We start from the raw sequence: 111,932 nt of genomic DNA on the forward strand, positions 1-111,932 counted from the left end.
GTCGCCCGCCGGTACGGAAAACCGCCACCCGGTCTCCCAGCTTGATCGCCTCGTCGATGTCGTGCGTGACGAACACGATCGTCTTGTCGAGTTCGTCCTGCAGGCGCAGGAACTCCTCCTGCAGACTCTCACGTACGACCGGGTCGACGGCGCTGAACGGCTCGTCCATCAGCATCACCGGAGGATCCGCGGCCAGCGCCCTCGCCACGCCCACCCGCTGTTGCTGGCCCCCGGACAACTGCGTGGGGTAACGGCCACCCAGATGGGCGTCCAGGCCGACGCGTTCGATCAGCTCCGCAGCGTGTGCGCGTGCCTTCTTTCTGCTCCACCCCAACAGCAACGGGACGGTCGCGACGTTGTCGACCACTGTGCGGTGGGGGAACAGGCCCGCGTGCTGGATGACGTAGCCGATGCCGCGGCGAAGCTGCGCGGGATTGGCCGTGCCGGTGTCCTCGCCGTCGATCAGGATGCGACCCGACGTCGGCTCCACCATGCGGTTGATCATCCGCAGGGATGTCGTCTTCCCGCATCCGGAGGGGCCGACGAGCACCGTGATCTCCCCGGACGGAGCCCGAAGGTCCACCTGGTCGACTGCGACGGTTCCGTCGGGGTAACGCTTGGTCACGGATTCGAACTCGATCACGTCGGCCCTCCTCGGTCGACGGGCACGCCTGGTCGCCTGGTGTCGTACTGACTCCGGCCTGTCACGACCGCGCGCCGAAAAACCCACCCCACCCTAGCCGCGTGTACCGACAGTGGCTGAACGCAGAAAAGCTCACCCTCGGTCGCGACCGACCAATGAAACTACCTCGGCCGGTCCGGCGCCACCCATGTCGGTCCGACCTCCTACCCTCGAACCACCAGAAGCCGTTCCGAGAAGGGCGCCGCGAATGCGTGTCGCAGCGATCGTCATCTCCACCGTGATCACTCTGGTAGCGGTCGCGTTGGTCGCGCGCACCGCGGCCGCGATGGTGGGAGTGATCCGGCTCGGCCAGCCAGCCGTCGGCCGGACCGACCGGCCCGGTCAGCGCTGGCTGACGCTACTGCGCGAGACGATCGGCCATTCCAGGCTGGCGAAGTGGCGCCTGGTGGGCGTGGCGCACTGGTTCGTGTTCGTCGGCTTCGGCGCGCTTTTCTTCACCCTGGTCACCGCCTACGGCCAGATCTACGCCGGCCCCGAATGGGCGCTGCCGTTGGTCGGACACTGGTGGCCCTACGAAGCGGCGTCCGAAGTCATCGCCTTCCTCACCCTCGCGGCGATTCTCACCTTGATGGTGATTCGTCAGGTGGCGCACCCGCGACGGCGCGGCCGGGGCAGCAGGTTCGCCGGATCGACGTTCTGGCAGGCCTACTACGTCGAGTGGACGATCGTTGCGATCGCGGTGTGCATCCTGGTGCTGCGTGGCCTCGAGGGCGCACTGGCGGGTCAGCGCGGCTGGAGCGTCCACTACCCGCTCAGCACTCCGCTGGTCGCGGGGTTCACCGGCATGAGCGCGGGGGCGCTCGGCACCGCGATCCTCGCGGTGGCGACCGCCAAGATCGTGGTGTCGATGGCGTGGTTCCTGGTGATCGCGCTGAACGCCACGATGGGCGTGGCCTGGCACCGCTTCTCGGCGTTCTTCAACGTCTGGTTCAAGCGGGAGGCGGACGGCGGCACCGCGCTCGGCCCGCTGCCGCCGATGCGTTCGCGCGGTGAGCCGATCGACTTCGAGGACCCCGGCGAGGACGACATCTTCGGCGTCGGCGCGGTCGAGGAGTTCACCTGGAAGGGACTGCTCGACTTCACGACCTGCACCGAGTGCGGTCGGTGCCAGTCGCAGTGCCCCGCCTGGAACACCGGCAAGCCGCTGTCGCCCAAGCTGTTGGTGACGACATTGCGCGATCATACGTACGCGAAGGCGCCCTATCTCCAGGCCGACGAGGAGGCGCGCGCCTCCCTGCCCGACGTCGTACGCGCCGAGGGCGAGCGGCCGCTGGTCGGCCCGACGACCGCGAGCGCCGACGGCGCGACCGGCGACGCCGCCACCGGTCACGGCCCGTCCGGCCACGGGATCACGGGGTACGGCGTGGCCGGCGACGGATCAGGCACCGCGGTGATCGACCCCGAGGTGCTGTGGGGCTGCACCACCTGCGGTGCCTGCGTGGAGCAATGCCCGGTTGACATCGAACACGTCGACCACGTGATGGACATGCGCCGGCACCAGGTGCTGGTGGAGTCGGAGTTCCCGAGCGAGCTCAACCAGTTGTTCCGAGGCCTGGAAAACAAGGGCAATCCGTGGAACATGAACCCCTCCGCCCGGCTGGACTGGGCGAAGGACCTGCCGTTCGAGGTGCCGGTGCTCGGTGGTGACGTGGACAGCCTGGGCGAGGTGGAATACCTCTTCTGGGTCGGCTGCGCCGGCGCCTACGACGACCGCGCGAAGCGGACCACCCGTGCAGTCGCCGAGCTGCTGCACATCGCCGGTGTCTCGTTCGCCGTACTCGGCGAGGCGGAGACCTGCAGCGGCGACCCCGCCCGGCGCGCGGGCAACGAGTTCGTCTACCAGATGCTCGCCCAGCAGAACGTCGAGACGCTGAAGGAGGCCGGCGCCACCAAGGCGGTGGTCACCTGTGCGCACTGCTTCAACACCATCAAGAACGAATACCGCCAGCTCGGGCTGGAGCTCGAGGTGGTGCACCACACCCAGCTGCTCAACCGGCTGGTCCGGGAGAAGAAGCTGACGCCGGTCGCGGCGGAGGCAGGCGGCAACGGCTCGGCGGGCAACGGTTCGGCCGGACGGCCCATCACCTACCACGACCCCTGTTACCTCGGCCGGCACAACCAGGTCTACGAACCGCCGCGGGAGCTGCTCGGCGCATTGCCGGGGGTCGAGGTGCGCGAGATGCCACGCAGCGGCAAGGAGTCGTTCTGCTGCGGCGCCGGCGGGGCCCGGATGTGGATGGAAGAGCGGATCGGCTCCCGGATCAACCTCAACCGCACCGAGGAGGCGGTGGCCACCGGGGCGGACCAGATCGCCACCGGCTGCCCGTTCTGCAAGACGATGCTCTCCGACGGCCTGACCCAGAAGCAGTCCGAGGGCGCCGCCAGGGACGAGGTCGAGGTGATCGACGTCGCCCAACTGCTGCTGGAGTCGGTGCGGCGCGGCACCCTCGCCCCGCGAGCGGCGGACAGCAACGCGGACGACGAGGGCGTGACGTCGCGATAGCGCCAGATGACGTCATTCTGACGATGTAGATGCTTGACATGGCGTCGTCGATGACGCCATGATGACGTCATGGAACTCGCACCGTACGTCGACAGCATCCGCCGCGACCTCTCGGTCGCCGCGGAGGTTGCCGGGCAGGAAGCCCGGATCGCCGCGGAGCGTCTGACGGCCGCGCTGGACGCTGCCGTACGGCTCGCTCTCATGGACGCGCTCTCCACCGCCGCCGAGGAGGTCACCCGCGAGCTCGCACCGGGCTCGGTCGAGGTGCGCCTGCGAGGTCGCGAGCCGGAGTTCGTGGTCACCCCACCCCCGAGTGCACATCTTCCCGAGGAGCCGGCCGGGCCGCCGGCACCTCCGCCTCCGCCCGGCGACACCGAGCAGGGCACCTCCCGGGTCACCCTCCGGCTGCCCGAGTCGCTGAAGACCCGGGCCGAGGAGGCCGCCGCCCGCGAGGGCGTGTCGGTCAACACCTGGCTGGTACGCGCCGTGAGCGCCGCTCTCACCGAGGCCTCGCCGAGCGGAGGGCCACGCGGCTCGCGGGGCCCCTCCGGTCCGCGCGTGGGCAAGCGCATCACCGGCTGGGTTCGCTAGCCCGGCCGGCCGACGAACCAACGCGGCTCGGGGCTGCACCCCCCACCGCCCCGAGCCGCGCACCCGAGACACCGGGTGCACAGCACATCTCTCTCACTCACCAGTTCACCCCGAGGAGCCAGCATGCCTACTTTCGCGACCCCTGAACCCGTCACCCTGCGGCTGCGCGTCCAGTCCGGCGAGATCCTCGTCGAGGCCTCCGACCGCGCCGACACCAAGGTCGAGGTCCGCCCGTACAACTCGAACAAGCCTGCCGACAGCGAGGCCGCCCAGCAGACGCTCGTCGAGCAGCGGGACGGCTCGATCGTGGTCGAGACGCCCGACGGCAAGGAGATCGGCCGGTTCGGCCGCTCCGGCGCCGTCTACGTACGCGTCGCCCTGCCGACCGGCTCGCACCTGCGGGGCACCAAGGCGTCCGCGGACCTGCGGGGCGTCGGCCGGCTGGGCGACGTCGACCTGAACACCGCCTCCGGCGACGTCGAACTCCAGGAGGTCGGCGAGCTGGAGGTTCAGACCGCGAGCGGCGACGTCACCTGCAGGCGGGTGGACGGATCCGCGAAGGTGCAGAGCGCGTCCGGCGACGTCACCCTCGGCGAGGTCGGCGGTGACCTGCAGGTGGCCAGCGCCTCCGGCGACCTCGACCTGGGACCGGTCGGCGGGGACGTACGCGTGCAGACCGCCTCCGGCGACACGACGGTTGCCGTCGCGGGCGGCTCGGTCGAGGCTCGGTCGGCGTCCGGCGACGTCTCGCTGCCCAGCGTCCGCCGCGGCCAGGTCTCGGTGGAAACCGCGTCCGGCGACGTCACCGTCGGCATCGCCGCCGGAGTGGCCGCCTGGCTCGACGTGTCCTCGCTGTCCGGTGACGTGCACTCCTCCCTCGACGACTCCGGCGAGCCCGGCGAGGGTGACGAGTCGGTCGAGCTTCGCGCCCGCACCCTCAGCGGGGACGTCTCGATCGTCCGCGCCCGCTGAGCGGGCGACCCCTTCCCCTTCCCCTGAACACCGATCCCCCGATTCCACCGATCCACCCACTCCATCGCGCGAGGCGACCATGAACGACCACTACCTCAACGACGCCGCCAGGCAGCGCACGGAAGCTGTCCTCGCCGAGCGCCGTACCGACCAGCTCGCGGCGCGCCTGCGCCGGGCCGGGGGTCACGCCCCCGGCCCGGGGCGGCGCGAGGTGGCCGGCCTCCTGCACAGGCTGGCCGACCGCATCCATCCGGGCACCGCACGACCCTCTGCCCTACCCATCACCTGATCACCGCGGGCCGGCGCAGTCGGCACCCGCGCCGGCACAGCCCTCGAAACGGAGAGACCCACCATGAGCACGTTCCCGATGTACGAACTCGCCCAGCAGCGCCAGGCCGACCTCCGCGCCCTCGCCGACAGGCACCACGCCACGCCTCTGCGCACCGCGGGCAGACCCACGATGCGCCCGTGGTTCGCTCGGGTCCTGCGCGGGCTCGCCGACCGGTTGGAGCCGGTCACCCCTCGCACGCAGCGCCGGTTGACGTTGCCGACGCAACGCCTCGCGCGGCCGTCCGGCTGATCCGAGCCGGCTCAGCCCCGCGGCAGCTCGACCAGGGCCTGGACCGGCCAGTGGTCGGAGGCCCACCGGCCGTCGAGGGTAAAGGTGTTGATCGCCGCGACCGGGACCCGCACGCCAGGACGGGCGAGGATCCAGTCGATGCGGTGGCCACCCGCCTCCGGCGGCCGGTAGCCGTGGAACGTCGCGTACGCCGGTGACAGCCGCTCGTCCGCAGCGGTCCAGGTGTCCACCAGCCCGGCCTTCCCGACCAGCGTGTCGTAGGGCTCGGACGCCTCGGCCGCGACGTTGAAGTCGCCGGTCACCAACACCGGCAGGTCGGCGTCGAACTCGCCCAGCCGCTCGGCGACGAGTTCGGCGCCCCGCCGCTGGGCCTGGTCGACTGCGTGGTCGAGGTGGGTGTTGAGCACCACGAACGCCCGGCCAGTCGCCCGGTCGCGGAAGCGCACCCAGGTCGCCATCCGGACCACCTCGTTGCCCCAGGACGACGAACCCACCAGGTTGGGCTGGTCCGACAGCCAGAAGTGGTCGAACTCACGGGGCTCGAGCCGGGAGGCGTCGAAGAACACGGCCATGAACTCGCCGCGGCTGCCGCCCTCCCGCCCGGTGCCGATCCATTCGTACTCGGCGGGCAACGCCTCGGCTACATCGCGTAGCTGCTGGTAGAGGCCTTCCTGGGTGCCGATCACCGTCGGCAGCTCGGCCCGGAGCAGGGCGCGGTTGGCGGCCCGGCGTTCGGGCCACGGATCGGTTCCGTCGCCGACCGCGTTGCGCAGGTTGAACGACATCACCTGCAGGTGGGGCGGCGCGGCGTGGCCGACCAGCGGCTTGGACACGGTGTCTGTTTCCGGCTGCAACACGGTGCCACTGTGGCCCAGATCGGCCGGAGCCGCCACCTCGGGGGCTCTTCGGCGGCCAGGATCGGGCAGCACGAAGATCGGGCAGCACGAACCGTCGACACTCAGCCGTACGAGCACTCAGCCGGTGACCGTCCCCTCAGTCGTCGCCGGGGCGGGGGCGCGGCACGAGCGGACCGGGCTGCCGCTCGGCCCGCTCCTTCACACCGCGCAACATCGCCTGGTCCATCACGACGCTGATCGGCTCCAGCAGGCTCGGCCCGAACGTCAGCCGGGTGACCAGGTCCTCGGAGGAGTCCGCACGGAACCGGCTGAGGAACCTCGTCCGGCGTGCGTTCAGCGGTTCGAGGGCGAGCAGCCAGGTGGCCCGCGCCCACGGCCGGCCCTCCTCGCGCGCCGACTCGTCGTCCACGTACGCCACGAAAGACCGGCCCGGCGAGACCGTCACCAGCCGCAGCGGCATCACCCCGGGATGGACCAGAAGTTCGCCGCCCTCCTCCGCGGTCCACTCCGGGTGCAGCGTCTCGGCGTTGCGGATCCGGCAGCCGACGAGATTCTCCAGCCACTGGTAGCTGTAGAAGCCGGCCCGGTCGGCGCCGACCTGCTGCACCCACGGCCACACGCGTTCCACCGGCGCGTTGATCTCGATCGCATGGGTGAATCCCCAGCGTGGGTCCGGGATCAGGTGGTCGCCGGGGTAGGTGCGGTCGCGCCCGGCCGCGGGGTCGTCGGCGGCGAGTCCCCAGGTACGCCGGCGGCCGCGCAGGAACGGCGTCGCCACCCCGGCCGCCATCCGGGTGGCGCCACCCAGGCCGGCGGTGACATCGCGCCAGTCGTCGCGGGGCAGGCGTCCCTCCGCGCGGGCGGCGAGTCGGCGCAACTGGTGGTTCTGGGCAAGGTGGTGCAGCGGGCTGATCCAGCGGGTGTGCAGCCGACCGCGGGCGCCGAACGCCATCCGCATCCGCGCGGTCAGCCGGGTGGTGTCGTCGTCGAGGGGTTCGAGGACGAACGCCCAGGTCGCCTGCCAGAACCGCTCCGGCCGGCTGGCGGCGAACGGCAACTGCGTGTTGCTCAGCCGGTCGACCAGGCCGCCGAGTACGAGAACCCGGGCAGGATGCAGGACGAGTACGTCGAACCCCGCCCCGCCGTCGGGTGTCGCCGGGATCAGGTCACCGACCCGCAGGTCCTGGAACTCGGGGTGAAGCTCGCGGGCGCTGCGCCGGCCGGCGTTGTCGAGGAGATCCAGGCTGTAGAAGCCGGCCCGGCCGGTGCCCATCTGCACCAGCCACGGCCAGATCGTCGTCGGCCGGGCGTCGACGGTCACCTCCTGGGTGAGCTGGCCGTCGGCATCGGGCATGAGTTCGTCGCCGGGCAGCGCGCGGGCGGCGTCGGGGGCGCGCCGGGGTTTCGCGGCTCGATGCCTTGGCCTGGTCAGGCGGCGGACGAGCCCGCCCGCGACGGTGCCCGCCGCGCCCACCACGGCGGTCACTCCGCGCCCTCCGCGGTCGACCTCGGTGAGTTCGCCCGGCGTACCGCCCTCTGCCGTACGTGCCTCGTCGGCACGCAGCTCGCCGGCCCGCGTCTCCTCGGCACGCAGCTCATCGGTGCGTAGCTCGTCGGGGACCACTCCGTCCGTACGCACCTCCTCCCCTTTCGGGCCGTGCGCCCGGCCGAGCCCGGCCATCATTCGCCGGCGCAGCAGCCGTGACCCAGGGCCGAACAACCGCAGGTACCGCCGGAACCGTCGCCAGGTGGCCGCGTCGGTCGCGTCCGCCCGTACCTCCAACGTCACCCGGGTCGCACGGTCGTCCAGCGGCACCAGCCGCAGCGCCCACGCGGCCTTGACGAATCCCGGCCGGTCGAACTCCATGAACGCCTTTGCCGACGACACCTCGACCAGCGCGATCCGCGCCCGCCACACCTTGCCGACCGCGCCGACGACCATCTCGTGCGGGCTGTCCTCGGCGAGCACCTGAACGCCGGGTTGCCGCGCGGGCGATCCCAGGCGTTCCGGCACCCGCCGGAGCGTGGAAATGGCGCGGACCATCCGGGAGTGGGCGAAAAGGTCGCCGTGCCGGATCACTTCCCAGGTTTCCTCGGGGGACAGGGCGAGGTCCACCGTGTCGATCTCGACCATGCGGGCCGCCGGCAGCATCCGGTCCAGTGCCGTTGCCAGCTGTGCCTTGGTGGGGCGCTTCGTCTTCGCGCGGGTGGCGCCGGGCATCGCAACCTCCGGCTTCGACGGCCCCGGACCCGGGTCCTCCCGGGCGGCACGTCGGCAGCCCGGGGCGCACCCGGCCGGAGGACGGCGGACGGTCCCTTTCTCGCAGAATGTGCCCGCGAGGACTGCCGGAGTAGGGGACTGAAGCCCTAGCTGGTGGGCCGTCCGCCCGGCTCAGATGTCGGCGCGGTGGAAATTCCGGTACGACCTGGACGGAGTCGGGCCCCGCTGGTCCTGGTAGCGGGAGCCGTAGCGTTCGGAGCCGTACGGGTGCTCCGCCGGCGAGCTGAGCCGGAAGAAGCACAGCTGGCCGATCTTCATCCCCGGCCAGAGCTTGATCGGCAGCGTGGCGACGTTGGACAGCTCGAGGGTCACGTGCCCGGAGAAGCCCGGGTCGATCCAGCCCGCCGTGGAGTGGGTGAGCAGGCCGAGCCGGCCGAGGCTGGACTTGCCTTCCAGCCGAGCGGCGAGGTCGTCGGGCAGCGTGATCACTTCGTACGTCGAGGCCAACACGAACTCGCCCGGGTGCAGGATGAACGACTCGCCCTTCTCGCACTCGACCAGGCGGGTCAGGTCGGGCTGCTCCTCGGCCGGGTCGATGTGGGGGTAGCGGTGGTTCTCGAACACCCGGAAGTAGCGGTCCATCCGGACGTCCACACTGGACGGCTGGACGAACTCGGGCTCGAACGGGTCCAGGACCACCCGGCCCTTGTCGAGCTCGACGCGGATGTCACGGTCGGAGAGCAGCACGCAGGCAACCTACCGAACCCCGGATCGGGGGGAGGACGTGCCGTCGGCGGCGCGCCGGGGATGGGTAGTATTCTGAGCGCTCGTCGCCTTCGTGGCGGCGGGTGTCGTCTGACCGGCGGCGCGCTGCGGGTGTAGTTCAATGGCAGAACATCAGCTTCCCAAGCTGACAGTGCGGGTTCGATTCCCGTCACCCGCTCCACCACAAAGGCCCAGGCCAACCCCATGATCGGGAAGCCCGGGCCTTCGCCTTGCCACCTCCCGAAGCCTCGCGTGCGATCTCCGTGCCATCAGCGCGCGTGCTCGACCATCCTCAGCCGAGCCGTCATCACCCCGGCCATGGCCGGCACTGCCCGCCTTGCGAGGACGTCGTGGCACGCTCCCCGGCTCGGCCCCGTGCGTGTGCCAAGGGCGGAAAAGGTCGGCGCGTGATCCTCCCGGGGTCCCCTACGGCGCTACCGGAGCAGTCGCCGGAATCGCCGCAGTCGTCACTCATTCTGAACTGAGCCCCAAGACCGGATCGATAACTGTGCCGTCCCGACATATCCGATCCAGTGCTTCGAGGAATTCTGTCAGGCCCGTGACACGGTTTTTCAGCAGGTACCCGATTCCGTGCCCTTCCGCCAGAAGGTCCCGGGCGTGCTCGATTTCGACATACGCCGACAAGACCAGAATGGCTATATGGGGAAATTCCGTACGGATGGCGTGGGCCGCCGCTAGTCCCTCTGTGGTGTTGCTGGGCGGCATCCGAATGTCGACGATGACCAGATCGGGCACGCACTCACGCACCTTGGCCATCAGCTGCTCGGCGTCGGCGGCAAGCCCGACGACATCGAACCCGGACCGGAGGAGCACGCTCGCGATTCCCTCGCGTACTACGAGATCGTCATCGGCGATCACCACACGGCCATCAGCCGCCGGAGGAGTATTTTTCTCCGAGACCTCGAACAGCTTAAGGGAGCCGTTCATGAGTTCAGCCTAACCATGGCGGATGCGTCCTGCGGTAACCAACCCCCCGCGTATCACTTGCCACCTCCCGAAGCCCCACGTGCTGTCTCCGTGCCATTAGCCCGCACCGCCTGGCCAGCCTGTCCTCCCTGGGCGCGACGTCTCGTGCGATCTGCGCCGCGATCGCATCCGCGATGGCACGCCTACGTGGCGATCATTCGTTGTATCTTCGCCCCTGGTAGAGATCCACGAACAGCCGGATCACATCGGTTCGGTCTGTTGGAGCCCAAGGAATCGGAACGATCTCGGTGAGTCTTTCGACTTCGCATGGGTCAGTCACATGCTCTGCGAAGCCACTGGCGACGACGCTCCAACCGTGACCGGTGATCGGATCAATGTCATCTATTTCGAACGCGAGCATCTTATGTCGATCAGCCGCACGTAATTTTGCGCCATGATCGGTGCGGAAGAGGATGCAATGCCCTTCAACGACATAGCGGACCGGGTGAGCCGCGAGTAGCAAGGAGTCCACGAACACAACACGGCCGATCAAGGACTCGCGAAGATACTTTTCGCATTCGCCTTTATCGAGTACTTCGACACTTTTGGCATCGTACATTTCGATTGCCGAGATGGGGACTTGGGGTGGGCCGTACTCGGGCCATCATCCTCGTCCACCTTCGGCAGCACAACCACCAGCGTTCCATTGGCGCCAAACCGCAGGGGTCGCCCGACCGCTCAGGAACGCCGGTCACCGGTGTTGTTCGACGCGTGGAGGTCGTCAGTGATCACATTGTGATCGGAAGGGTCGAAACTGCTGCCAGGGCTGGCGTGGTCGAGGACGAGGCCCATGTGAACGACGTCCCAGAGTTCACCGTTCCGCCGTCTGTAGTGTCGACGTCGACGGCCTTCCGTGACGAAACCGGCCCGCCTGTACAGGCTGATAGCCGGCTCGTTGTGTGGCCATACGTCGAGCCCGACCTTGTGGGCGCTCTGCGATCTCGCCCACCCAATGGCTGCTGCAAGGAGCGACGTTCCTTTTCCGAAGCCGCGAGACGCAGAGTCGACGAACATTCCGAGTGCCGCTATGCCGCCGACAAGATCAATCGCGATGACGCCATCGATGGCCTCCTCCGACTCGGTCACCAGCACGGTGCTGTGCGGCCGGCGGATCCGGTCCAGGTAGAGCCGCTGCCCCTCAGGGCGATCTTCGGGCGTCACCTCAGCTATCCACCTGCCCTCGGTGGCAACGCGCTCACGCAGAAGGACAATGGCTTCAACGTCGCGTTCCTCGGCTTCCCGGACATGCATGGATGCAGCTTGCCACGATCACGGCTCTTCGGAAGGCACCACGTCGCCGCGAGCGCAGGTGATCGCGTGCTTGGATGCCGGCATGGCTTCCACGGCACCGCGTCAGATCGGAATAGTGCTCTTTGATGGCGTAGAGGAGCTCGATGCGGTGGGGCCGTGGGAGGTGCTTGCGTTCTGGACCCGGCAACATCCCGGCGACGGGTTCGCGGTGTCCTGCCTGTCACGTGAGGGTGGTGCCGTCGAGTGCGCGAAGGGCCTGACGGTCCAGGCCCATTACTCGTTCGCTGATGCACCCGAGTGCGATGTGGTTCTCCATCCTGGCGGCCGGGGAACTCGGCCGTTGCTTCACGACCAGTCGCATCTGGACTGGGTGCGCGGACAGCGCGAGACGGCGGCACTGATGACAAGCGTGTGCACCGGATCGCTCGTGTACGCCGCCGCCGGCATCTTGAACGGACGCCCCGCCACTACCCACTGGGGGTCCGTCGACCTGCTTGGCGATCTCGATCCGACAGTCCGGGTTCTGCCCGATGAGCGGTTTGTGGACGACGGCGATGTCATCACCTCGGCCGGGGTTTCGGCTGGAATCGACATGGCGCTACATCTGGTCGCGCGCCTGGCTGGTGTCGAACGCGCACGGCAGGTACGGCGCGGGATCCAGTACGCCCCCATGCCACCCGTCTGATCTTCGTGCTGCCTGCGTGCTCTGCAACTCGGCCCTCAACGGGCCCCACACAGGTACCCACGGACTACCTCTCATCACCCGCTCCACCGCAAAGGCCCAGGCCAGCCCGGTGATCGGGAAGCCTGGGCCTTCGTCTTGCGCGTAAGACCTGCGGTCAGTAGTTCATCGGCGCGGCGTGCCGTATTTGAGAGGTGCGTTGCGCTCTGACGGTGTCATACGGTGCCAAGAGGTCATATGGCCGTAGACAATGATGTTGCCGGACCAGCCGGCGGCCTTGTCGTATGTTCCGCCGCAGGTTATGAGCCGGAGCTCGGAACGTTCACTCTTCCCGTAGATCTGATCGGCGGGAAATCTTGCCTTCGACTGAAGCGAAGCGCCGTCGACCACATACTCGACCACCACGCCGTCGGCACGCCTCACGGCTACCTTGTCGCCACGCTTCAGGGCGCCGAGCCGGTAGAAGACAGCGGTGTACTGGCTGCTGAACCTGGAGTCCAGATGACCCACGATGACAGTACGGCCGGGTCGACCGGGAGTGACGCTGTACTTGTACCACGCGGCGAGATAGGGCTTCTTCGGAGGCGGTACGCCGATGGTGCCGTCTGGGGCGTTCCCGACCGCGATGAGGGGTGCGGCGACGTCAATGGCGGCAATGTCGACTCGGACTGGCCGTGCGTTGGTCGTAAGGAGCGGTGTCGAACCGCGGTGAGGGGATGGCGACACATTCCTGGCACGGTGGGAGTCGACTGTGGTGGCCGCCGGCTCGGGTGGAGGCGTCGTCGCCGCCGGCTCGGGTGGAGGCGTCGTCGCCGCCGGCTCGGGTGGAGGCGTCGTCGCCGCCGGCTCGGGTGGAGGCGTCGTCGCCGCCGGCTCGGGTGGAGGCGTCGTCGCCGCCGGCTCGGGTGGAGGGGTCGTCGCCGCCGGCTCGGGTGGAGGGGTCGTCGCCGCCGGCTCGGGTGGAGGGGTCGTCGCCGCCGGCATCGGTGGAGGCGCCGCTCGGCCGAGTTGATCGGAAATGATCAGTCCGAGCCCGCACACCGCCACGAGCATGAGTATCAGGGCAGTGGCGGCCCTCCGCGCCGCGGGACGCGGGCGGAGGGCCAACCACGGTAGGCGTCGCACTACGTTATTCCAGACCGGAGTCAGGCCGCAGCGGTCTCACTGTCGGGACGCCGACGCCGCAGAGCGAGGGCTCCTCCAGTGATCGCCAGTCCCAGCAGAGCGCCACCAGCGGTGGTCGCGGCACCAGGACCACCGTTCACACTCGCCCCATCGCCGGTGTTCGGCCCGCCGTTGTCACCGTTGCCAAGCGCCGATCCGCTGGCGGGAGTCTGCACCGTCGATGCAGTGGTGGGCAGCGGCGTGAGTTCGGTGAAGTCGTCGCACCGCGTGTTCGGGTCGAACGGGCTGTTGGCGTTGTCCGGGTTGACGGTGCAGTCCGTCTGCCAGACCTGCTGCGTCGAGTCGGTCTTGGTCACGAGCGTGACCGCAACGTTGTTGCCATGTGCGGTGATCGACGCGCAGACGATGCCGGTCGGGATGGGCGTCGGGGTAGTAGTGTCAGCCCCTGTTTCGGTGAACAGCACCCAGGGGTCGACGCTGCCGGCGCCGCGGTTCTCCTTCCAGATCCACAGGTCGTTGTCGGTCCCAGGCACGTAGACGAGGAACTTCTCGTTGTTCTGCTGCGACGAATCGAGGCAGAGTCCCGGTCCAGCGGGACCTGCGGGCCCAGTCGGACCCGTGGGGCCAGTCGGCCCAGTCGGACCCGTGGGGCCAGTCGGACCCGTCGGCCCAGTCGGACCCGTCGGCCCAGTCGGACCCGTGGGGCCAGTCGGACCCGTCGGTCCCTCAGGACCAGGAGGGCCAGGAGGGCCCTGCTTGCACTTCACCTTGGGGTGATGACCCTTCTTGTCGTCACCCTTCTTGTGGTCGCTCTTCTTGTCGTCGGCCTTCTTGTCGTCGGCCTTCTTGTCGTCGGCCTTCTTGTCGTCGGCCTTCTTGTCGTCGGCCTTCTTGTCGTCGCTCTTCTTGTCGTCATCCTTCTTGTGGTCGTCCTTCTTGAACTTCACGCACCACCACTTGCCGTCGTGCTTGCCGTCGTGTTTCCCGTCGCTGGAGACGGTGGCCTGAGACTTGACCGCAGCACTGCTGGCGGCAGAAGGCTTGTCGCTCGCGCCGGCCTGCGAGGCCGACACGAACGCAAGAAGACCGCCGATGACGATGGTCGAACTGAGCACCGCCAATGGGCGGCGACATTTTCTCACCCTCTGGAGCAGAGGGCGGGTTTCGGACGAATGCTTGCTCATCCGACTCCCCCCATTCTGTCGGACAGATTTTCCGGAAGAGCACATGCACGACGAAAACCCTCGAATTCTGGGAGTGGTAAATCCGATAGATTCGTCGTGCCGGTGCGTTGAGGGGATACCCACTCGGATGGAGCCGATAGCCATGGAGTGCGCTTTTACGATTATTAGCGGGACTACACCCGTTTGGCGCTCAGACGAGGTAGAAGCACAGGAAGACGGGCCCGAACGAGGGGGCGTGCCCACCGCCGGCCGAGTGTGCGCCGAGCCGCTTGCGGACCCTGGCCGCCGGCCGCCGGCCAGGGCTGGGTGGAGAGGCGGGGTCATGCCGCGGCCAAGTCGCCGTGTAACCGATGTGCAACTGGCACGGCGGCCCCGGCGCGATGACACGGTCGGCCTCCCGGGCTGGTACATCAGCGCCGCCCGAATGCTGCCATGTCCCAACCGCGCCACCAGATCTCGCAGCGTCGCCCCCGGCTTCTGGGCCGTGAGAACGTTCCCGGTGCGGCGAAGATCGTGAAAGTGCAGGGCATTGCCGTCACGCGAGAGTGGAGTCCGAGTTGCCACAGTGGCCGACAAATAGATAGCCGACGAAGTGCGCGGCGGCTAGGCTCCCCGCCTCACCAACGGTCGGAGGAGTACCGATGACCCGGATCAGGCAGCCCGAGGAACTGGCCGGCATGGCTCTCTTGGCGTACGACCTGGCGCCCGACACCCGTCTATCGCTGCTGGCATCCGGCCTCACGACGGCTTTCCAGGTGGTTACGGCAGACCGGCGGTACGTGCTCCGGGTGCACCGGCGGGGCTATCGGACCGCCGCCAACACTCGGGCGGAGCTGAACTACCTCCGCGATCTGGGCGAAGCCTTGGTCGGCGCAGATGTCGACTCACCCCGGCCGGTGTCGACTCGAGACGGCGACCTGGTGGTCGAAGTGTCCGACGATCAGCACTGTGACCTGATCACGTGGGTGGACGGTGAGGTCCGACGGCCCGAGAACGGCCTCGATGTGGGAGCGGTGCGGCAACTCGGGCGCGCCCTGGCACTCATCCATAACGCGTCCGACGGCATCACAGCGCCAAGCGACCTGCCCCGCTGGGATGCCGACGGAATGTTCACGACGGCTGGGTCTCCTTTCCGGCCGTTGATGGATATTGATGATCTGCTGTCCACAGCGGACCGTGCGGACTTCGACGATATCGCGGGCCGTACGCGCGAGATATTCGCCGAGCTCAGCACGGAGTTTGGGGTCATCCACTTCGACTACATTCTCGGCAACGTTCATCTGTCCCGAAACGGGAATGAGTGGCAGGTCGGTGTTTTTGACTTCGAAGATTGTGGACTCGGCCACTACCTGTACGACCTCTGCCCGATGCTGGGGAACCTCGCTGGATATCCTGCCGGCACATACAACCCGGATTATCCCGTACTCCGCGACACATTTCTGGACGGGTATCGCAGCGCCCGACCGTTGCCAGTCGAATGGGAACGTCATCTTCCGGTTCTCATGGCGGCCCGGCATGCCAATCACTGTTTCCTGACTGCTGGGCTGAATGTATCCCCGACACCGCGAGAAGACGCCGCTTGGCGAATGGACCTGGCTCGGCTCAGCTTGGAACTCCCGGTCTGAGATCGGGGGACACCTTGTCGTACGGTCGCTGGCCGACTGTGGGCAGTGGATCGGCCAGGCGCTGTCGGACCTGGGATCGAATGCCTCCCTGGCGGGCTGGCTCCAGCGGGCATCAGCATCGTGCAGTCCACCATCCTGGTCGGCGGCCTGGTCGGCGGCCTGGTCGGCGGTCTTGGTCGGATCGCTGATCGCACCGTGGCTGCAACCGCGGTTCAGCGCGCCGGTACTCATCATCGCCATGTCATGGCTGGGCACCGCGCTGTTCACCATCACCGCGATCCTGCCGGGCACGTACGTTCTCGCCGTCCCACTGGTGCTCGCCATGCTCATCAGCCCGTCGGTGAACGCCACGATGTTCGCCTACCGGATCGCGATCACGCCAGACGTCATGCAGGGCAGGGCGCAGAGCACGACCGGCATGATCGCGATGGCACTCAACCCCATCGGCCCACTGCTCGGCGGCCTCCTGATCGAGCTGTGGGGCGGACAGTGGGCCTTCGCCGGCCCGGCCGTGATCGTCGCGGCCGCAGCGGGCATCGCGACCGCCGGCCGGGGCGTGCGCAAGATGCGCCCGCTGGATCAGGGGGTGTAGTCCTCCTCGTCGTGCAGAGGAGTGGCGTCGGGGAGCGGGTCGCCGATGTGCATGCCGTCGTCGTCGATGGCGACCTGGCGGATCGCGGTGTCGTGGCCGGAGCCTCGGTGTTGCAGGATCGCGATGACGCGGTGCATGTTGCCAGCGCGTACTACGTAGCGCAGCGTGATGGTGGTGTCGATGAGGCTGGCGATTTCGGAGGCGATGGCGGGTGTGAGGCTGGAGGTGAAGCGTCCGGTGGGGGCAGAGGTGTACAGGCTGGAGATCTGGCCCTCCCGCAGGAGAGCGCTGAGAGCGAGTACGAAGTCCAGCAGACCGCGGGGGGCGACGATGCGTTCCAGGGCGGAGAGCGTGTCGATCACCACCCGGCGGGGCTGGAACGTCTCGATCTCGCGACGGACGTTGAGGAAGTGGTCCTCGATCGAGGCGGTCTCGGGATAGCTGGACACCACCCTCAGCCGCCCGGTTTGTTGCATGGCGGCCAGGTCCAAGCCCCAGCCCATGGCACTGCGGGACAACTGCTCGAGCGTCTCGTCGAACGTGTACAGCAGGCAGCGCTCACCAGCGTCGAACGCCGCCTGGGTGAACTTCAGGCCGGTCAGCGTCTTGCCCGATCCTGTCGGCCCGGTGAGCATGACGATGGAGTCGCGGTAGATGCCCCCTCCACACATCCGGTCCAGGCCGGGGTTGCCGGTGGAGACTCGCTCGGTGGACGCGTGGGTGCCGGGCCGCAGGAACGCGAGCGGGATGATGACGAGGCCGTCGATCGGGTCGATGGTGAACAGCCACTCACCGGTACGGTGCGGAGCACCGCGAAACTTGACGATCTCCACGGTGCGGCGACGCCGCTCCCCACGGAGGACGTTGCGCAGGACGATCACGTTGTCCAGGACGAACTCCTCCACGCCCAGCTTGGACACCCCGTTGTATTCCTGCAGCCGTTCGGCGGTGACGACGGAGGTGACACCGAGCTCTTTCAGGTGCGAGACGAAGCGGAACAGCTCGGCACGTACCGAGGCGACGTTGGGGTAGCGGGCGAGGACGGCGCCGATGGAGTCGATGCAGACCCGTTCGGCGTTGATCGTGTTGACCGCGCTCTCGATCCTGCTGACCAGTGCGGCGTAGTTGTAGTAGCCGGTGGTCGTGCTCTCCTGCGAGGTGTCGACCGAGGCGTCGACGAACCTCCACTTCCCTTCGGCTTCCCACTGTTCGATGGGGAAGCCCAGTGACGTCGCGTTGCGGCGCAGGTCGGCGGGTGGCTCCTCGAAGGTGACGAAGACGCCAGGGGTTCCGTACTTGGCGACGCCACGGGCGAGGAACTCCATGGCGAACAACGTCTTCCCGGTGCCGGTGCTGCCGGTCACCAGCGTGCACCTGCCGCTGGGCAGGCCGCCAAGGGCGATCGGGTCGAACCCGTTGATACCGGTCGGCACCTTCTCCAAGGCCATGCCGCTGTTATTGCTCATCTCGCAGCCGTTCGATCCGGGACTGGAAGGGAGTGGGGAGCCCCAGCGCCGCCGACGTGCGTTCGTCGTCGGACAGGTCACCGACCACCCTGATCGCCGGCAGTGGCTCGGTCCGAACGACTGTCGGGGTGAGGACGATCCGTTCCTGCTCGGCGAGGTCGGGCTCCTCGTCGACGTCGACCACGGAAAGCTCGTACCGGCCCGGGACCAGGGCCTCACACAACGCCGTCAGCTGTTCCTGCGCGTGCAAGGAGTCTCCCGACCGACCCACCACGAACAAGGTCAGCACGAACCTGGTCGATGTCGGGAAGCCCACACCCACCCCCGCTGCGCACTCTGCCTGGTCACTGGCGCTGACGACCCTGGAGCAGGTTGGTGGCCTCTCAAGGGTCCTCCTGCCTCATGCGCTCCAGCACGGAAAGATCACGGCGAATACGAGCACGGGTCGACGGATCAACACTGCCCAGTCCGTGCCGTCGCTCCTTGGCTCATGCCGGTCATCCGCTTGGTCTGCGCGTCCCTTACCCGAGCGTCGTTTCAGCCGAAACACCCACATCGACATCAACCGAGTCGACGCGGCTTCCCGTCCTGGCACGCCGGGGACGAAGCCACTACCGATGCCCCGGCGTTGCGGTGCTCTGCGAACCAGCGGGCGGCGTAGTCCACCAGGGGACGGTGCGGGACGAGCAGGGCAGTCGCGTCCCCGACCTGGCCGGTGCGCTGCAGGCCCGTCTCCTTGGCGAAGGCTGACCCAACGTCGTCGAAGTCGTGGTCGTGGACGATGATCTCCTCGTACTCCACCCATCGGCGTTCACCGTCGATCAGCAACGGTGCACCGTTGGGCACCGTGTCAGCCAGAGTGCCGCTGCGGTGTTCGGCCAGGTGCAGGATCGTGCTCTTGGAATGCCCCACTCCCAGCAACAACGTCCTGGCGTCCAGCTCGTACATCGTCTTCAGTGGGGACCGTTCCCCATTCGGGGAGTCCAGGTCGTGAACTGCGACGATCTCGGCGGCGCGCGGTCCAAGCGCTGCGAAGGATCGGTGCGGGTGGGCGCTGCGCACAGCGCCGGGAATGGCGCGGAACAGCTCCGCCACCTTCCCCATCGTCCTGGACGGGGTGACCGCAGGGTCGTAGGCGGGCAGATGGTCGCGTACGAGCTGCCAGGCCTCGCGGGGAACGTCAGGATCATTCAGGTACGCCGGGTCGCACAGCTGCCAGGACTGCGAGGGCATCACCAGAGTCCCGGACTCACCGAGGACTCTGAGCAGGGCCTCGATCACCGCCTGCTCCCCACCCACGACCCGGCCGATCCGAGACAGCGAGACGTGAGCGAGAACGACCGAACCCTCCGCAACGCCCAGATCACGAAGGTCCTCAGCCAGCCTCTCCACCGTCACGAAAGCCATGCTGCTCCCCGATCCCAACCACACAGGTCACGTATTCCGGCCAAGCGTATTCAGACGAGCACGGCCCGGTCTCACTTCAGGTGCCGGTCGAAGAACCGGTTCCCGTCGTCCACCTCGAACCACGGGGTGCCGGCGTGCCCGCCCAGATTGGCGTGCAGCGTCTTCTCCTTGGAGCCGAAGGCGTCGAACAGGTCCAGGGCCAGCTGCCGGTCGTTCCCTTCGTCGTCCCACTGCAGCAGGAACAGCAGCGGAATGGTGACCTGCCGGGCCTCCTCGCGCAGGGCCCTGGGCACGAAACCCCCGGCGAAGAACCCGGCGGCGGAGATACGCGGCTCGACCACCGCCAGCCGAATGCCGATGGCGGTCATCCCCGAGTACCCGACCGGGCCGCCGATCTCGGGCAGCGACAGAAGGGCGTCCAGGGTGGCCTGCCATTCCGGGACCGCCCTTTCGACCAGCGGGACGATGAGGGCGTCGAGGATCTCCTCGATCGGTTCGCCGGCTTCCTTCGCCCGGCGGAGATCGGCGCGGACCTGCTCGTCGGCGGCGGAACGGGGCCGCTCACCATGCCCGGGGGCGTCGACAGCGGCTACGGCGTAGCCGTACTTCGCCGCGGAGTGCCGGGCTCGGGCCACCAGCCGTGATTCCCGCTTGTGCAGGCCGCCGTTGTGGCCGATCAGGATCAGCGGGGCCGGGGCCGGGGAGGGACCCGGTGCAGAACCAGGCGTCCACAGGACGCCGGGGATCTCGCCGAGGGTGAATTCGCGTTCGAGGACGCCGTCGTCGAGGCGCTGTTCGGAAGTGAACTCCATGGTCGTGCCTTTCGGGAGTGCTCGTGAACGGCGCTCCCGGACGACCTATCGTCCGACCGTGACCCCGGAGGAGAGCACCCATGTCGCTGCGTTCACGGATACCACCTCCTCTGTCTCTCGCACGGCCACCGGAAAAGTAGCCTTGGGCGCCGTGGTCCGCCAACGGTTTTTTGCGGAGGCTGCGATCAGCTACGGCTGCCTGCTCAGGCGCCGGTCGCGGGCAGGGGACCGCGTTCGAGACGTTCGGCGAGGAGCTCGGCAGTGGCGGTGAGATGTTCCTGTTTCCAGGTCCGTAGGCTCCACCCCAGGTGGGTGAGGCCGATCTGCAACTCGTAGCAGTGGTGGCGTACGGCGGCGTCGACAAGGGCACTCCGGTCGGCTCGTACGGCGGGGTCCTGGAGCAGTCCGGACAGCGGGTCGACGACGGCGATCCCCGGATAGAACACGGGCCCCCAGACACTGCACCAGGCGGCGTCGTAGAGGAAGTCACCGCGGAGCGAACACTTCCAGGAAATCACCGCCTGAACCCGGCGCCAGTCCGGACTCACCAGCACGTTGCCGTGCAGGAGATCACCGTGGATGAGGTCGCGGCGCTCGGGGCAGGCCTCGATCAGCGTTTTCACCCGGTCGCAGACCGCCGTGGCCAGGGCCGCGAGCTTCGGTTCGGTATCCAGGGCGGCGCGCCATCCGTGCGCCCGGTTCCCCGGATCGTCCTCCAGCCTGGCGAGGACGAGCTCCCGCCAGCTGGGGGCCGGAGCGCCTGCCGGGTGCCACATCACCGGGGTACCGGGGGACGCGGGTACCCGGAGGAGCGCAGCGAGCAGGCGGGTGAGGGTGGGGGCGACGGCATCGGCGCACTCGACCGGCACGTCCTCCAGGAACTGTCCGTGGTGACGTACGGAGATGGCGTACGCCCCTCCGGCCGGCGTGGTCCCCACCTCCCTGACCTGCGGTACCGGCAGATCGGGTCCACTGAAGGCCATGGCCATCCGGTCGGTTTCGTACCAGGAACGTTCACGACCGAAGCGGATCACCAACTCTTCCCCGCCCACGCGGTAGGCCCATGCCGATGACCACGCCCCGCCGGTGAGGGGCTCCAGGTCGCTGGGAGTGCCGCCGGAGTGCCGGGCGAGGAATGCGGCGACCTCTTCGCGCTCTTCGTACGTGGGCTCTTGCATCCGGCCAGTATCAGCCCAGGTCGTCCGCGGGCCCGTCGACGGGTCGCTGGGCACGTGGCTGGGATGAGCCGATCAGCTCGACCCTGCCGGTTCGGCTCCGCGCCGCGGTGAGGTGGCGTGCCCGCCAGGATCTTCCCGAGTCGTAGCCCGGATGCACCGCCCGGTTGTCCGGGTCGAGGTCGGCGAACACGACCTGAGGTATGCCGTCTGCTCGGCCGCGGGCCAGCCAACGATCATCCGGGGCCGCGACGCCGGACGCGACGGTGCCCGGCACGGTACCGGGAACGGCGAACGCGACCCACATCTCCGTCAGCAACGCGTGGGCCAGCGGTCGCCGATCGTCCAGTGACTCTGCTGCCAGTCCATCGCTGTAGCTGGCAAGCAGCACACAGTCCGCGCCCAACGACTCGTACTCGGTGAACACTTCCGGACATCGCGCCTCGATGCACAGCGCACATCCGAAGCGCATCCCGTCGACCGAGATGACGGTGGCGTGGTCGCCCGCCGCGAACATGAACGACGACTCGCTGTTCGACAGGTACCGCTTGTCGTACCTGCCTTCCAGAACCCCACGATCGCTGATCACGTACAAGCTGTTGAACGGCCGACCGGACTCGGACTCGCGGTGCACCGAACCGACAACGGTCCACAGTCCAAGCTCCCCGGCATGGTCGATCGTCAACTGCCGCTCCGCCGCGATCACCCGCCAGTCCAGTCGAGACCAGTCCGACTCCGCCAGCCGATCCGGATCGCTCGACATGACCCGCTTGTCGGGATACCCGGACAGGGCGGCCTCGGTGAACAGGACGAGCCGAGCACCGCCGCGGGCAGCCAGCCCCATCAACTCCCGGACCCGACGCCCCCGCTCCCGAGTCGACTCCGCATCCGGAAGTCCGTTCGTCCCGACACCCTGCGCCACGGCGATCCTCACTACTGCCACACACGAGATCATCCCAGCGTGGCTTCACGGAGCCGAGTCGCCACCGCCGAAAGGAGCGCGTCGACCGCGGCCTCATCAAGTACGGCGTACTCCCCGCGCCGGAGAGCCACGGCCGCATCGATCACGCCCGGGTCGGGCCAGCGGGGGTGGGCCCAGGCGGCACCTTCGAGTTTCGACCCGAGTACGCCTTCCTCGGCGAATCTCCAAGCCCTGCACGCGTTCAGCACCGAATAGAGCGTCGCCTTCTCGTGTGCGCGGTGCCATGCCATGGACTCGTACATGGCTTCCAGAAGGGTGGTACGAGGGACATCAGCGAAGATCCTTCGTGCCGGGGGCCCGCTGATCACAAGGCCGGACCGGTGCGCGATGGCCCGGTCCAGCACGTACCAGAAGCCGGGCTCGGCCGTTGCGTCGATGTGCACGGCAGTAGGCATCCGTGGACCGCCGTTGGCGTTGACCTCGAAGTCGGCACCTGCGGGAGGCGAGCCCGCGATCTCGCTGCGGTAGAGCGTGAACTCCAGGCCGCGGGCTGGACAGCCCGCACTCGCCTCGACGACGGCCGACGCAACGCGCCTCTTCTGCGGATCAGTGAGCGCGGTGCTCGTGACAGCGGTTATGTCGATGTCGCTCTCGCCGGGGAGATATCCGCCCAGGGCAACGGAGCCGACGAAGTACACGCCGACCAGATCCGTCCCGAGAGTGCGAGCAAGAACCTCCGCCACTTGGTCACCGAACTCGGCGACCTCGGGGGTGAGCACCCACCCGTCATCCGGCACCCGCATGCGACGCGACTCAGCTTCGAGTCGGTCGCACCGGACGCCAATCGGCGCCGCGGCCTTCGGGGGTGAGATCCAGCGCTCCCCAAAGCGACCAGGACAGGTCAAGATGGCGGTCATCTTGTCCCTTGTCGCTGGGTGGCTTCTCGGCGGTATAGAAGTGGCGGATCGACCCGTCGCGGCGGGTGAAGACGTGCATCAGCGACCGCAGGTCACCATCGGCCGTGACGGCCCCGTAAGCGCGAGAAAACGAGGCGTCGGGGTCGGCAACCAGCCGTACGTTGCGCCACCGGCGTTCCCGCCCATAGGCACGTAGGGCATGGAACGGCGCCGGTGCGACCACCGCAAAGCCGACCCGTTGCTCGAGGTCTGGGGCCGCTCCGTCGTATCCGTCGATCAGCGAAGTGCACATTCTGCAGCCCGCACCGTTGCCGTCATACATGAAGCTGTACAGCAGCAGGCTCTCGTGGCCGCAGAACAGCTCGCTCATCCGCACGTCGCCTGCGACGTCACCGTCGTCAATGTCGCGCGGGCCTTCGGAGAATACGAAGTCCTCTGGAACCCGGCCACCGGGAGGAAGCGCGCGACGCAGCTGCGCCACCGCCTCGATCCGTCGGGTCAGGTCGTGCTCGGCCTCGGCGAGAGCTGCGCGCGCGGCGGCATACTCGTCACTTTCGCCCGGCTGGCGTCTCGTCTCACCGTCGGCCATCACCAGGTCCTCCTCGCCGACTTGTCGTTCGAGTCAGTGACACTGACCTTGCCGACAATGGCGAAGGCGCGCAAGTACCACCGGGTAGCGGCCTCCACCGTCGCGGCGGGCAATGGACCGTCGTCGAGGCCGTCGTGCGCCACACTGCTTGCAGATCGATTCACGAGACCCGGGGTGGGCGGACCAGAACAACGCCAACGTTTCATTGACAAGGCAGAGCCTTCACGAGCGGGGCTGTGCCTCAGCATCACCGACCGGCCGGAAATGGTCGGCCGCCGCTTGAACTTCGCTTACCTGCTCGCGCCAGAACGTCGGGTCTGCAGCGACCGATCCGTCAGCGCCGATTCGCCCGTCGATGAGTTCACGGATGATGTCGGCGTGCCCGGCGTGCCGCGCGGTCTCGCCTGCCATCCCGACCAGGAGCACTCAGAGGGTCGTCTCCTGGCGACCCTTCGCCCAATGCGCAACGTGACCTGGACTGTCCAGTTCGAGGTCGGCGATCGTGGCGTCGGAGTGAGCACAGGCGTTGCGGTAGACGCCGGTGATGTAGTCACTCGACTCATCGGGGGTCGCCCACATGTCGGTCTCGGTGTAGGGGTCGTCTCGGAACCAGGACGGTCGCTCGTACGCATGCCGGCCGAACGAGTCGCCGAAGTAGCCGTACTCACAACCGGCCAGGTGCTTGACCAGACCGAGCAGGTTCGTGCCCGTCGGGGTCAGCGGGCGACGCCGGTTGTACTCCGACAACCCGTCCAGCTTGCCGAGCATCGCTGCGCGATGGCCACGCAGGTTCGCCAGCAGCACCGCTTTGAGATCGGTCATCACCATCACCTCGCGACCTGACCGTAGCGAGCGCGGGGACCGGTCACTCGAACGAGGTCGCCGCGCCCCTTCACCGCCACGCCGTCGACCACGAGATGGCCCGGCCCGCTGACCCTGGTGAGATCGTGTACGAGGGTCAGTTCCAGGTCGGCGTGATACCGCGCTTACGTCGCGAGCAGACTCCGCTGCCCGACCGGCTCGCCCTCGGGCCGACATGCGCTGGCAGAGAACGATCCACACGGAGCGACCGCGACAGAACTTGATCGGTCCCGATACCGCTCGATCTTGATCTGCGGAACGCAGTGGACTTGCACTATTTTTGCGGCGTTCAGCGGCGACAAAATTTCGCGGTGGCCCCAGGTCTGTCCTTCGGACCGCTCCATCGCACTCCAATCGGGAGGCGTCTTGAAGCTCCTTCTCACGTCCGGTGGCGTCACGAACACCAGCATCCGCGATGCTCTGGTCGATTTGCTGGGCAAGCCGATCGCCGACTCCAGCGCCCTGTGCATCCCCACCGGGATGTACGGACATCCCTCGGTCGGCCCTGGCACCAGGGCCTGGCAGTTCATCAGCGGCAACTCCGGAAACCCCATGGTCGACCTGGGCTGGAAGTCCGTCGGCGTGCTGGAGCTCACCGCGCTGCCCAGCATCGACGAGGAGCGCTGGGTGCCCCTGGTCCGCGAGACGGACGTCCTGCTGGTCGCCGGCGGCGATGTCCTCTACCTGTGCTACTGGATGCGGCAGTCCGGGCTGGCGGACCTGCTTCCGTCGCTGAGCGAGACCGTCTGGGTGGGGCTGAGTGCGGGGAGCATGGTGATGACCCCCGAGGTCGGCGAGGACTTCATCCAGTGGAGACCTCCGACCGGGGACGACAGCACGTTGGGCATCGTCGACTTCTCGATCTGCCCCCACCTGGCTCAGGACGGCATGCCGGGCAACTCCATGGCCGAGGCGGAACAATGGGTGGCCGGCATCTCGGGCCCGGCGTACGCGATGGACGACGAGACGGCCATCAAGGTGGTCGACGGCACCGTCGAGGTCGTGTCGGAAGGGCACTGGAAACACTTTCCCGCCTAGCTCATCAGGGACCGAGGTGTCGGCCGCCCCGACCCTGCGGAGCTAGCCGATGGCCGCTGCCAGGTCCTGGTAGGCAGGGACGAGTTCGCCCCAGCGCTTCTCCTCGTCGCCTCCAGGTTCGCGCCCGGCGAGGTAGGCGGCCAGATTCTCCGCGTGGATCTGCCATCCGGCTCCGTAGAAGGCGACCTTGTTCAACGGCATGCCGTGGGTCTCGATGACCAGGATGGTCTGGCCTCCGTCGGCGGTCAGCGTTGCCTCGAGGGTCTGGTCGAAGGGCGGCACGCCACCACTTCGCTGCCAGGACTCGTCGGTTTCCCTGGTCACCACCCGCAGTCGCCGCGGCGGTTCACACACCTCCACCCGCCCGACCCCGCGCAGGTCCGGGCCTTCGAGATAGGTCTGGAACTCTCCGCCGGCACGAAGGTCACCGTCGAGCTCGCCGTACCAGCGGGCCACTCGGCTCGGATCGGTGATTGCCGACCACAGGTCGTCGATGTCGGTGTCGTAGCGGTCCTCGATGCGTACGAGGCCCGTGCCAGCGGCAGTCCCCAGGCTGCCCAGGATGCGGGTGTCGCCGCCGGTGGTGTTGGTCATCCGGTGCTCCTTCGTTCGCGCTTCCCGCGAGCCACGTCGGTGTGCAGCGCGTCCGCCAGTGCCCGCAGGACTTCCTCCACCCGAGCAAGATAGCCATGTGCTTATGTAACGGTCAAGGTACGAAGCGAGCGGAAACAGGAGGCGGACGTCAGCGGACGGGGTGGTGTCCGGGTGCGAGGAGCGCCGGCGATCGGCTGGACAGCGCAGCCGCCGCGTCGCTCACGGTCAGATCCACCAGGGCGTCACACGTTGGTTCGGCGCATTCGCAGTCGAACGAACGGATGACCTGGTCGGCGTCACGCGGTACCGAGGCCCGCTCGAACGCCTTGAGGCAGTGGGTGACAGCGACCTCGTTGGCGTAGCGAAGCAGCTGCTGCCGTTCACGCGCACCTCGCGCCGTCGGACCGGCGGCGATGACCTTGGCGAAGTGGTTCTCGACTGCGGCGAGAGTCTGGCTCACGGTCTGGTTGTCGACGACGAGCGTGGCCGCGTCCGGGGCGGCATCGAGTTGGCTCCGGATCAGCTGCCGGCCCCACAGATACCCATCGTGTACCTCGTCCGGGTTTCGCTTCTCGAGCCGGGCTCGTTGCTCTTCTTTCGAGGGCATCAGCCACACCGCACTGCCGGTTGGCGTGGTCAGGTCGGGAGTCACAAGCGCACCTTCGACCACGACCAAGGGCCAGGGCAGTGACCGCAGATCCTCACAGATCATGGGGCCGCGGTCGAAGTCGCCCGGACCACTCTTCGGCAACGCCACACCGGCCGCCGAGGCCCGGTCCCAGTACTGCCACGTGTGCGCATCCACGCTGTACCAACGCAGGCCGTGACGCCTCGCCAGCAGCCGGCTCACCGTCGTCTTGCCGGCGGCGGCCGGGCCACCGATCCACAGAACCTGCGTCAGATCTCCCATGTCCCCTCCCGATGACCCGGAACGACCCAGATCGCCGACGCTATCGGGAGCCGACGGCGTCGAGTGTTGCGGCGATGGGCTCGAGGTCGGCCACGAGCTGGTCGAGTTCGTCCGGCTGCAGGATGTCGTACGCCGGTGCGGCGAGCTCGTCGGTGAGCACCTCGACCCGCTCCTTGGTCGCCCGGCCGGCGTCACTGAGCCAGCCGGAGTCGTCGACGAGGCCACGGGCACGCATCCCGTCCACGACCGCGGCCAGCTGGGCCGCCGGGAGGTGGTGAACTCTGCCGAACTTCTCCGCGGGCATCCCCTCGGACAGGGCGTGGAGCACGTGGGCCTCCGTCCCGCCGATGCCGGCGGTGACCAGGGCGGCGTTGTGGCCGTCCCCGCGGTGCTCGCGGAGCAGGGTGGCCGCGTGCCAGAGCCGGGCCACGGGCTCCTCGGGCACGGGAAGCGCCCGGAGCCCGGCGTACAGAGCCCGGCCGACCGTCGGGGCACTCGTCGCCGCCTTGGTGGCGAGGTCGGCGGCCCGCACGAGGCCGGGCCCGTCGGCGAGGTCGCCGAGGATCCGCCGCAGCGCCGCGACGCAGCCCTGCTCGCGAGCCGCGAGCGCCGCCTCGGGCGTGGTCGTCTCCCAGACGCGCGGGATGTGCCGGGCCACCTCGCCGTCGGCGAAGTTGTAGAAGACCGCATGGACCACCTCGGCCGGGGCCCGGCCCAGCGGTGCGGCCCGTCCGGCGAAGTAGGCGTCCCACCCGTTCCGGAAACCGAGCGCCATGATCGCTTCCTCCGGCTCGTCGGAGAAGTACGTGACCATGTGGATCGGCTCCACGAGCAGGTGCAGGCGGCGGGCGGTGGGCTTCACGGGTGTCTCCTCTGTCAAGAGCCGCGGTCGCGAAGTCGACCGCTTCACCCCTTCCACGAACGTCCCCGCCCCGATCCGACACCGGCTCGCGGAGATTCTTCGAGGAACTTTTTCGTACGCCCCCTTGGCCGCCGTCAGCCGAGCTCCTCGGCCAGGGAGACGATGATCCCTTCGGGCCCACGGACGTAGCAGAGCCGGTAGATGTCCTGGTACTGCACCACCTCGCCGACGAGTTCGGCGCCGTTGGCTCGCAGGCCGGCGACAGTGGCGTCGATGTCGTCGACGGCGAACATGATGCTACGTAGGCCCAGCGTGTTTCCCAGTGCGTTCTTCGGCTCGGCACTGACCACCGCAGGGTTGTGGAACTTCGTCAGCTCGAGCCTGCCGTGGCCGTCCGGGGTTCGCATCATCGCGATGTCGACGCGTACGCCGTCGAGCCCGTTGACCCGGTCCACCCAGGGACCCTCGATCGGCGCCTCGCCCTCGAGCTCCATCCCGAGTTCGACGAAGAACGCCTTGGCGGCCTCGAGGTCCTCGACGACGACGCTCACGTGGTGCAGCTGCTGAATCGCCATGATGGTTCTCCTTCTTCGTTGCGCGACCTGTCGTGGCCACTGGTGTACCTGGGACGGCGCCAGTGCCGCATTCTCGACACCCGGAGAGGTACGAATTTCCAGGGCCTGGCACGAGTCACCCGACGCGGGTGGAACGATGCTGTTCAACGTGACGACTCTGCCGGGTCGGCATCCTTCCTCGCGAGCAGAGTGGAGTCGTTCGGGAACCTTCCCAGCTGCTCAACGATGGCGGAGGGGAGGTCGGCGGATTCCGGAGGCGAGAAGTACTCGTCGAGCAGCTCTGTGCGCATACCGGCGCGGGCCAACGCTGTCACGACGTCGCCGATTGGCCAGCGAAACTCGACCTTCTCGGGCATGTGGGTGTCCGCGGCCCCGGCCAGTCGAGCCGGACCGGCCGACCGCACCCGCCGACCGCACCCGCGGCGTCCCGCGCTGGAAGTAGTTCTCATCCGTGGCCACGACCCGATCACCTTCGACGTCCAAGCAGCGCGCAGCGGATGCATCTCCTCGAGAAGCAGGCGGCCACCGAGCTTCAGACAGGAGACAACGATGGTCGCCCATCTGGAGATGTCGGGAAGCCAGCACAGGGCACCGCAGCCGGTGAAGACGACGTCGAACCGGCCGGTCAGCAGGTCCGGCGGCATCTGGTAGACGTCATCCGTCCAAGGCATTCCGAGTTGGGGTAGATGTGTTCGCCGGCAGGGATCTTCGGCAGCATCAGTTGCATCAGCCGTCGTCCAGGAACGTACGGATGTGCTGGGACCAGACCTCGGGTTTCTCGAAGTGGCACATGTGCGCGGTGTTCTCGATGGTCGCCAGCTCGCTGTTGGGCAACGCGGCGTGCAGACGTTTGGCGAGCTGCACGGGGAAACCCATGTCCTTTTCTCCGTGCAGGATCAGGATCGGTTTCCCCCATGCCCGCAGGGTCTCCTCGGCGTCACCGGTGAACCACGGATGCATCCGCCCGGCGAGGTAGGCCTCGTAGCTCCAGTCTCCTCCGTCCAGATCCCTTGTCAGGTTGAGATATGCAGGTGCCAGGTCGAGGTTCCAGACGAAGATCGTGGAGTTTCGCAGCGCACCGTTCTGGGCGTCCTCCGCGCGCTGACGTCGTTGGTATTCCTCCCAGCGCTGGAGATACGGCTCGTTGTCGGCGGCGGTGTACGCCGAGGTGGAGGCCAGCACGAGCCGGCGCACCTGGTCGGGATGCCTGTCCACGAACTGCACGGCGGCCCGCCCGCCGGTCGAGAAGCCGAGCAGGTCGACCTGCCCCAGCTCGAGGACGTCGATCAGCCGGCGGGCGTCGTCGATGACGTACTCCGGCTGCAGAGCTTCTTCAGGCAGGCCGCGACTGCTCCGTCCACAACCGCGAAAGTCGAACAGCACAACGTGGTGATCACGAGCGAGGGGTTCGAAGCCGGGCAGCAGGTAACTGTGGCCGACATCGGGTCCGCCGTGCAGCACCAGCAACGAGGGCTTGCCTCGCCGGCGCTCACCGAGCCGGCGTACGAAAAGCGTCACGTCACCGACGTCGATCAGCTCACCATCGTCCATGCCGAGCAGGTTCCCAGACAGCACCGACAGGCCCCTGCCCCCCAAGCACCCAGCGATGCTCACCCGACCGGCGCGGCACGCCACTCGTCCTCGAGCAGCGACACCGCCGCGGCCACGAAGCCCCGCGTCTGCTCCTCGCTGTCCGGGCCGTACGGCTGGTACCGACAGGCCTCCGGAAGCCTCGCCCACGAGTACACCGCCGGCCAGTCCGTCATCCGCAGCGGTTCCAGCTGGACGTTCGACATGCGGCGAGCCTGCCAAGTCGGCTCCGTACCTACAAGGCAGTTCCAGTCCTCCCCGTGGTCACCGACGACTGTGCCAGCCGCTGACCACCAAGCGCCACGCGTCCTCCTGCGGCCGGGGAATCAGCCGAGGTGCCGGCGGATCGCATCACGGATCTGCCGCTTCGTCATGGGGTCGGTCGACAGGGCGCTGTGGAGCACGAGCCCTTCGATGAACGCGTCGAGTTCCCTGGCGGTGGTGGCGTCGAAGTGGAGTTCCAGCGCCTTGCGGCTGCGGGCCATCCATGCCTGGGTGACGGCCTTCAGGGTGGGGTTTCGCGCGGCGGCTCCGTAGAGCTCGACGGCGAGAACGAGGTCTCGGCCCGAGCCCGCGCCGAGCAGGTCCTCCCAGATCAGCGCCACGACGGCTTCGGTCGCCTCATCACGGTTGCGGGCGGCGCTCAGGCGCTCGTCGAAGACGCGAGCGGCGGTGTCCGCGTGCCGGCTGAACGCCTCGGCAAGCACCTCGTCGAGTGAGCTGAAGTGGTAGGTCATCGATCCCAGCGGCACGTCGGCCACGCGGGCGATCTCCCGGTGCGTCGTTCCGGCCACACCCCGATCGGCGATGACGGTGAGCGCGGCGTCGATGATCCGGTCGCGCCGCCCCGGGTCCTGCCGCCGCGGTCGCCGTCCGACCGGGCTTGCCGACGTGGTGGCGCCGTTCACGCCACACCCGGCTCGATCGTTCGGACGACGCGCGCCGGGTTGCCCACCGCGACGACGTTCGCGGGCAGGTCTCGGGTGACGACCGCGCCGGCACCGACCACCGTGTTGGCACCGATGGTGACGCCAGGGAGCACGATCGTCCCACTGCCCAGCCATACGTTGTCACCGATGCTGATCGGCTTCGCGGCTTCCCACTTCGCCCGTCGCAACTCCGGATCGACCGGATGGGTGGGGGTGAGCAGTTGAACGTTCGTACCGATCTGGACGTCGTCGCCGATGGTGATCGCCGCGACGTCCAGCGCGACCAGTCCGAAGTTGGCGAACGTGCGGGCGCCGATGCGGACATGGCTGCCGTAGTCGACCCGCAGCGGCGGCCGGATGTAGGAATCCTCTCCGATCGCGCCGAGCAGTTCGGTCAGGAGCCTTCGTTGCTCCCCGGGGTCACGCGCTGACGTCGCGTTGAACGCGTCCGTCAGGTCCATGGCCCGGAGGAGGTCTTCCCAGATCGCCGGGTCGTCGGCGATGTAGAGGTCCCCGGCCAGCATCCGCTCGTGCATCGAGCGTCCGTCCGCATCAGCACCACCAGTACGACCAGTACCCATGTGTACGAGCGTACACATCTTATGTACGCTCGTACGCGCGCGGACCGGTGCCGTTCCTCGCCCACATCGTTTCGCTGCCCCGCCGGCCCGAAGGACGCCATGACCACGACCATCGCCGGATCGACGACGCCGACGGCGGTCCGCGCCGCCACGGCGGCGACCTACGCCGCGTTCATCGGCTCGGGATTCGCGTTCGCCAGTTGGGCCTCCCGGATCCCGCAGATCCGCGACCGCCTCGAGCTCGACTCGGCCGCGCTCGGCCTGGTGCTGCTCGCGATCGCCGTGGGTTCCCTGCTGGCACTGCCGTTGTCCGGTCCGGTCGTCACCCGGATCGGCTCGGCCCGCACCGTCATGGCGATGGCCATCCTGCTCGGTGTCGGCCTGACCACGGCGGCGCTCGGCTCGCTCCTCGGAGTCGTGCCGGTGGTGATCGGGTTGTTCCTGCTCGGCTTCGCCAACGGCGCGTGGGACGTGGCGATGAACGTGCAGGGCACGGTCGTCGAACGCCACCTGGACCGGTCGATCATGTCCCGCTTCCACGCCGGGTTCAGCCTCGGCACCGTCGCCGGCGCCCTGGTCGGCGCGGCCATGGTGGCACTGCACGTGGAGGTGGCCGTGCACCTGGCCGCGGTGGCGGTGCTGGTGGTGATCCCCGTGGTGTGGTTCACGCGGCGGTTCGTCCCCGATCACGACGCGACCGAGCCGGGCCACGGCACGGCCGGCGAGGCCGAGCAGTCGCCGCGGGGCGGTGCGCTGACCGCCTGGCGGGAGCCACGCACCCTGCTCATCGGGCTCTTCGTACTCACCTTCGCCTTCGCCGAGGGCGTCGGCAACGACTGGATCAGCGTGGCCGCGATCGACGGCCACGGTGTGTCGCCCGTGCTGGGCACCCTTGCCTTCGCCGGCTTCCTCACCGCCATGACGGCCGGCCGCTGGTTCGGGCCCGGGCTGCTGGACCGGTACGGCCGCGTCGCCGTGGTCCGCACCATCGCCCTGGTCGGCATCGTCGGCGTGGCGGTGTTCGTCTTCTCACCCGTGCCGAGCCTCGCCTATGTTGGCGCCCTCCTGTGGGGCCTCGGCGCGTCGCTCGGCTTCCCTGTCGGCATGAGCGCCGGTGGGGACGACCCGCGCCGGGCCGCCGCCCGGGTCAGTGTCATCGCCTCGATCGGCTACTGCGCGTTCCTCGCCGGTCCGCCCACCATCGGCTTCCTGGGCCACCACATCACCGTGCTGCGTGCGCTGGTCGTCGTGGCCGGCCTACTCGGCCTGGCTGTCCTCATCGCCACCAGCGTCCGCCCCCTGCCCGCCGTACAGCCGACGTCCGACGAGGCCGCCGACCGGGCCGCGTGAGCGTCCGCCGCAGGAACGTGTTGCCACACCGAGCCGCTACCTGGGTTTGAGGACGATCTGGTTGGGTGCGTCCTTGGAGACGACGACGGCCTGCCAGCTGTAGGTCTGCCCGTTCGGCCCGCCGGTGATGAAGCGGTCCCCCCTGGCCTCGCCCGGCCGGTCGTCGACGAAGGTGTAGGCGCGACGTCCGTTCACGGTGATCTGGTGCAGGCTGCCGGGACGGTTCGAGACGCCGATCCGGACGCCCAGCGTGCCCGGGTCGGCCAGGTCACCGGCCCCCACGACGACGGGATGCCACACCGTGGTGCAGGAGCCGGTGCACACGGCCACCTTCGAGTTCACCGGACCGCTGTTGGTGTAGAGGGTCAGCCCGCGATGGTCGGTCAGCAGGCGGCTGTGCCCCGCGACCTCACGGGTCCGCAGCACCGACGGCCCGACCGTGGGGGTGTACGCCGGCGCCGCGCTCGGCACGAAGCCGGCCGGCTTGCCGGGCTCGGGCGGATTCGAACCTCCTCCGCACCCGGTGGCCAGGACCATGGCCGCCGCCGACGCGGCCACGGCGAGCCGTACGACGCCCGACGCCGGACGCACGTACGGCGCGATGCGTCCGTCCAGGGACCGCGCTCGGCTCATCGCCATTTCCTGACTCCGTATCTCCGTGGCTCCGTGTCTCCGTGGCCCAAGACATCAGGGCCGCAACGGGATCGAGGTGGGGGCCGACGCCGGGACGACCACCGCCGACCAGGTGTAGACGAGCCCGGCCTGGTCGCCGGTCCGGAAGCCCTGGCCACGGGTCTGCCCGGGCCGGACGTCCGGGACGAACGTGTAGAGCCGGCGCCCGTCGACGGTGAGCTGGTGCAGGCCGCCTTGCCGAGGAAGGGGCAGGGTTCCGAAGCGCACCAGCACTCCCTTCGCCTCCGACCTGACCTCCGCCGAGCCGACCGTCACCGGATGCCAGATGTTCGTACAGACCGCCGCGCACCGCGGCTCCTCGGCGTTCGGCGGCTCGCTGTCGACGTAGACCGTCCTCCCATGCGTATCCGTCAGCACCCGCCCGATCCCCCGCAGCGGAAAGGTGCCCAGCCTGGCCGGACCCACCATCGGGGAGTACGTCGGAACCGGACTGGAGGAGTGTGTCTCCGCCGGCGCCCCCGTAGGCACTTCCTGCCAAGGCTCGGGTCCGGGTCGTTGGCAACTGCCCACCGCCAGGACCACGGCGACGGCGAGGAGGGTCGACAATGCCCAGGCAGGGCCGCCACTTCCTGACGTCGCGCTGGTCATGCGTCCCCCTCGGGGTTCAGCGAGGACCCCTACCCGGCAGCCCAGCTCCGCCAACCCCCGGGCGCCGGGAACGGAAGGGGATACCCACCGCGGACGGCCGGCGTTCAGTTCCGGGGCTTGAAGACGACCTGCCCCGGTGGCCCGCTGCTGGTGTAGATGGTCATGCCCCGGTGATCGGTGAGCATCCGGCTGAAGCCCCTGACCCCCGCGTACGCACCACCGACGGACCAACCGTCGGGGTGAACGCGGCCGGCGCGCTCGGGTTCGCCCTAGCCTGGGCGGGTGGTCACCAGGGAGCGGGACGGAAGCACGTGGCGGATCGGAACCGGCGCCGACGTCGCCTGGATCGCGCGCGGCACCTCCGTGAGCAGAACCATCACCGCCGCCATCCCGCCGGAGTTCGAGGCGTACGCCACGGTGCTCCTGCCCCGGGAGACGGAGGAGCAGGACGAACGCGACCGCGCCCTGGTCTCCCTGCTGCGTGAGCAGTCGCCGGACCAGCCGTGGTGGCTGGGCTACCTCGACACCGGTGCCGACGACATCGTTTTCCCCGACGCGCCCAAGGTGACCCTCTACACGGGTTGGCCGTACGTGCTGGTGGAGGCGGGGCCGGAGCAGGCCGCGACCTGGCGGCACGAGGAGGCCGGGTCGTTCTGGCTGGGCTCGTTGCCCAACCTGATGTTTCCAGCGGACCGTTCCTGGCTGGTGTCGACGATGTGGGACGACGACTGGACCTGCGTCGGCGGGCCAGCCGACCTGGTGGACCGGCTCGTACGCCACCCGGTTCTGGCCGCCCGGCAGGTGACTCCCGACCAGGAGGCCGCCCCGCCCGGCCACCGTTCCTGCTGACGTTCGTCCCCGCTACGGTGTCGCAACGTGAGGACCGACGACTGGCTGGCCGACACCCGTACCTCCTACGACACTGTTGCGGCCAGCTACGCCGAGCGGATGCGCACCTCCCTGGCCGGCGAGCCGTACCTGCGCGCGGGTCTGGCGGTGTTCGCCGAACTCGTGCGCGGTGCCGGTGACGGCCCGGTCGCGGACGTGGGCTGCGGCCCGGGACACGTAACGGCGCACCTGCACACCCTGGGTCTCGACGCGTTCGGTGTCGACCTGTCGCCGGGGATGATCGACGTGGCCCGCGGTGACCACCCTGGTCTGCGGTTCGAGGTGGGCTCGATGACCGAGCTGCGCCTCGCCGACTCCTCGGTCGCCGGCCTGGTGGCGTTCTGGTCGTTGATCCACGTACCCGACGACGTGGTGCCGACGGTGCTCGGGCACTTCCGGCGCGTGCTACGTCCCGGCGGGCCGCTGCTGCTCGGCTTCCACGTCGGCGACGGGTCGAAACTCAAGACGGAGGGCTACGGCGGGCACCCGATGAAGGTCCACGTGCACCGGCGCCGACCGGAGCAGGTGGCCGGCTGGCTGCGCGACGCCGGGTTCACAGTCCCGGCCGAGCTGCGGCTGGACGGCGACGGGAGCCTCCCCGGCGCGTTGGTCTTCGCCCGCCGCGTCGACGACCGGGACTGACCCTAGGCCGAATCGCCTTGCCGTGTTGGGCCCATCACGAAGAGGGTGTTGCCGGCCGGGTCGATCACGCTGAACGTGCGGGCACCCCAGGGCTCGTTCTGCGGCGGGCGGCTGATCCTGACCCGCTGCCGCCACTCCTCGTAGTAGGCGTCGGCGTCGTCGACCTCCAGCGAGACGCAGGCCTCACGTCCGTGGCCGGACATCGGCGCGTCGATCGTGAGGCGGATCGTTCCGCGTTCGAGCCCCAGCAGGCCGGTCGTACCGTCGCCGGGCACCTCGAAGGAGACCGTGAAGCCCAGCCCGTCGACGTAGAAGTCACGGGCGGTACGCAGGTCGTCCGCCGGCAGAATCGGGATGGCGCGCTCCATGGCCAGCAGACGATACGCCAGGGGTGCCGGCCTGACCAGCCCTCGCGGTCCAGCTGGTTCGATCGCCAGTCGGGGCCAGTCGGGGCCAGTCGGGCCAGTCGGTGTCAGTCGGCGAGCGGGTGCGCCATCAGCTTCGGCTCGTGCTGGAAACCGGCACGTTCGTAGACCGGGACCGCGCGGCGGCCGGAATGGACGGTGACCCGGCTGCACCCGCGCTCCCGGCCGCAGTCGACAAGTGCGCGTACGACCATCGAACCGATGCCCTGGTTGCGGTGGTCCGGCAGGACGTACACCGACTGGATGTCGCCGGTACGCCGGTCCAGAGCGCCCGGGACCGGCACGCGGCCGGCCAGCGCGAGGAACCCCAACCCGACGATCTGCTGCTCGTCGACCGCGACCACCGCCAGGAAGTCGTCGCGCCGCTCCCACCACGCGGTGAAGCCACGAACGTACTCGTCGAGGCCGTTGTCGGGCTCCGGCCGGCGCTCGAAGGTGCAGCGCCAGCGGAGCTTCGCCAGCTCGGTTGTTTCGTCCCGCGTCGATTCCCGGATCTCGATGGCCACGGCCAGACCTTATGCGTTCCCTACGATGGTGCGATGCGCAGGCGACAGGTCTCCGGGCGACTGCTGACGCTCGCCCAGTTCGGACATGCCCAGTGGTTCTTCGGCAACCTGTACGAAGCGGTGGTCAGGGTGCCGGACCGACTGGCCGCCGAGGCCGGAGATGGGCACGCGCGTTCCCCGCTGGGTGCCGGGAGTCCGCTGCGCTACTACGTTCCCGCCATCCCCGCGACCTTTCCCGCAACGCTCGCCGCGCTCTGGTCGGGTCGAGAAGCCTCCCCGGAGGTCCGCCGGTGGCTTGTCGTCGCGCCTCCTGTTCCGTCTCCGGTGCTGCGGTGACCGCCGTTCTCGTACGCCTCAATCTCAGGTTGTTCTTCGCCGCCGAGCAGGTGCCGGCCGCAGAACGCCAGGAACTGCTACGCACCTGGTATCGCCTGAACGCCGTCCGGCTCGCCACCGCCGCCGGTGCGTGGGTCGCCACCCGGCAGGCCGCAGCCCGCATCACCCGCTAGCGAGAGGTGGAACGCATGGAGTCCTACGAACGCCGCACCCTGCTGGATCAGGCGCGCGTGTGGTGGGACGAACCCGATCAGGTGACCTTCTACAGAAGCGAAGTCGACTCCGGGCCGACCCCGGCCGAGCAGCTTCTGCTCCGGGCACTGCCGACCTCCGGCCGCGTACTCGACGTCGGCTGCGGAGTCGGGCGCATCGCGTTTCACCTTGCAGACAGGGGATACGCCGTGACCGGCGTGGACATCAGCGAGGCGATGGTCGACACCGCGCGGGCCCTCGCCGAACAACGCGGCTCCACCGCGACGTTCCGGCAGGTCGAGCCACTGGCGTTGCCCTTCACCTCCGGCAGTTTCGACGCTGGCTTCGCCGGCAAGGTCCACTGTTACGTTCCCTCACGGGCGGGCCGTCAAGAGTTCCTTGACGAGGTGGGACGCGTCCTGCGGCCCGGTGCGCCACTACTGCTGGTCAGCTACGTCGTACCGAACGAGCAGGAAGCCGACGACGCGCTGGCTTCCGACGAACAACACCAGCGGGCGGCCTCGCGCTTCCGGTCGCTGGAGCCTCTCGACACGTTCTGCGGGGACCGGGGCTACGTCCACTGGTTCACACCCGGAAGCCTGCGGGAGGAACTCGCCGACTCGCCGGCGTTCGAGATCGAGGAGGTACGGGAGGACACGCCGGGCGGCGTCCTTCGCCTGGTCGTCCTGCGGCGAACCTGAGCCGCCGAAGCCCTACGCCCACTCGGTTTCGACGTCACCGGCGATGTAGGTGCCGTGCTCCTCGCCCTTGCAGATGCCGGCCATCACACCGGCCCGGTCGATGTCGAACACGTGCAGGGGAAGCTTCTGGTCGCGGGCGAGGATGAACGCGGCCTGGTCCATCACCCGCAGGCCCTGCGCCAGCACCCGGTCGTAGCTGATCGAACGGTAGCGACGTGCGTCCCTGTTGACGTTCGGGTCGCTCTCGTACACCCCGTCGGCTCCGTGCTTGGCCACCAGGATCGCGTCCGCGTCGATCTCGGCGGCGCGCTGGACGGACGGGTAGTCGGTGGTGACGTAGGGCTGGCCGATGCCGCAGGCGAGTACGACGATCCTGCCCTTGGCCAGGTGGTTGAGCGCACGCAGCCGGATGTACGGCTCGGCGACGGAGTTGATCGGGATCGCGGTCATCACGCGTACGTCGTGGTCGCTCAGGGCACTGATCTTGCCCCGCAGGAGAATCGCGTTGATCAGCGTGCTCAACATGCCGATGCTGTCGGCCTCCACGCGGTCGATGCCCCACTCGTCGGCAGAGCTCCCGCGGAAGACGTTGCCGCCGCCGACGACGATCGCGACCTGGAGGCCGAGGTCACGCGCGCGCAGGACCTCCCGTGCGAGGTGGTCGAGCGCGTCCGCACTGAACCCGGAGTTGTGCGCGCCCGCCACGGCCTGGCCGCTGAGTTTGATCAGGATGCGTCCGTACCGAGACATGCATGCGTCCCCTCGTCTGCGCCGCGACCGGGTGCCGTGGCGCCCCGCACTCTACTGGTGCGTACGACGCCGCCCCGCGTGCTCGTTGCCCAGGCTCATCGGGTGTCCACATCCCCAGCGTGGACGACTACGAGGGGTCACCTCGTTGTCGGGCAGGTGAAGTGTGCGGGTCTCCTTGCCTCGGCGAGGAGACTCCTCCCATCTGGCATTGCCGTCGTTCGCGGAAGAGCGACTCCGTCTGACTTGTGGACGACCGCACCTCGGCCGGTTCCCCTTGTGGACAACGGAATCCTTGTCGGTGGTGACCGTTAGAGTTCGCACATGCTTTCGAGCGAGTGGGGTTGTCCGACTGGCGGCGGTGCCGCTGGTCGGGTCCAGGCTGCGCTCGACCTGTTGGACCCGGCTCTCGACTCGGCGTGGGTGACGCCGAAGGGCTCCCTGGATGCTGGCGAGGTTGGTTCGCTGATCGCGCAGGTGCGGGCGAGGAAGGCCCGCATCGAAGCACTCGAACTGGCGCTGGTGCGTCAGGCCGAAGCCTGCGACATCGGCAAACTCACCGGTGCACCGAATGCGACGGTCTATCTGCGGACGGCTCAGCGGATGAGTCAGCACGAGTCCTCCACTGCGGTCGGCCTGGCCAGTGACCTGGACAAAGAGGCCCGGCTGACCGGGGAAGCGCTGGCTGCCGGGCTGGTGTCTGTGCGGCAGGCGCAGGTGATCGCCGAGGCGATCAAGAAGCTCCCGGAGTATGTGGGTGTCGATGAGCGGGTCGAGGCGGAGGAGTTCCTGATCGTCAAAGCTCGGTTCGCCAATCCCGACGAGTTGCGGGTGTTGGGCGAGAAGTTGCTGGAGCGGATCGCGCCGGAGGAGTACGACCGGCTCATGCGGGAGGAGCTGGAACGCAAGGACCGCAAGGCCGAGCAGAAACGGTCCCTTCGGTATGTGCCGAACGGGATCCCGCAGTCGGAGTCGGTGCACATCACCCTGCCGGCGTGGGAGATGGAGCTGCTCCGCAAAATCATCGAGCCCCTTGCGGAGCCGACCAAGGGGGCCGAGCCGGACCGGCGCCCGATCGACCAGCGTCGCGGTGACGCGTTCGCCGAAGCCCTCGGCCTGCTCGCGGCTGCGGCGACCGCACCTGTCCGCGGCGGGAGACCACCCCAGGTCGCGGTCACCATCCCCTTCGAGACCCTGCTGAAGGGCACCGGTGCCGGAACCATCGACGACACCGCCACCATCATCCGGCCCAGACCCTGCACCTGCCCCTGCACAGACCCCAAATACGCCACCACCAAAAACGCCAAGGCCGACCAGGCCGGGGAGCCGAAGCCGGAGGAGGCAGAAGTCCAGGAGAAACGTCAAGCCGGTAAGGAGAAACGGCGATCACCTGGTACCGGCTCCCTCGCGGACGGGATACCCCCACCGCGAGCACCCGGGCAACGGCAGCACCCACAACCGAACACCGAAACCGACCCGGAACCCAACACCGGAACGGACCCGGATACCGGACACGATCCGGGCGACGACGCCGAGCCTGAGGAGGGTGCGGCGGGGCCGAAGGATGCCATCGACCCCCATGACGGTTGCCCGACGTGTGGAGGCGGCGGGTCAGCCCGCTACCTCGGCAGCGACGGCAAACCCATCTCCGCCGCCACCGTGCGCAGGTTGGCGTGCGAGGCCGACCTCATCCCGGTCGTCCTCGGCGGGGACGGGCAGGTGCTCGACCTGGGCCGTTCCGACCGGTTCTTCCAAGAGCACCAGCGGCGTGCACTGGCCATACGCGACGGGAGCCACTGCCACTTCCCCGGCTGCACCATCCCCGAACCACGCTGCATCACCCACCACATGAACCCCTGGGACCACGCCGGCCCGACAAACCTGGCCAACGGGGTACTCCTGTGCCGCTACCACCACACCACCGTCCACCACAAAGGCTGGCACGTCCGCATGGGCACCCACGGCCACCCCGAATACGTACCCCCCGAATGGTCGGATCCGCAGCAGCGAGTCCTGCGGCCGTGAACCCCACTGGGCTACTACCCCGTGCGGTGGGCCAGGACGCGGGTGAAGCCGAGCAGGTCACCGTCGTCGGCCCGCAGCATCCTCGAGTCCGGCTCGTGTCCTCGCCCCACCAGGTCGCACGCGTCCAGCCAGCGCAGCCAGTCCTCCCAGCCGCCGGGCACCATGTCGGCGACGTCGACCTCGACCAGCCCGGTCCGCTCCCAGTGCCGGCGCCACCAGGCCGGCCCCAGCCAGGTGCACATGTCGGGGCCCCAGCGCTCGGCGAGGTACGCCGGAAGGTCCGGGCCCGGGTCCCGCCGAAGTCCTGGCGCGACGATGCCGAGCGAACCGCCCGGCCGGAGGAACTCCACGCAGTAAGGAAGGTAGAGCGCGTCGGTTCCGAAGTAGTGGTAGGCGTCGAGGCTGACGATCGCGTCGAAGAAGCCGTCCGCGAACGGCAACGTGTGCGCGTCCGCGTGGATCGGATGCACCCGGTCGGCCAGGCCGGCCTGTTGGATGCGTTTCCAGTTCTCCGTGGGCTCGACCCACAGGTCCACCGCCCACACGTGCACGTCGAACTCGCGCGCCAGGAAGATCGAGGTGAGCGCGGTGCCACAGCCCAGGTCCAGCACGCGCATGCCCGGCCGAAGCGGCATCACCTGCGTCAACGCCTCCGCCGCCCACAGCGGATGCGGCCCCATCAGGTTGTCGACCACCCACCGCTGGTCGTAGGCGGACGAACGCGGATAGCGCTCCACCGTGAGGAGCCGTCGCAGTTGCTCCTCGGTATGCAGATCCTTGGTATCCGACATGAGGTGAAGGTGCCACCGCGACCGCGCGTCGACAACAGGTTTCCGGGCCCGGTCGCGCCAGCGCGAAAACCGTTGTGCCCCGGGCCGTCCTGCGAGCAAGACTGGACGACGTTCGCCAAGTCGGCTCAGGCCACCTGCCCGAGAGGTCCGGATGACGTACTACTACGCCGAACACGAGGCCGCGTACGCACAGATCGCGCGGCGTGGCCTCACCCAGTGGGACGAACTCTTCGACAGCGACCGCCCGAACACCTACGAGGAGTTCCCGAACCGGCGCTTCCTCGAACGCACCCTGGCCCGCCTCGACCTGCCGGCCCCGGCAGAGGTGGACGTACTCGAGTACGGCTGCGGCACCGGACCGGTGGCCTGCTTCCTCGCCTCGCGCGGGTTTCGGGTCCACGCCGTCGACCTGATCCCGCAGGCGATCGCATTGGCCCGCGAGTTCGCCCGGCAACGCGGCCTTGACATCAGGTTCGACGTCCAGGACATGTGTGCGCTGGCGAACATTCCCGCGGTCGAACGGTACGACCTCGTGGTGGACAGCTTCTGCCTCCAGTCGATCGTCACCGACCCGGATCGGGCCGACCTGTTCGCCGCGGTGCGCGCCCGGCTCGCGCCGGGTGGCCACTACCTGATCTCGACGGCGATGTACGAGCCGAACCGCGACTACGGCGACGGTTTCCGGTACGACGAGGCCACCGGTGTCTGTCATGAGGAGGTACCGGACCAGGAGGCCGGCGCACAGCAGGTCGACGGCGCCGAACAGATCGGCGGTACGTGGTACCGACCGCACCGCCGGCACCTGCGGCCGGAGGCGCTGCACGCGGAACTCACCCGTGCCGGTTTCGAGGTGCTGTCCCAGGAGTCCCGAGGCGGCGAGGTCGTCTGCACTCCGGCAATGCGATCCTGACGAAGTCCGGCGACGTGAAAGCCCGGAGGTGTACGCCGGCCTGGTGTGTCCAGCACGCGGACGAGTCGGTGAGAGTTAGGTTCGACCCATGCCCGTCTCGCCTCTCTACTTCCTGCGCCGCCTGGTGGGCGGTGAGCGCTGGCAGCGCATACACGTGAAGGCGTCCGTGTGGGCGGTCGCGGGAGTCGTTGCGGTGCTGTTGGTCGGCTCGCTGATCATCGTCCCGGCCGAGTCGTCGAGTCCCCGTGCGAACATCACGTCGTTCCCGCTCGCGTTGTGGTGGTCCGTCGAGACCGCGACGACCGTCGGGTACGGCGACCTGTATCCGGTCACCCTGGCCGGGCGGATCATCGCGACCATTGTGATGATCGTCGGGATCGCGTCGTTCAGCATCGTGACGGCTTCACTCGCCACCTGGTTCGTCGGCAGCGCATCGCGCCGCGCCCACCAGGTGGCAGCGGCCGTCGAACACGTCGAGCAGGAAGGAAGGGCCGCGACCGCGCGTGAGGTGCACGCCCTGCACGCGCGTTTCGACCGCCTCGAACAGCTGCTGAGCCGAGGCTCCGGCGACGGCTCGTAGCCGGAACGCCAGAACGGGTCGACCTGACCACCTGGGGCCGGCGTCCGCAGGCACCACAGACCAGCAGGAGCACCGCCGGCGCAGCCGCCGATCCGGACGGAAAGCACTGTCGAAGCCATCGCCGACGTCGGTAGGGTCTGCCTCCATGCCGGCTACCCGATCCGTCGACCTGCTCGCCACGGAAATGGACGTTCTCTGGGACCGCGACGCCGGAGGACGGCTGCGGCAGGCCCATTACGTGGTCCTCGGCGTTGCCGACGACGGCCAACTGCTGGCGGTCGGCGAGGACGTACCCGACGACGTGGCCGACGTGCTCGAGACCGCGGTCGAACGCGATCGCGGGCGCGGGGACGCCGAGCCGGGCCGGCCACCGGAGGTTCTCGCGTACTGCCGGCAACGCATCATCGAGGCTCTCGGTCCGGTGGTGACCTCGGCCGGGCCGAGCTACCTGTTTCCCGGCACCGGGACACCCAACGACGCGGCGACCGTACGGATCGTGCGGTCCGACGACGAGGCGGAAACCCACGACGGCCTGCGCGCCGCGAACCCCGACACCTGGACGGACGAGGAGTGGGCCGACCTGGTCACCGGACGGCTGGGTCCGTGGGCGATAGCGGTCCGCGACTCACGCGTCCTCGCCGTCGCCCACACCCCGGTCGCCGACGCACGGGGCGCCGAGGCCGGAGTCTGGACCCACCCGGACGCCCGTGGTCGTGGGCTCGCCGCCACGGTCACCTCACACTGGGCGGCGCTGATCAGGCGTACGGGGCGGCTGCCGTTCTACAGCACGTCGGCGGACAACCTCTCCTCCCAGCGGGTGGCGGCCCGCCTCGCACTCCGCCCGATCGGCTGGGTGTGGAAGCTGTCCGCGCCGGACCGGCTCGGCGTACACGCACATCGAACGTGGCACCCGGGCTGAGCTTTCCCGCGACAATGGGCGCATGTCCGAGGCACAGTCGCGGCATCGCCTCGCTGCGGGGCGGCCCGCCTCCGGTCGCGAACGCGCCCTGCTGACGTGCGGGGTCGCCGGACCGATCGTGTTCGTCGTCGCGTTCCTCGTCGAGGGCGCCACCCGTCCCGGCTACAGCGCGCTGCGGCACCCGGTGAGTTCGCTGGCGCTCGGGGAGTACGGCTGGACCCAGCGGGCGAACTTCTTCCTGACCGGTCTCCTCCTGCTCGCCTTCGCGGTCGGGTCCCGGCCGGCGCTGCGGCGGGCGTTCGGCGCCGACCTCTGGGCACCGACCCTGCTCGGTGCGGTCGCGGTGGGGCTGCTCGGCGCCGGCGTCTTCGCCACGGACCCGGTGGGCGACTACCCACCCGGCACTCCGGTGCCAGCTCCGCAGACGACGGCGGGAAACCTGCACGACACGTTTTCGACGCTGGTCTTCCTCGGCCTGCCCCTGGCCTGCTGTGTGGTCGGCTACCGGCTCGCCCGCGCCGGCCACCGGGGCAGGGCGGCGTACTCGGTGGCGACGGCCGTGGTCTTCTGGGCCCTGTTCGTCCTCGCCAGTGCCGGCTTCTCCCAGCAGACCTCACTGACGCCCGTCGGTGGGCTCTTCCAGCGGCTCACCCTGGTGGTGGGGCTTGCCTGGATCGGATGGCTGGCGCTTCACCTGCTCCGCGACCCGGCCGCACGCCCGTCAACGCCCACTTGACAGGACAACGTTCGGCCGTGGTCATCCTCTCGGCGATACTTCGCGCATGGAACTCGACCCGATCGTGCACGAGTACGTCCTGCGGTGCGGACCCGAACGCGCCTTCGCGGCCTACACCGGTGACATCGCCGCGTGGTGGCATCCGAGCTACACGATGAACGCGGAGACGCTGACCGAGGTGAGGATGGAACCCCGGGTGGGCGGCCGGGTCTTCGAGTCGCACCGGGGAGGCGAGGAGTACGACTGGGGGCGAGTCACGGTGTGGGAGCCGGGCCGCCGGCTCACCCACACCTCGACCCTGGCACAGCCGTCCGGTCACCCCAGTGAGATCACCGTGGAGTTCGGCCCGCACGACGGCGGCTGCCGGATGCGCTTCGAGCACGGCGGGTGGAACGCCGACAACGCCGCCGAACGCTCGAAGTTCACCGAGTGGCCCGCCATCCTGGACAGGTTCGCCGCCCTCGCCGACGGGGCCCCGGCAAGCTGACCCCGGCCCGGCATCGGCGTGACGGGCCTACGACAGTGCGGGGATCACCTCGGTGGCCAGGCGCTCCATCTGCTCGGCGTCGTCGTACATCGGGTTGAGCAGGATCATCTCCGCGCCCGCGTCGGCCACCGCCCGCAGCCCGCGCACGCACTCCTCCGGAGGGCCGTAGACGGCGAGCGCCGTCAGGCCGCTCAACCCGAAGTAGCCGTAGAGCTGGTCCAGCGCCGCACCGATCCGCGCGCGGCCGCGCTCGAGGTCGTCGTCGACGGCGATGTAGACACGCTTGGCGATCGGGAGGTCCTTCTGGTCGCGGCCGGCCTCGGCGAGTGCGGCCCGCAGAATCTGGACCTGGCCGGCGAACTGCTCGGTCGTGGTCGACCCCGCGCCCATGAACGCGTCCGCCAGCCGGACCGCCCGGCGCAGCGCGTTGGGATGGCTGCCGCCGAACCACACCGGCGGATGCGGCTTCTGGAACGGCTTGGGCTCCATCGCGGCGTCGTCGAGCTGCCAGAACCTGCCGTCGAAGGTGACACGGGGCTGGGTCCAGCACGCCTTCATCACCTCCAGCCCCTCGGTGAACCGCCGGGTGAGGGTGTCGGGGTCGACGCCGAACGCCGCGACCGCGCGCTGCCGGCCGCCGATCCCGAGCCCGACCTCGATCCGGCCCCGGCTGAGCTGGTCGAGGGTGCTGAGGCTCTTGGCGAGGTGGACCGGACTGTGCAGCGAACTGACCAGCACCGAGCACCCCAGCCGCAGCCGATCGGTGCAGGCCGCGGCGTACGTCATGGTCTCCATCGGCGCCAGGTGCGGCATCGTGCCCAGCACCTGCTCCTGTGTCCAGGCGCTGTCGAAGCCCAGCTCCTCGGCCCGGGCCAGATAGGCGCGGAAGGCGCCCGGGTCGAAGCTGCCGTCGGGGGAGTACTGCGGGATCGAGATCGCGAAGTGCATGCGCCGACGTTAGCCCCTTCAGCCCCTGCGGGCGCCGCTTCGGGGACGCGCACGCCCCGGCCGCGTGACCAGTGCGTCCGGCCAGTCCGCCACCACGACACCGCCGGCAGGCGTACGTGTCCACCGCTCGACCAGGCCTCGAAGGTCCTCCACCGCGAGCGCGAACTGCTCAGGGGCGAACGGGAACGGATCCTCCCGGACAGTGGCCCAGACCTCGCGTGCACGCCGGTCCAAGCCGCTCAGAAGCGCTTTCGTCGATGTGCCCGCGCCGTCCTGCTGGACCGCCTCGTGGACCACCGAGGTCAGCGTCTCGGCCGCGGTGATGGACCGGGACCTGGTGTTCGCGCGCAGGATCTCCTGGGAGCGGCGCTTCGGGTCGTGTCGCAGGCGCCCCGCGACCACGGTCATCGCGTCGAACATCGCACCGGACGCGGCACTGCCGAAGACTCCGTCGGGCATTCCCAGCGCCCGCTCGGTGGCGAAGTGTGCCAGGTCGTGCGGGACCGGCCACCTGCCGCCCGCTCCCGGAAGGGACACCACGACCCCGTCGGGGCGGTGGACGTGCACTGAGTACTCCCAGCTCTCGCCGCGCCGGAACTCCACCCTCATGAGGTTCACCTTCGCAGGGCACCGAGCGATCGGGCCAGCGATTTGTCCCGTCTCGGATGCTTGGTCCTTCCGGGCGCGCCACTCGGACGCCGTTTGTCACCAAAGGCCGGTATCGGTCTGGACGCAATGTCCGGCAGAACTCGCGTGATGCTCGCACGGTGGGCGAGAACTGAGGACAATGGTCGTATCTAATCGCGGCACCCGGTCAGGGAGCTGGCTGGATGCCTGGTCCTGTGAGGGAAGGGGGATGCCGTGATCGTTCTCGGCGTCATCCTGCTGATCCTCGGCGCGATCCTCGGGATTTCGATCCTGTGGACCATCGGGATCATCCTGCTGGTGGTCGGGGTCATCTTCTTGATCCTCGGCCGGATCGGCAAGCCGGTCGGCGGCAGGCGAGTTTGGTGGTAGCTGCCGGCCGCGGACGCTCGCGGGCGTCCGCGGCTGCCAGCCTCACCCTCGACTCCCCCGGCTGACGTACCCGGCTGGTCCCCCGGCTGATGTTTCCGACCGGTCCCGACCAGGTCAGGCACGGACCCGGCGGGCCTTCCACACCTCCGCGCTCGGCCACTGGCGCGCCCATTCGTGGTCGACGTAGTCGTAGTCCGTGGTGGCGTTCTCGGGTGCCTGCACCTCGATCAGGTCCTCCAGCACGAACCCGGACTCCCGGAGCAGCCGCACCATCGGACCGTGCGGCAAGTGGAAGTTGACAGCACCACCGTCGGCACCGTCGGCTCCCTCGGGCTCGTCCTCCAACCGGCACAGGCCGAACTGCGGGCGCAGCAGGGTGCGACCGGCCGGGCCCCGGTCGGGTACGCAGAGGGTGAGCAGGGTGGAGTTGCGGACGAAGACGAGTTCGCCGCCCGGGCGAAGCAGCCGGGCCGCCTCGGGGATCCAGCGGTACGGGTCGCACCAGCCGATCGCACCGTGCTCGCTGATGGCCACGTCGAAGCTCGCGTCGGGAAGGTCGACTTCCTCGGCGTTGCCGTGGATCAGCGGGAACTCACAGCCGAACTCCTGCTGCATCGCCTTGGCGGTGGCCAACTGGCGTTCGGAGTTGTCCACACCGACGGGACGGGCACCGGCCCGGGCAGCCCACGCACTGACGTAACCGGTGCCACACCCCAGCTCGATCAGGTCCTTGCCTGCCAGGTCGTCCGGTAACACCGGCAGGTCCCGCTGCGGAATCCGCCAGACTCCCCAGTGCGGCTCTGCGGCCCACTGCCTGCGCGCCTGGGCGCCGTACCACTCGCTGTGCCGGGCGTCCCACACCTGCCGGTTGCGGCGTACGTGCTCGGGAAGGTCGTCGGCTGTCGGCCCGCTCGGCTCGTTCACGCGGTCAGGCTCGTCCACCGCGCCGAACCTGTCAAAGGTGTTTCGCCTGGCCCGCCGTCGTTTCTAGTGGGACCGCGTCTACCAGGACCGCGTTTACTGGACCTCGTTCACTGCGATCCGCCGGCCAGCTTGCGAAGCTCCGGGCCGTACTCGGGATGGGCGAGCGCCGCCGCGAACTGCGCGCGCAGGTAGCCGAGCGGGTTGCCGGTGTCCCACCAGGTGCCGTCGATGACCTGACCGAACACGGGGTACTCGCGGGCATGCTCGTGGATGGCGTGGGAGAGGTAGACCTCCCCGTCGGGGTTGTGCCGATGGCGGTTGAGCTGACGTTCGAGCTCGGCGACGATGCCCGGCGTCACGACGTACCCGCCGATCGAGGCGAACGCCGACGGTGCCGCGTCCGGGGACGGCTTCTCGATGATGCCGGAGATGCGCAACAGCCCGGCGCCGAGGTCGTCCTCGACCACCGGAACGCCGTAGCGCTGGGACTCGCTGGGCTCCATCGGCATCAACCCGAGAACGGGCGCGCGGGTGCGTTCGTACGCCGCGACCAGCTGCTGGGCACGCGGAACGGCCGAGGTGAACACGTCGTCGGCCCACAACACCATGAAGGGCTCGTCGCCGACGATGCGCGCGGCGTTGAGCACCGGCGTGCCGTTGCCGTAGGGGCCGTGCTGGTAGAGGAACGTGATCCGGGCCAGCGACGCGAGCTCCTCCAGTGCCTCGGCGAGGTCGTCCTTGCCGTCCGCGCGCAGCCGCATGTCGAGGTCCTCGTCGGGCGCGAAGTGCTGCTGGATCAACGCCTTACGGGCGGAGGTGACGATGATGATGTCGTCGATGCCCGAGGCGACGAGCTCCTCGATCGTGTGCTGCAGAACGGGTTTGTCGAGGATCGGCAGCATCTCCTTCGGCAGTGCCTTCGTCAACGGCAACAGCCGGGTTCCCAGCCCCGCGACCGGGATGACCGCCTTGCGCACCATGTGTTCGCCCTTTCGCCGCGGCGGAGAACATTCTCACCGAGCACACCGTCGGAAACGCTACCTGCTGTCGACGAAAAGCGCCGCCCTGCGAACAGGTGGGGCCGTGGTCGCCCCGAGGCCGGCGTCAGGTCGCCACACCGTCAGACCGCACACCGTCAGACCGCTACGCCGTCCGCCGCCGCGCGCAGGGTGGTGGCGGCGTCTCCCACCACCGGAGCGCCGTGGCCGAAACACGCCACGTCGACGTCCAACTGGACAACCCGGCGGAACGATTCGACAGCCCTTGCCCGGTCGACGTTGAACACGCCCAGAATCGGCGCGTCCTGGACGCTCGCGATCGCGTCGCCGGTGAACAGCACCTTGTGGCGCGGCAGGTGCAGCGCGATGCTTCCGTCGGTGTGCCCCGGCATCCCGATCACCTCGGCACCTCCACCGACGGCGATCCGGTCCCCGTCGACGAGCTCCCGGTCGACTCGCACCGGAAGGGCCGCGGGGACGTTGGGCACGACGCTTTCGTAGTAAGGGCGTTCCTGGTCGGTGATGACCGGCGCCGGACCCGCCTGCTCGCCACGCACGACAGGAGCGTCCAACTGGTGCGCCATCACGGTCGCGCCGTTCCAGCCCGCGATCTCCGCCGCCGAACCCACGTGGTCCTCGTGGAAGTGGGTGAGGACGATGTTCTTGATGTCGCGCCGGTCGTAGCCGAGCCGGTGCACGCCGCCCTGGATGGTCGGCGCCGATCCCGCCACGCCGGTGTCCACCAGGGTGAGCCCGTCGTCGTCCACCCACAGATAGACCTGGCCCACCTCGAACGGAAACATGTGCAGGCCCGGCGCCAGTTCGATCGTCTGCATGTCATCGACCCTATTCGGGCCGTACGCCGGGAGTCTCGTCGTTCTGCCGGAGGCTGAACGCGGAATCCGAACCGGCCGGGTCGTACGAATGACGAACGGGCACAACGCAACGGCCATCGACATGGCCACCGAAATGGCCACCGAATAATGTCTTGCGAAACGACCTCGCGGCCAGTGGACTGGGGCGCAAGCGCTGGTTGACGCCGGGAGGTCGAACGCCGTGTCCGATCCGAACGAGCAGTTGCCGGAGACCGAGGTTCTGCAGGACCGCACCGACCGGCCGGTGGTTCGGGTGGGCGGCACCGTACACCGTCCCGCTCAGCCCTGGACCCCCGCGATCCACGCCCTGCTCGACCACCTTGCCGCCGTGGACTTCCCGTACTCCCCGCGCGTGTTCGACGTCCTCCCCGCCACCGGCACCGCGCCGGCGACGGAGGTGGTCAGCTACATCCCGGGCGAGTCGGGGCCGGCCGGCTGGGCCAACGTGGTGGACGAGAAGGGTCTGCGTGCCGCCGCCCGTCTGCTGCGCGACTACCACCAGGCGGTCGCCGAGTGGTCGCCCGCGACGCCGCCCGTGTGGTCCGGCGGCCGCACCGGCACCGGCGGCCCGGGCGAACTCGTCTGCCACAACGACTTCGGCCCGTGGAACATCGTGTGGAACGACGTCACGCCGGTCGGCCTGCTGGACTGGGAGTACGCCGGACCGGGACCGGTCATGCAGGACGTCGCGTACGCGCTGGAATACGTCGCACCGTTTCGCGACGACGAGATGTGCGTGCGCTGGCTCCGCTATCCCGGCCGGCCGGACCGTCGCCGCCGGCTGGAGATCTTCGCCACCGAGTACGGCCTGACCGACACCACGGGTCTGGCGGACGAGGTGATCGCGATCCAGCGGGCCGGCCTGGATTTCGTCCGGCAGCTGGCCGAGGAGGGGCACGAACGCCAGGTCGAGATGGTCGCGTCCGGGTACCTGACCGAGATCGCGAACCGGATCCGGTGGAGCGAGGACCATCGCCACCTGTTCGACTGAGGTTCCTACCGGGATCCGCAGCCGGGATTCGGGACCGGGATTCGGGACTGAGATTCGGCTATCCGCCGTCTCGCCGGCGACCGGTCTGCGACCCTGGCAGGGTGACCAAGGCTGTCAGCGGGATCAGCGACACCGGGTTCGCGCCGCCGTCCCCGGCCGAGATCGCCCGGTCGACCTGGGCGGCCGGTGACTTCCAGCGCATCGCCAACCGGATGGTCCCGGTCAGCGAGGAGCTGGTGCTGGCACTGGACATCCTCCCCGGTGAACGCGTGCTGGACATCGCCGGCGGCACCGGCAACACCGCCCTGGCCGCCGCCCGCCGCGACGCCCGCGTGACCTGCGTGGACGTCGTACCAGAACTCCTCGACCACGCCCGGCTCCGCGCCGACGTCGAACTGCTGCCGCTGGAGACGGTCGAGGTCGACGCCGCGGCGCTGCCGTTCGCCGACGGGGAGTTCGACGTGGTGACGTCGACGTTCGGGCTGATGTTCGTCGCCGACCAGCGGCAGGCGGCGGCGGAGGCGTTGCGGGTGCTGCGTCCGGGCGGGCGGATCGGCCTGGCCAACTGGACTCCGGACAGCGCGCTGGGTGGCCTGCTGCACCTGGTGGCGAAGTACGCACCGCCGCCCGCCGACGCCGCGTCGCCGCTGCGCTGGGGCACCCGCGACGGGCTGGCCCAGCTCCTCGCCCCGTACGCGAAGTTCACCGAGCAACGGCTGGAGCTTCGGTGCGTCGACGTGGCCGCGCGCTCGGTCGCCGAGCAGTTCCGGAGATACCGCCAGTGGTTCGGCCCGGTGAAGCTGGCGGTCGACGGGATGAGCGAGGAGGACGCGCAGTCGTTCGAGCAGGAGTTCGTCGAGCTGTGGGACCGGTTCAACCGCGGTGAGCCGGACGCCGTGGTCGTGCCGTACGACTATCTGCAGTTCGTGGCCACCGCCTGAGGCAGTCACTCCATGTGAGGGACCTCTCCCGGGCCACTCCGCCCCGGCGTCCAAGCATGCACACAGGGTGAGGGGCGAAGATGGGCGCGTGTGCCCCAGCGACGCCTTCGGACCCGCGCGGCTGCTGCTGGTCGAGGACGACCAGGCGCTGGCCGCGATGCTGGCCGACCTCCTCTCCGAGGAGGAGTACGCCGTCGACCTCGCGCCGGACGGCCAGCGTGGGCTGCATCGCGCCCTCAGCCGGGAGTACGACGTGATCGTCGTGGACCGCGGCCTGCCCGGTATCGACGGCCTCGACCTGTTGGTCCGGCTTCGCAGCAGCGGCGTGGCCACCCCTGTGCTGGTGCTGTCCGCACTGGGCACGCCCGCCGACCGGGTCGAGGGCCTGGACGCGGGTGCTGAGGACTACCTGGCCAAGCCGTTCGACGTGGCCGAGTTCCTCGCCCGCCTCCGTGCGCTGCGCCGGCGCCACCTCGACCAGGCCCGGCTGCTGCCGGTCGGGGGCGAAGTGCTCAACCTGGACACCCGGGAGGTCGGCCGGGCGCAGCTCTCGGAGCGGGAGTGCGACCTGCTGGCCGCCCTCGCGTCCCGGCCGGGCCACGTGTTCAGTCGTACCGAACTCCTCGCCCGGGTCTTCCCAGGCGCCGAGGGCGAGGTCGTCGTGGACACCTACGTCCACTACCTGCGCCGAAAGCTCGGCCGGGCGATCGTCACCACGGTCCGCGGCCGGGGATACCGGCTGGGCGAGGCGTCGTCGTGACCACTTCTGGCCGGGTCCGGCTGGGCGACCGGCGGCTGACCAGTGCCGAGTCGGCGATGTTGCGGCGTACGGCGGTACGCCTCGGCATCCAGGCAGGCCTGATCGTCGCCGCCATCGTCACCGTGCTGGTGGGGGTGACCCTCGCCGTGGTGCTGCACGCCGAGGCGGCGGACACCAGGTCGATGCTGGCGGCCGCGGTCAGCCGGGCGGACAACGACGTGGCCGACGCCCCGGCGAACGTCTGGCTGGTGAGACGCGGACCGGACGGGCAGCGCAGTACCGACGGCCTGCCGACGGGCGCGGCCGACCAGCGGGCGCTCGCCCGGACCGCCCGCACCGGCGTCGCGGAGACCCACGAACGCGAGGTGAACGGCGCGGACTACCAGGTCTTCACCATGCGGCGCGGCGACACCACCGTCCAGGGCGTCCTCGACCTCGGCCCGGTGCACGCCGACCGCAGGCACCTGCTGTACTCGCTGCTCCTGGTCGGCGGGCTCGGGCTGGTGCTGGCCGCAGGGGCGGGCGCCATGCTCGGCGTGCGGGCGGTCCAGCCGCTGGCCAACGCGCTCAGCCTGCAGCGCAGGTTCGTCGCCGACGCCAGCCACGAACTCCGTACGCCACTCACCCTGCTCACCACCCGGGCCCAACTGCTGCGCCGGCACCTGCAGCGGGGCCACGACCACCAGGCCGCCCTCGCCGACGCCGAGAGCCTGGTGCACGACAGCGACAACCTCGCCGCCGTACTCGAGGACCTCCTGCTCGCCGCCGACCCGCACGCCGAGGCGGCCACGGAGGAGATCGACCTGCGAGTACTCGCCGGTGGAGTGGCGGCAGCCAGCGCCGCGGTGGCCGGCGCACGCGGCGTCACCGTGCGGGCCGAGGGCGGTGACGCCCCGGTGGTCGTACGAGGCGCGCCGGTGGCACTGCGCAGGGCGCTGACCGCCGTACTCGACAACGCGGTCCGGCACGCGGAGCAGACCGTCACCGTGACCGTCCATGCGGACGACCGGCAGGCCGTGGTGGAGGTCGCCGACGACGGTCCCGGACTGGACCCGGGAATGGCGCCCCGGTTGTTCGACCGGTTCTCCTCGGCCGGCGGGAGTACGCCGGACGGGCGGCAGCGGAGGTTCGGCATCGGGCTGGCGCTGGTCGGGGAGATCGTGGCCCGGCACCACGGCGAGGTCGAGGCACTGGCGGCTCCCGGCGGCGGCGCGGTGTTTCGGCTCACCTTCCCCCGGCCCTCCACCGGGACTGGCGCGGCTCCCACGGACCCCGCCGACCCGGTCGAGTCCTGACTCCCCTGGACCGCACAAACCCGGCGTTTCCCAGGAAATCCACAGGCGCCGGCCACGCGGGCTCCAAGAATTCTCCCAATCAGCGCGGACATGCTGTAAGCGGCCATCAGGGCCCGCCCGGTGCACCACAGGTGCGCGAGAGGTACGAGAGGTACACAGCGGCAATTGCCAGGAGGTTCGCCCGTGCCCACCTTCCTGAACGGACTGCCCGTCCACGTTCTGATCGTCCACGCCACCGTGGTGGCGGTGCCACTCGCGGCCCTGGTCGCGGTGATCGTCGCGCTCGTGCCGCGCCTGCGCCGCCGGTACGGCTGGGCCGCGGTCGCCGTGGCCGCGGTCGCCACCGTCCTCGTGCCGATGACCACGTCGGCGGGCGAGGGCCTGGAGTCGCGGATGGACCACAGCGCGGCGATCGAACGCCACGCCGAACTCGCCGACGCGATGATCTGGCTGGTCCTGCCGCTCCTCGTCGCGCTCGCCGCGCTGGTCGCCCTGGACACTTACCGGCTGCGCAACGCCCGCGCGGAGGGGCCGGGCACGATGACCGCCGAACGCCGCGTGGTCGGCGCCCCGGCGTGGACCCGCTTCGTGAGCCTCGCGCTCATCGTGGTCACCGTGGGGTTCGCGGTGGCCTCGACGGTGCAGATCGTCCGGGTCGGCGACGCGGGTTCGCGGGCCGCCTGGGGTGACGAGCAGTACACCGCCCCGCACGGCGGCGAATGATCAGCAGCAGGCGGCTGATCAGCAGAGCAGACTGACCGCCAGCCGCTACGACAGGGCCGAACGCGGAGTCGCCATCAGCAGGGTGGGTACGCCCGGGACGCCGGTCTCACCCGACCACACCGGCAGGGGCACCCAGTCCAGTCCCACCATCCGGGGGCAGTCGCACCGCAGGTCGGGGTCGGTGCCGAGGCGCGGCTCGCCCTCGGCGCAGGTCACCGCGAACGCCGACGTCTGCCCGGAGGGGTACGGGAAGTCGTAGAGATAGCGGACGTCGACGCAGGTCAGGCCGACCTCCTCGGCCACCTCGCGGCGCACCGCGTCGGCAAGGTCCTCGCCCCGGTTCACTCCGCCACCCGGAAGCGTCCAGTACTCCTGGCCGTCGTGCCGGCCGCCGGGACCGCGACCTCGTTCACGCACCATGAGGACGGAGTCGTCGCGGACGATGACGGCCGCCACACGCCGGCGGCGGGTCCTCACGCCGGGCTGCCGGCGTAGCTGGTGCTGCCGGGGGCGAGCTTGCGGCGCCCCGAAGGCGACACCAGCAGAACCGGGTCCGGGCCCACCGCGGTGACGGCGTTCCCGGCCACGATCGCGTTGGCGTGCTCGGTCAGCGCGAGGACGGGCCGGCGATAGGTGGCGGTCCACACCGCCTCGCGCGGCAGGTCGCCGTCGGCGTGGTGCACGAACACCGCGTGACCCGCGGCCAGGTCGGCACCGGCGGTGTCGACCACCTTGTCGTCGTTGCGGTCCAGGTGCGCGACCGTGCTGATGTCGGCGCCGAGCAACGCCGCACCCGCGCTGCCGCCGAAGACCATGCCGCCGGCCGCGACGTACTCACGCAACCGGTCCAGCAGGTCGAAGCGCTGCGCGAGCGCGAGCAGGCGGTAGGTGTTGCCGCCGCCGATGTAGATGCCGCGTACGCCGGTGAACCTCGGCGGGATGTCGCCGTCCCAGGTCGAGATGTCGCGTACGCCGAGGGGCTCGTAGACGTCGCGCAGCCACTCCTCGGCCTCGACGTGCCGGTCCGGCTCCATCGCGACCGGCCAGTACGCCATCGGGCCCGCACCGACCGCGTGCGCGAACTGCTCGTCCAGCGGCTTGGAGGCCTCGGCACCGCCACCCCCTGCGAGGAACACCCGCCCGGTCACCTATACCTCCATAGCCCGACTGTCGAAGAGACTACTCACCGACTCACCGAGGTGGATCCGGCGGATCGCCTCGGCGAACAACGGCGCGATGGAGCGTACGGCCAGGTGGGGAAGGTTGTTGTCCGGTGCGAGCGGCACGGTGTTGGTGGTGACGATCTCGTCGACGTCGTCCTGCACCGCGAGCCGCTGCACGGCCTTGCCGGTGAACAACCCGTGCGTGCAGGCGAGCACGATCCGGCGCACGCGCTGCTCGCGCAGCCGGTCGAGGAGTTCGACGATGGACCCGGCGGTGGCGATCTCGTCGTCCAGGACGATGACGTTCTTGCCCTCGACGTCACCGACGATCGCGTCGATGACCACGCGCTCGTCGCTGAGCCGCTGCTTGCTGCCCGCGGCGACCGGGAGGTTGAGCAGTCGCGCGAACTGCGTTGCGGCCTTGGCGTTTCCGAGGTCTGGCGACACCACGACGGTGTTGCTCAGGTCGCGTCCGGCGAAGTGCTTGGCGAGTTCGTTGATGGCGTTGAGGTGGTCGACCGGGATGTTGAAGAAGCCGTGCACCTGCGGTGCGTGCAGCGCCATCGTCAGCACCCGGCTGGCGCCCGCGGTGGCCAGCAGGTCGGCCACCAGCCGGCCGCCGATGGAGATCCGCGGCTGGTCCTTCTTGTCCGAACGCGCGTAGGCGTAGTGCGGGATCACCGCGGTGATCTGCGCTGCGGACGCGCCACGCGCCGCGTCCAGCATGAGCAGCAGCTCCATGAGGTTCTCCTGCACGGGAGGAACCAGAGGCTGCACGAGGTAGATGTCGCGTTGCCGGCAGTTGGCCCGCAGCTGGACCTGCAGGCAGTCGTTGCTGAACCGCTGGATGTGGGCCTCGGACAGTTCGACGCCGAGTTCGGCGCAGATCTCCTCGGCCAGCCTGGGGTGTGCGCTTCCGCTGAAAACGCCGATCTGACGCATGGTGGGTGAGCCAATCGTGACCGGTGGGCAGGGCGGGCGGTGACGACGGACCTCAGGGTAGCCCGCTTCGCTTGGCGTACGCCCACGCGCCGGGTCGCACGGGACTTCGCAACGCGCTTCGCGAACGGCGCGCGAAACCCCGACCTCGTACTCGGCGAGCTGGGCGCCGGCCGGAGCGACGTCGTACGTTTCACGGGCGGTGCCGAGCCGGTCGACGACCTGGGCGTCGACCTTCCACCACGCGAGCCGCGGAGGTGACCCGCGTCACACCGCTGTCCCGCTTGTGCGTTTCGCTCGCCTCGGCGCACCATGGTCGCCCTGAAGTTACTGGCAGGTAGCCAACGAAGTTACCGGCAGGTAGCATCGGCCTTACGGCCCTGGTCAAGCCCGCCCGCGACCGCCCCGCCGACCTCCCGCCTGCGTCCGGTAGCACCCGGCCCCCCGTCCGAAGGAGCGCGCCCGATGAGCCACTACAGGAGCAACCTCCGCGACCTCGAGTTCACGCTCTTCGACGTGCTCGGCCGCGACGAGGCGCTCGGCTCCGGTCCGTACGCCGAGATCGACGTCGACACCGCGCACAGCATCCTCGGCGAGGTCGACCGGCTGGCCCGCGAGGAGGTGGCCGCGTCGTTCGTCGACGGCGACCGCTTCCCGCCGGTCTACGACCGCGACGCCCGCACGGTGCGGGTGGGCGAGCCGCTCAAGGACAGCTTCCGCGCCTGGATGGACGCGGAGTGGTGGCGGCTGGAGATTCCCCCGGAACTCGGCGGCCAGCCCTGCCCGCCCTCCCTGCGCTGGGCGGTGTCCGAGCTCGTCCTCGGCGCGAACCCAGCGTTGTTCATGTACTGCAGCGGCCCCCGCTTCGCCGGTGTCGTCACCCGTAACGGCACACCGTCCCAGCAGCGGCTGGCCGAGCTGATGATCGAACGCCGGTGGGCGGCCACCATGGTGCTCACCGAGCCGGACGCGGGTTCCGACGTCGGCGCCGGCCGCACCCGCGCGCTTCTGCAGGCCGACGGGACCTGGCACCTGGAGGGCGTGAAGCGGTTCATCACCAGCGGCGAACACGACCTGACCGAGAACATCGTCCACTTCGTGCTAGCCCGGCCGGTGGGCGTCGAGGGCGCGGGCGGCCCGGGCACCAAGGGCCTGTCGCTGTTCCTCGTCCCCAAGTTCCACGTCGACCTGGAGACCGGTGAGCTCCGCGGCCGCAACGGCGTACACGCCACCAACGTCGAGCACAAGATGGGCCTGAAGGTGTCCACCACCTGCGAGCTCACCTTCGGCGAGGGCGAGCCGGCGGTCGGCTACCTGCTCGGCGACGTGCACGACGGCATCCGGCAGATGTTCCAGGTGATCGAGTACGCCCGGATGCTGGTCGGCACCAAGGCGATCGCCACCCTGTCGACGGGCTACCTGAACGCGCTGGAGTACGCCAAGGAGCGTGTCCAGGGCGCCGATCTCACCCGGATGACCGACAAGACCGCGCCCCGGGTGACCATCACCCACCACCCCGACGTACGCCGCTCGCTGCTCACCCAGAAGGCGTACGCCGAGGGAATGCGTGCGCTGCTGCTCTACACCGCGTCGGTGCAGGACGTCGTGGAGGCGGGCGAGTTCGCCGGGCGGCACGGGGACGAGGAGCGTTCCGCGGCCGGGCTCAACGACCTGCTGCTGCCGGTGGTCAAGGGCTACGGCTCCGAACGCGCGTGGACGCTGCTCGGCTCGGAGTCGCTGCAGACGTTCGGCGGCTCCGGCTTCCTGCAGGACTACCCGATCGAGCAGTACGTCCGCGACGCCAAGATCGACACGTTGTACGAGGGCACGACCGCGATCCAGGGCCAGGACCTGTTCTTCCGCAAGATCGTCCGCGACCAGGGGCAGGCGTGGGGCCGGCTCGCCGGGGAGATCCAGACGTTCGTGAAGTCCGGCGCGGGCAACGGCGCGCTCGACGCCGAGCGTGGCCTGCTCGGCAAGGCTCTCGAGGACGTGCAGGGCATCCTCACCGCGATGGTGGGCTACCTGCACAGCTCCCAGCCGCAGGCGCCCGGCGGCGACCCCGCCAACCTCTACAAGATCGGCCAGAACACCACCCGGCTGCTGCTGGCCGTCGGTGACCTGGTGTGCGGCTGGCTGCTGCTGCGCAAGGCCGAGGTCGCGCTGGCCCGGCTGGGCGGCGAGCACGGTGAGCACCGCGCCGAGCCGCGTCCGGAGGACCGGGCGTTCTACGAGGGCAAGATCGCGGCCGCCCGGTGGTTCTGTGCGCAGGTGCTGCCGAAGGTGACCGCCGAGCGGGCGATCGCCGAGGCCGCAGACAACGATCTGATGGAGCTGTCCGAGTCGGCCTTCTAGACCGGCCCTGATCGCCCTACTCTGGCCTGACCGACGCACACCGCGAGGTGTCCGTCGCAGATACCTCGGGCCGGGTTGACGGCTACCCCCCAACCGTCGACCCGGCCCGAGTCATGCCTACGTCAGAAGCTGAAGCGGGCCAGCGTTTCTGCGGCGAGGCGGACGTTGTCCACCTCGTGCGCGTCCATCATGTTGAACAACAACCCGTCCAGCCCGGCGTCGACGTGCGCCTGCACCTGCTCCAGCACCTGGTCGGGGCTGCCGGCGACGAGCATCGCCCGCACCTGCTCCTCGGGGAAGCCGGTCGCGGCGCGAATCTGCTCGACCTTCCTGTCCGCCTCCGCCGCGGTCGGCGCGATCACCATCGTGCACAGCTTGGTCTTGGTGATCTCGGCCGGGTCGCGGCCGACGTCGGCGCAGTGGCGCTCCAGCACGTCCAGCTTGTGCCGGACCGTGGCCAGGTCGCCGAAGATGTTGGACGCGTCGCCGTACTCCGCGACCAGTCGCAACGTGCGCTTCTCGCCGCTGCCGCCGATCATCACCGGCGGGCCGCCCGGCGTCACCGGCCGGGGAACGTTGAACGCCTCGTTGATCTGGTAGTACTTCCCGGAGAAGCTCGGCGTGTCCTCGGTGAACATCGCCCGGCAGATCCGCAGCGCCTCCTCCAGCCGGTCCATCCGCTCGCGGGTGGACGGGAACTCGAAGCCGTAGCCGCGGTGCTCGCTCTCGTTCCAGGCCGCGCCGATGCCGAGGATCGCCCGCCCCGCGGAGATGACGTCCAGCGTGGTGACGGTCTTGGCGAGCAGGGCGGGGTTGCGGTAGGTCACGCCGGTGACCATGGTGCCGAGCCTGACCCGGGAGGTCCGCGCGGCGAGTGCCGACAGCAGGCTGTACGCCTCGAACATCGGCTCGTCCTCGGTGCCGAGTCCGGGCAGTTGGTAGAAGTGGTCCATCACCCACACCGAGTCGAAGCCGCCGGACTCCTCCGCGGTGGTGGCGATGGCGGCGATCCGCTCGAACAGCTCCGCGTCGGGTACGCCGGGATAGGTGAAACGTGGGATCTGCAAACCGAAACGCGTGACAGCCACCGGCTGGTCTCCTTCCCCTGTGGCCTCGTCGCCTGTGACGCATGCCTCTGGTCACCCTATGCGCGCATTCGGCTCCCGCTCCCACGTAGGACTTCGAAACACGCACTAAGGACGGGACACCCGGAAGTAGTCGAACACCGAGGTGGCCGGGCCGTACTTCTGCGTCGTCGCCGGCGTCGACGCCTGCGACACCAGGCCGACCCGCGGGTTGGCGTCCGCCGGCAGCGTCCACGTCAGCCCCCACGTCCAGTGGGTGCCGTCGGTGCTGGACGCCGCGCGGTAGTGGTGTTCGCCGGTACGCGGGTCGAGCGTGTGCGCCAGCCGCAGCCACGTCGTGTCGGCCGGCGCCCCGATCAGCCCGCCGCCCCAGGACCGGCGTCCCTGGAACACCGTCTCCTTGCCGAACTCCACGATCCGGGTCGGCCCGACGGCCACCACGTCCAGCCGCAGGAACTCGTCGTCCCCGGCGTACACGATCAGGCCGGCCTGCTGGAAGTTGCGTTCGACGTCCTCGCCCAGGTCGATGTTCAGCTTCGTCTGCACGGTGTAGTCGCCGTCGGGCATCGACCGCAGCAACAGGCCGGGCTTGCCGTCGCCGACCAGGTCGCCGGTCTGCGTCGGCCAGCGCAGCGCGCCGTCGCTCACCTGCGCCTTCGGGTCCGGCCGCACCCACGTCCAGCTGTCGCCGAGCGCGCCGTCGAACTCGTCGGAGTACGCCGGGTCGACCGCCCCCGGCTCCGGCGTGGGAACGGTGCGGGTCACCGGCGTGTAGAGCCGGCCCGCGGCGAAGTTGTCCGCCTCGCCGGTGCCGTCGGACACCAGGCCGGCCCGCCCGGGCCGGTCCAGCCCGGCCGGCAGGTCCAGGCGTGCGGTCGCCCACGGGTCGCCGAGCCGAGCGTCGGTGATGTCGGCGGTCGCGGTGGTCCCTCGTACCTCCAGGGCGAGGACGTGCCAGGCGGAGGTGTCGAACCCGGCCGGCAGGGAGACCGCCGTACGCCGGACCTGTCCGCCGAGCCGCGCCTCGATCCGAACCTGCCGGGCGCCCGCGTCCAGCACCGCGCGCACCCCGGACCCGTCGGGGGCTGCCCGGCCGAGCACCCCCACCGTGCCGTCGCCCGGTGCGCGGACGTCCGCCTCCACCCGTACGTCGGACTGGGAGATCGTCCGCCGGGTCAGCGCCGTGGTCGTGCCGGCAAGCCGCGCGAACCGGCCCGAGTCGGAGGTCTGGTCGGGGCCGGTGACGTTCATCGCGCCGTCGACCACGGTGAACGCCGAGCCGGTCGCCGCCGGGTCCTCGAACCGGTCGTCCACCGCACCCCGCACCACCGGCGCGGGCTGCGGATCCTCCGACGCGCCCAGCCCGGCACGGACGATCGGCCAGCCGTCGATCCAGTCCATCCGGTCGAGGTTCATCGGCCGCATGGTGAAGCCGGGCGAGACGTCCAGCCAGGGGTCGTTCCGGTCGATCGCGTGGTAGGCCATGTACGTCTGCCCGCTCACGTCGAGCGCGGCGGAGTGATGCCCGGTGCCGATCCACTTGTTGCCGTTGGGCGCGATGACGGGGGTGCCGCCGGCCCGGCTGGCCAGCAGCGGCTTGCCCAGCTTGTCGACGAACGGGCCCATCGGGCTGCGGGAACGCCCGGCGAACACCGAGTAGCCGGTGGTGGGGCCGGCGCAGCAGTTCGCCGAGGAGCCGAACAGGTAGTACCACCCGTCGCGTTCCATCACGTTCGGTCCCTCGTAGCGGGACGCCGCGACGTGCACCGGTTCGCTCACCGCGCGCTTCCCGTCCGCGGACAGCTTCACCACCCAGATCCCGGTGCCGAAGCCGCCGTAGTAGAGGTAGTGCGTGCCGGTGCTGTCGGTGAACATCGCCGGGTCGATCACCGTGTCGTACCCACCGCCGACCGGCTTGGCCGGGATCAGCGGCTGGTCGGACGGCGTCCACGGGCCGGCCGGGGTGGGCGCGGTGGCTACGCCGATCGCCGGGTCGAAACCCTGCGTGCTCGTCGTGGTGTCGGGGACGGTGAAGTAGAGCAGGTACTTCCCGTTGAGGTAGCGGATGTCGGGTGCCCAGAAGCCGGTGGTCGCGGTGGCCCAGGTCGGCCGGCGGCCCTCGGGGAACACGTCGCCGACCTTGCGCCAGTGCACCAGGTCAGGCGAGGTGGCGATCTTGTACGACGAACCCGTCTTGCCCGTCTCGTCGTACGGACCGCCGGTGGCGTAGGCGTACCACTGACCGTCCTTGCCCCGCATCACCGCCGGATCGGGAAAGTCGATGGAGTAGCCGCGGGTCACGTAGTTGGTGTAGGTCTCCTGCTGCGCGTCCGCCGGCCTGCTGGCGTTCGCCGGGGCCGGCGCGGCGGCGAGGGCCAGCGCCGCCAGGGTGCCACCGAGCACACCGGTCAGCGCTGCGCGGACGGGTCGGATCTGCTGGAACTGCCGGAACTGCCGGAACGGCTTCATCGGGCTCCTTCGGGTTCCGCGGGGTCGCAACCACCACGGCTACGTGGGGCACATCGGGGTACGACATGCCCGATGTGTCCGTTCCGACGTGTCTAGGCGCGCCGGCCAACGTTGTAAACCCCGGCTGGCCGGGTCCGGCCGGGCGGCGCACGCTTGCCGGGCGCGTCAGGATGGAGACCAGGTCGGCCGCCCGTCCGCGTTCGACCGTCAGCGTTCTGCGAAGGAGTGCCCATGCCGATCGCCACCGTCAATCCCGCCACCGGCGAGACCCTGGAGGAGTTCACCGCCCAGTCACCGGACGAGGTCGACCGCCGGCTCGCGGGTGCCGCGGAGGCGTTCCGGGCGCTGCGGCGGACGACGTTCGAGACCCGCGCGGAGTGGATGCGGGCAGCCGCGGACGTCCTGGAGCGGGAGACCGACCGCGTCGCGGCCACCATGACCACCGAGATGGGCAAGACGATCGGCGCGGCGAAGGCCGAGGCGACCAAGTGCGTGCGCGGAATGCGCTACTACGCCGACAACGCCGAGCGGCTGCTGGCCGACGAGCCGTACGCCCACCCGGACAAGGTCGGCGCTTCCAGCGCGTACGTCACGTACCAGCCGCTGGGGCCGATCCTCGCCGTGATGCCGTGGAACTTCCCGCTGTGGCAGGTGATCCGGTTCGCCGCGCCGGCACTGATGGCGGGCAACACCGGGTTGCTCAAGCACGCGTCGAACGTCCCGCGCACCGCGTTGTACCTCGACACGCTGTTCACCCGCGGCGGCTTCCCCGAGGGCAGCTTCGCCACCCTGCTGATCGGCTCGTCCGACGTCGAGCAGGTGCTGACCGACCCGCGGGTCCGGGCGGCGACGCTCACCGGCAGCGAGCCGGCCGGCCGTTCGGTCGCCGAGGTCGCGGGCAGGCACATCAAGAAGACCGTGCTGGAGCTCGGCGGCTCCGACCCGTTCGTGGTGATGCCCTCGGCCGAGCTGGACCGGGCGGCGAAGGTCGCCACCACCGCGCGCAGCCAGAACAACGGCCAGAGCTGCATCGCGGCGAAGCGGTTCATCGTGCACGAGGACTGCTACGACGAGTTCGCCGAACGCTTCGTCGCCGCGATGGCCGCGCTGAAGGTCGGCGACCCGATGGACGAGGAGACCGAGGTGGGCCCGCTGGCCACCGAGTCCGGCCGCGACGACGTCGAGCAGCTGGTCGCGGACGCGGTGGGCAAGGGCGCGAAGGTGCTCTGCGGCGGCGACACCCCCGACCGCCCGGGCTGGTGGTACCCACCGACGGTGCTCGCCGGCATCACCCCGTCGATGCGGATGTACGCCGAGGAGGTGTTCGGCCCGGTCGCCCAGCTCTACCGCGTCGGGTCGCTCGCCGAGGCGATCGAGCTTGCCAACGTCACGTCGTTCGGTCTCGGTGCGAACGCCTGGACCCGCGACGGCGACGAGCAGGCGGCGTTCGTCCGTGACCTGGAGGCCGGGATGGTGACGATCAACGGCATGGTCACCTCCTACCCCGAGCTGCCGTTCGGCGGCGTGAAGAACTCCGGCTACGGCCGGGAGCTGGGCGCCCCGGGGCCGAAGGAGTTCTGCAACGCCAAGACGGTCTGGGTCGCCTGAGGTCGGCCGAGGTCGGCTGAGGTCGCCGCGTTGCCGCTCAGCCGCGGAACGCCGCGAACGCCAGCAGGGCCAGCGGCAGGCCGAGGGCGAGCACCCACGGCAGCCCGAAGACCAGCGGCACGATGCCGACGAGGGCGAAGTCCGGTCCGCGGAAGATCTGCGCCACGAACCCCGCCGGGAGCGCCCCGGCGGGGGTGGAGATGAGCGCGCCGTCGTAGCTGACCCGCTGCCGGGTCACCGAACGGATCCCGCCGGCGGCGATCGTCGCCGCGAGCGCGAGCCAGGTGACGGCGGCGGGTTCGGGTGCGGAGAACCCGAAGACGAGCATGGAGTTCCCGGTGACCGCGGGCAGCGCGGCCAGTGCCCACAGGACGGCCGCCGCCAGCAGGGGCGCCGCGAACGCGATCCGCAGCGGCCGGTCGGCGACGGGGAAGGCGCGCCGCAGCCCGGCCGAACGCGCGATGACGTGCAGGCCGCCGCCGAGGGGGCGCAGCGCGAGGTAGCCGACCACTACGGCGAGGAGCGGGGTCAGCGTGGGTACGCCGATCCGGTCCACGGCGTACGGCACCGCCAGCAGGCCGACGGCCAGCGCCAGCCGCTGTGGTGAGCGCAGCGACCGCTGCGCCTCCCGTACGGCCACCCCGACCAGGCCGCTCCCGTGTCCGCGCAGGGTGCGCCCGGCGCCTCGTTGCCGGAATCTCCGGGCGACGAGCAGGTCGGAGACCATCGAGGTGTCCAGGGAGGCCGCCGCGCCGGCGAGGCCGGACAGGAGTTCGCCACCGGCGACGAGTTCCCGGCGCGGCAGCCGGCCGATCCGGCGGACGACTGCGGCCACCAGGGCGACGGCCACGACCGCCGCTACCGCCGCGCACGCGACCAGTGGGCCCGGCCGCGCCCACGCCGTCGACCACACCGCCCGGTCGAGGAGAAGCAGGGGTACGACGGCGAGGGTGGCGACCACCACCACGTCGCAGCCAATGCCCAGCGCCCGGCGTACCTTCGGCGCGCCCTGGGCGAGGATCGATGCCGCGACCGCGACCACGCCGACACCCGCACCGGCCAGCGCCCCCGCACCGATCGCGACCGGGTGGCTGGAGGTGAGCAACACGAGCACGGACACCAGCCCGGCGCCGAGGACGATCGCGCCCGCCATCAGCGCGGCCGCCGGCCGGAGCAGCAGCCCGCGCCGGTCGACCGGCGTACTCAGCAGGAAGGTTCCGGACGCCCGGCTGGCGACCATCGGCCCGAGTGCGACCAGCGTCCGCACCGCCAGCGCCAGCACCGCCGCACCGAGCGGCAGCGGCAGCACCAGCCGGGCGTCCACGCAGCCCGGCCCGGAGCAGCGGGCGATCTCCAGCCAGGCCCGCGACAGCGTCGTACCGGCCATCGAGCCCACCATGAGCACCGCGAACAGCCACAGGTAGAGGTCGTCCAGCGCCTGCCCCAGCGTGCGGTTGGAGTGGTCGCGGCGGCGTTGCCGGAGCTCCCGCCGAAGGTGCCGCGACGTCGGCACGGTGATCGGACGGCCGGGAGTCGACGGTGCGCCGACCCGGGCGGTCACGCGTCGCCGCCGATGCGCAACGTGTCGGTGGCGACCGCCTCGATCAGGTCCGGTGAGTGGCTGGCGAACACCACGGCCACCCCGGCGGCCAGGTCGGCGCGCAGTTTCTCTGCGAGCCACTCCCGGCCCTCGACGTCCAGGCGCTGCTCGGGTTCGTCGAGCACCAGGAGCCGGCGCGGCCGGACGAACGCCGTGGCCAGCGCGAGCCGGTGCCGCTGCCCCGACGACAGCGTGCTGGGGAACTGCCGGTTGGTGCCGGCGATCCCGAGCTCGTGCAGGGTGTCGTCGACCACGTCCTCCGGGTCGGGTACGGCGTGCGCGCGGGCCAGCAGGTCGAGGTGCTCGGCGACGGTGAGGTCGGGGAAGAAGTCGATGTCGTCGAAGACGGTGGCCACGTCGCGGCGGATGTCGGCCGAGGTCTCCTCGTACGTCGCTCCGTCGAAGGTCACCGTGCCGCCGGAGGGTTTCTCCGCACCGGTGAGGCAGCGCAGCAGGGTGCTCTTGCCGGTGCCGTTGCGGCCCACCACGGCCAGCGCGGTGCCGGCGTTCACCTTGAACGACACCGCGTCCAGGACGACGTGCGCGCCGTACGCGTGGCGGAGCCCGTCGACGGCGAGCAGTGGCGCGGTCATGCGGTCACCTTCTCCAGATCCAGGCTGTCGTCGATCTTGCCCAGCAGGTCGAGGAACGCCTGCTTCCCGGCCGCGACGTCGCCCTCGCCGGGCGGGGTGTCGACGGTCGCGGCGAACATGTCGGCGACCAGATCGAGGGTCTGGCCGAGAAGCGCGGGACCTGTCTCGGTCCCGGCACGGACCGGACCGATCATGATCATGCCCAGCGAGACCACGCCCATCAGATGGCCGAGCACCGCCGGGTCGACCTCGGCGCGGACCAGGCCGGCCGACCGCAGCCGCTCCACGAACCCTTCGCTCAGGGCCAGCCGCGGGCCACTCGGTCTGGGCGGGTCGCGGCGCAGGCGCGTGCCCAGCACCTCGACGTCGCGGGTGTAGAGCGCCCGCAGGAAGGGCCGGTCCAGGAGTTCGGCGGTGCAGTGGTGGTAGATCCGGGACAGTCGCCCGCCCTGCTCGTCGGCCTCCACGCGCGCGGCGGCGGCCCGCAGATAGGCCCGCAACTCGTGCCGGACCAGCGCCTCGATCAGGGCGTCCTTGCTCTGGAACTCCAGATAGATCGCGCCTTTGGAGATGCCGGCGGCCCGGGCGATCTCGTCCACCGTGGTCTTGGCCACCCCGAACCGCACGAAGAGTTCGGCGGCAGCGGCCAGCACGCGTTCGGTCCGATCCATCCCGCTCCCATGATCACCCGCTGCCCCACCAGCTGACCGGTTAGGCTCATCCGGTCAGAAGGTACCAGCCCTCGCCCGGTCCTCCTCAGGGTCGGTCTCCGGGTCGGTCTCGGCGCCCGTCTCGGCACCCGCCGCGCCGGGGCCGGTTTCCGACGGACCCTCCAGCGCCAGCCTGTGGGCAAGCCTGGCCAGCGGCCTGGGGGCCCACCAGGCGGCGCCGCCGAGCAGCGCGAGCACCGCCGGCACCAGCAGCCCTCGTACGATCGTGGCGTCCACGGCGATCGCGATCAGCATGCCGAGCCCGATCAGCTTCATGAACTTCAGCCCACTCAGCGCGAACGCGCCCACCACCACGGCCAGGAGCAGGGCCGCGGCGCTGATCAGCCCGCCGGTACGCCCGAGGCCGATGACCACCGCCTCCTTCGCCGACGCACCCGATCGGTAGGCCTCGGCGATCCGGGACAGCAGGAACAGCTCGTAGTCGGTGGACAGCCCGAACAGCACGGCCAGCATCAGCACCGGGATGGACGCGTCGATCGGCCCGGTCTCGGTGTTCAGCAGGCCGATCAGGTGGCCGTCCTGGAAGATCCACACCACGGCGCCGAAGGACGCGGTGAGCGACAACGCCGAGAGCACGACCGCCTTCACGGGTACGACGACCGACCCGAACGCCAGGAACAACAACACCAGGACCGCGCCCGCGAGCACGGCGAGCATCCACGGCATCCGGTCGCCGATGGCGTGCAACGAGTCGACCAGCGACGCGGTGGGGCCGCCGACCAGCACCTCGTCGACCCCCGCGGGTGGGGCGAGGTCGCGTACCTTCCGGATCGACTCCTGCGCGGCCGCGCCCTGCGGGTCGCCGTCGACCTGCGCGGCGAGCACCACCCGGTCACCCTTGCCGCCGAGCGGGGCGACCTGTCCCATGCCGGGCACCGCCGAGACGTCGGCGGCGAACTTCCGGACCACCTGCCGGCCCGGCGCGCGGCCGTCCGCACCGACGAGGACCACCTGGGCGGAGTCGGTGGACGCGGCCGGCAGCCGGTCGCGCACCTGTTCGGTGGCCGTACGCACCGGATTGCCCTTGGGCAGCACCGAGGCGTCCACCTCGCCGTACTCCGCCCGCAGGAACGGCGTACCCGCGAGCAGCAGCGCGCCGATCACGACCACCGCCACCAGCGCGGGTTGCCGCATCACCACCCGGCCGATCCGGCCCCAGCCGCGCTCGGTCCGGACAGCGGACCGCGCGTGCCGGCCGATGCCGCGGAGGCGGCCGGCTCGCCGGTTCCGTCCCCACGGGACCGCCAGCGCGTCGACCCGGTAGCCCAGGACGGCGAGCAGCGCGGGCAGCACGGTGACGGCGGACAGCGCGGACACGATGACCGCGGCGATCCCGCCCAGGCCGATCGAGCGCAGCATCCCCTGCGGGAACACCAGCAGCCCGGACAAAGCGGCCGCCACCGTGAGACCGGAGACCAGGACGGTGCGGCCGGAGGTGCGCATCGCCACCGCCAGGGCGGCCCGGACGCGCTCGCGGTCCGCGTTCCTGTCGGCGCCCCGCCCTGACTCGGCTCCGGCTCCGGCGTGGGCGCCGGCTCCGGCGTGCAACTCCTCCCGGAACCGGCTGACCAGGAACAACCCGTAGTCGATGGCCAGCCCGAGGCCCAGCAACGTCACGATGTTCATCGCGAACACCGACACGTCGGTGAACGCCGAGAGCACCCACAGCACGCCGAGCGCGCCGACGATGCCGATCCCGCCCACGACCAGCGGCAGGCCGGCCGCGACCAGGCCGCCGAAGACCACCACGAGCAGGGCCAGCAGGACGGGGAACGAGACGAGTTCGGCCCGCTTCAGGTCGCTCTCGGTCTGTGCGTTGACCGCGACCCCCATCGCCGCCCAGCCGCTGAACCGCACGGTCAGGCCGCGTACGCCGTACGTCGCGCCGGTCTCGCCGTCGAGCTCCCGCTGGATCGTCTTCCAGTCACCCAGCTGGTCGCCCTTGTCGGTGGTCTCCAGCCGGATGCCCACCGCGCCGGTACGCCCGTCGTGGGACAGCTGCGCCGGCTGCTGCCACCAGCCGGTCGCACCGGCCACCTTGCCGGCGGGCAGGCCGGCGACCTTCCGCTGGACGGCCCGCATGGTCGCGGGGTCGCGCAGCGACTGCCCCGCGGGCACCGTGTAGACGGCCAGGGCGTCCACGCCGTGGTCACCGAGCGTCTTGGTCACGGCTGCGTCCGCGCGTACGGACTCGCTTCCGGGCACCTCGTACCCGCCCTGGTCGAGCCGGCCGGTGAGCGTCGTCGACGCGACTCCGGCGAGCACGGCGAGGGCCGCCGCCACCGAAAGAATCCACCAGCGACGTCGCACGACCAGCCCCGCCCAGCGTGCGAGCATGGAGACCTCCGGAATGCGGAAAATGTGACGATCCTAAACTTGCTAAAGGATCGTAACGAATGACGAGGTGACCAACGACATGAGAGCGGCCACATCACCACGTGGTCCCCGTCTGTCCTCGTCCACTCACCCTGCGACTCCCGCCCCCGGTGGCGCCCGGCCGAGCCGCCGGGAGCTGCGCCGGCGAGAGCTCCTCGCCGACATCGGCGCCGCCGTCCGCGAGCTGGTCGTGGCCGAGGGGCAACCGGCGGTGACCATGGCCGCGGTCGCCGCCCGGTTGGGAGTCACCGCGCCCGCCCTCTACCGCTACGCGCCGCAGGGACGCACCGGCCTGCTCGACCTGGGCTGCGCGTCGGTCGCGCACGAGGTCAGCGCGGCCCTGCGTGACTACCGGGCCTCGCTGGGCCCCGACCCGCTCGACCAGTCGGTCGGCATCTGCCGGGCGTTCCGCCGCTGGTCGCTGGAGCACCGCGCGGAGTTCGCCCTGCTCTTCGCGCACCCGGCCGACCACCTCAACCAGCTCACGCTTCGCACCGGGACACCGCCCGGCGACGCGGCCGGTGACACGGCCGGCGACGCCGATGGGGACGCCGATGGGGACGCCGATGGCGGCCCCGACGGCGGCCCCGACGGGGGTGTCGAAGCCGAGGTGATCGAGGCCGTCCACGACCTCGCCTGGGTCTTCGAGGAGACGATGCTGCGGCTGTGGGCTGCCCGGCCGTTCAACGTACCCGCCGACGAGACCCTGCCGGCGGCGCTGCGTACCAGCCTCACCGGCTACCGCGACGAGGTGCTCAGCCGCGCCCGGGCGGCCGGCGTCGCCGTCGACTCACTTCCGGTCGCCGCGATCTCCGCCCTGCTGCAGTGCTGGGTACGGGTGTACGGCCTGATCTCGATGGAGACGTTCGGACACCTGGCACACATCGGTGGCGACTCCGAGCCGTTGTTCGAGTCCGTACTCGACGAGCTGACCCGCGTCGCCGGCGCGGCTCCGGCTCCCACTCCCGGGGCCGAGGCGCCGCCGGAGTCAGTCCTCGACGCTGCCTCCGAGAACGAGTGACAGGGTCGCCCCCGCACCCTCGGCCAGCCGGACCGGCACGCCCCAGTCCTGCTGGTGGATGTGGCACATCGGGTGTTCGGCGTCCGCGTCGCAGCTGGCCGCCGTGGCCGCCACGTGCAGGACACCGTCGCCGACGGCGGCGTCCAGGACCAGCCGCCGGCTGAGGTCGGTGCCACTGCCCTCCCCCTCGCGCAGCAACGCCGGCGGGGTCGCGGACACGAACAACCGGGTCGCCGGGCCGGCGGTGTCGTCCAGCTTCTGCCCCGGCGGCGGCTCGAACTCCACCAGCAGCTCCACCGCGCCGGGCGCGACCGTCGTCACCGGGCGCTGGGTCTGGTGGGCGAACTCACGTACGGATCGCACCTGCCCACCGAGCGGGAACCTCGCCACCCGGCGCGCGGCGGACTCCACCACGACCAGCGTGTCCCCGTCGACCACGGCGCCGCTCGGCTCGACCAGGCCGGCGAGCAGGGTCGTCACCGTGTTCGCCGCGGGGTCGTACCGGCGGACCGCGCCGTTGTAGGTGTCGAGGACCGCGACCGAGTCGTCGGGCAGCACCGTCACCCCGAGCGGGTGCTGCAGCAAGGCCTGGCCGGCCGAACCGTCCCGCAGGCCGAAGTCGAACAGGCCGGTGCCCACCACCGTGTGCACCTCGCCGTCCTCGACGTAGCGCAGGGCGGAGGTCTCGGCGTCGGCCAGCCACAGCCGGCGCCCGTCAGCGGAAACCGCGAGGCCGGACGTCTGGGCGAACCACGCCTCCGGCAGCGGCCCGTCGGCCAGCCCCTCGTTGGTCGTACCCGCGACCGGACGCACCTCCCGGCTCGCCGGGTCGAACGTCCACAGCTGGTGGATCCCCGCCATCGCCACCCAGACCTGACCGGCGTACCACGCCACGTCCCAGGGGCTGGACAACGCGCCCACCCCGTCGCCGCGCATCCACTGCGTGCCGTTGCCGGCGAGGGTGTGCACCTGACCGGTCGACAGGCTTACGCCGCGCAGGGCGTGGTTGGCGGTGTCGGCGACCACCACGTCGTACCCCGCGGCCGCGGCGACCTCGGGCGGAAGGAGACACAGGCCGTTCGGCTCGCGGAAGGCCGCCTCGTGCTGGCCGCCGTCGAGGAAGCCGCGCTCGCCGGTGCCGATCCGGTGGACAACGGTCTCCAGGTCGGGCGCCAGGACGGCCAGGCTGTGCGCGCCCGCGTCGGCCACCAGCAGGTTGCCGTCGGGCAGCGGGACCGCCTTGGCGGGGAAGCGCAGCGCGGTGTCCGGCGGGGGCGGCGGGACGTACGGCGAGGAGTCCCTGCGCAGGGTCGCCCGGGCGTCGTGGGCGGGGACGAGTTCGGCCAGCAGGGCGTCCAGCGCGTGGGCGTGGCCCTCGCCGGAGTACTGCGCGACGACGTACCCCTCCGGGTCGACCAGCGTGAGCGTCGGCCAGGCCCGCGCGGTGTACGCCTGCCAGGTGGTCAGGTCCGGGTCGTCGAGAACCGGGTGGCGGACGGCGTACCGCTCGATCGCGGACCGGACGGCCACCTCCTCCGCCTCGTGGGCGAACTTCGGCGAATGCACGCCCACCACGACCAGCACGTCGGAGTACTTCTCCTCCAGCGGCCGCAGCTCGTCCAGGACGTGCAGGCAGTTGACACAACAAAAAGTCCAGAAATCCAGCAGCAGGAAGCGCCCCCGGAAGTCGGCCAGCTCGTACTCCCGACCGCCGGTGTTCAGCCAGCCACCACGTCCGACCAGCTCAGGGGCACGTATCCGCATGCCGCTCAACCTACTTGACCAGGTGAGCGACCATATGTCCCGCCTGGCGGGATGCTCGGGCCTCGCCGCTCGGGGGCTCCGGGCTCAGGCGCGCCCCGACGGCGTGTGAGCGCGGACAGGTGGGGCCGCCGACGGCTTTCCACAGGCGGTCGTTGTCCACAGGTCGGCGCCCGCAGGACCTCGGCCGGAGGGTCCGGCCGACTACAGTGCCCGTTGGTCTTTGCCGAGCCGGTCCAGTGCGACAGGGGCTCGGTCTTCGGGTGCTGGTCGAGCGAGAACGAGCGGGAAGAGGTGTGCGCCGATGTCGCGAGCCGGGAGAGCGGGTTGGCTCGTGCTGGTAGCGACCGGAGCGCTGCTCGCCGGATGCGGAGCGCCCGGGGTGCACCCGGTGAGTCTCGCCGAGCGCCCGCCGAAGGCTCCGCCGAGCCGCTCGCCCCAGCCCGGCGAACCGTCCACGTCGACGCCTGATCCCACGCCGACGGGGAAGCAGGAGTCACCCTCCTCCGGCACCCTGCAGGTGACCTGCGCGACTCTCGCGTTCACGTTGCCGTCGTCGTGGACGGCGAAGGACACGACGGACGGCGCGACCTACACCGTGTCCGCCGACGCCGGCGGCGGAGAGGTGAGTGTGTCCGGGAGGTACTACACGGGTGAGCGGGCGCAGCAGTCGCAGGAGGACCTGCGGGCGGTCGTACGCGGCACCGACGGTGTGACCCTGCAACGCGACACCGACAACCAGGTCGTCGGCAAGCTGAGCGTGCAGCGCGGCACCGAGTGGCGTTATGCGCAGGCCTTTCCCGACGTACGGAGCGAGGTCGTGAAGATCACCTACGCCCCGGCCGACGGCGCCTCCGACGAAGCGGTCAGCCAGACGACCGACCTGTTGCAGAACGCCGTCGGCAAGCTGGAGATCACCGACCCCGGCAGGTGTGACCAGGGCAATTAGGGTCCCCGCAACAGTCTGGCCTGCGACGACCGCGGGGCGGACCCGAAGAGTCCGCCCCGCGGTCACACGCTCAGCTCGACCCGGTCCTCAGATCGGGCTCGGTGCTCAGATCGGCATAGACACGAACGGCGAGGCGTACGCATCGACCTTGTCCAGGCGCCCGGCGATCTGCTCGCTGCCGAGCGCGGCACGGTCCTTCTCGCCCTGGATGAGCTTGGACAGCAACCGCACCTCGCCGGCGGTGGCGATGCCGGTGATCTGCGGGTGGGAGAGCACCCACGCCAGCGCGGCGGTGATGTTGTCCTGGTCGTCCAGCGGCTCGTACCACGTGGTGTAACGGTGGTCGTCCTCGGTCCAGGTGCGCCGGGCGACCGTCTTGATGATCATCAGGCCGGCGTCCACCCGCTGCGTCTCGGCCGCCAGCTCCTGCCACGCGTTGTAGTAGGTCTCGTCGCGGCCGAGGGCGTAGTTGAGCGGGGTGAGCACGGTGTCGAACGGGAACCTCCGCAGCGCCTCGCGGTGAGTGGCAGGCGCCTCGTGGCCGTGTCCGGTGATCCCGATGTGGGAGACCAGGCCCTCGTCGCGAGCCCGGATCGCCGCCTCCAGCGCGCCACCGGTGCCGGTCGCCTTGTCCAGCTCCTCGCGGTCACCGACCGCGTGCAGCTGGATCAGGTCGAGCCGGTCGGTCTGCAGGCGCTCCAGCGAGCTGTTGATCTGTGCCCACGCCGCCTCGCGCTCCCGCTCGCCGGTCTTGGTGGCGAGGAAGATCTGGTCGCGAATGCGCGGCATCCACGGGCCCAGCCGCAGCTCTGCGTCGCCGTAGCTCGCCGCCGTGTCGAAGTGGTTGATGCCCGCGTCCAGCGCCTCCTGGATCGACGCGTCGGCGACGTCCTGGGTCACCTCGGCCAGCGCCGCCGCGCCGTAGATGAGGACGCTGCTCTGGTGTTCGAGCCGTCCGAGCCGCCGCTTTTCCATGGTGAGCTCCGCTCCATGAGTCTGGACACATCCGTGCGCCCGCACCACCTTCGTGCCCCGGGCACGGCGTTCACTCTACGGCGGTGGGCCGCCATACGCTGTGGCCACGCCTGGCCAATGGAAGGCCGCGCGACCGGACCATTTCCGGAAACCTCGCCGGAAGGCCTGCGTCAGGCCGGGGCCGGCCGACGGCTCTGCACGATCCGGAACCGGCCGGTCACATACGCCGCGTCGACGTAGGCGGCGTTGGCGGCCGGGTTGCCGCCGGTGCCGTGGTAGTCGCTGAACGCCGCCGACTGGTTGACGTACACCCCGGCGGTGAGGTTTTCCGACAACGCGACCCCCACGTCCAGCGCGACCTCCCGGGCGGCGTCCAGGACCTGTTCGGAGGTGGAGTACACCGCCGCGGTCATCGCCCCGCGCTCGTGGCCGAGCCGGCGCACCAGGTCCAGCGACTCGCGGGTGTCGGCCGTCCGGACCAGGAACGTCACCGGGCCGAAGCACTCCCGGCCGTACGTACGGTCGACCGCGTCGTCCTCGGCATCCGCGTCGACCGCCACGATCGCCGGTGTACGGACCACCGCGTCCGGGTGCGCGGGATGGGTCAGCGCCCGCGACTCCAGCACCACCTCGCCGAGGTCCGCGGCCCGGTCCACCCGGCCGAGCACGTCGTCGTTGACGATCGCGCCGAGGAGCTCGACCGCCCGGCCCTCGTCGGCGAGCAGCTTGTCGATCGCCGCGGCGAGTCCCGCGCCGACGTCGGCGAAGCTCTTGTGGCCCTCGTCGGTCTCGATCCCGCCCGCCGGCACGTAGATGTTCTGCGAGGTCGTGCACATCTGCCCGGAGTACAGCGACAGTGTGAACGCGAGGTTGGCGGTGAGCCCGCGGAAGGAGTCGGTGGAGTCGATCACCACCGGGTTGACGCCGGACTTCTCGGTACAAACGAGCGCCTGGGTGGCATGCGACTCCAGCCAGCTGCCGAACTCCCCCGACCCGGTGAAGTCGACGATCCGCACCTCCGGGCGGGTGGCGAGGTCCCTGGCCAGGCCGGCGCCTTCGGCCTCGGCGGCGAGGGTGGTCAGATGCGGGTCGAAGCCGCGCTCGGCCAGCACCTCCTGGCAGACCTGGACGGTGATGGCCAGTGGGAGCACGGCACGCGGGTGCGGCTTCACCACGACCGGGTTGCCGGTGACCAGGGACGCGAACAGGCCGGGGTAGGAGTTCCAGGTGGGGAACGTCGTACACCCGATCACCACCGCCACCCCGCGGGGGACGACGGTGAACGTCTTCTGGACCCGCACCGGGTCGCCCTTGGCCGGGCGTTCCCACACCATCGTCGCCGGGTGCCGGGTCATCTCCGTGTGGGCGAACGCCACCGCCTCCAGCGCCCGGTCCAGCGCGTGGGTCCCGCCGGCCTGGAAGGCCATCACGAACGCCTGGCCGGTGGTGGCCATCACGGCGTTCGCGAGCTCGAAGACCCGCCGGTGCAGCCGCTGCAGGATCTCCAGCGTCACCTCGACCCGGGTGTCGGGGCCGGCGTCGCGCCACTGGGTCATGCCGGCCCGGGCGGCGGCGAGCAGGTCGTCCAGGCCACCGGCGTCCACCTGTGGATAACGCACGCCGAGCGGGATGCCGAACGGCGACTTCTCGGTGGCCACGGAGCCGTCGGAGCCCGGCGTGCTGACCGGGAAGGTCCGGCCCTGCCACGCCTCGAACGCCCGCTGGCCCTCAGCGGCCGCGTCCGGTCCGTAGACACGCGGGCTCGGGGATTCGGGGAACGCGGAGAAGTAGCCGCGGGTACGGATGGCGGCGACGGCCTGGTCGAGAGTGTCGGCATCCACGGCGTCAGCGTAGGCGCTCGGAGGCCTCCCCGGCGCGCATTGCGCGGGCGCGTTCCGGCGCCGGCTGGGACCCGACCGCTATCCCTCGTGCATGCGTTGCCGGACCGAGCGGAGCTTGGGGCCGAGCAGTGCCAGGACGTCCCCACCCGGGTCCTCGGCGCGGGGGAGGTTCTCCACGAAGGACGCGCCGATGAGTTCGTCGACCTGGTAGTCGTGGCCGTACTCGCTCTCCAGCCTGTCGATCACCGCCCGCGCCCGGGCCTCGAGACCCGGGTCGTCCGACCCCGCCCACTCGACGACCTGCGGAGTCACCTCTCCCAGGAACAGGTGCGGCAGAAGCTCGTCGTAGAAGTCGAGGTGATCGCGCAGGACGGGCTCGAGCTCAGGCACCGCCCGCACCAACCGATCGACCAGCCCGGCCTCCGGACGGTTCGCTCCGGACCCGGCGGCCTTCGCCGCGGCACGCAGCTTCGGACCGAGCACGTCGAGCGCCCCGGCCCGCCGGCCGTCCGGGCTCGGGAAGTGGGCGAGGAACGCACTCGAGACCAGGCGGTCGGTGTCGGAGTCCGCGCCGAACCGGCTCTCCAGGTAGTCGGCGATCTGGCGAGCCTGCGCGACCCTCGCGGGATCACCGGACAGGTAGCCGGCGACGACCCGGAACGCGAGCGTGCGCAGGAACGCGTGCGCGGCCTGGTCGGGGTATTCCCGCTGGTGTTCGGACCACATGTCCCGCAACGCGGGCACCGCCAGCACCAGTTGGTCGACCAACGTCTCGGCGTCCTGCGCCATCATCCCCATCCCCTGCCGAACGCGTCACCGAACCGCCGGAGCAGGTCCTCGGCGATCGCCCGGTCGGCTGCCGAAGTGTTCGGACTGTCGATGATCTTCTGGAGGCCGCGCATGCTCTCGATCGACTTCTGCATGTGGAAGATCCCGTTGGAGGGGCGACCGGTCAGAATCTCGTTACGCAAGGCGTCGAAAGTGGTCCCGTCCCCTGCCGTGCCGGACTTCCCGGCGTGCTTCCAGATGTTATCAATGATGTTCTTCAGCCTGGGGTTGGTGGCGTTGGGCTTCGGGGGCGCCGGCCGCTTCGGGATGTCGACGTTCCTTATTCGACGGACGTTCTTGACCTTGGGCAGGACCTCCTTGGCCCCTTTGGCGATCTTGCCCTTCGCGTCCTTCGCCAGCCCGGCGAGCACTCTGGCCTTACCCAAGGAGCACCTCCAGCGCCTGACCTATCAGGAGGTTGATGATCCGGCTGAAGATCTCCTTGAACACCGGGATCTCCAGCAGGGAGGCGCCGAACGTGATGGCCGCGGTGGCGATGGCCTGGGCAATGGCGATGACGAGCAGGACGAGCTGGGTGATGACCCAGATCTTCAGCATCAGGACGACGAGAGCACAGACCAGGATCAGCGCCCCGACGACCACCACGCCCGTGGCGTCCTTCTGCAGGGTGTCGAGGGCGTCCTCGGCCTTTCCCCACGCCTCCTTGAACGCGTTCACGTCGTCGCCCTTGTTGTGCGTCCACACCTGCTCCGCGGCTCGCTGGGCGTCGGTCACCACACCGTCGAGCTTGGACTGCAGGCTCACCCACGCCTGGCCGAGTTGCATCAGTCGCACTTCGTCGGCGTCCGGCCACAGATAACCGAGCTCACTCAGCACGGAGACGAGTGGCCCGGGAAGGTCGAGTCCGTGTGCCATCGTCAGATCTCCACCGAGTCGAACGTGGTCTTGTTGCCGTGCTCGGTCCGCTCGTCACTGCCGGCCATCGCCTCGAGCTTGCCGGCGAAGATCTCGAAGCCGGTGACCACCGAGGCCAGCCCTTCGACGATCACCTCCTCGGCGGCGGCACAGCTGATCCCGAGCAGCATGCCGATCGGCTCGGCGTCTCCGCAGGCTTCCCCGATCGACTTGGTCTCGTTGAGGAACGAGTCGATCTCGTCGTCCAGGTGATCGGCGGCCTTGAGCAGGTCCTTGGCCGCCGAACGGATCGTCGCGGGGTCGAACTCCTTGCTCACTCTGCTCAGGCCCTTCTGCCGACGCGGTCCATGGCGTCCTGGAGGGTCGCCAGCATCGAGCGCGCACTGACGAGCGACTCTTCCTGGACGCGTTCGAGCTCACCGGCCAACGCGCCCGGGTCGACGGCGGTGGCGCCACTCAGGACGGAGGAGCGCAGGCTGACCATCGCGGAGTTGACAGCCTCGGCCATCGCCGAGCACACGGCCTCGGAGCCTTCTCTCATGAGTCGTGGATCCATCTCCAGGGAGGCGACCCGTCCGGGCATCTCGACGACGGCATGCACCCGCCCGTCGGCGGACTCGCCCGTACCGCGCGGCAGTTCCTCCGGGGCTGACGGCGAAGGACCGGCCGGGGCTCGCATCCGCTCCAGCGCCTGCCTGGTGTCGGTGAGCAGTCGTTCGACAGTGGCCGTCGTCAGGTTGAGGTCTTCGCTCACATCACACCTCCGGCAAACGACCTTGGCACCTGCGGCGGAGTCCGCGCTGATCTTCGAGCCGCGGCTGTGGAAAACCGGGCCCTTGTACGGCCTGTGGACGAGAACCACGCGGCGAGCCCGGCCCCGCCCGTGGCACCGCGGGTCGTCCACAGGACGAGTGCACGCGCCGTCGCCCGTACGCCAGGATGGGGCCATGGCGGGACTTCTCGTTTCCACTCCGGTCGGTGTCGTGGGCGCCGGGACGATGGGCGCCGGCATCGCCCAGGTCGCCCTGGTCGCGGGCCACGAGGTGCGGTTGTACGACGCGCAGGACGGCGCCGCCGACCGCGGCGTCGCCCAGATCCTGGCCCGGCTGGACCGGCTGGTCGAGAAGGGCCGGCTCGAACCGGCCGCCGCCGACGCGGCGCGCGGCCGCCTGACAGCCGTCGCCTCGCTGGCCGACCTCGCGCCGAGCGGCCTGGTGGTCGAGGCCGTGGTCGAGCACCTGCCGATCAAGCGGGAGGTGTTCGGCACCCTGGAGAAGGTCTGCGCCGACGACACGATCCTGGCCACCAACACGTCCACACTGTCGGTGACCGCGATCGCCGCCAGCCTGCAGCGCCCGGGCCGGGTCACCGGCATGCACTTCTTCAACCCCGCTCCGCTGATGGCCCTGGTGGAGGTGCCGGCGGGCGCGGCGACCGATCCGGAGGTCGCGCAGACCGTCGCCGACACCGCCACCGCCTGGGGCAAGACGCCGGTGCGGTGCGCGTCTACGCCCGGGTTCGTCGCCAACCGCGTGGCCCGGCCGTTCTACGGCGAGGCGATGCAGGTGCTGGAGGAGGGCGGCGCCGACTGCGCCACCATCGACGCCGTACTCACCGAGGCGGCCGGCTTCCCGATGGGCCCGTTCACCCTCGCCGACCTGGTGGGCAACGACGTCAACCTCGCCGTCGGCCGGTCGGTGTGGGAGCAGACGTTCGGCGACCCCCGCTACGCGCCGTTCGTCGCCCAGCAGCAGGTCGTCGACGCCGGCTGGCTGGGCCGCAAGACCGGGCGTGGGTGGTACGAGTACGCCGGGGACGCCGGAAGTTCAGGGCCGCCCCGGCCGCGGACGGCGGAGCCGCGAACACCACCGGACCAGGTGACCTACCACGGCGGGTTCTCCGCCTGCTTCGGCCTGCTGGACCGGATCGCCGCGTCCGGGGTGAGCATGGAGCGGTACGACACCGGACCGGCCGCCCAGCGTTCGGGACCGGGCGAGTTCGAGCCGGGTGAGTCCGCGTACGGCATCGAACTCCCCGGCGGCGGGCTGGTCCTGGAGACGACCGGCGAACCCGCCACCTTCGACGGCGACGCGGTGACCCTCGACTGGGTGGGTGACGCGGCGACGGCCACGCGCGTGTGCCTGGCCCCCGGCGACGCCTGCGAGCCGGGCACCCTGGACCAGGCGATCGGGTTGTTCCAGGCCGCCGGCCTCGCGGTCAGCGTCATCGACGACGTGCCCGGACTGATCGTCGCCCGCACCGTGTGCATGCTGGTCAACGAGGCCGTCGACCTGGTGGCCCGCCGGGAGGCGAGCGCACCCGACGTCGACGTGGCGATGCGGCTGGGCACCGGCTATCCGCGCGGCCCGCTGGCCTGGGGTGACGAGGTGGGCCCGGAGGTCGTCGCGGACGTCCTCGGCACGCTCGCCCGCGTCTACCCCGGCGGGCGGTACCGCCCGAGCCCGCTGCTGGTCCGCGCCGCCCGGACCGGGCGCTCGCTGCGCGGCCTCTAGCGTCTGGGCGCTGCCATGGCCCGGAACTTTCCCGGTGAAAGTCGCGAACCCCCGTCGCGGTCCGGACATAGAGGGGATGTGGATCAACTCCGGCCCACCGGCGAGTCCGACGGGGAGCTCTGGCGCAAGGCTGCTCAGGGCGACGACCCGTCGGCATTCGGTGGGCTCTTCGAGCGCCACATCGACGCCGTCTACAACCACTGCTTCCGGCGTACCGGATCGTGGGAAGCAGCGGAGGACCTCGCCTCGGTGGTGTTTCTGGAGGCATGGCGGCGCCGGCACGACGTGTCGCTCAGCGGAGAGTCGATCCTTCCCTGGCTGCTCGCGGTGGCCAACAACGTCGTCCGCAACCGCGACCGCAGCCTGCGGCGTCATCGGCGCCTGCTCGCGAAACTGCCACCGGCGGTGGTCGCTCCCGACCCCGCCGACGACGCGGTCTCCCGAGTCGACGACGAGCGAGCCATGCAACGGGTGCTCGAGGTCTTCACCCGTCTCTTGCCAGACGAGCAGGACGTGCTCGCGTTGTGCGTCTGGGCCGGACTCAGCTACACCGACGCCGCCGTGGCCCTCGGGATTCCCGTCGGCACGGTGCGTTCCCGGCTCTCCCGCGCCCGCGAACACCTACGCCGCCTTGCCGGGCTCGAGGCGGGCGCGGGACGGACGGGGGGTCCCGCGCCCACCTCGAGCCCGGGAAGTGCCCAGGGAAGAGCCCAGAGAAGGGCTCTGTCGGCGCACCGCTCGAACAACGTGAACGGGGAGCTCCTGCCATGACCGACGACGACTTCCATCTACCACCCCCACGGACGATGCCGCGGGAACGCCGGGACGCGCTCCGCACCGCGCTCGTCGCCGAGGTGAGCGGCACCAGCCGCCCGTGGTGGCGGCGCACCTGGAAGGGCGCGGCCGTCGGCGGAAGCGCGTTCGCGATGGTGCTGGCCGGTGGTGTGGCCACCGCGTACGTCGCGTTCAAACCGCCGAGCGACACCAGCAGCGTCCTGTGCTACTCCGCACCGAAGGTCGAGTCGGCACGCGTCGACGTCACCCGGGTCGCGGTCGCCCGGAAGATGCCCGCGGGAAGCACCGCCTCGGCCAGTGGCACCGTCGCCATCCACGATCCCGTGGCCGCGTGCGGCCAGGCGTGGCGAAACGGTCTCGTCTCCGCCGGCGACCAGAGCCCCACCCCAGTCGCGCCGGGCCGGACGGCCCGCGTCCCCCTTCTTGTGGCGTGCACCCTCGACAAGGGCGTGGCGGGGGTGTTTCCAGGACCTCCCTCCACCTGTGAACGCCTCGGCCTGCCGCGCGCCACGAGATGAGCCGGCCGCGCTGCCCCCGGGCGGCAGCGCGGCCGGCGAGCCCCCTCGACCGGGCCGGGCGAGACCCGCTCGGCCCGGTCGACCTCCCGTCCTCGTCGTGCTCGGAGAGCCGGCTCTGACCGTCGGCCCTCAGAAGTCGCAGGTCGGGGGAGGGCTCAGAAGAACTTGATCGACGACGTCCGGTCGTTCATCGTGCCGAACGTCGAGCAGCTCCCGTCGCAGTAGCGGTAACTGCCGGTGTAGTTGGTGCCGTCGTGGTGGCGGCCGAGGCAGTTGGAGTACATGCGGGCGGAGGAGATGCGGTTGTCGAAACCGAGACTGGACATGCTCGGGAAGCCGTACCACGTCCCGGAGTAGCAGCCGGAGCCGCTGGAGCCGTAGAGGACCAGCGAGTCACCGCCGTAGTTGGAGTCTTCGTACTCGATCCCGACCAGTGGCTGGGCGGCGAGCGCGGAGCGGGTGGAGACGACCCCCGCCGCCTGCAACTGCCGGGTGCTCACCGTGCGGGCACCGGGAGCCAGCCGGACCCGGCCGGCCGTGGCGTAGGAGACGGACTCGGCGAACGAGCCGAAGCAGGAGACCTTGCTCGGCTTGGCGAGGTGGAAACCGGTGCCCGCCCGCATGGCCGGCATGCCGACAGCGCAGTGCCGGGCGCGGTCGGGAACTCCGGTGGCCGCCTGTGCGGCCTGGGCCTGCCAGGACACGAGAACCAACGTGGCCAGCACGGCCAGCCAGGTATATCGACGTCGACGCACGATGAGTACCTCCCGAAATGGGCAGCAACCGCATGATGACATGTACCACTGATCACGGTCACGTACGTTTGTCCGGTAATTACCTAACGTACCCGCGGTCTTACAGTGGCGGCGGCCCCGCCGTACGGAATCTTCGGCGGTTCACTGATCGCCACCGGCGCGTCACCGGCCGTTGCACCGGAGGTCATCGCGGCGGCGTAGACAGACGATCATGTCCGCACCTCGCATCCCCCAGTCGCTCCAGTCGTCCCAGGCGCCCGTGTCGTCCGGACCGGCGTCCGCGCTGCCGCGCCGCACCTTGTTGCGCGCGGGACTCACCACGGCCGGGTTCGCCACCGCCGGGCTCACCGGCCTCGTCCACGCGCCCGTCGCCGCCGCGTCCCCCGCCTCCGCCGGTACGCCGTTCGCGGCACCGGGCGCGCCCCGCTCCGGCCGGCCGCGGCTGACCCACGGCGTCGCCAGCGGTGACCCGACCGCGAACGGTGCGGTGGTGTGGGCCCGAGCCGACCGCACCGCCCGGATGTGGGTCGAGGTCAGCCGGACGCCGGACTTCCGCCGGGCGGTCACCGTGCCCGGGCCAGTGCTCACCGCGCAGACCAACCACACCGGACGGGTCGACCTGCACGGCCTGCCGTCCGGCCAGGAGCTCTTCTACCGCGTCCACCTCGAGGACCCCGACCGGCACGGCGTCCGGGGCGAGGCACTGTCCGGACGGCTCGTCACCGCGCCCCGCCGGCGCCGGGACGTACGGTTCCTGTGGTCGGGCGACATGGTGGGCCAGGGCTTCGGCTCCAACCCCGACCTCGGGGGCATCACCATCTTCGACCGGATGCGCGCGCTCGCCCCGGACTTCTTCCTGCACTCCGGCGACTCGATCTACGCCGACGGCCCGCTGACCGAGTCCGTCGCGCTGCCCGACGGCCGGGTCTACCGCAACGTCGTGACGGAGGAGAAGAGCCGGGTCGCGCAGACCCTGGACGAGTACCGCGGCCAGTGGGCGTACAACCTTCTGGACCGCAACGTCCGCGCGTTCGCCGCGGAGGTTCCGCAGGTCAACCAGTGGGACGACCACGAGGTGCACAACAACTGGTATCCGGGCCAGATCCTGGACGACGACCGGTACACCGAGAAACGCGTGGACGTGCTGGCGGCACGGGCGCGGCGGGCGTTCTTCGAGTGGATGCCGATCCGGACGTCGCACCGCGACCCCGAGGGCCGGGTCTACCGGAAGGTGTCGTACGGGCCGCTGCTTGACGTCTTCGTGCTGGACATGCGGACCTACAAGGACCCGAACACGCCCGGGCTGGAGACCGTCCCCGACGGCGGCGTACTTGGCTGGCGGCAGTTGCGGTGGCTGACCGACGGGCTGCTGAAGTCCCGCGCCACCTGGAAGGTCGTGGCCAACGACCTGCCGCTCGGGCTGGTCGTACCCGACGGCGCGACCGCGATGGAGGGCGTCGCCCAGGGTGACCCGGGTGCGCCGAAGGGCCGCGAACTCGAGATCGCCACCCTGCTGTCGACCCTGCGCCGCCACCGGGTGGACAACGTCGTCTGGCTGACCGCCGACGTCCACTACACCGCCGCGCACCACTACTCACCGGACCGGGCGAGCTTCACCGACTTCTCGCCGTTCTGGGAGTTCGTGTCCGGGCCGCTCAACGCCGGCGCGTTCGGGCCGAACAAACTGGACGCGACGTTCGGTCCGGAGGCGGTGTACGTGCACGCACCACCGCGTCAGGGCGCCTCGCCGATGGAGGGCTGGCAGCACTTCGGCGAGGTGGAGATCGCCGGGGACAGCGGGGAGCTGACCGTCCGGCTGCGCGACCAGGAGTCGAACGTGTTGTACGCGCGGACGCTGACGCCAGGCCCGCGCTGACCTGATCGCCGGGTGACTCCGCCTACGCGAGCAGCAGAGCGGAGGCGGGGTCCTCCAGGATGCTCGCGACGTCCATCAGGAAGCGCGAGCCCTGTTCGCCGTCGACGATGCGGTGGTCGAACGACAGTGAGAGCGTGGCCACCCAGCGCGGGACCACCTCGTCGTCGACGACCCACGGCTGCTTGCGGATCGCGCCGACGGCGAGGATCCCGGACTCGCCGGGGTTCAGGATCGGGGTGCCGCCGTCGACGCCGAACACGCCGACGTTGGTGATCGTGAACGTCGTACCCAGCATGTCCGCGGGCGGCGTCTTGCCGGCGCGGGCGGTCTGGGTCAGCTCGGTCAGCGACCGGGCCAGGTCGGCCAGCGGCATCCGGTCGGCGCGCTTGATGTGCGGCACCATCAGCCCGCGCGGCGTCGCGGCGGCGATGCCGAGGTTGACGTCGTGCTTGAGGACGATCTCGCCGGCCGGCTCGTCCCAGGTCGCGTTGAGTTCGGGCGTACGCCGGAGCGCGAGCAGGCAGGCCTTGGCGACCACGACCAGCGGGGACAGCCGGACGTCGGCGAAGTCACGGCGGGCGCGCAGCCGGTCCAGCAGTTCCATCGTCGCGGTGGCGTCGACGCTGACCCACTCGGTCACGTGCGGGGCGGTGAACGCGCTCCGGGTGACGGCCTGCGCGGTGGACCGGCGTACCCCGCGTACGGGGATCCGGGTCTCGCCGGCGGAGGGTACGGCCGGCGCGGTCGCGGCCTGGGCGGGCTCGGCCGGGACGGCGGCCGTCGTACCAGCCGCCGCTGTCGTACCGGCGGCGAAGGCCTCCACGTCGGCCCGGCTGACGGTGCCGTTCGGGCCGGTCGGCGGCACCCTGGTGAGGTCGACGCCGAGGTCCTTGGCGAGCTTGCGGACCGGCGGCTTGGCGAGCACGCCGGGGCTGGCGGGCGCCGGAGCCACGGGCGCGGGAGTGGGTACGGCGGGAGCGGTGGGCGCGGGAGCGGCTGGAGTTGCGGCCGCGGGGGTGGGCGCGGGCGTGCCGGTACGTGGGCGCCGACGGGCGGAGGTCGTACGCGGGCCGTACCCGACGAGCATGCTGGTCTTCTGCTCGTCGGCGGCCGCGGCCTTCTCGGTGGTCGCGCCCGAGGTCCCGGCCGCGACGTCGAACGCACCGGCGACAGCGGCCCCCGACGCCTGCGGAGCCGAGGACGCCGGGGCCGCGGGAGCGGGAGCAGCCGCGGCGGCCGGAGCGGCCGACCCCGGAGCGACCGCGGTGCCGGGCGCGGCCACCCGGATGATCGGCGTACCGACCGGGACGACCTGACCCTCGGGCACCAGCAGTTCGGCGATCGTCCCGGCGTACGGGCACGGCAGCTCGACCAGCGACTTCGCGGTCTCGATCTCGACCACGACGTCGTTGATCTTCACCTCGTCACCCGGCTTGACCCGCCAGGACACGATCTCGGCCTCGACCAGCCCCTCACCGACGTCGGGGAGCCGGAACTCGCGCGCTTCGGTCATGGACCTTCCCTTCGTACGTTCGGGCCCTCAGTAGGCGAGTACGCGGTCGACCGCGTCGAGGATGCGGTCCAGGTTGGGCAGGAAGTCCTCCTCCGCCCGGGCCGGGGGGTACGGCGTGTCGAACCCGCCCACCCGCCGCACCGGTGCCTGCAGAGAGTAGAAGCACTCTTCGGTGATCCTGGTGGCGAGCTCGGCGCCCAGGCCGCCGGTGATCGGCGCCTCGTGCACGGTGACGACGCGCCCGGTCCGGCGTACCAGCTCGTACACGGGGTCCAGGTCGAGCGGCGACAGCGTGCGCAGGTCGACCACGGCGAGGTTCTTGCCCTCCTCGGCGGCGGCCTGTGCGGCCTCCAGGCAGGTCTTGACCATCGGCCCGTACGCCAGCAGCACCGCGTCGGTGCCGTCGCGGACGACCCGGGACGCGAACAGCGGGTACGGCGCCTCGGTGGCCTCGGTGTCGACCTCGGCCTTCTCGTAGTAGCGGCGCTTCGGCTCGAGGAAGATCACCGGGTCGTCGCTGGCCACGGACTGCTGGATCATCCAGTACGCGTCGCCGGGGCTCGCGCAGGCGACGACCTTCAGGCCGGCGGTGTGGGCGAAGTAGGCCTCGGGGGACTCCGAGTGGTGCTCGACCGCGCCGATGCCGCCGCCGAACGGGATCCGGATCACCATCGGGACCGCCAGCCGGCCCTGGGAGCGGAACCGCATCTTGGCGACCTGGCTGACGATCTGGTCGTACGCGGGGTAGACGAAGCCGTCGAACTGGATCTCGCAGATCGGCCGGTAACCCCGCAACGCGAGGCCGATGGCGGTGCCGACGATGCCGGACTCCGCCAGCGGCGTGTCGATCACGCGGTCCTCGCCGAAGTCCTTCTGGAGTCCGTCGGTGACCCGGAAGACGCCGCCGAGCCGGCCGATGTCCTCGCCCATGATGACGACCTTGGGGTCGTCCTCCATGGCGCGGCGCAGGCCGGCGTTCAGGCTCTTGGCCAGGGTGAGCGCGGTCATCGGGTCACCTCCGCGTGGGGCGCGCCGCCGTCGGCCGTGTGGAAGGACGCGTGGTATTCGCGGAACCACTCCTGCTGGGCCCGCAGCTCCGGGGTCATCTCGGCGTACACCCGGTCGAACGTCGCCGCGAGGTCGGGTTCGGGCATGGCCAGGGTGCCGGCGCGGACGTGCGCGGCGAGGTCGTCGGCCTCGGTGTCCAGGTCGGAGATGAACGCGTCGTCGATCAGGGCGTTGCGGGTGAGGTACGCCTTGACCCTGGCCAGCGGGTCCTTGAGTTTCCAGTGCTCCAGCTCGTCCTGCAGGCGGTACCGCGTCGGGTCGTCGGTGGTGGTGTGCGCGCCCATGCGGTAGGTGAAGGCCTCGATCAGCGTCGGGCCGCCGCCGTCGCGGGCCTGCTGCAGCGCCGCCTTGGTGACGGCATAGCAGGCGAGGACGTCGTTGCCGTCGACGCGTACGCCGGGGAAGCCGAAGCCCGCGGCCCGGCGGTAGAGCGGGATCCGGGACTGCTTCTCCTGTGGCGCGGAGATGGCCCACTGGTTGTTCTGCAGGAAGTAGACGGTCGGGGTGTTGAACACCGCGGACCAGATGAACGACTCGTTCACGTCGCCCTGGGCGCTGGCCCCGTCACCGAAGTAGGCGAGCACCGCCGCGTCCCGCTCCGGGTCGCCGGTGCCGACGCAGCCGTCGCGCTGCATGCCCATGGCGTAGCCGGTCGCGTGCAGCGTCTGCGCGCCGATGACGATCGTGTAGAGGTGGAAGTTGACGTCGGCCGGGTCCCACCCGCCGTGGTCGACGCCACGGAACAGGCTGATCAGCGCCAGCGGATCGACGCCGCGGCACCACGCGACACCGTGCTCGCGGTAGGTGGGAAAGATGAAGTCCTGCTGCCGGACCGCGCGGCCGGAGCCGATCTGTGCGGCCTCCTGGCCGAGCAGCGACGCCCAGATGCCGAGCTCACCCTGCCGCTGGAGGGCGATCGCCTCGGCGTCGATGCGCCGGGTGAGCACCATGTCACGGTAGAAGCCTCTGACGGCCTCGTCGTCCAGGTCGAACGCGTAGTCGGGATGCTCGCAGCGCTCGCCCTCGGGCGTGAGCAGCTGGACGAGGTCGGGCTCACCCGCCGGGGCCCCCAACGTGCCTTCCGTCACCGTGCACTCCTTCAGTCCATCGGTGGGCGGGGTCGCCGCCACCGGGCCGGAGCTCAAGTCGTGTCCGACTCGTCGCCACCGGTGGGCGCGACCAACGTCCGACACGCACGGCTGTGAACGATCGCACAGCCGTGCCACCTAACGTACCGACAGCGCCCGCTCGACGCACCCGAACCCCGGTGCGCCAGGTCGTCCCAAGCGTTCCCGCCTGGGTTGTCCGTCCAGGATCTGCCCTCCTGACCAGACCGCACCATGTCGGATCCCACGGTTAGCCGCAACCGAAGTCGTTCGGCTCCCACAGTTTGTCGGACGTCCGAAGGGATGGTCGGACACCCGACTATCCGCGCTGGTCACAGGGTTGGTCGCGGGCCGTCACCGTTCGACGGCGACCGCGCCGGACCGGACGAGTTCGCCGATCTCCGCCTCGCCGAACCCCGCACCGGCGAGCACCTCCCGGGTGTGGGCGCCCGGCACCGGCGCCGGGCCCTGCACCCCGCTCGGCGTCCGGGACAGCCGGGGCGCGGGGGCCGGCTGGACCTGTCCGCCGACGTTCACGAACGACCGCCGCGCGGCCGCCTGCGGATGGTGCGGCGCCTCGGCCGGGTCGAGCACCGGGGTGACACAGGCGTCGGTGCCGGCGAAGCGTTCGGCCCACTCGTCCCGGGTGCCGGTGGCCAGCACCGCCGCGAACGTCTCGTGCAGCAGCGGCCAGCCCGCCTCGTCGTACTGTCCGGGCAGGTCCTCGTCGACCAGCCCCAGCCCGGCGAGAAGTGCCGCGTAGAAGCGCGGCTCCAGCGCGGCCACCGCGACGAAGCGGTCGTCCGCACACGTGTAGCAGCGGTAGAACGGCGCGCCGCCGTCGAGCAGGTTACCGCCGCGCGGCCCGGTCCACATGCCGTCGGCGAGCAGTCCGTGCAGTTGCGCCGACAGCAGCGCGGCGCCCTCGACCATCGCGGCGTCCACGACCTGGCCGCGGCCGGAGCGTTCGCGTTCCCACAGGGCGGCGAGGATGCCGACGACCGCGAGCATGCCGCCGCCGGCGAAGTCGGCGACGTAGTTCAGCGGCGGGGTGGGCGGTGCGCCCGCCGGGCCGATCGGCGCCAGCGCCCCGGACACCGCGAGGTAGTCCAGGTCGTGCCCGGCCTCCTTCGCACCCGGGCCGTCCTGGCCCCACCCGCTGATCCGGGCGTAGACCAGCCGCGGGTTGGCGTCCAGGCAGGCGTCCGGTCCGATGCCGAGGCGCTCGCACACGCCCGGACGGAAGCCCTCGACCAGCACGTCGGCGGACTCGGCCAGCCGGAGCGCGACCGCGATCGCCTCCGGGTGCTTGAGGTCGAGGGCGATCGACCGCCGGCCCCGCGCCAGCGGGTCGCCCGGTCGCCCCGGCCCGCCGGTCACCGCGTCGTGCCGGTCCACCCGCACCACGTCGGCGCCGAGGTCGGCCAGCATCGTCGCCGCGAACGGCACCGGGGCGAGGTTGGTGAACTCCAGCACGCGTACGCCGGTCAGTGGGCCACTCATCCGCCCATCATTCCCGCGCGGCACGGCTTACTCCCCGGAAGGGTCGGCGGCCCCCTTCGAGACCTGCCCCAGCATGGCCCGGCTGATGATGTCCTTCATGATCTCGGAGGTGCCGGCGTAGATGCGCTGCACCCGCGCGTCGGCGTACGCCCGGCAGATGGGGTACTCCCACATGTAGCCGTACCCGCCGTGCATCTGCACGCAGTCGTCGACGACCCGGCCGAGCATCTCGGTCGCGAACAGCTTGGCCTGAGCCGCCGACGGCGCGTCCAGCGCACCGGCGTTGGCGGCGAGCACGCACTGGTCGACGTACGCCTGCGCCACGTCCACCTCGGTGCGCAGCGAGGCGAGCCGGAACCTCGTGTCCTGGAACGCCGACAGCGGCCGGCCGAACGCCTGGCGTTCCCGCACGTACGCGATCGTGTCCCGCAGCGCGACCTCCGCGCTGGCGACCGCACTCATCGCGACCACCAGGCGTTCCTGGGCGAACTGCCGGGTCAGCTGGACGAACCCCTCGCCCGGGTGGCCGAGCACGTTCTCCTTGGGAACGCGGCAGCCGTCGAAGTACAGCTCCGCGGTGTCCTGCGTACGCAACCCCAGCTTGTCGAGCTTGCGGCCACGGGTGAAGCCGGGCGTGCCGCTCTCCACGACGAACAGCCCGATGCCGTGCCGCCGGTCGGGTTCGGTGCGCGCGGCGACGAGAACGAGGTCGGCGGTGATGCCGTTGGAGATGAACGTCTTCGCACCGTCCAGCACCCAGTGGTCGCCGTCCTCCACGGCCCGGGTGCGCAGCGCGGCGGCGTCCGAGCCGGCCTCGGGTTCGGTGATCGCGATCGCCAGCACGGCCTCGCCGGTGATCGCACGGGTGAGGAACCTGCGCTTCTGGCTGCGGGTGGCCGCGTGCAGGAGGTACGGCGCGACGACGCCGTTGTGCAGGCCGAGCCCGAAGCCGGACTCGTGCACCGCGGCGAGCTCCTCGACCATCACCTGCTCGTAGCGCAGGTCGGTGACGCCGAGCCCGCCGTACGCCTCGTCGGCGGCGGGCACCAGGAACCCCTGCCGCCCGGCGGCCAGCCAGACGTCCCGGTCGACCAGGCCGGCCTTGTCCCAGCCGGGCTGGCGGGGCACGACCTCCCGGGCGCAGAACGTACGAAACGATTCCCGGAAGGCGTCGTGGTCGGCGTCGAAGTAGCCGTGGGCCCGCATGGTCTCGATCCTGCCGTGCCCGGCCGGTGGCGTAAACCGTCGGCGCCGGCGGGCGTACGCGGGTCAGGGTCGTTGCAGGAGCAGGCCGATACCCGCGGCGCCGCCGGCCCACAGCAGGCTGGCGAACGTGCCGATGATGAACCGCTCGGCGGCACCGGAGGCTCGAAGGTCGGGGTAGCGGCCCAGGCCCTTCACGGCGAGGACCACCGCGACGCCCTCGCCGTACCCCACCAGCAGGCAGCTCGCGATCGCCGCGCGTTCGAGGACGCCGATCCAGGCGCCGCCGCGGAGTACGGGACGGCCGGTGCGCACCCGGCCCGACCGGCGCGGCGTCTCCGTCCCGGTGATGCTCCGTCCCGCGCCGGGCACCCCGGCGGGGAGTCCGCCGGTGCCGGGCAGGCCCCGCTCGGCGGCCACGCCGGACAGAGGGTCGCCGCCGGACGGACGGGCGCCGGTACCCGCGAGCGCTCCCCCGTCGGGCCGACCGGGCGTACCCGCGGCCGCACCCGGACCGCCGGACGTCCCGGCGTCCGTACCCTCGCCCGGCAACGGCGTCGGCGCCGGCGCGACCGGACGGGTGATGTCGGGGATCCCGGACTCGCCGGCGCCGCGCAGGATGGCGCGGGTCACCGGCTCGCCGCCGGAGATCGCCACCGCGACGCTCAGCACGACGGCGAGCACCCGGATCTCGTGCGAGGGGGCGCCGGTCATCCCGCTGGCGCACAGGGCGGCCAGTCCGAGCAGGCCCGCGGGTACGAAGGCGACCAGCCACCAGGGCAGCTGCTCGACCCGGTCGTGGACCGACGGCACCCAGGAACCGACGGCGACCACGGCGAGGAGGGCGAGTACGACGAGCGCCAGGTCGCCCCACACGTTCATCCGGAACTCACCTCGTCCCCTCCCCTGTCTCCCCGTCTCCCGTCGGCAGGTGCTCTCCGTACTCTGACAGGCGCTCTGCGTACTTTGACAGGTGCTCAGCCCTCCCGGGTGCTCTGCGTACGTTTCAGTCGCGGCCGGAGGTGGACGCCGGACCGCGGCTCGCCCGGCCCGCCTCGTCGGCCTGGGTGAGCAGCCTGGCCGCCAGCGGCCGGGCCCCGCGTTCCTCCTGCCACAGGGCGGTGCGCAGGCGCTGGCTCACCGCCTGCGGGCTGATCTTGAGGTCGGTCGCGATGTCCTTCTGGGGTAGCCCCTGCCTGATCAGGTCGACCACCTCCCAGCCGGGGCCGGTGCGGCGCTGCACCACCGCGGACAGCAGTGCCAGCAGGGACTCCGCCTCGGCGGCCGTACGGGGGTCGGGCCCGACCACGGCCAGCCGGGACGGGGTGTTCTTCGCCCGCTCGACCGCCTCCCGGGCGTTGATGAACGCCGGACCGGTGGACGCGCGCACACTCGCCGGGATGGGTTCGCGGACCGGCCCCACCCCCACTCCTGCCCACCAGTCGCCGGCCCGGACGACCTCGAGCACGACGTCGACGGCGTCGTCGGGATGGTTGAGCAACCCCTGCACCTCGTCCCCCGCCGTGCGTTCGAAGTCGCGGACGAACCGTTTGGACGCCGGGTTGGCCCGCAACCGGGCGAGCAAACCGTCGATCTTGTCGACGCCGTTGCGGCTGCCGCGCTGATCAAGCGTGAGAACCAGCATGTTTCCCTCCGGTACTCACAGGGACCGAAGTCCGGGGGCGTCATTATCCAGGCAGGAGGCTTGATTGGGGGCAAACAAGTCTCACCACTTGATGGGTGGTGGCTGGAACCGGTCGCCGTAACGCGCCATCAGCTCCTTGGCACGCGCCGTGAACACCGCGGGCCCGCCACAGGCCGAGACGAACTGCGCGGCACCGCCGGTCCAGGCCGGGAAGCCGATCCCGAAGACGGTCCCGACGTTGGCGTCGCGAGCGGTCTGGACGACCCCCTCGTTCAGGCAGCGCAACGCCTCCAGCGCCTGGACGAACAGCAACCGGTCGGCGACGTCACCGACCGGCACCGCACCCGGCCCGGTGGCGAACCGCTCCGCCAGCTCCGGCCACAGCCGTTTCCCTCCGTCGCCTCCGTCACTCTCGTTCCGGTAGTCGTAGAAACCGGCGCCGCCGCCCTTGCCGGGCCGGTCGAGCTCACCCACCATCGCGTCGATCACGTCGTACGCCGGATGCGGTGCGGGCGTACGCCCCTCCGCCGCGAGGTCGGCCACCTCCTGCGCCCGCACCCGGGCCAGCAGAGTGAGACTCACCTCGTCGGCGACGGCCAGCGGACCGACCGGGAACCCCGCCGTCCTCGCGGCGTTCTCAACCACGGCCGGTGGTACGCCCTCGACCACCATGGCGATGCCCTCGGTGACGTAGGTGCCGAACACCCGGGAGGTGAAGAAGCCGCGGCCGTCGTCGACGATGATCGGCAGCTTGCCGATCTGGCGTACGAAGTCGAAAGCCGCGGCCAGCGTCACCGGCGAGGTCTGCTCACCGCGGATGATCTCCACCAGCGGCATCCGGTGGACGGGTGAGAAGAAGTGCAGCCCGACGAAGCGGTCCGGTGCGCGCACCGCCGCGGCGAGGCCGGTGATGGGCAGCGTCGAGGTGTTGGACGCGAGGAAGGCCCGGGGCGCGGCGCGCTCGGCGGCGGCGTGCACGGCGTTCTTCACCGCGCGGTCCTCGAACACCGCCTCCACCACCAGGTCGCACTCGGCCAGCGCGACCATGCCCGGCCCGGTGTCGGTGACCGTGATCCTGGACAGCACCTCGTCCCTGCGACCGGGCGTGAGCCGGCCCTTCGCCACGCGTTCCTCCAACAGCGCGGCGATCCGGTCCCGGCCGGCGCGGGCCAGGTCGACGGTCACGTCGGCGAGCACGACGTCGATACCGGCGTAAGCACTGACGTGGGCGATCCCGGCGCCCATCATCCCCGCGCCCAGTACGCCGAGCGTGCGGACCGGCCGCTTCTCGTAGCCGGGCGGCTTGGAGGCGCCACGGGCCACCTCGTTCCGGCCGAACCACAGCGTGCCGATCATGTTCTTCGCGACCTGGCCGGTCACCAGGTCCAGGAAGTACCTGGTCTCGATCTCCAGTGCGGTGTCGACGTCGACGAAGCTGCCCTCGACGGCGGCGGCCAGGATGCGTTCGGGCGCGGGGTAGGCGCCGTGCGTACGGCTGGTCAGCATCGCCGGGGCGGCGGACAGCGCGGCGTACCCCTGGGCGTCGGCGGGCTGACCTGGCACCCCGAACCCCCTGCGATCCCAGGGCTGGACCGGCCCCTCGGACTCGGCGGCCCGGGCGTCGATCCAGGCGCGGGCCCGGGCGAGCACGTCCTCGGGCGTCGCGGCGAGCTCGTCGACCAGCCCCGCCTTGGCGGCCGCACCAGGGCCGAACTGGGTGCCCTCGACCAGCAGCGGCAGCGCGGCGGTGAGGCCGAGCAGCCGGACGGACCGGACGATGCCGCCGCCACCGGGCAACAGCCCCAGCGTCACCTCGGGAAAGCCGATCCGGACCGCCGGGTCGTCCAGCGCGATCCGGTGGTGGCAGGCCAGCGCGATCTCCAGGCCGCCGCCGAGCGCGGATCCGTTGATCGCGGCGACCACGGGACGGCCGAGGCGTTCGAGCCGGCGCAACTGCGCCTTGACCTGGGAGAGGAAGCCGCGGAACTCCGTGAGATCGCTGCGGTCGACGTCGCGCAGCATGTCCAGGTCGCCGCCGGCGAAGAAGGTCGACTTGGCCGAGGTAAGGATCACCCCACGCAGCTCGCCGGCGTCGCGGTCGCGTTCGAGCCGGTCCACCGCCGCGCCCATGGCCGTCATGTAGTCGGCGTTCATGACGTTGGCCGACTGGCCCGGCTGGTCGAGCGTCAGCGTGACGACACCGTCGGCGTCCCGGTCGTACCGCACGGCGTCTGTCATCACGTCCTCACCCACGCTCGGGGACGGCGGTGCTTTTCACGTGTGTTCCCGCGGTATGTGCCCGCGGGCGTTGTGTGGAGACGCTACCCGCCCGGCCCGGCGTTCAGTCCGTACGCCCGGCGCGCCCACGAAGGCGGAGCCGGTCCCGCCGACGGGCCTGACGGTCGGACCGGCCACACTGGCGGACCGAACGTAGGACACAATCCTGCGCCAACCGGTTCGGGCGCCAGTCCCCGTCCAAGATCAGATCGATAACGATAAGGAACGATCGGGATCGGGTCGGGAACGGGCCGCCGGAAGGACCGCCCCGTGGTGAGGAGACGCCGATGCCGCAACCGTTCCTGCACGAGCTGATCAGCTGCGTGCACGCCCCCGCAGTCGTGTTGTCCGACCAGGACGGGCAGATCCGGCCCGGCGGCGTCCAGGGGATCCTCCTGAACGACCGGCGCGCCCTGTCCACCCTGCTGGTCGACGTGAACGGTGTCGAGCCGACGCCGGTCGGGCACGCCCTCCACGACGCCGGTACGGCACGGTTCGTGAGCGTGGCGCGCGGCCTGGGCGACCCGGGGGCCGACTCGACGGTCCGGGTGGAGCGCGAACGCCGGGCCAACCCGGACGGCATCGAGGAGGACCTGACGCTGGTCAACGTGGCCCGGACCGCGGTGGACTGCACCGTCCGGGTGCGGGCCGGGTCCGACCTCGCCGCCATGGACGACGTACGACGCGGCGGCCGGCCGGACCTCGCGCCACTGGCCGCGGCGGGGTCGGGCACCTGCGCCTGGGCCGGCGAGGACGTCCGGGTGACGCTGACGGCCGCGGACGGTGTGGGAGCGGAGTCGGACGAGCGGACGCCGGTCACGTACGAGACCGACGCCGAGGGCCACGCGGTGTTCGCCTGGCGGGTCCGGCTGCCCGCGCGTACCCGCTGGTCGACCACGCTTCGGCTCACCGTCGAGCGGGCCTCCGCAGGCACCGCCACCGTGACCGCCACCAGTGCGTTCCTGCCCGCGGCCGACGGACCCGGCTGGTCCGAGGTCGACGTCTCCGGCCCGGCCGAGCTGGTACGGCTGGTCGACCGCAGCGTCGAGGACCTGGCCGCGCTCGCACTCGCCGACCCGATGGCGCCGGGCGATGTGTTCCTCGCCGCCGGCAGCCCGTGGTTCTTCACGTTGTTCGGCCGGGACTCGCTGTGGGCGGCCCGGCTCACCCTGCCACTCGGCACCGACCTCGCCCGCGGCACGCTGCACACCCTGGCCCGCCGCCAGGGCACCCGGCTCGACCCGGACACCGCCGAGGCCCCGGGCAAGATCCTGCACGAGGTACGCCAGGACGCCCTGGCCGTCGGCGGTCCCGGCGGGCTCCCGCCGCTGTACTTCGGGACGATCGATGCCACCGCGCTGTGGATCTCGCTCCTGCACGACGCCTGGCGCTGGGGCATGCCGGCCGCCGAGGTCGCCGACCTGCTCGACCCGCTGGAGGCGGCGCTGGGCTGGCTGACCGGGGACGCCGACGCCGACGGTGACGGCTTCCTGGAGTACATCGACGAGTCCGGGCACGGCCTGGCCAACCAGGGGTGGAAGGACTCCAACGACTCCATCCAGTTCCCCGACGGCACCATCGCCGACCCGTCGATCGCGCTCAGCGAGGCGCAGGCGTACGCCCACGAGGCGGCCATCGGCGGCGCCGCCCTGCTCGAGGCGTTCGGCCGGCCAGGCGCGGAGCGGCTGCGGGACTGGGCGGAGGCGATGCGCGAGCGCTTCCGTACGACGTTCTGGGTGTCGGACCGGCGCGGCTCCTTCCCCGCGATCGCACTGGACGGCGCGAAGCGGCCGGTCGACACGGCGACCTCCAACCTCGGCCACCTGCTCGGCACCGGCCTGCTCAACCCCGAGGAGTCCGCGCGGGTCGCGGCCCGGATGGCCGAGTCCGACCTGGACAGCGGCTACGGCCTGCGCACGATGAGCGCCGACGCGGCCGGGTTCAACCCGCTCGGCTACCACTCCGGCTCGGTCTGGCCGCACGACACCGCGATCGGCGTACTCGGGCTGTCCCGGGCGGGCCACCATCGGGTCGCGGCCTCGCTGGCGTCCGGGCTGCTGCGGACCGCGCCGGACTTCGCGTACCGCCTGCCGGAACTCTTCGCCGGCACCGACGCCCACGCCGGGGACGCGGTGCTCGCCTACCCCGCCTCGTGCCGGCCACAGGCGTGGTCGGCGGCAGCCGCGGTGGTGATGCTCACCGCCGCGCTCGGGCTGGAGCCGGACGTGCCCGGCGGAACGCTGCGAGTCGCGCCGGCGGCGGACTTCGCCGCGTGGTGGCCACTGCGGGTGAGCGGGCTGCGGGTCGCCGGGCATCCGGTCACCGTCGCGGTGGACGCGAACGGCCAGGTCGAGGTCCAGACCTCCGCACCGGTCAAGGTCGAGACCCGGAACGTCTAGGACGGGGTCGTCCGGCCGCGCAGCCTCGCGTGCGGCCGGGCGACCTCGCGTGCGGCACTCGGCGGCGGGTGCGCGGTTACGATCGGCCGATGGCCGAACGACTGTCGCTGCGCGCCTTCCTCGAGGCCGACCTGGACGTCCTGGATCGCCTGTGCACGGACCCGGAAGCCCTGGGCGCGTTCGAGTGGCACGGGTTCGTGGATCCGAAGATTCGCCGCCGTCGCTTCGAGAAGGACAGCTACGTGGGCGAGGACTCCACCGCTCTGGCCGTCGTCGTGGACGGGGAGGTCGCCGGCCTGGTGTCCTGGCGCGGACTGGACTACGCCGGACCCAAGGGTGCCTGCTTCGAGGTCGGTGTCGCGCTGCTGCCCGAGCACCGCGGCAACGGGCTGGGCGCGCAGGCGCACCGGGTGCTCGTCGACCACCTGTTCAGGTACACGACCGTGCACCGGCTCGAGGCCCGCGTCGAGTCGGGAAACGTCGCCGAGGACCGCACCCTGGAGAGGGTCGGTTTCGGGCGCGAGGGTGTGCTTCGTGAGGTCTGCTGGCGCGACGGCGCCTGGCGTGACGGCGTGATCTACGGCCTGCTCCGCGCCGACGCCTAGGGTGTGGCGACGCGCGTCCCGCCCCCCTACTCCGTGAACGCTGCGGACGGCGTCCGATTGCGTCACCGCCCTCGCGCGCCCCGCCCCGCCGGCCGTAGGGTCGGTCCCGCGTGGTCAGCGGCGACCCGCGACGCCCGCCCGACAGTTCGCGAGCGGAGGAACCGCGTGCCGACCGACCAGCGACGAGACCAGCGCGACCAGCGGCCCAACATCGTCCTCGTTCTCACCGACGACCACGCCGCGCACGCCCTCTCCGCGTACGACGACACCCTGCTGCAGACGCCGAACCTCGACCGGCTGGCACAGGAGGGCATGCGATTCGACGCGACGTACTGCACGAACGCGCTGTGCGCGCCGAGCCGGGCGTCGATCCTCACCGGCACCTACAGCCACGTCAACGGCGTCCGCACGTTGTCGACGCACTTCGACGCCGCGCAGCCGACGTTCGTGTCGATGCTGCGGGACGCGGGCTACCAGACCTGGCTGGCCGGCAAGTGGCACCTCGGCCACGGCGGTGAGCACGACCCGCAGGGCTTCGACTACTGGGAGGTGCTGGACGGGCAGGGGCCGTACTGGGATCCGGAGCTGATCTCCGAGGACGGCCGGCGCACCGTCTCCGGCTACACCACCACGATCCTCACCGACCTGGCCATCGAGCGGATCCGGCAGCGCGACCCGGACCGGCCGTTCTGCCTGCTGCTGCACCACAAGGCGCCGCACCGCAGCTGGGACCCGGACACCGCGCACGCCAAGCTGTTCGCCGACGAGGACCTGCCCGAGCCGGCCACGTTGTTCGACGACCACGCCGGGCACGGGCGCGCCGCGCGCGAGGCCCGGATGCGGATCGGCCGCGACCTGAACGAGCGCGACCTCAAGGCGCCGTTCCCGCCCGGCCTGGACGAGCCGGAGCGGACCCGGTGGGCGTACCAGCGGTATCTGAAGGACTACCTGCGCTGCGTGGTGTCTGTCGACGAGAACACCGGCCGGCTGCTGGACGTGCTCGACGACGAGGGACTTCGCGACGACACGATCGTGGCGTACAGCTCCGACCAGGGCTTCTTCCTCGGCGACCACGGGTGGTACGACAAGCGCTTCATGTACGACGAGTCGCTGCGGATGCCGCTGCTGGTCCGCTACCCGCCGGAGGTGCCGGCCGGGTCGGCCACCGACGCGATGGCGCTGAACATCGACTTCGCGCAGACGTTCCTCGACTACGCGGGCATCGAGGCCCACCCGCGCATGCAGGGCGAGAGCCTGCGGCCGCTGCTGCGGGGCGAGCGTCCGGACGGCTGGCGGGACTCGATCTACTACCGATACTGGGAACACGACGACAACCCGCACCACGTCGAGGCCCACTACGGCGTGCGTACCGAGCGGTACAAGCTGATCTACTACTACGCCCGCGGGTTCGGGATTCCGGGCGCGTCGGACCGGACGATGCCGCCGGAGTGGGAACTGTTCGACCTCGAACGCGACCCGGCCGAGCTCACCAACGTGTGGGCACATCCTGCCTATGCCGACGTACGCGAGGAACTACGGGCCGAGCTTGCCCGCCTGCAGGCGCAGTACGCCGACGAACCCTGCGAGGACTCGGCGTAGTCCTAGCTCGCGGAGGTCACTGCTCGGGTGACCGGCTGGGCGGCAATCCGGCGTACGTCCGCCTCGGCGGCGGCGTACGAACTCACCGTCAGGTCGGCGAACCGGGCCAGCGCCGGGATGTCGCGGGTCCGGGTGTACTCCGCGCGCACGACGTGCAGGTCCTGCTCGGCCACGCCGAGCTCGCGGAAGTACGTACGCGCGAAGGCCGGGTGCTGCTGGCCGTCACCTTCACGGTCGAGCAGGACACGATCACCGCGTACGACGTGATCGCCGACCCGGCCTGCCTGGCCAGGCTCACCCTCGCCGTCCCCGACGACTGAGCCCGGCTACACACCTTCACCGGCAACCGGCGTAGCCGGCGGGAGTCCGGGCGCCAGGCGGGCGGCCCGCTGCGCGAGGTACCGCTGTTCCTGAACACTCGCGGTCGACCGGGCCGCGTCCAGGTACGCGTCGCGAGCACCTGCGAGGTCGCCGGTCTGTTCCAGCAGATGGGCGCGCACCGCTGTCAACCGATGGTTGCGGGCCATTCGTTCGTCCCCGGCGAGCGTGCCCAGCAAGGCGAGTCCGGCCCGTGGTCCGTGCACGCGGGCGAGTGCGACCGCCCGGTTGAGGGTCACCACCGGACCGGGCAGCACGCGTTCGAGTACGTCGTACAACGCGAGGATCTGTGGCCAGTCCGTCTCCTGCGCGGTGGCCGCCTCGTCGTGCACGGCCGCGATCGCCGCCTGCAGTTGGTACGCACCGACCGGGCCGGTGCCGAGCGTCCGGCTGATCAGCGCCACACCTTCGGCGATCTGGGCGGCGTCCCACAGGTCGCGGCGCTGTTCGTCGAGCGGCACGGGGACACCGTGGTCGTCGGTGCGCGCGTCCCGGCGGGCGTCGGTCAGCAGCATCAACGCCAGCAGGCCGGCGACCTCGGCGTCCGCGGGCAGGAGCCGGTGCAACAGCCGGGTGAGGCGGACGGCCTCGGCGACCAGGTCGGCCCGCCGTAGCCGCAGACCCGACGACGCGGTGTAGCCCTCGTTGAACATCAGGTAGAGCACGTGCAGCACGACCTGCAACCGTGCCTCCCGTTCACCTTCCGGCGGCAGGACGAAGCGCGCGCCGTCGGCCGCGATCCGCTGCTTGGCCCGGCTGATCCGCTGTGCCATCGTCGCCTCGGGCACCAGGAACGCCCGCGCGATCTCCGCGGTCGTCAGGCCGCCCACGGCGCGCAGGGTGAGCGCGAGCTGCGACGGCGCGGACAACGCCGGATGACAGCACAGGAACAGCAACGTGAGGGTGTCGTCGTGGTCGGCCGGCAGCGCCTGGCCGGCCGAGTCCGCCGGGTCCGCCGCCTCCACCGGCTCGAACGGAGCCAGCGAGGCAACCGCCTCCTCCCGCCGTACGCGCGCGCTGTCACTGCGCCACTCGTCCACCAACCGGCGCGAAGCCACGGTCACCAGCCACGACCGCGGACTGTCCGGCAGGCCGTCGGCCGGCCACTGCACCGCGGCGGCGATCAGTGCCTCCTGCACGGCGTCCTCACAGGCGTCGAACTGGCCGTGCCGCCGGACGAGGACGGCGAGGACCTGCGGCGCGAGATCACGCAGCAGGTCCTCCAGGCGGCCGGGAACGTCCGCGGTTCTCACGAGGTCGCGGTGCTCACATCTCCGGCGGGGCGTCCATCACCTGACGGACCTCGATCGGCGCCTGCACGAACGCCACGATCCGGGAGGCGATCTCCAGCGCCCGCGCCTCGTTCTCCACGTCGACGATCCAGTAGCCCACCAGCGACTCCTTGGACTCCGCGAACGGCCCGTCGGTCGGCACCGGAACGCCGTCGCGCCACCGGACGGTCTTCGCCGTGCTGCCGTCGGCGAGACCGTTGTCGTCGACGAGCTCACCGGACTCGCGCAGGTCCTGGTCGACCTTTCGCATGAAGTCGATCATCTCGTTGATCCACTCCGGTGACTTGGCGGCCATCATCCCGGCCGCCTCGCCGAACGTCATGAGCATGTACTTCATCTGCGTACTCCTTGGTTCCGAGCCCCTCGGCTCCGAGCCCCGGCGTTCCGAGTCCCGACCGGGGCGCTGTCACCGATGGGTCGGAGCCGGACCGGTCCGCTCTACACACGGACGGAAGTAATTGTGGCTCAGACGCGTTCGATCACCGTGGCCACGCCCATGCCGCCGCCCACGCAGAGCGTCACCAGGCCACGGCGCAGGTCCCGGCGTTCCAGCTCGTCCAGCAGGGTGCCGACCAGCATCGCCCCGGTCGCGCCGAGCGGATGGCCGAGCGCGATCGCGCCACCGTTGACGTTCACGATCTCCGGCGAGAGGTCCAGCTCCCGCATGAACCGCAGCACCACCGCGGCGAACGCCTCGTTCACCTCGTACAGGTCGATGTCACTCGGCGTCAACCCGGCCTTGTCAAGAGCGCGGCGGGCAGCCGGGCCAGGTCCGACCAGCATCAGCGTGGGGTCGGTGCCGACGGCGGCGGCACTGACGATCCGGGCACGCGGGGTCAGGCCGAGGTCGCGGCCGGCGCGTTCGCTGCCGATCAGTACGGCGGCGGCGCCGTCGACGATCTGGGAGGAGTTGCCCGCGGTGTGCACGTGCCGGATGCGTTCCACACTGGGGTAGCGGTCCATCGCCACCGCGTCGAACCCCAGCGCGCCCATCTTCGCGAAGCTCGCGGGCAGCGCGGCCAGTCCCGCCGGGGTCGTCTCCGGCCGGATCGCCTCGTCCTGGTCCAGCAGCACCTCGTCGTTAACGTCCACGACCGGGACCAGCGAGCGGTCGAAGTAGCCCTTCTCGCGGGCCAGCGTCGCCCGCTGCTGCGACGTCGCGGCGAACCGGTCGACGTCCGCGCGGTCGGTGCCCTCCAGCGTGGCCAGCAGGTCGGCGCTGATGCCCTGCGGTACGAAACCGGTCTTCAGGTTGGTCTCCGGGTCGATGAACCACGCGCCCCCGTCGGAACCCATCGGCACCCGCGACATCGACTCCACACCGCCGGCGACCACCAGGTCGTCGTAGCCGGACGCGACCTTCTGCGCCGCCAGGTTGACCGCCTCCAGCCCGGACGCGCAGAACCGGTTGAGCTGGGTGCCGGGCACGCCGACGTCCCAACCGGCCACCAGCACCGCGGTCCGGGCGAGGTCCGCGCCCTGCTCGCCCACCGGCGTGACGATCCCGAACACCACGTCGTCCACCCGCGCGGTGTCCAGGTCGGCACGGTTGGCCAGCGCGGTGAGCACGGTCGTGGCCAGCGTCACCGGCTTCACGCTGTGCAGCGAACCCCGCTTTCCCCTGCCCCGGGGCGTGCGGACGGCATCGAAGACGAACGCATCGGTCATGTCCCCAGCTTGCCCCCTCACCGGAGCGCCGGCGCCGCAACGACCGTTTCCCGGTGATGTTCGTCCGGATTTACGTCGTACGCGTGGAATGGGAGGGTTCTTGGGGCCTACGGAACGGCTCCGGACGATTGAGGCGTTTCGGACTGTGTCCGTGACCTCGCGCGAACGGGACGAGGCGGCCGGGCAGGCGAGCCGGGGTAGCGCGTCGCGACGTGGGCGGGGCACCCTGTCGGGATGGTCGCCGAGAGTTCAGCGGGTCGCCACCGCGCCGAGGCCGCCCGGGTCGAGGACACCGACCCGGGGACGGCGCCGGCGCCTGGCACCTCGTACGTCCACGATCTTCTCCGTCACCTCGGCCACTACGACTGGCCGGGCGCACCTCGATACCTCCGCGGCAGTGACGGCCGCGAGGTGCTCAGCCGGCTCGACGGGCACGTCGCGTGGGAAGCCGCCCAGCCGCCGCCGGTCTGGTCGGAGGACAGCCTGGTCAGGGTGGCGAAGCTGGTCCGGCAGTTCCACGACCTGACCGCGGGTACCCACCTGGCCGGTGACCAGGAGGTCGCCTGCCACAACGACCTGGCGCCGCGCACCACGGTCTACCGCGAGGAGGAGGCCGGGCTGCGTCCGTACGCGTTCGTCGGCTGGGATCTCGCCGGCCCCGGCCGCCGGGTGCACGACGTCGCACTGGTGTGCTGGCAGTTCCTCGACCTCGGTCCGCGCCGGGCCAGCGCCGCCGGTCCGGCGAGGCTGGTGGCCCTGATCGCCGATGCGTACGCCCTGCTGCCGAGGGACCGTGCCGAGCTGGTGGAGACGATTCTGTGGTGGCAGGACCGCTGCTGGCGCGGGCTGGCCGCGTCCGATGCCGCCGGGGCCGGTGACGAGGTTGCGGCCGCGGCGGTCGAGGACGTCCGCGCCGCGCATGCGTGGGTAGCGGAGCACGCGAACGAGTTCGCCGCGGCGATCGCTCCCGCCCGGGTGCTGAACGCCGGGTCGCACGCCCGCGAGGACTGACCGACGCGGGCGCGCGTACGCCTCACCCGTACGTACGGCTCAGATGGCATGTACGGCTCGGCATGTACGGCTCAGGTGGTGCCCACGCCGACAGGCTCGGCCTCGCTGACCTCGGTGACCACGTGCGCGGTGGGTGTCAACGGCGCCTTGGCACAGCTGGTCTTGCGGTCCGGGCGGAGGGTCTCCTCCCGGCCGGTGACGGTCCATGCCCGGTCGTCCACGACCACGCGTACCTGCCACCCCCGGGCATCGGCGCCCGGCGCCTCGGGCTCCGGCCGTACGGCGTCCGGGTCGGCCTCACCGGCCCGCTCACGTACCGCGAGTTCGGCCACCTGACCTGGTGCCGTCCAGGTGGAGCGGCCGCGGCAGCGTTCGGTCACCATCCGTCCGGCCCTGGCCTCGGCAAGGACGTGTTCGGCGAAGTCGACGTCCAGTCGGCCGTAGAGGTAGCCGGTGGGCAGCAGGACAGCGGTCGGCGCGAACCGGTGGCCGCCGGTGTGCGTGGTCTCCCAGATGCCACCCGTCGAGTCGGCCACGTCGGCGGCGTGGCGCCGGGCGAGTTCACCGGCCAGCGGACGGCCGACGAGCGCGCAGCACAGGTCGCGCCGGCCGTTGCTGCACACCAGCAGCACCGGCCCCTCCACCCGCGCGCCCCACTCGAGTGGCTCCTCCCCCGCGGCCAGCGCCGCGAGGTCGAGGTCGAGCAGCGACCGGGGGTCTTCCACGAGTGCCGCCCGAAGCCAGGTCGCCCCGGGACGGGTGTGCGCCACGAACACCCGCCGTCCGCCCGGCAGCGTCGCCGGCGGATGCGCGTCGGCGTGCCGTCCGGGCCTGCGGATCAACTGGATGCGTACGCCGGTGCCCTTCGACCGAGCCGCGAGCTCACGGCCGAGTTCGACGTCGAGGTGGCTCTCCACCAGCGCGTCCGCGCCGTAGGGTCCGGGCTGCTCGATGCACAGCCAGGTCGTCGCGGTCGCGGCCGACCCGGCGATGGGTTCGTCGTACGTCGCGGACAGGATCGAGCACGCATCAGGAGAACGCCCGACCTGATGACCTTGGCCGACAGCCGGCTCGTCGGGAATCGCGTTCGTCCTCGCTTCGGCCTCGCCACCGTCACGTGTCACCGGACTCCTCCGTCGCATCCCGCGGATCATCTCCCACCGCTGCCTAGCACTCCGTCCACTCTGTCAGCCCGGCGCGGCGGCTCGGGTCCGGGGCGCCACTATCGGCCAGCCGGTCCGGATGAGCCAGGTTTCCGGCGTGCGGTCCGGGCGTGCCGGTTTGGGCGTACGCCCTCAGAACGGCGGTAGGTCATCCTCGGCCGTCCTCGTGTTCGAGGTGGCGGGTGCCGGTTCGGGTGGTGCGGGGTCGGTGAGGGATGGTGCTCCGCTGCGGTATTGCCGGCCGTAGGGGTCGGTGAGCCTGTGCTCTCCCGGCCCGGTCTGTTCGAGTTTCCAGTCGCGTTCGGTTTTGGCTTTGTGGTGCCGGGGGCACAGGGGTGCGATGTTGTCCACGGCGGTTTCCCCGCCGTCGGCGTGTTCGGTGTTGTGGTCCAGATGGCAGGTGGCTGCGGATCTGCGGCAGGTGGTCCACACGCAACGCTGGTCGCGGGCATGCACCAGTTCGGCTTGCAGTCCGCGCAGGAACCTGGTCGGGATGGGATGCAGGTGTAATAGCCGTCCGGTGACCGGGTGGGTGACACCCACGGTGAATCGGGCTTCGGGGTTGGTGAGGTTGTTCGCGACCAGGCGGCTGGCGACCTCGGTGATGACGGGTCCGAACCCGCCGAGCTCACCGGGCTGGGCACTGAGTCCCATCAGGGTGGTCAACGGGACATTCAGCTGGATCTTCGCCCGCGTTCGTATCCCACCCCAGCTCCGCTGCGAGGAGGTCCAGGGCGGCCCGGGTTGTGGGGGTGCGGTCGTCCTATCTGTCGGCGGGCCGGTGTCGCCGGGCGGTGGGAATGTCGACTCGTCGGGTCGGCGCTTCTGCTGCGGGATCTGTCCCGCAGCGGAATGTCCGGTGGTGGCAGTGTCGCTGTCGGCAGCGTTGGTCTTCTCCGCGGCTACGTCCTTCGCGGCGTCGTGGGCGGCGGTGTCGTGGACCGGGGTGCCGTTCGCGGCGGCGCCGCACACCGTGCACCTGGCCACAGGAACCGGGGAGCAGTCGCCACACTCGCACCAGTCGTAGTGCAGGTCGTGGTCGGGGAACCGGTGAACGGCACAGTGCCCCTTGCCCGCGTGGCTCCGCGCGCCCTGGTCGTTGTCGGCCTCACTCGGCACGGTCTCGTCTTCGGTCTGCTCCGCCTGGTCCTGATCGGTGTGGTCGGGAGCGGGGCAGTCGGTGATGTCGGCGTTGCCGGTCAGCAGGGAGGCGGCCACGTCCGCGCGCAACTGGCCGAGAGTGCGGGAGTCGCCGGTGGACTTGACCGCCCGGGCGATCGCGTCGAGGGAGCCGAACGCCTCAGCTGCCTGGTCGGCGGACAGACCGCGAATGGACAGATCCGCGACACCATCGACGGCAGGCCAGATCGCCACGTCACGCTCCGAGCGCTTGGCCTTGTGCCGCTTGGCGGCGGCTTCGGGGTCGGCCTTGACGACCTCAGCCTCCACCTTCGCCCGCAGCAACCCGCCGCGCAGGTCCAGCACCCTGGGAAACAGCGCGGCCTCGATCGCGTCCCACAGGTCGGGCTTGGCGTCGGTGATGCGGTCGACGATGGTGCGGGCGTCGGTGAGCTCCAACTTCCCGGTCGCGAGTGCTTCCCGGGTGCGGGGCAGCCGTGGCAGTGCGGTGGCCATCGCGACGACCCAGTGCGCGTGGTGACCGGTCCAGCCCAGCAGCGGTTCGAGAACCTCCGGGGTGAACGGGTCCGGCGTGGATGTGCGTTCGGCCGGTTCGTCACGCATCCCGGAAGGAGTGTGGGCGAGTTCGTTCACATCGGCCAGACACTCCGCCTCCAGCCAGCAGACCAGCCGCCGCCGCGCCATCAACAGCTCTTCCAGCTCGAACCCGTTACACGCGGCACGGTCAACCGAGGCGAGCGCGACAACCAGCTGCGGACCGGGCGGCAGGTCCGCCAACCCGGCCGGCAGCACCCGACGAGCACCGGGCTCATCACCCAGGCCTTCGCCGAAGCACTCATCGCCGTCGCTCATGCGTTCGATTCTATCGAACAAGATCGACTAGTGTGCGCCGGAAACCCTTACCCACAAGAAGAACTGACGTCAACTTCAGCTTGCGCGACGCCACCTCAGCCACACACGTGTGCGCGTACCCGCAGACGCCGACGGACCCTCCCCGGTACGGGAAGGGTCCGTCGGAACGTTACCGATGACGCCACGTGCGCGCGCCACCAGCGGTGAGGCGGTAGTCCTACTTGCTGAGGACCTCGTACGTGACCTCCTGGCGGCCCTGGCCGCGGGAGACGCCCAGCGCGTCCCACGTGTCGGGCAGCATGTCGATCACCGCACCGGTCCAGCTGGCCGGGCCGCGGTCGGCGACCGGAGCGATCACGCTCTTGCCGGTCTGCTTGCTGGTGATTCGCACCATGGTGCCGCAGGGAATCTTCCACAGGGCCACGCCCTTGGTGGTGGTCCGGCTGTTGCCGCCGCAGGCGAGGGGCTGGTACTCCGAGGCGTCACCGAAGAAGGTGCCCGGGCCACTCTTGGTCTCCAGGACCTTCCAGGCCGGGGCCGCAGCCTTCTTGACCGTCTTCTTCACCTTCTTGGTCACCTTGGGCGTCGGCTTGGCGGTCTTCTTCACCACCTTCTTCTCGGCCTTCTTGACGACCTTCTTCTTCTCAACCTTCTTCGCGGCCTTCTTGGTCGCCTTGGGCGTCGGCTTGGGCGTCGGCTTGGCGGTCTTGGTCGCGGTGGCCTTCGGAGTCGCGGTCGGCAGGGCCTTCCGGTCGGCGCCACGGGCGGCGGCCTTGGACGTCTCCGACTTGGTGGCCTTGATCGGCTCGTTCACGGACGCGGTCGCCGGCGTCGGTTCGGACCGGTTGGCCAGGACCAGGCCGCCCGCGGCGACTCCGGCCACCACGAGAGCCGCGGCAACTACTCCCACGACGATCTTTCGACGAGCACTCTGCGAGAATTTTTGCAGCCCAGACAAGAGCAAAACCTTTCGATCGGGACAAATCGTTCTGCACCGCTGCGGAATGATCTCCCCCGACCGCGCGCGGCCCGAATTGGCAGGCCGCCGGCGTCACGAAACCTGAAGTTTTGTCGCTTTTGTGTGACTAGGTCTCGACTTATGTACGGACAACCGCGGGCAGTCGGCGCGATGGGACACGACTGCTCGGCGCAGCACCGGAATGTAGCTGGCGAAACCGCGCAGGATTCGCCACGACGCCGCCTAGATTTCCATGAGCGGCGAGATCATTCCAAGTCGGTGCGCACCGCAAGAAAGTGACCTTCACCACATCAAATGCGGCGAGTAATCCGGTGATGGCGCAGACCGTATGGAACGGAAAGAATATGCGCACACCTGCGGGCCCGCGAAAGATTATCAGCACTTCCTGGTGCCTTTATCAGGGCAACTCTAGCTTTCCGGCGCAGAACTGTCCAAACAGCCCTCGAATTGCCGGCGACTGCACTCCGGGAGACGGGGGCAACGGGTCGTTGACAGCAAAGCGGCGCCCGGCCCACCACGTCGGTGGGACCGGGCGCCGCACAGCTACCGGAAGGCCGGTACGCCTCACGTCGAGGCGGCAGACCTACTTCGTCAGGCCGTCCACGAAGTCGGCGTTCTTCTTCGACCAGTCGGACACGCCCTTGTCCTCGTTGCCCTTGTTCTGGTTCAGGGCGACGTCTTCCAGGGTGCCGAGCTGCTGGTCGTTCATCTTGAAGTCGGCCATCCACTTCTTGACCTCGGGGAAGTCCTTCCCGAAGCCCTCACGCCCGACCACGTGCAGCTGCTCGCCCTTGCCCAGGGTGCCCTTGGGGTCCTTGAGGTCGTGGATCGGCAGCTTCGCGTAGGCCCAGTGCGGACGCCACAGGGTCACCACGATCGGCTTCTTGGCCTTGATGGCCTTCTGCAGCTCGGCCAGCATGGCCGGCGTGGAGGACTTGGCCAGCTGGAAGTTGTCCAGACCGTAAGCCGGCATGACCTTCTTCTCGGTCGTGCTGGTCAGCCCGGCACCTGCCTCGATGCCGGTGATCTTGCCGCCGAACTCGCCGGACTTCGCCTTCAGGTCCCCGATCGTCTTGACGTCCTTGACGTAGTTGGGGACGGTGATGCCGAGCGTGGCGTTGTCGTACCAGACGCCGATGTCCTCGAGCTTCTTGCCGTAGCGGTCCCAGTACGTCTTGTGGGTAGTCGGCAGCCAGGTGTCCAGGAACAGGTCGACGTCACCCTTGGCCAGGCCGGCGAAGAGCGGACCCGGGTCGAGCTGAACCATCTCGACCTTGTAGCCCTTCTTCTCCAGGGCCTGCTTCCACAGGTGGGTGGTGACGACGTCCTCGTCCCAGGGGATCCAGCCGATCCGGATCGTCTTGCCCTTGCCGGGCCCACTCGCCTGCGTGGTTTCCTTCTTCTCGCCACCGCCGGCGTTGTTCGCGCCGCCGATGGTGCCGCAGCCCGCGGCCACCAGGGTGGTCGCCACCAGTGCCGCCAGCGCCACCGCGAGGCGACGCCACAGTCCTCCAGTTCGCACGGTTCAACAGTCCTTTCGTCGTCAGGTAGTTCACGTCACGCGCCAGACGACACGCGAGTGCCCCGTATGGTCGGGTGTCAGCGCTGCCGGAAAGTCATCGGTTTCCGGCGGCCGACTGCGCACGGACCACTGCCGAACGACTCGTGAGAGAGGCCGTCAGCCGGTCGAGGTAGACCGCGAGCACCACCACCGCCAGGCCGGCCTCGAAGCCGCCTGCCAGATCGATGGTGGAGATTGAGGTGTAGACCTTGCCGCCCAGACCGCCGGCGCCGACCAGCCCGGCGATCACGACCATGGACAGGGCCAGCATGATCACCTGGTTGATGCCGGCCATGATCGTCGGCAGGGCGAGCGGGATCTGGATCCGGCCGAGGATGCGTCCCGGAGGCGCACCGAACGACTCACCGGCCTCGACGACCTCGCGGTCGACCTGGCGGATACCCAGCTCCGTCAGGCGTACGCCGGGCGCCATCGCGAAGATGACGGTGGCGACGACGCCGGGAACCACCCCGACGCCGAACAGGAAGATCGCCGGGATGAGGTAGACGAACCCCGGCATGGTCTGCATGAAGTCCAGCACCGGTTTGACGATCCGGCTCACCGTGTCGTTCTGCCCCGCGGCGATACCGATCGGGATGGCGAACACCACCGCGACCACGCTGGCGACCAGGACCAGCGCCAGGGTGTCCATGGTCGGCTTCCACAAGCCCATGCTGTCGATGAGCAGGAACGCCAGAACCGCGAACAGGCCGAACTTCCAGCCCCGCAGGGCCAAACCGAGTACGCCGAAGGCCACTGCGAGGACGATCGCCGGCGGCAGTCCACCGAAGGCCGCGGCGTAGCCGAGCGCCATGGCCACCACGAAGGCGGCCGCGCCCCACTTCCAGCCCTTCAGGGCAAGGGCGAGCAGGCCGAACACCACGGCCAGCCCCACGATCACGGGTGCGTTGAAGAACCCGGCCAGGCCGTCGACGACGAACCCGACGGCGCTGCCGATCGCGTCGAACACCGCACTGAGGTTGTTCACCAGCCAGTCGACGGCACCGGCGAACAGCTCGCCGACGTGCAGGCGAGGGATCGAGAACGTGGCGAGCAGACTCACGGCCTGACCTCCTCGGTGTCCGTGCCGGTGCTGCCGGCGGGCTTGGCGTCAATTCCAGGTTGCGCGCCGTCAGGATCGGCTTGCGCGCCGTCAGGACCGGCTTGCTCCCCGTCCGAATGGGCTTGCCCACCGTTGAGATCGGACGCGTGCGGACCGCTGCCCAGCGCGGCGAGCAGGGTCACCCTGGGGATCACGCCCAGCAGCCGCCGGTCGTCGTCGACCACGGCGAGCGGCACCGGCGCCTCCGCCGAGGGAGTCAGCAGCTCGGCGAGCATCACGTCCGGCCCGACCGACACGACGTCGTCGGCGTTGGTCAGTCCTTCCAGGGACTCCTTGCCGGTACGGGTCGCCTCCGCCACCACGCTGTCACGCACGGCACCGACCAGGTGGCGGTCGCGGTCGACGACGAACGCCGCACCGACCTGGTTCTCCCGCATCACCCGCAGCGCCTGCCGCGGGCCGGACTTGGCCCGCACCAACGCCACCGGCGGTTCCATGACCGCGCTGGCGGTGAGCACCCGCGAGCGGTCCACGTCCTGCACGAACTGCGCGACGTAGTCGTTCGCCGGGTCCTGAAGAATCTCCTCCGACGTGCCGATCTGCACGATCCGGCCGTCCCGCATCATCGCGATCCGGTCGCCGAGACGCATCGCCTCGTTCAGGTCGTGGGTGATGAAGACGATCGTTTTGCCCAAGCGGGCTTGGAGTTCGAGCAGCTGTTCCTGCATCTCACGCCGGATCAGCGGGTCGAGTGCGCTGAACGCCTCGTCCATCAACAAGATGTCCGTGCCGGCGGCGAGCGCGCGGGCCAGGCCGACGCGCTGCCGCATCCCGCCGGAGAGCTGGGTCGGCAGGTGGTCCTCCCAGCCCTCCAGCCCCACCATGGAAAGCGCCTCGCGGGCCCGGTCGACGCGCTCGGTCTTGCCGAGCTTGCGGACCTCCAGCGCGTAGGCGGCGTTCTCCAGAACGGTGCGGTGCGGCAGCAGCGCGAAGTGCTGGAAGACCATGCTGATCTTCTCCTGCCGGACCGCACGCAACCGCTTGGGGGAAAGACCACTCAACTCGGTGTCGCCGAGGTAGACATTGCCGGAGGTGGGAGTGAGGAGTCCGTTGAGCATCCGGATCAACGTGGACTTTCCCGAGCCGGACAACCCCATCACGACGAAGATCTCGCCTTCGTCGACGGCGAAGGACGCGTCGATCACGGCCGGCGTGACGCCCATCCGGCGCACGTCCTTGGCTTCCTTGCCCTGCTCCAGCAGGGGAACGGCATCGTCTGCACGACGCCCGAAGACCTTGTAGATCTTTTCGGCACGTACTGCGTGCACGAGCTCCCAATCTTTTCGATCGCACCACGTGGCACACGGCTCTACGGCCGGGCTCGGCGAAGCACTCGGGGTTCGTCAACCGCACATTGACACACGCG

At 70.4% G+C, this 111,932-nt stretch carries 115 protein-coding genes, 1 tRNA gene and 1 pseudogene (1 of these 117 running past the window's edge); 43 read left to right on the forward strand and 74 right to left on the reverse strand.

All coding sequences use genetic code 11. From position 1 onward, the window contains the following. Window positions 1–643: the 5' portion of an ATP-binding cassette domain-containing protein gene (locus F4554_RS30685; RefSeq protein WP_179791069.1), read on the reverse strand. It extends 530 nt beyond the left edge of the window; 643 of the gene's 1,173 nt are visible here — the first part of the coding sequence; it begins with the start codon at window positions 641–643; its stop codon lies off the left edge, out of view. 247 nt (window positions 644–890) lie between these two features. Here F4554_RS30685 and F4554_RS30690 point away from each other — a divergent pair, with 247 nt between their 5' ends. The 5 genes from F4554_RS30690 (at window position 891) to F4554_RS30710 (ending at window position 5,349) form a co-directional block, all read left to right on the forward strand. Then, on the forward strand, window positions 891–3,206 hold the full coding sequence (locus F4554_RS30690) for a (Fe-S)-binding protein (RefSeq protein ID WP_179791070.1): 2,316 nt from the start codon (window positions 891–893) through the stop codon (window positions 3,204–3,206). 69 nt (window positions 3,207–3,275) lie between these two features. After that, window positions 3,276–3,797, forward strand: coding sequence for a toxin-antitoxin system HicB family antitoxin (locus F4554_RS30695; RefSeq protein WP_179791071.1), 522 nt, complete (start codon window positions 3,276–3,278; stop codon window positions 3,795–3,797). A 123-nt stretch (window positions 3,798–3,920) separates the two neighbouring features. After that, window positions 3,921–4,769 carry a DUF4097 family beta strand repeat-containing protein gene (locus F4554_RS30700; protein WP_179791072.1) on the forward strand — a complete coding sequence of 283 codons (849 nt, stop codon included), beginning with the start codon at window positions 3,921–3,923 and terminating at the stop codon, window positions 4,767–4,769. A 79-nt stretch (window positions 4,770–4,848) separates the two neighbouring features. After that, window positions 4,849–5,058: a hypothetical protein gene (locus tag F4554_RS30705; protein WP_179791073.1), complete on the forward strand. Its 210-nt coding sequence runs from the start codon at window positions 4,849–4,851 to the stop codon at window positions 5,056–5,058. Window positions 5,059–5,121: 63 nt separating this feature from the next. Beyond that, window positions 5,122–5,349 carry a hypothetical protein gene (locus F4554_RS30710; RefSeq protein ID WP_179791074.1) on the forward strand — a complete coding sequence of 76 codons (228 nt, stop codon included), beginning with the start codon at window positions 5,122–5,124 and terminating at the stop codon, window positions 5,347–5,349. 11 nt (window positions 5,350–5,360) lie between these two features. Here the strand turns inward: F4554_RS30710 and F4554_RS30715 are convergent, their stop codons facing one another. The 3 genes from F4554_RS30715 to dcd form a co-directional block, all read right to left on the reverse strand. Continuing rightward, window positions 5,361–6,206 (reverse strand): endonuclease/exonuclease/phosphatase family protein, encoded by an 846-nt coding sequence (locus F4554_RS30715; protein ID WP_337796267.1) that lies wholly within the window; start codon window positions 6,204–6,206, stop codon window positions 5,361–5,363. 136 nt (window positions 6,207–6,342) lie between these two features. Further along, entirely contained in the window at window positions 6,343–8,427 is a 2,085-nt protein-coding gene (locus F4554_RS30720; protein WP_179791075.1) for a hypothetical protein, read from the reverse strand. A 171-nt stretch (window positions 8,428–8,598) separates the two neighbouring features. Next, window positions 8,599–9,174: a dCTP deaminase gene (gene dcd / locus F4554_RS30725; protein ID WP_179791076.1), complete on the reverse strand. Its 576-nt coding sequence runs from the start codon at window positions 9,172–9,174 to the stop codon at window positions 8,599–8,601. Between the two features lie 125 nt (window positions 9,175–9,299). On the opposite strand from dcd, the gene F4554_RS30730 reads away from it, so the two are divergent. After that, window positions 9,300–9,373 (forward strand) — tRNA-Gly (locus tag F4554_RS30730). A 290-nt stretch (window positions 9,374–9,663) separates the two neighbouring features. Here the strand turns inward: F4554_RS30730 and F4554_RS30735 are convergent. The 3 genes from F4554_RS30735 to F4554_RS30745 all read right to left on the reverse strand — a co-directional run bounded on the left by F4554_RS30735 (window position 9,664) and on the right by F4554_RS30745 (window position 11,430). Beyond that, entirely contained in the window at window positions 9,664–10,140 is a 477-nt protein-coding gene (locus F4554_RS30735) for a response regulator (protein ID WP_179791077.1), read from the reverse strand. Between the two features lie 193 nt (window positions 10,141–10,333). Further along, window positions 10,334–10,738 (reverse strand): pyridoxamine 5'-phosphate oxidase family protein, encoded by a 405-nt coding sequence (locus F4554_RS30740; protein WP_179791078.1) that lies wholly within the window; start codon window positions 10,736–10,738, stop codon window positions 10,334–10,336. Window positions 10,739–10,857: 119 nt separating this feature from the next. Then, entirely contained in the window at window positions 10,858–11,430 is a 573-nt protein-coding gene (locus tag F4554_RS30745; RefSeq protein ID WP_179791079.1) for a GNAT family N-acetyltransferase, read from the reverse strand. Window positions 11,431–11,512: 82 nt separating this feature from the next. Between F4554_RS30745 and F4554_RS30750 the strand changes: the two genes are divergently transcribed. Next, entirely contained in the window at window positions 11,513–12,115 is a 603-nt protein-coding gene (locus tag F4554_RS30750) for a DJ-1/PfpI family protein (protein WP_179791080.1), read from the forward strand. A 162-nt stretch (window positions 12,116–12,277) separates the two neighbouring features. Here the strand turns inward: F4554_RS30750 and F4554_RS30755 are convergent, their stop codons facing one another. Next, entirely contained in the window at window positions 12,278–12,838 is a 561-nt protein-coding gene (locus F4554_RS30755; protein WP_179791081.1) for a class F sortase, read from the reverse strand. Window positions 12,839–12,866: 28 nt separating this feature from the next. Between F4554_RS30755 and F4554_RS33900 the strand changes: the two genes are divergently transcribed. Further along, entirely contained in the window at window positions 12,867–13,124 is a 258-nt protein-coding gene (locus tag F4554_RS33900; protein WP_337796268.1) for a hypothetical protein, read from the forward strand. Window positions 13,125–13,257: 133 nt separating this feature from the next. Here F4554_RS33900 and F4554_RS32785 read toward each other — a convergent pair whose 3' ends face one another. After that, window positions 13,258–14,421, reverse strand: a complete 1,164-nt coding sequence (locus F4554_RS32785) for a hypothetical protein (RefSeq protein WP_238341446.1) — start codon at window positions 14,419–14,421, stop codon at window positions 13,258–13,260. Window positions 14,422–15,062: 641 nt separating this feature from the next. Between F4554_RS32785 and F4554_RS30780 the strand changes: the two genes are divergently transcribed. Further along, window positions 15,063–16,046 (forward strand): phosphotransferase enzyme family protein, encoded by a 984-nt coding sequence (locus F4554_RS30780; protein WP_179791085.1) that lies wholly within the window; start codon window positions 15,063–15,065, stop codon window positions 16,044–16,046. A 172-nt stretch (window positions 16,047–16,218) separates the two neighbouring features. After that, a complete protein-coding gene (locus F4554_RS30785; protein ID WP_179791086.1) occupies window positions 16,219–16,638 on the forward strand; it encodes an MFS transporter in 420 nt (139 codons plus the stop codon). On the opposite strand, the gene kaiC is transcribed toward F4554_RS30785, so the two are convergent. The 9 genes and pseudogenes from kaiC to F4554_RS30830 all read right to left on the reverse strand — a co-directional run bounded on the left by kaiC (window position 16,626) and on the right by F4554_RS30830 (window position 24,964). Continuing rightward, window positions 16,626–18,104 (reverse strand): circadian clock protein KaiC, encoded by a 1,479-nt coding sequence (gene kaiC / locus F4554_RS30790; protein ID WP_179791087.1) that lies wholly within the window; start codon window positions 18,102–18,104, stop codon window positions 16,626–16,628. The genes F4554_RS30785 and kaiC overlap by 13 nt on opposite strands. Then, entirely contained in the window at window positions 18,094–18,420 is a 327-nt protein-coding gene (locus F4554_RS30795) for a circadian clock KaiB family protein (RefSeq protein WP_179791088.1), read from the reverse strand. The genes kaiC and F4554_RS30795 overlap by 11 nt, the downstream gene beginning before the upstream one ends. Before the next feature lie 245 nt (window positions 18,421–18,665). After that, the gene (locus F4554_RS30800; protein ID WP_179791089.1) at window positions 18,666–19,511 is read right to left on the reverse strand and encodes an AAC(3) family N-acetyltransferase; all 846 of its coding nucleotides are present in this window, start codon (window positions 19,509–19,511) and stop codon (window positions 18,666–18,668) included. Window positions 19,512–19,582: 71 nt separating this feature from the next. Next, window positions 19,583–20,323, reverse strand: a complete 741-nt coding sequence (locus tag F4554_RS30805) for a dienelactone hydrolase family protein (protein WP_179791090.1) — start codon at window positions 20,321–20,323, stop codon at window positions 19,583–19,585. Window positions 20,324–20,526: 203 nt separating this feature from the next. Continuing rightward, the gene (locus F4554_RS30810; RefSeq protein WP_179791091.1) at window positions 20,527–21,501 is read right to left on the reverse strand and encodes a phosphotransferase family protein; all 975 of its coding nucleotides are present in this window, start codon (window positions 21,499–21,501) and stop codon (window positions 20,527–20,529) included. Between the two features lie 10 nt (window positions 21,502–21,511). Continuing rightward, the gene (locus F4554_RS30815) at window positions 21,512–22,441 is read right to left on the reverse strand and encodes a nitrilase-related carbon-nitrogen hydrolase (protein ID WP_179791092.1); all 930 of its coding nucleotides are present in this window, start codon (window positions 22,439–22,441) and stop codon (window positions 21,512–21,514) included. An 8-nt stretch (window positions 22,442–22,449) separates the two neighbouring features. Beyond that, window positions 22,450–23,223 carry an aminoglycoside adenylyltransferase domain-containing protein gene (locus F4554_RS30820; protein ID WP_179791093.1) on the reverse strand — a complete coding sequence of 258 codons (774 nt, stop codon included), beginning with the start codon at window positions 23,221–23,223 and terminating at the stop codon, window positions 22,450–22,452. A 10-nt stretch (window positions 23,224–23,233) separates the two neighbouring features. Then, on the reverse strand, window positions 23,234–23,926 hold the full coding sequence (locus tag F4554_RS30825) for a DUF899 family protein (RefSeq protein ID WP_179791094.1): 693 nt from the start codon (window positions 23,924–23,926) through the stop codon (window positions 23,234–23,236). 222 nt (window positions 23,927–24,148) lie between these two features. Continuing rightward, window positions 24,149–24,964, reverse strand: a pseudogene (locus F4554_RS30830) (DinB family protein). Between the two features lie 189 nt (window positions 24,965–25,153). Between F4554_RS30830 and F4554_RS30835 the strand changes: the two are divergent. Next, window positions 25,154–25,825 (forward strand): Type 1 glutamine amidotransferase-like domain-containing protein, encoded by a 672-nt coding sequence (locus F4554_RS30835; protein WP_179791095.1) that lies wholly within the window; start codon window positions 25,154–25,156, stop codon window positions 25,823–25,825. Between the two features lie 42 nt (window positions 25,826–25,867). Here the strand turns inward: F4554_RS30835 and F4554_RS30840 are convergent, their stop codons facing one another. The 9 genes from F4554_RS30840 to F4554_RS30880 form a co-directional block, all read right to left on the reverse strand. Continuing rightward, window positions 25,868–26,419 (reverse strand): SRPBCC domain-containing protein, encoded by a 552-nt coding sequence (locus F4554_RS30840; RefSeq protein ID WP_179791096.1) that lies wholly within the window; start codon window positions 26,417–26,419, stop codon window positions 25,868–25,870. Window positions 26,420–26,567: 148 nt separating this feature from the next. Then, window positions 26,568–27,329, reverse strand: coding sequence for a P-loop nucleotide/nucleoside kinase family protein (locus F4554_RS30845; RefSeq protein WP_179791097.1), 762 nt, complete (start codon window positions 27,327–27,329; stop codon window positions 26,568–26,570). A 40-nt stretch (window positions 27,330–27,369) separates the two neighbouring features. Then, window positions 27,370–28,191, reverse strand: coding sequence for an SCO6745 family protein (locus F4554_RS30850; RefSeq protein WP_337796269.1), 822 nt, complete (start codon window positions 28,189–28,191; stop codon window positions 27,370–27,372). 134 nt (window positions 28,192–28,325) lie between these two features. After that, a complete protein-coding gene (locus tag F4554_RS30855) occupies window positions 28,326–28,766 on the reverse strand; it encodes a VOC family protein (RefSeq protein WP_179791098.1) in 441 nt (146 codons plus the stop codon). 143 nt (window positions 28,767–28,909) lie between these two features. Next, entirely contained in the window at window positions 28,910–29,437 is a 528-nt protein-coding gene (locus F4554_RS30860) for a class I SAM-dependent methyltransferase (RefSeq protein WP_179791099.1), read from the reverse strand. 55 nt (window positions 29,438–29,492) lie between these two features. Then, on the reverse strand, window positions 29,493–30,317 hold the full coding sequence (locus tag F4554_RS30865; protein WP_179791100.1) for an alpha/beta fold hydrolase: 825 nt from the start codon (window positions 30,315–30,317) through the stop codon (window positions 29,493–29,495). Between the two features lie 59 nt (window positions 30,318–30,376). Next, complete coding sequence (locus tag F4554_RS30870; protein ID WP_179791101.1) at window positions 30,377–30,562, reverse strand: GNAT family N-acetyltransferase; 186 nt, start codon at window positions 30,560–30,562, stop codon at window positions 30,377–30,379. Between the two features lie 120 nt (window positions 30,563–30,682). Next, window positions 30,683–31,264: a TetR family transcriptional regulator gene (locus F4554_RS30875; RefSeq protein WP_179791102.1), complete on the reverse strand. Its 582-nt coding sequence runs from the start codon at window positions 31,262–31,264 to the stop codon at window positions 30,683–30,685. Next, window positions 31,261–31,866, reverse strand: coding sequence for a sugar O-acetyltransferase (locus F4554_RS30880; RefSeq protein WP_202889535.1), 606 nt, complete (start codon window positions 31,864–31,866; stop codon window positions 31,261–31,263). The genes F4554_RS30875 and F4554_RS30880 overlap by 4 nt, the downstream gene beginning before the upstream one ends. Window positions 31,867–31,965: 99 nt before the next feature. Here F4554_RS30880 and F4554_RS30885 point away from each other — a divergent pair, with 99 nt between their 5' ends. Next, window positions 31,966–33,216 carry an MFS transporter gene (locus F4554_RS30885; protein ID WP_179791103.1) on the forward strand — a complete coding sequence of 417 codons (1,251 nt, stop codon included), beginning with the start codon at window positions 31,966–31,968 and terminating at the stop codon, window positions 33,214–33,216. A gap of 36 nt (window positions 33,217–33,252) precedes the next feature. On the opposite strand, the gene F4554_RS30890 is transcribed toward F4554_RS30885, so the two are convergent. Then, window positions 33,253–33,849, reverse strand: coding sequence for a COG4315 family predicted lipoprotein (locus tag F4554_RS30890; RefSeq protein WP_179791104.1), 597 nt, complete (start codon window positions 33,847–33,849; stop codon window positions 33,253–33,255). 54 nt (window positions 33,850–33,903) lie between these two features. Continuing rightward, window positions 33,904–34,497 (reverse strand): COG4315 family predicted lipoprotein, encoded by a 594-nt coding sequence (locus tag F4554_RS30895; protein ID WP_179791105.1) that lies wholly within the window; start codon window positions 34,495–34,497, stop codon window positions 33,904–33,906. A 282-nt stretch (window positions 34,498–34,779) separates the two neighbouring features. Between F4554_RS30895 and F4554_RS30900 the strand changes: the two genes are divergently transcribed. Together F4554_RS30900 and F4554_RS30905 are read left to right on the forward strand one after the other, a co-directional pair. Next, window positions 34,780–35,346: an SH3 domain-containing protein gene (locus F4554_RS30900; protein ID WP_179791106.1), complete on the forward strand. Its 567-nt coding sequence runs from the start codon at window positions 34,780–34,782 to the stop codon at window positions 35,344–35,346. A 27-nt stretch (window positions 35,347–35,373) separates the two neighbouring features. Further along, on the forward strand, window positions 35,374–36,027 hold the full coding sequence (locus F4554_RS30905; protein WP_337796270.1) for a class I SAM-dependent DNA methyltransferase: 654 nt from the start codon (window positions 35,374–35,376) through the stop codon (window positions 36,025–36,027). Window positions 36,028–36,029: 2 nt separating this feature from the next. Here F4554_RS30905 and F4554_RS30910 read toward each other — a convergent pair whose 3' ends face one another. Both F4554_RS30910 and F4554_RS30915 read right to left on the reverse strand, forming a co-directional pair. Next, a complete protein-coding gene (locus F4554_RS30910) occupies window positions 36,030–36,395 on the reverse strand; it encodes a glyoxalase superfamily protein (RefSeq protein ID WP_179791107.1) in 366 nt (121 codons plus the stop codon). Window positions 36,396–36,499: 104 nt separating this feature from the next. Further along, window positions 36,500–36,958: a GNAT family N-acetyltransferase gene (locus F4554_RS30915; protein WP_179791108.1), complete on the reverse strand. Its 459-nt coding sequence runs from the start codon at window positions 36,956–36,958 to the stop codon at window positions 36,500–36,502. 33 nt (window positions 36,959–36,991) lie between these two features. On the opposite strand from F4554_RS30915, the gene F4554_RS30920 reads away from it, so the two are divergent. From F4554_RS30920 to F4554_RS30930, 3 genes are read left to right on the forward strand one after another with little or no spacing between them, the layout of a single operon-like run. Further along, the gene (locus F4554_RS30920) at window positions 36,992–37,294 is read left to right on the forward strand and encodes a hypothetical protein (protein ID WP_179791109.1); all 303 of its coding nucleotides are present in this window, start codon (window positions 36,992–36,994) and stop codon (window positions 37,292–37,294) included. Further along, window positions 37,291–37,467: a hypothetical protein gene (locus F4554_RS30925; protein ID WP_179791110.1), complete on the forward strand. Its 177-nt coding sequence runs from the start codon at window positions 37,291–37,293 to the stop codon at window positions 37,465–37,467. The genes F4554_RS30920 and F4554_RS30925 overlap by 4 nt, the downstream gene beginning before the upstream one ends. A gap of 15 nt (window positions 37,468–37,482) precedes the next feature. Then, window positions 37,483–38,187, forward strand: a complete 705-nt coding sequence (locus F4554_RS30930; protein ID WP_179791111.1) for a class I SAM-dependent methyltransferase — start codon at window positions 37,483–37,485, stop codon at window positions 38,185–38,187. A 12-nt stretch (window positions 38,188–38,199) separates the two neighbouring features. On the opposite strand, the gene pyrH is transcribed toward F4554_RS30930, so the two are convergent. Beyond that, window positions 38,200–38,937 (reverse strand): UMP kinase, encoded by a 738-nt coding sequence (pyrH, locus tag F4554_RS30935; protein ID WP_179791112.1) that lies wholly within the window; start codon window positions 38,935–38,937, stop codon window positions 38,200–38,202. 321 nt (window positions 38,938–39,258) lie between these two features. Between pyrH and F4554_RS30940 the strand changes: the two genes are divergently transcribed. Beyond that, window positions 39,259–40,959, forward strand: a complete 1,701-nt coding sequence (locus F4554_RS30940; RefSeq protein WP_179791113.1) for a DUF222 domain-containing protein — start codon at window positions 39,259–39,261, stop codon at window positions 40,957–40,959. A gap of 14 nt (window positions 40,960–40,973) precedes the next feature. Here F4554_RS30940 and F4554_RS30945 read toward each other — a convergent pair whose 3' ends face one another. Then, a complete protein-coding gene (locus F4554_RS30945; RefSeq protein ID WP_179791114.1) occupies window positions 40,974–41,750 on the reverse strand; it encodes an SAM-dependent methyltransferase in 777 nt (258 codons plus the stop codon). A gap of 151 nt (window positions 41,751–41,901) precedes the next feature. Between F4554_RS30945 and F4554_RS30950 the strand changes: the two genes are divergently transcribed. The 5 genes from F4554_RS30950 to F4554_RS30970 all read left to right on the forward strand — a co-directional run bounded on the left by F4554_RS30950 (window position 41,902) and on the right by F4554_RS30970 (window position 45,382). Beyond that, complete coding sequence (locus F4554_RS30950) at window positions 41,902–42,660, forward strand: class I SAM-dependent methyltransferase (RefSeq protein WP_179791115.1); 759 nt, start codon at window positions 41,902–41,904, stop codon at window positions 42,658–42,660. Between the two features lie 88 nt (window positions 42,661–42,748). After that, window positions 42,749–43,240 carry a potassium channel family protein gene (locus F4554_RS33340; RefSeq protein ID WP_179791116.1) on the forward strand — a complete coding sequence of 164 codons (492 nt, stop codon included), beginning with the start codon at window positions 42,749–42,751 and terminating at the stop codon, window positions 43,238–43,240. A 145-nt stretch (window positions 43,241–43,385) separates the two neighbouring features. Further along, entirely contained in the window at window positions 43,386–44,159 is a 774-nt protein-coding gene (locus tag F4554_RS30960; protein WP_179791117.1) for a GNAT family N-acetyltransferase, read from the forward strand. A 22-nt stretch (window positions 44,160–44,181) separates the two neighbouring features. After that, window positions 44,182–44,895 carry a DUF998 domain-containing protein gene (locus F4554_RS30965; protein ID WP_179791118.1) on the forward strand — a complete coding sequence of 238 codons (714 nt, stop codon included), beginning with the start codon at window positions 44,182–44,184 and terminating at the stop codon, window positions 44,893–44,895. A 46-nt stretch (window positions 44,896–44,941) separates the two neighbouring features. After that, complete coding sequence (locus tag F4554_RS30970) at window positions 44,942–45,382, forward strand: SRPBCC domain-containing protein (RefSeq protein WP_179791119.1); 441 nt, start codon at window positions 44,942–44,944, stop codon at window positions 45,380–45,382. Between the two features lie 27 nt (window positions 45,383–45,409). Here F4554_RS30970 and F4554_RS30975 read toward each other — a convergent pair whose 3' ends face one another. Together F4554_RS30975 and F4554_RS30980 are read right to left on the reverse strand one after the other, a co-directional pair. Beyond that, on the reverse strand, window positions 45,410–46,330 hold the full coding sequence (locus tag F4554_RS30975; protein WP_179791120.1) for an LLM class flavin-dependent oxidoreductase: 921 nt from the start codon (window positions 46,328–46,330) through the stop codon (window positions 45,410–45,412). An 18-nt stretch (window positions 46,331–46,348) separates the two neighbouring features. Then, a complete protein-coding gene (locus F4554_RS30980) occupies window positions 46,349–46,939 on the reverse strand; it encodes a hypothetical protein (RefSeq protein ID WP_179791121.1) in 591 nt (196 codons plus the stop codon). A 252-nt stretch (window positions 46,940–47,191) separates the two neighbouring features. On the opposite strand from F4554_RS30980, the gene F4554_RS30985 reads away from it, so the two are divergent. Then, on the forward strand, window positions 47,192–47,347 hold the full coding sequence (locus F4554_RS30985) for a DUF6131 family protein (protein ID WP_179791122.1): 156 nt from the start codon (window positions 47,192–47,194) through the stop codon (window positions 47,345–47,347). A gap of 114 nt (window positions 47,348–47,461) precedes the next feature. Here F4554_RS30985 and F4554_RS30990 read toward each other — a convergent pair whose 3' ends face one another. The 3 genes from F4554_RS30990 to F4554_RS31000 form a co-directional block, all read right to left on the reverse strand. Beyond that, complete coding sequence (locus F4554_RS30990) at window positions 47,462–48,271, reverse strand: methyltransferase domain-containing protein (RefSeq protein ID WP_179791123.1); 810 nt, start codon at window positions 48,269–48,271, stop codon at window positions 47,462–47,464. 107 nt (window positions 48,272–48,378) lie between these two features. Then, the gene (locus tag F4554_RS30995) at window positions 48,379–49,251 is read right to left on the reverse strand and encodes a UTP--glucose-1-phosphate uridylyltransferase (protein WP_179791124.1); all 873 of its coding nucleotides are present in this window, start codon (window positions 49,249–49,251) and stop codon (window positions 48,379–48,381) included. A gap of 155 nt (window positions 49,252–49,406) precedes the next feature. After that, on the reverse strand, window positions 49,407–50,105 hold the full coding sequence (locus tag F4554_RS31000; protein WP_179791125.1) for an MBL fold metallo-hydrolase: 699 nt from the start codon (window positions 50,103–50,105) through the stop codon (window positions 49,407–49,409). Between F4554_RS31000 and F4554_RS31005 the strand changes: the two genes are divergently transcribed. From F4554_RS31005 to F4554_RS31030, 6 genes are all read left to right on the forward strand, one after another. Continuing rightward, window positions 50,104–50,253 carry a hypothetical protein gene (locus tag F4554_RS31005; protein WP_179791126.1) on the forward strand — a complete coding sequence of 50 codons (150 nt, stop codon included), beginning with the start codon at window positions 50,104–50,106 and terminating at the stop codon, window positions 50,251–50,253. The genes F4554_RS31000 and F4554_RS31005 overlap by 2 nt on opposite strands. Before the next feature lie 72 nt (window positions 50,254–50,325). Continuing rightward, window positions 50,326–51,135, forward strand: a complete 810-nt coding sequence (locus tag F4554_RS31010) for an aminoglycoside phosphotransferase family protein (RefSeq protein WP_337796271.1) — start codon at window positions 50,326–50,328, stop codon at window positions 51,133–51,135. A gap of 101 nt (window positions 51,136–51,236) precedes the next feature. Continuing rightward, window positions 51,237–52,076 (forward strand): methyltransferase domain-containing protein, encoded by an 840-nt coding sequence (locus F4554_RS31015; RefSeq protein WP_179791127.1) that lies wholly within the window; start codon window positions 51,237–51,239, stop codon window positions 52,074–52,076. Window positions 52,077–52,164: 88 nt separating this feature from the next. Continuing rightward, window positions 52,165–52,836: a response regulator transcription factor gene (locus F4554_RS31020; protein ID WP_337796272.1), complete on the forward strand. Its 672-nt coding sequence runs from the start codon at window positions 52,165–52,167 to the stop codon at window positions 52,834–52,836. Beyond that, window positions 52,833–54,131, forward strand: a complete 1,299-nt coding sequence (locus F4554_RS33905; RefSeq protein WP_179791128.1) for an ATP-binding protein — start codon at window positions 52,833–52,835, stop codon at window positions 54,129–54,131. The genes F4554_RS31020 and F4554_RS33905 overlap by 4 nt, the downstream gene beginning before the upstream one ends. A gap of 183 nt (window positions 54,132–54,314) precedes the next feature. Further along, a complete protein-coding gene (locus F4554_RS31030; protein ID WP_179791129.1) occupies window positions 54,315–54,854 on the forward strand; it encodes a DUF2231 domain-containing protein in 540 nt (179 codons plus the stop codon). 45 nt (window positions 54,855–54,899) lie between these two features. Here F4554_RS31030 and F4554_RS31035 read toward each other — a convergent pair whose 3' ends face one another. The 3 genes from F4554_RS31035 to F4554_RS31045 are packed head-to-tail and all read right to left on the reverse strand — an operon-like array spanning window position 54,900 to window position 56,959. Next, window positions 54,900–55,310, reverse strand: coding sequence for an NUDIX hydrolase (locus tag F4554_RS31035; RefSeq protein WP_337796273.1), 411 nt, complete (start codon window positions 55,308–55,310; stop codon window positions 54,900–54,902). A 17-nt stretch (window positions 55,311–55,327) separates the two neighbouring features. Beyond that, complete coding sequence (locus F4554_RS31040) at window positions 55,328–56,002, reverse strand: Type 1 glutamine amidotransferase-like domain-containing protein (protein WP_179791131.1); 675 nt, start codon at window positions 56,000–56,002, stop codon at window positions 55,328–55,330. Then, on the reverse strand, window positions 56,003–56,959 hold the full coding sequence (locus F4554_RS31045; RefSeq protein ID WP_179791132.1) for a ribose-phosphate diphosphokinase: 957 nt from the start codon (window positions 56,957–56,959) through the stop codon (window positions 56,003–56,005). A 462-nt stretch (window positions 56,960–57,421) separates the two neighbouring features. Here F4554_RS31045 and F4554_RS31050 point away from each other — a divergent pair, with 462 nt between their 5' ends. Next, the gene (locus F4554_RS31050; protein WP_179791133.1) at window positions 57,422–59,311 is read left to right on the forward strand and encodes an acyl-CoA dehydrogenase; all 1,890 of its coding nucleotides are present in this window, start codon (window positions 57,422–57,424) and stop codon (window positions 59,309–59,311) included. A gap of 122 nt (window positions 59,312–59,433) precedes the next feature. Here F4554_RS31050 and F4554_RS31055 read toward each other — a convergent pair whose 3' ends face one another. Further along, entirely contained in the window at window positions 59,434–60,399 is a 966-nt protein-coding gene (locus tag F4554_RS31055) for a TIGR03560 family F420-dependent LLM class oxidoreductase (protein ID WP_179791134.1), read from the reverse strand. 105 nt (window positions 60,400–60,504) lie between these two features. Beyond that, window positions 60,505–62,865, reverse strand: a complete 2,361-nt coding sequence (locus tag F4554_RS31060) for a glycoside hydrolase family 43 protein (RefSeq protein WP_179791135.1) — start codon at window positions 62,863–62,865, stop codon at window positions 60,505–60,507. Window positions 62,866–63,096: 231 nt separating this feature from the next. Between F4554_RS31060 and F4554_RS31065 the strand changes: the two genes are divergently transcribed. Beyond that, entirely contained in the window at window positions 63,097–64,473 is a 1,377-nt protein-coding gene (locus tag F4554_RS31065; protein ID WP_179791136.1) for an NADP-dependent succinic semialdehyde dehydrogenase, read from the forward strand. A 37-nt stretch (window positions 64,474–64,510) separates the two neighbouring features. Here F4554_RS31065 and F4554_RS31070 read toward each other — a convergent pair whose 3' ends face one another. From F4554_RS31070 to F4554_RS31085, 4 genes are read right to left on the reverse strand one after another with little or no spacing between them, the layout of a single operon-like run. Next, complete coding sequence (locus tag F4554_RS31070; RefSeq protein ID WP_179791137.1) at window positions 64,511–66,034, reverse strand: DUF6297 family protein; 1,524 nt, start codon at window positions 66,032–66,034, stop codon at window positions 64,511–64,513. Further along, on the reverse strand, window positions 66,031–66,666 hold the full coding sequence (locus F4554_RS31075) for an ABC transporter ATP-binding protein (RefSeq protein ID WP_179791138.1): 636 nt from the start codon (window positions 66,664–66,666) through the stop codon (window positions 66,031–66,033). The genes F4554_RS31070 and F4554_RS31075 overlap by 4 nt, the downstream gene beginning before the upstream one ends. Then, window positions 66,663–67,337: a TetR/AcrR family transcriptional regulator gene (locus tag F4554_RS31080; protein ID WP_179791139.1), complete on the reverse strand. Its 675-nt coding sequence runs from the start codon at window positions 67,335–67,337 to the stop codon at window positions 66,663–66,665. The genes F4554_RS31075 and F4554_RS31080 overlap by 4 nt, the downstream gene beginning before the upstream one ends. Window positions 67,338–67,391: 54 nt before the next feature. Further along, complete coding sequence (locus F4554_RS31085; RefSeq protein WP_179791140.1) at window positions 67,392–69,734, reverse strand: MMPL family transporter; 2,343 nt, start codon at window positions 69,732–69,734, stop codon at window positions 67,392–67,394. A gap of 79 nt (window positions 69,735–69,813) precedes the next feature. Between F4554_RS31085 and F4554_RS31090 the strand changes: the two genes are divergently transcribed. Continuing rightward, window positions 69,814–70,794 carry a TetR/AcrR family transcriptional regulator gene (locus F4554_RS31090; RefSeq protein ID WP_179791141.1) on the forward strand — a complete coding sequence of 327 codons (981 nt, stop codon included), beginning with the start codon at window positions 69,814–69,816 and terminating at the stop codon, window positions 70,792–70,794. On the opposite strand, the gene F4554_RS31095 is transcribed toward F4554_RS31090, so the two are convergent. Further along, window positions 70,762–72,558: an NHL domain-containing thioredoxin family protein gene (locus F4554_RS31095; protein ID WP_179791142.1), complete on the reverse strand. Its 1,797-nt coding sequence runs from the start codon at window positions 72,556–72,558 to the stop codon at window positions 70,762–70,764. The two genes, F4554_RS31090 and F4554_RS31095, sit on opposite strands and share 33 nt — an antisense overlap. A 301-nt stretch (window positions 72,559–72,859) precedes the next feature. Between F4554_RS31095 and F4554_RS31100 the strand changes: the two genes are divergently transcribed. Continuing rightward, the gene (locus tag F4554_RS31100) at window positions 72,860–73,504 is read left to right on the forward strand and encodes a hypothetical protein (RefSeq protein WP_179791143.1); all 645 of its coding nucleotides are present in this window, start codon (window positions 72,860–72,862) and stop codon (window positions 73,502–73,504) included. 105 nt (window positions 73,505–73,609) lie between these two features. Here F4554_RS31100 and F4554_RS31105 read toward each other — a convergent pair whose 3' ends face one another. The 7 genes from F4554_RS31105 to F4554_RS31135 all read right to left on the reverse strand — a co-directional run bounded on the left by F4554_RS31105 (window position 73,610) and on the right by F4554_RS31135 (window position 78,778). Next, a complete protein-coding gene (locus F4554_RS31105; protein ID WP_179791144.1) occupies window positions 73,610–74,479 on the reverse strand; it encodes an aldo/keto reductase in 870 nt (289 codons plus the stop codon). A 170-nt stretch (window positions 74,480–74,649) separates the two neighbouring features. Further along, window positions 74,650–76,320 carry a phenylacetic acid degradation protein PaaN gene (paaN, locus tag F4554_RS31110; RefSeq protein WP_179791145.1) on the reverse strand — a complete coding sequence of 557 codons (1,671 nt, stop codon included), beginning with the start codon at window positions 76,318–76,320 and terminating at the stop codon, window positions 74,650–74,652. A 78-nt stretch (window positions 76,321–76,398) separates the two neighbouring features. Then, entirely contained in the window at window positions 76,399–77,112 is a 714-nt protein-coding gene (locus F4554_RS31115; protein ID WP_179791146.1) for a DUF7674 family protein, read from the reverse strand. Then, a complete protein-coding gene (locus tag F4554_RS31120; RefSeq protein WP_179791147.1) occupies window positions 77,109–77,534 on the reverse strand; it encodes a hypothetical protein in 426 nt (141 codons plus the stop codon). Before F4554_RS31120 ends, F4554_RS31115 begins: the two co-directional genes overlap by 4 nt. Continuing rightward, window positions 77,527–78,024 carry a WXG100-like domain-containing protein gene (locus tag F4554_RS31125; RefSeq protein WP_179791148.1) on the reverse strand — a complete coding sequence of 166 codons (498 nt, stop codon included), beginning with the start codon at window positions 78,022–78,024 and terminating at the stop codon, window positions 77,527–77,529. Before F4554_RS31125 ends, F4554_RS31120 begins: the two co-directional genes overlap by 8 nt. 2 nt (window positions 78,025–78,026) lie before the next feature. Then, complete coding sequence (locus F4554_RS31130) at window positions 78,027–78,341, reverse strand: hypothetical protein (RefSeq protein WP_179791149.1); 315 nt, start codon at window positions 78,339–78,341, stop codon at window positions 78,027–78,029. 5 nt (window positions 78,342–78,346) lie between these two features. After that, window positions 78,347–78,778 (reverse strand): YbaB/EbfC family DNA-binding protein, encoded by a 432-nt coding sequence (locus tag F4554_RS31135; protein WP_179791150.1) that lies wholly within the window; start codon window positions 78,776–78,778, stop codon window positions 78,347–78,349. Window positions 78,779–78,971: 193 nt separating this feature from the next. Here F4554_RS31135 and F4554_RS31140 point away from each other — a divergent pair, with 193 nt between their 5' ends. From F4554_RS31140 to F4554_RS31150, 3 genes are all read left to right on the forward strand, one after another. After that, a complete protein-coding gene (locus F4554_RS31140) occupies window positions 78,972–80,537 on the forward strand; it encodes a 3-hydroxyacyl-CoA dehydrogenase (protein WP_179791151.1) in 1,566 nt (521 codons plus the stop codon). A gap of 78 nt (window positions 80,538–80,615) precedes the next feature. Beyond that, window positions 80,616–81,308 carry an RNA polymerase sigma factor gene (locus F4554_RS31145; protein WP_337796274.1) on the forward strand — a complete coding sequence of 231 codons (693 nt, stop codon included), beginning with the start codon at window positions 80,616–80,618 and terminating at the stop codon, window positions 81,306–81,308. Continuing rightward, entirely contained in the window at window positions 81,305–81,850 is a 546-nt protein-coding gene (locus F4554_RS31150) for a hypothetical protein (RefSeq protein ID WP_179791152.1), read from the forward strand. Before F4554_RS31145 ends, F4554_RS31150 begins: the two co-directional genes overlap by 4 nt. Window positions 81,851–82,005: 155 nt before the next feature. On the opposite strand, the gene F4554_RS31155 is transcribed toward F4554_RS31150, so the two are convergent. Next, window positions 82,006–82,605 (reverse strand): hypothetical protein, encoded by a 600-nt coding sequence (locus F4554_RS31155; protein WP_179791153.1) that lies wholly within the window; start codon window positions 82,603–82,605, stop codon window positions 82,006–82,008. A 211-nt stretch (window positions 82,606–82,816) separates the two neighbouring features. Between F4554_RS31155 and F4554_RS31160 the strand changes: the two genes are divergently transcribed. Further along, complete coding sequence (locus tag F4554_RS31160; RefSeq protein WP_179791154.1) at window positions 82,817–84,481, forward strand: alkaline phosphatase D family protein; 1,665 nt, start codon at window positions 82,817–82,819, stop codon at window positions 84,479–84,481. Between the two features lie 22 nt (window positions 84,482–84,503). Here F4554_RS31160 and F4554_RS31165 read toward each other — a convergent pair whose 3' ends face one another. The 8 genes from F4554_RS31165 to F4554_RS31200 all read right to left on the reverse strand — a co-directional run bounded on the left by F4554_RS31165 (window position 84,504) and on the right by F4554_RS31200 (window position 94,757). Beyond that, window positions 84,504–85,994 (reverse strand): dihydrolipoamide acetyltransferase family protein, encoded by a 1,491-nt coding sequence (locus tag F4554_RS31165; RefSeq protein ID WP_179791155.1) that lies wholly within the window; start codon window positions 85,992–85,994, stop codon window positions 84,504–84,506. Between the two features lie 27 nt (window positions 85,995–86,021). Then, a complete protein-coding gene (locus F4554_RS31170; RefSeq protein WP_179791156.1) occupies window positions 86,022–87,002 on the reverse strand; it encodes an alpha-ketoacid dehydrogenase subunit beta in 981 nt (326 codons plus the stop codon). Continuing rightward, window positions 86,999–88,150: a pyruvate dehydrogenase (acetyl-transferring) E1 component subunit alpha gene (gene pdhA, locus F4554_RS31175; protein WP_337796275.1), complete on the reverse strand. Its 1,152-nt coding sequence runs from the start codon at window positions 88,148–88,150 to the stop codon at window positions 86,999–87,001. Before pdhA ends, F4554_RS31170 begins: the two co-directional genes overlap by 4 nt. A gap of 372 nt (window positions 88,151–88,522) precedes the next feature. Further along, window positions 88,523–89,671: a CaiB/BaiF CoA transferase family protein gene (locus F4554_RS31180; protein ID WP_179791157.1), complete on the reverse strand. Its 1,149-nt coding sequence runs from the start codon at window positions 89,669–89,671 to the stop codon at window positions 88,523–88,525. A 27-nt stretch (window positions 89,672–89,698) separates the two neighbouring features. Beyond that, a complete protein-coding gene (locus F4554_RS31185; RefSeq protein ID WP_179791158.1) occupies window positions 89,699–90,877 on the reverse strand; it encodes an acyl-CoA dehydrogenase family protein in 1,179 nt (392 codons plus the stop codon). Window positions 90,878–90,940: 63 nt separating this feature from the next. Continuing rightward, a complete protein-coding gene (locus tag F4554_RS31680) occupies window positions 90,941–91,756 on the reverse strand; it encodes a hypothetical protein (RefSeq protein WP_202889539.1) in 816 nt (271 codons plus the stop codon). Window positions 91,757–91,880: 124 nt separating this feature from the next. Continuing rightward, window positions 91,881–92,519, reverse strand: coding sequence for a hypothetical protein (locus tag F4554_RS31195; protein ID WP_179791159.1), 639 nt, complete (start codon window positions 92,517–92,519; stop codon window positions 91,881–91,883). An 81-nt stretch (window positions 92,520–92,600) separates the two neighbouring features. After that, window positions 92,601–94,757, reverse strand: coding sequence for a 3-hydroxyacyl-CoA dehydrogenase NAD-binding domain-containing protein (locus F4554_RS31200; protein ID WP_202889540.1), 2,157 nt, complete (start codon window positions 94,755–94,757; stop codon window positions 92,601–92,603). Between the two features lie 326 nt (window positions 94,758–95,083). On the opposite strand from F4554_RS31200, the gene F4554_RS31205 reads away from it, so the two are divergent. From F4554_RS31205 to F4554_RS31215, 3 genes are all read left to right on the forward strand, one after another. Beyond that, window positions 95,084–97,195, forward strand: coding sequence for an amylo-alpha-1,6-glucosidase (locus F4554_RS31205; protein WP_179791161.1), 2,112 nt, complete (start codon window positions 95,084–95,086; stop codon window positions 97,193–97,195). A gap of 89 nt (window positions 97,196–97,284) precedes the next feature. Next, window positions 97,285–97,800 carry a GNAT family N-acetyltransferase gene (locus F4554_RS31210; protein ID WP_202889541.1) on the forward strand — a complete coding sequence of 172 codons (516 nt, stop codon included), beginning with the start codon at window positions 97,285–97,287 and terminating at the stop codon, window positions 97,798–97,800. Between the two features lie 165 nt (window positions 97,801–97,965). Next, complete coding sequence (locus F4554_RS31215) at window positions 97,966–99,399, forward strand: sulfatase/phosphatase domain-containing protein (protein ID WP_179791162.1); 1,434 nt, start codon at window positions 97,966–97,968, stop codon at window positions 99,397–99,399. Window positions 99,400–99,401: 2 nt separating this feature from the next. On the opposite strand, the gene F4554_RS31220 is transcribed toward F4554_RS31215, so the two are convergent. Next, window positions 99,402–99,572 carry a hypothetical protein gene (locus F4554_RS31220; RefSeq protein WP_179791163.1) on the reverse strand — a complete coding sequence of 57 codons (171 nt, stop codon included), beginning with the start codon at window positions 99,570–99,572 and terminating at the stop codon, window positions 99,402–99,404. Between F4554_RS31220 and F4554_RS31225 the strand changes: the two genes are divergently transcribed. Further along, window positions 99,552–99,719, forward strand: coding sequence for a hypothetical protein (locus tag F4554_RS31225; protein WP_179791164.1), 168 nt, complete (start codon window positions 99,552–99,554; stop codon window positions 99,717–99,719). The genes F4554_RS31220 and F4554_RS31225 overlap by 21 nt on opposite strands. 6 nt (window positions 99,720–99,725) lie before the next feature. On the opposite strand, the gene F4554_RS31230 is transcribed toward F4554_RS31225, so the two are convergent. From F4554_RS31230 to F4554_RS31240, 3 genes are all read right to left on the reverse strand, one after another. Continuing rightward, the gene (locus F4554_RS31230) at window positions 99,726–101,030 is read right to left on the reverse strand and encodes a DUF6596 domain-containing protein (RefSeq protein ID WP_179791165.1); all 1,305 of its coding nucleotides are present in this window, start codon (window positions 101,028–101,030) and stop codon (window positions 99,726–99,728) included. 13 nt (window positions 101,031–101,043) lie between these two features. Then, complete coding sequence (locus F4554_RS31235; protein ID WP_179791166.1) at window positions 101,044–101,406, reverse strand: YciI family protein; 363 nt, start codon at window positions 101,404–101,406, stop codon at window positions 101,044–101,046. Between the two features lie 128 nt (window positions 101,407–101,534). Beyond that, window positions 101,535–102,737: an acetyl-CoA C-acetyltransferase gene (locus F4554_RS31240; protein ID WP_179791167.1), complete on the reverse strand. Its 1,203-nt coding sequence runs from the start codon at window positions 102,735–102,737 to the stop codon at window positions 101,535–101,537. 234 nt (window positions 102,738–102,971) lie between these two features. On the opposite strand from F4554_RS31240, the gene F4554_RS31245 reads away from it, so the two are divergent. Then, entirely contained in the window at window positions 102,972–103,748 is a 777-nt protein-coding gene (locus F4554_RS31245; protein WP_179791168.1) for a trifolitoxin immunity protein, read from the forward strand. 71 nt (window positions 103,749–103,819) lie between these two features. Here the strand turns inward: F4554_RS31245 and F4554_RS31250 are convergent, their stop codons facing one another. The 6 genes from F4554_RS31250 to F4554_RS31275 all read right to left on the reverse strand — a co-directional run bounded on the left by F4554_RS31250 (window position 103,820) and on the right by F4554_RS31275 (window position 111,834). Further along, on the reverse strand, window positions 103,820–104,872 hold the full coding sequence (locus F4554_RS31250) for a sucrase ferredoxin (protein ID WP_337796276.1): 1,053 nt from the start codon (window positions 104,870–104,872) through the stop codon (window positions 103,820–103,822). Window positions 104,873–105,043: 171 nt separating this feature from the next. Continuing rightward, window positions 105,044–106,903 carry an HNH endonuclease signature motif containing protein gene (locus tag F4554_RS31255; protein WP_179791170.1) on the reverse strand — a complete coding sequence of 620 codons (1,860 nt, stop codon included), beginning with the start codon at window positions 106,901–106,903 and terminating at the stop codon, window positions 105,044–105,046. A 217-nt stretch (window positions 106,904–107,120) separates the two neighbouring features. Beyond that, on the reverse strand, window positions 107,121–107,813 hold the full coding sequence (locus F4554_RS31260) for an RlpA-like double-psi beta-barrel domain-containing protein (protein WP_179791171.1): 693 nt from the start codon (window positions 107,811–107,813) through the stop codon (window positions 107,121–107,123). Between the two features lie 652 nt (window positions 107,814–108,465). Then, a complete protein-coding gene (locus F4554_RS31265) occupies window positions 108,466–109,404 on the reverse strand; it encodes a glycine betaine ABC transporter substrate-binding protein (RefSeq protein ID WP_337796277.1) in 939 nt (312 codons plus the stop codon). Between the two features lie 94 nt (window positions 109,405–109,498). Further along, entirely contained in the window at window positions 109,499–110,506 is a 1,008-nt protein-coding gene (locus F4554_RS31270; RefSeq protein WP_337796278.1) for an ABC transporter permease, read from the reverse strand. Continuing rightward, a complete protein-coding gene (locus tag F4554_RS31275) occupies window positions 110,503–111,834 on the reverse strand; it encodes a betaine/proline/choline family ABC transporter ATP-binding protein (RefSeq protein ID WP_179791172.1) in 1,332 nt (443 codons plus the stop codon). Before F4554_RS31275 ends, F4554_RS31270 begins: the two co-directional genes overlap by 4 nt. Window positions 111,835–111,932: the final 98 nt, after the last annotated feature.

Source organism: Actinopolymorpha rutila, assembly GCF_013407855.1.
Taxonomy (GTDB): Bacteria; Actinomycetota; Actinomycetes; order Propionibacteriales; family Actinopolymorphaceae; genus Actinopolymorpha; species Actinopolymorpha rutila.

Coding starts and splice junctions, on each gene's coding strand:
- F4554_RS30690 (WP_179791070.1), top strand. CDS start 891: ATGCGTGTCGCAGCGATCGTCATCTCCACCGTGATCACTCTGGTAGCG.
- F4554_RS30695 (WP_179791071.1), top strand. CDS start 3,276: ATGGAACTCGCACCGTACGTCGACAGCATCCGCCGCGACCTCTCGGTC.
- F4554_RS30700 (WP_179791072.1), top strand. CDS start 3,921: ATGCCTACTTTCGCGACCCCTGAACCCGTCACCCTGCGGCTGCGCGTC.
- F4554_RS30705 (WP_179791073.1), top strand. CDS start 4,849: ATGAACGACCACTACCTCAACGACGCCGCCAGGCAGCGCACGGAAGCT.
- F4554_RS30710 (WP_179791074.1), top strand. CDS start 5,122: ATGAGCACGTTCCCGATGTACGAACTCGCCCAGCAGCGCCAGGCCGAC.
- F4554_RS30720 (WP_179791075.1), bottom strand. CDS start 8,427: ATGCCCGGCGCCACCCGCGCGAAGACGAAGCGCCCCACCAAGGCACAG.
- F4554_RS30735 (WP_179791077.1), bottom strand. CDS start 10,140: ATGAACGGCTCCCTTAAGCTGTTCGAGGTCTCGGAGAAAAATACTCCT.
- F4554_RS30740 (WP_179791078.1), bottom strand. CDS start 10,738: ATGTACGATGCCAAAAGTGTCGAAGTACTCGATAAAGGCGAATGCGAA.
- F4554_RS30745 (WP_179791079.1), bottom strand. CDS start 11,430: ATGCATGTCCGGGAAGCCGAGGAACGCGACGTTGAAGCCATTGTCCTT.
- F4554_RS30750 (WP_179791080.1), top strand. CDS start 11,513: ATGGCTTCCACGGCACCGCGTCAGATCGGAATAGTGCTCTTTGATGGC.
- F4554_RS32785 (WP_238341446.1), bottom strand. CDS start 14,421: ATGAGCAAGCATTCGTCCGAAACCCGCCCTCTGCTCCAGAGGGTGAGA.
- F4554_RS30780 (WP_179791085.1), top strand. CDS start 15,063: ATGACCCGGATCAGGCAGCCCGAGGAACTGGCCGGCATGGCTCTCTTG.
- kaiC (WP_179791087.1), bottom strand. CDS start 18,104: ATGAGCAATAACAGCGGCATGGCCTTGGAGAAGGTGCCGACCGGTATC.
- F4554_RS30800 (WP_179791089.1), bottom strand. CDS start 19,511: ATGGCTTTCGTGACGGTGGAGAGGCTGGCTGAGGACCTTCGTGATCTG.
- F4554_RS30805 (WP_179791090.1), bottom strand. CDS start 20,323: ATGGAGTTCACTTCCGAACAGCGCCTCGACGACGGCGTCCTCGAACGC.
- F4554_RS30810 (WP_179791091.1), bottom strand. CDS start 21,501: ATGCAAGAGCCCACGTACGAAGAGCGCGAAGAGGTCGCCGCATTCCTC.
- F4554_RS30820 (WP_179791093.1), bottom strand. CDS start 23,223: ATGCGGGTGCCGGATGACGGGTGGGTGCTCACCCCCGAGGTCGCCGAG.
- F4554_RS30825 (WP_179791094.1), bottom strand. CDS start 23,926: ATGGCCGACGGTGAGACGAGACGCCAGCCGGGCGAAAGTGACGAGTAT.
- F4554_RS30840 (WP_179791096.1), bottom strand. CDS start 26,419: ATGACCAACACCACCGGCGGCGACACCCGCATCCTGGGCAGCCTGGGG.
- F4554_RS30845 (WP_179791097.1), bottom strand. CDS start 27,329: ATGGGAGATCTGACGCAGGTTCTGTGGATCGGTGGCCCGGCCGCCGCC.
- F4554_RS30855 (WP_179791098.1), bottom strand. CDS start 28,766: ATGGCGATTCAGCAGCTGCACCACGTGAGCGTCGTCGTCGAGGACCTC.
- F4554_RS30860 (WP_179791099.1), bottom strand. CDS start 29,437: ATGCCTTGGACGGATGACGTCTACCAGATGCCGCCGGACCTGCTGACC.
- F4554_RS30865 (WP_179791100.1), bottom strand. CDS start 30,317: ATGGACGATGGTGAGCTGATCGACGTCGGTGACGTGACGCTTTTCGTA.
- F4554_RS30870 (WP_179791101.1), bottom strand. CDS start 30,562: ATGTCGAACGTCCAGCTGGAACCGCTGCGGATGACGGACTGGCCGGCG.
- F4554_RS30880 (WP_202889535.1), bottom strand. CDS start 31,866: ATGGGTACTGGTCGTACTGGTGGTGCTGATGCGGACGGACGCTCGATG.
- F4554_RS30885 (WP_179791103.1), top strand. CDS start 31,966: ATGACCACGACCATCGCCGGATCGACGACGCCGACGGCGGTCCGCGCC.
- F4554_RS30890 (WP_179791104.1), bottom strand. CDS start 33,849: ATGAGCCGAGCGCGGTCCCTGGACGGACGCATCGCGCCGTACGTGCGT.
- F4554_RS30895 (WP_179791105.1), bottom strand. CDS start 34,497: ATGACCAGCGCGACGTCAGGAAGTGGCGGCCCTGCCTGGGCATTGTCG.
- F4554_RS30910 (WP_179791107.1), bottom strand. CDS start 36,395: ATGGAGCGCGCCATCCCGATTCTGCCGGCGGACGACCTGCGTACCGCC.
- F4554_RS30920 (WP_179791109.1), top strand. CDS start 36,992: ATGCGCAGGCGACAGGTCTCCGGGCGACTGCTGACGCTCGCCCAGTTC.
- F4554_RS30930 (WP_179791111.1), top strand. CDS start 37,483: ATGGAGTCCTACGAACGCCGCACCCTGCTGGATCAGGCGCGCGTGTGG.
- pyrH (WP_179791112.1), bottom strand. CDS start 38,937: ATGTCTCGGTACGGACGCATCCTGATCAAACTCAGCGGCCAGGCCGTG.
- F4554_RS30940 (WP_179791113.1), top strand. CDS start 39,259: ATGCTTTCGAGCGAGTGGGGTTGTCCGACTGGCGGCGGTGCCGCTGGT.
- F4554_RS30945 (WP_179791114.1), bottom strand. CDS start 41,750: ATGTCGGATACCAAGGATCTGCATACCGAGGAGCAACTGCGACGGCTC.
- F4554_RS30950 (WP_179791115.1), top strand. CDS start 41,902: ATGACGTACTACTACGCCGAACACGAGGCCGCGTACGCACAGATCGCG.
- F4554_RS33340 (WP_179791116.1), top strand. CDS start 42,749: ATGCCCGTCTCGCCTCTCTACTTCCTGCGCCGCCTGGTGGGCGGTGAG.
- F4554_RS30960 (WP_179791117.1), top strand. CDS start 43,386: ATGCCGGCTACCCGATCCGTCGACCTGCTCGCCACGGAAATGGACGTT.
- F4554_RS30965 (WP_179791118.1), top strand. CDS start 44,182: ATGTCCGAGGCACAGTCGCGGCATCGCCTCGCTGCGGGGCGGCCCGCC.
- F4554_RS30970 (WP_179791119.1), top strand. CDS start 44,942: ATGGAACTCGACCCGATCGTGCACGAGTACGTCCTGCGGTGCGGACCC.
- F4554_RS30975 (WP_179791120.1), bottom strand. CDS start 46,330: ATGCACTTCGCGATCTCGATCCCGCAGTACTCCCCCGACGGCAGCTTC.
- F4554_RS30980 (WP_179791121.1), bottom strand. CDS start 46,939: ATGAGGGTGGAGTTCCGGCGCGGCGAGAGCTGGGAGTACTCAGTGCAC.
- F4554_RS30995 (WP_179791124.1), bottom strand. CDS start 49,251: ATGGTGCGCAAGGCGGTCATCCCGGTCGCGGGGCTGGGAACCCGGCTG.
- F4554_RS31005 (WP_179791126.1), top strand. CDS start 50,104: ATGTCATCGACCCTATTCGGGCCGTACGCCGGGAGTCTCGTCGTTCTG.
- F4554_RS31000 (WP_179791125.1), bottom strand. CDS start 50,105: ATGCAGACGATCGAACTGGCGCCGGGCCTGCACATGTTTCCGTTCGAG.
- F4554_RS31045 (WP_179791132.1), bottom strand. CDS start 56,959: ATGCGTCAGATCGGCGTTTTCAGCGGAAGCGCACACCCCAGGCTGGCC.
- F4554_RS31050 (WP_179791133.1), top strand. CDS start 57,422: ATGAGCCACTACAGGAGCAACCTCCGCGACCTCGAGTTCACGCTCTTC.
- F4554_RS31060 (WP_179791135.1), bottom strand. CDS start 62,865: ATGAAGCCGTTCCGGCAGTTCCGGCAGTTCCAGCAGATCCGACCCGTC.
- F4554_RS31065 (WP_179791136.1), top strand. CDS start 63,097: ATGCCGATCGCCACCGTCAATCCCGCCACCGGCGAGACCCTGGAGGAG.
- F4554_RS31075 (WP_179791138.1), bottom strand. CDS start 66,666: ATGACCGCGCCACTGCTCGCCGTCGACGGGCTCCGCCACGCGTACGGC.
- F4554_RS31080 (WP_179791139.1), bottom strand. CDS start 67,337: ATGGATCGGACCGAACGCGTGCTGGCCGCTGCCGCCGAACTCTTCGTG.
- F4554_RS31085 (WP_179791140.1), bottom strand. CDS start 69,734: ATGCTCGCACGCTGGGCGGGGCTGGTCGTGCGACGTCGCTGGTGGATT.
- F4554_RS31090 (WP_179791141.1), top strand. CDS start 69,814: ATGAGAGCGGCCACATCACCACGTGGTCCCCGTCTGTCCTCGTCCACT.
- F4554_RS31095 (WP_179791142.1), bottom strand. CDS start 72,558: ATGCGGATACGTGCCCCTGAGCTGGTCGGACGTGGTGGCTGGCTGAAC.
- F4554_RS31100 (WP_179791143.1), top strand. CDS start 72,860: ATGTCGCGAGCCGGGAGAGCGGGTTGGCTCGTGCTGGTAGCGACCGGA.
- F4554_RS31105 (WP_179791144.1), bottom strand. CDS start 74,479: ATGGAAAAGCGGCGGCTCGGACGGCTCGAACACCAGAGCAGCGTCCTC.
- F4554_RS31115 (WP_179791146.1), bottom strand. CDS start 77,112: ATGATGGCGCAGGACGCCGAGACGTTGGTCGACCAACTGGTGCTGGCG.
- F4554_RS31125 (WP_179791148.1), bottom strand. CDS start 78,024: ATGGCACACGGACTCGACCTTCCCGGGCCACTCGTCTCCGTGCTGAGT.
- F4554_RS31140 (WP_179791151.1), top strand. CDS start 78,972: ATGGCGGGACTTCTCGTTTCCACTCCGGTCGGTGTCGTGGGCGCCGGG.
- F4554_RS31150 (WP_179791152.1), top strand. CDS start 81,305: ATGACCGACGACGACTTCCATCTACCACCCCCACGGACGATGCCGCGG.
- F4554_RS31160 (WP_179791154.1), top strand. CDS start 82,817: ATGTCCGCACCTCGCATCCCCCAGTCGCTCCAGTCGTCCCAGGCGCCC.
- F4554_RS31165 (WP_179791155.1), bottom strand. CDS start 85,994: ATGACCGAAGCGCGCGAGTTCCGGCTCCCCGACGTCGGTGAGGGGCTG.
- F4554_RS31170 (WP_179791156.1), bottom strand. CDS start 87,002: ATGACCGCGCTCACCCTGGCCAAGAGCCTGAACGCCGGCCTGCGCCGC.
- F4554_RS31180 (WP_179791157.1), bottom strand. CDS start 89,671: ATGAGTGGCCCACTGACCGGCGTACGCGTGCTGGAGTTCACCAACCTC.
- F4554_RS31185 (WP_179791158.1), bottom strand. CDS start 90,877: ATGCGGGCCCACGGCTACTTCGACGCCGACCACGACGCCTTCCGGGAA.
- F4554_RS31680 (WP_202889539.1), bottom strand. CDS start 91,756: ATGAACGTGTGGGGCGACCTGGCGCTCGTCGTACTCGCCCTCCTCGCC.
- F4554_RS31195 (WP_179791159.1), bottom strand. CDS start 92,519: ATGCTGGTTCTCACGCTTGATCAGCGCGGCAGCCGCAACGGCGTCGAC.
- F4554_RS31200 (WP_202889540.1), bottom strand. CDS start 94,757: ATGACAGACGCCGTGCGGTACGACCGGGACGCCGACGGTGTCGTCACG.
- F4554_RS31205 (WP_179791161.1), top strand. CDS start 95,084: ATGCCGCAACCGTTCCTGCACGAGCTGATCAGCTGCGTGCACGCCCCC.
- F4554_RS31210 (WP_202889541.1), top strand. CDS start 97,285: ATGGCCGAACGACTGTCGCTGCGCGCCTTCCTCGAGGCCGACCTGGAC.
- F4554_RS31235 (WP_179791166.1), bottom strand. CDS start 101,406: ATGAAGTACATGCTCATGACGTTCGGCGAGGCGGCCGGGATGATGGCC.
- F4554_RS31240 (WP_179791167.1), bottom strand. CDS start 102,737: ATGACCGATGCGTTCGTCTTCGATGCCGTCCGCACGCCCCGGGGCAGG.
- F4554_RS31245 (WP_179791168.1), top strand. CDS start 102,972: ATGGTCGCCGAGAGTTCAGCGGGTCGCCACCGCGCCGAGGCCGCCCGG.
- F4554_RS31255 (WP_179791170.1), bottom strand. CDS start 106,903: ATGAGCGACGGCGATGAGTGCTTCGGCGAAGGCCTGGGTGATGAGCCC.